Genomic DNA, 115343 nt, shown 5'->3' with positions numbered 1-115343 from the left:
TGCTCGTCCGCAACAGCTATATATTCGACCCGCTTACTCGGGTCATAAGTCAACAGGAAGACATACCATGAAACGCGACAAGCAAACAAAAATAATGACACGCGCAGCGCTTGCCACTTCGCTGACGGCGTTATTTTGCTTTGGCTTCGCCGCTCCGCTTATGGCGGCACCATCGCCTGAAACCGCTGCGGTATACAAGTCGTCTTCTGACACAAAATCCGCTACCAACAGGCAGTCGGCGGAGAAATGCTTGAGCGATCTGCGCGCCTTCGACAGTCAGATGCAAAAGGACGGTTACTGGATACACGGATCCGTCTACGGATATGGGTATCCAATGTACGGCTACGGCTACCGTGGGGTGGTGCCGGTTGGCGGCGTCACCACCACTCAGCCAGGAGCAACTTACTGGAGGGCACGACCGGGCTACGAGGTTCGTACGATGATTGCCTCCACCAACATTCTGGCTCAGCGCGGCGATCAGAAGGGTTGTGAGGTGTTACTTAGTGCGACGCGCGATATTTACAAGAGCTACTCTGCCGATTTGCGCAAAGGTGGAGCGGCGAGGGCCGACGTTCCAAGTTGGCGGCTTCAGCAGATTGCAGACGCGCAGCCAGTAACCGGAGGGGACACTGCCTTCCGCTCCGATCAATTGGTCGGCACCGGCGTGGTCAACCCGCAAGGCGAAGACCTTGGCAGTGTCGACGATATCGTTATGAGTCCGCAGACAGGCAAGATCGCTTACCTGGTGATTGGCAGAGGGGGCGTATTTGGCTTCGGTGAGAAATACGTTCCGGTGCCTTGGGATCACTTCAAGACGACTACCGGCGCCAACCTGCTCGTGTTGAGCACTACCAAAAGCAATTTGGACGCCGCTCCACTCGTGAAAGAACACCGGTTCTCCCCACTTGATGACTTTGGCCAGCAGAGTGAAAAGGTGGATGACTACTGGAAGGCGCACCTGTCGAAGTGAACTCGATAGACATCACTTAATGTGTCACGCGTCATCGAGTCCACTGCGGCCGGGGAGCAGTTGCAATTCCATATTCGACTTCCTGCGGCGGGCCTCGATGATCTATCTCTGCGTAACCGGTGTGTACGTTGCCATACCGACAACCCACGCACGTCCAGCTTAGGATTCAGTTTGAGCATAAGCTGCGTTCCGCGGCCGCCGTAAAAAGGAAAAGCTCTATGAGAACATTCATCACGCTCGCGCTTGTGCTACTGTGGCCCGTCAACGCCTGGTCGCAATCCTCCAACAGCCCTATCCCCGATTTCACTGCGACTGCGCTGACAGGGGAAAAAGTCAGCGCTGCCCAATTAATCGGCCAGTCGACAATCTTGATCGTCACGCCGAGTACTGACGCGGCAAAGAGCACCCGCTTGTGGGCCGAAGCCCTGCGCAAGAACATCGACCAGACTCGGGTGCGTATCAGAGACGTGCTCGCTATCGACCTGCCGTTCTTCATGAGCGAGAAAGACGCAATTGGCAGGGCCAAGGAAAAGATCCCGACGCGCTACCACGACCAGACTTGGATCTTGAGCGAGTCGAGCCTTGAGAGCGCTTTGAACATCCCGCACGACAGTGCCAAGGCATTCGTGTTCGTGCTCGACGCAAAGGGCGCGGTCATCGCGCGCGTCGAAGGCGAACCGGACGACGCCAAAATCATCGAGGTGGAAAAAGCGGTCCGCTCGAACCAGTAGTGCGGCGTCCGCACGCCGTCTTGATTACATCGAGGATTTCCATGGATACGACTGAACTTCTGACCACACTGCACGACGGTCTCTTCGACTGGCTCATGCACGGACTTGGCGGGTTCATCGGCTGGCAGATCGTCACCTATACGCTTGTGACAACGCACATCACTATCGCCGCCGTCACGATCTTTCTGCACCGCAGCCAAGCGCATCGCTCAGTCGAGCTGCGACCTGTGGCTTCACATTTTTTCAGGTGCTGGCTCTGGCTCACTACCGGCATCGTGACACGTGAATGGGTTGCGGTGCATAGGAAGCACCACGCCGCCTGCGAAACTCACGAAGATCCGCACAGCCCTCAGACCCGCGGCATCTCGGTCGTGCTGCTGCGCGGCACTTGTCGAACTGTTGCGATTGCGTGCGCACGGATACTCAGTCGAGCTTGCAAACCTCCGCAGCGCGCGGCACTGGCTGCGCCGGGACGCGCGTCATATTCCGACCGGCCAGCAGCAGCAGGCGTCAAGCGCGATTCAACAAAGCCAGGTACTTAACAAACTGGTCAAGATGCGAGAACAACTGAGGCGGCTGTGGACGCCATCGGGTGAGTCCGGCGAACAGCTTGTGGCTCATCTGCAGGCTTGACTAAAGAACGCCGAGGCAAGCGGTAGCGAGACGCTCCACGAGTTCGCGGCGATGCTGCGGGCGGTCCGCATGTGAGACCCCATTCCTCTGTAAGCAAGACCTGGAATGATGTATCAGGACGAACAGCTAGCTTCGGTTCGAAAACTTAAACTGTAGAGAGGGCTCGTTCAGCGCTTGTTTGGGTGCTCAGTCCAAGGTTGACGAGTTGAAGTGAGGCGTCGTGCAAACATTGCTGCAAAAGTACTGGTATCGCCTGAGATCCAGTTTATGGTTCGTGCCAACGATCATGACCTGCCTGGCCGTGGCAATGGCCTTGAGCGCCGTAGCTCTCGACAGGACCGTGACCAACGACTGGCTACAGATATTGGGCCTGAGTTATTCGGGTGGTGCCGAAGGTGCAAGTCTGCTTCTGGGGACCGTGGCAGGGTCAATGATTGCCATCGCCGGGACGGTGTTCTCGATGACACTGGTGGCGCTTTCGCTTGCCTCGTCCCAGTTGGGCCCGCGCCTGCTGCGTAACTTCATGCGTGACACCGCCAACCAAGTGGTGCTGGGCACGTTCGTGGCCACGTTTTTGTACTGCCTGATCGTGCTACGCACCATCCGGCGCGCCGACGAAGTGGCATTCGTGCCTCATCTCTCCATCAGCATCGGTGTATTGCTGGCGATTGTCAGCGTTGGCGTGCTGATTTATTTCATCCACCACATCTCGGTCTCGATACAGGCGGATCAGGTCGTAGCTCGGGTTGGCCAGGAGCTCGATGACGGTATCGACAGGTTGTTTCCCGATAACCTTGGTGACTCTGGACCCGAAGCCTCAAGAGCGCCAGACGAAGCCTGCTTGCCAGCCCAGTTCGCACGCGAAGGCTACACTGTGGGCGCCCTTCAGGACGGCTATATCCAGATGATCGATGCTGACGCGCTGATGGCGTTGGCCAGCAAAGAAGATCTGCTGCTTCGGCTGGAGCGCCGACCTGGGCACTACCTCGCCAAGGGCAGGGCGATGGTTATGGTCTGGCCCAAGGATCGTGTCACTGAAACCCTTGCGGGTAAATTGAACGCCTCCTTCGTGTTGGGCAACCAGCGCAGTGCCGTCCAAGATATGGAGTTTTCTCTTCAGCAGTTGGTCGAGATTGCCTTGCGGGCGTTGTCACCGGGTATCAACGACCCGTTTACGGCGGTAGCCTGCGTAGATCGGCTGGAATCTGCCCTGTGCAGCCTCGCGCGACGTGAGATGCCATCCCCTTATCGATTCGATGGTCACGGGCAACTGCGCCTTGTAGCAACGGGAGCCACTTTTGCCGGCATCGTGGATACCGCCTTCAACCAGATCAGGCAAAGCGCTCGATCTAACCCGGCCGTGGCAATCCGCATGCTCGATGCCATCGCCCAGATCGCTGGCCATGTGAACTCTGCGCAGCAGGCGACATGTCTCCAGCGCCACGCCGACATGATCGTGAAAGGGGCGCGAGAAGCTGTGCCGGAAGCGGACGATGTACTCGCTGTCGAGGTGCACTTCACCGAGGCGATGCTTGCTCTGCGTATTTTCGGCAGTTGATGTGTCGCTACCAATGCAACGATGCGTCTCGCCACCAATGGATCACCGTGGGCCAGGTAGCCGCTGTTGCTGCTGATTAGCCCGCACAGGAGACGTTAGCATAAACGGCGTTGGCAGCGATCAGTCGATGGCTTTTCGGGATCCGAATGTCCGAGTGTAGACGCAGGTGAACTCTGCGCCGACCAGCAGGATCTGCGCTGAAAAGTATACCCAGAGCAGTACCACTACTAACGAGCCAGCCGCTCCAAAGCCCGACGCTACATCGCTGCGGCCGATGTAAGCGCCGATCACCACCTTGCCGCCGGTGAAGAGCAAAGCCGCCAGCAATGCGCCGAGCCACACATCGGACGCTAGGACACGCTGGCGCGGCATAACCTTGTAGATCAGGCCGAAGACGAGCGCCACTAGCATGAAGCCGCCGAGCGCGTCGCCGGCCTCCACCACCGTCTGCCAGTCGCCAAGCACCGGCTCCAGTTGGCGGCCCACGGCAGCCAGCAGCGCACTGGTGACCAGCGACAAGATCAGCAGGAAGCCCAACGCAAGGACCATTCCGAACGCCATCACGCGTGCGCGTACGACCGAGAACCAGCCTTTCTTGCGCAGCTCCTCAGGCACTCGCCAAATCCGGTCGAGCGCGTTCTGCAGTTCGGCAAAAACGCTGGTGGCGCCAACGAACAACAGCACCAACCCCACAGCGGTGGCTGTCAGGCCCTCGGAGGGCTCGCGTACGCTAACCAGCAGGCTCTGCACTGCGCCCGCGCTGCGTTCACCCATCAGGTTCTGCAACTGCACCTGGATCTCACCGCGAGCAGCGTCTTCACCGAATAGCAGCCCAGCCATCGAGATCACAACCAGCAGCATCGGTGCAAGCGAGAATATGGTGTAGTAGGCCAGCGCGGCGCCCATGCTTGGCACGTAGTCGTCGAGCCAAGCGGTCGCTACCTGCTTGGTCAGCTGCCACCATGCGGCGGGCCGGCCGGAAAGCGTCACAGGCGGTCGGTATTGAGTAAAATTTCAGTGGTATTCATATCTATTCCTTCGCGGTTGTCTGCGAGCTGGTGGTAGTCGTGGTGGTGGTGGCAACCGATTTCGAAGGATTCACACCAGCGATGTAGGTCGCGACCGGCAAGCGCTCCTCTGGCCGGAACGGTGGCGGATGCAAATCAAATACATCCTGCCCCAGTTGCGTGAGCGGGTCTGTACGACAGCACACACTCGACAGTACACCCGCGCGTTTTTATACACTCTTGGCCGATTACTGCCTTGCCCAATGGGCCGGTATCGACCCAGGCTGTGTGAAAACACTGAAAGCATTCCGAGAACTGATCGTTGCTATGTCAACAACACTGACTAATGACCGGTTTGGGGGTGCGGACAATTTCTTGGACTGGTTTATATTGTGATTCCTAGTTTTTGCCGATATTTCACCGGACTCATTGCACCCAACGACAGTTTGATACGTCGTTCGTTATACCACCGGATGTAGGTGTCCACTCCCTGCATAAAGTCTTCCAGCGTGGTCCCGGACCAGTCTCGACCATAGTACATTTCATTCTTGAGACGTCCGAAGAAGCCTTCGCAAGTGGCATTATCGGGCGAACATCCCTTACGTGACATTGAGCGGACCAGGCCCGCCGCCCGGATACGGCCAAGCCAGCCCGGCCAGCGGTAATGCCCACCTCTATCGCTGTGTATGACTGGCCTGTGATCACCGGTAAGCGTACTGATGGCTCCATCGAGCATGCTATTGACCAACTGCGCGTCAGACCGCGTTCCGATGGACCAACTCACCACTTTGCCGTCAAAGCAGTCGAGCACGGGTGATAGATAGACCTTCCCTGCCGGATGCTGGAACTCCGTGATATTCGTCAGCCATTTTTCGTTTGGAGAACGTGCATTAAAATTTCTGGCGAGCAAATTTTCAGGTGCGGGGTCGATTTCACCGCAGTAGGAACTGTAACGGCGACAACGACGTGGACTGACAACGAGCTGCTCCTCTGCCATCAGCCTGCGAACGACCTTTTCTGAGATGAATGTCTCGTTCTGACGTAGTGTGGCATGGATACGGCGGTAGCCATAGCAGTGGTAATTTTTATGGAATATCTCTGTTATGATGGCGCGAGTGTTCGCGTATTTATCGCTTAGGTTCAGGCCTGCTTTGTGATAGAAGTAGCAGTTGCGTGCAAGTTGTATGACATTGAGCAGTTCTGCCAGTGGGTAAGTCTCTTTCAGGGCATCAACGACCCTCGTCTTCTCCCTGTTTTTCAGGGTCATAACGTTGATGCCCAGGTCTTTTTTTATCAGTTCACCGGCTTTCGTAAGGATGTCGCGCTCCAGTTGTAAGCGTCGTATCTGCTGTTTAAGCTGAGCGACCTCATCGAGCAGAGAATCACGTTCATCTTCTGTAGGGGGCTCATTACGTTTGCGCATGTGTTGATATGCCTCATTACCGAGGAGTTCATCCTTCCATTTATACAACACCTGTCGGCTGTAGAGCTTAACGGCCCGAATACGATCTTCATACGAGTACATGAACTATCTCCAAAGTAGTCCAAATTTTTGTCCGCACCCCCTCTACTGTAATGGCATTCCGTGAACAAGGGAGATGCGCGGATATTTACTTTTCTTTTGGTAAAAGATAAGGGAGAAGTCGTTTAGTTTCTTTTTTCACTACGGCGTAACATTCACAGCTCAATGATTCCAGTTTCTGCCGGTCTAATACTGTAATATGACCGCGGCTATAATCAATCACACCAAGCTTTTGTAATTTTCCAGCTGCTTCTGTCACCCCTTCCCGCCGCACACCCAGCATATTGGCGATAAGCTCCTGTGTCATGGTGAGGTGATTATTGGGTAACCGGTCAAGAGATAATAATAGCCAACGGCATAATTGCTGATCGATCGTATGGTGCCGATTGCACACCGCTGTCTGTGCCATTTGGGTAATTAACGCTTGAGTATAGCGGAGCATTAACTCCAGTAGTTTACCATGACGATTAAATTCATCATTTAACATCGTACCTTTAAGACGGAAAGCATAACCTGCACTTTGTACGATGGCTCGACTGGAGGTGCTTTCGCCACCCATAAATAACGCTATGCCAATAAGTCCCTCATTACCCACGACCGATATTTCTGCTGAAGCTCCATTCTCCATCACATACAACAGCGAGACGATCGCATCAACTGGAAAATACACATATCCCAGTTTATCGCCTGCCTCGTACATCACTTGTCCCAACTGTAATGCAATCAGCTCCATAAAAGGAAATAGGCGAGTTTTTACCTCATCAGGTAAAGCTGCTAAAAGATGATTTCTTAATGGTGAAACAGGTGTATCTCTTGTGTTAGTCATATCTTACGGGCTCATTGGAATTAACAATTAATAGTCTTAATAGGGGGGCTGTCGCTCTATGGAACAAAAGCTCACAATAAGAAATATATTCCTATCTCCAACGTAAGAAAATCTGCAAAGATTCTCTCCATATATAGTAGTATATAGATATTTCTTGCGGCCCCTTAATCGTACATTTTTTTCGGTTATGTATTCAATTCGATGATTATCAAGTAAAATCCTCACATTTATCTGAGAGGCTTTGATGGCCACGGTTGATGTGAAATGCCCATTTTGTGAGCAGATAGCGCTGGTTAAAAAGCACGGTCTAGGAAGTACTGGGCATCAGCGCTAGCGCTGCCAGCCCTTCTGCCGAAGCTTCCAACTGGAGTACGAATACCGCGCTTGTCTCCCTAGAATGAAGGAGAAAATTGTCGACCTTGCTATGAACAATGCCGGTATCCGCGATACTGCTCGAGCAAGGCATATCCGCATTAATGCGGTGGTGCGCACACTAAAAAACTTTCGCCACGCTGTGTAACCCCGCGTCCTCTGGCTAATCTGCAAATCCAGCTCATCTATGCAGTCGATGAAATGTGGTCATTTGTGGTTAACAAAAAGCAGCAGCACCCCCGGTGGGCCATAATTACATTAGTAGCGACACTTATTTTTAACAGCTGTGGATTTCGTCATGGATCACCTCCGTAAATGAGTTTACCTCACTTAACAGCGTGTCCGTCAATTTGTCCGCGAGGGAAAGTACTGCCGCGTAGAGGTGACCAAGCCTGAGCGTTACCAGTACGGCGCATGGCGGGCCGTTATTACCTTGAGTGCGGACATTCTTTCTCAGGCGAGGCCGGAAGTGATGACAGGACTGCGCTTTCCGAAGCTGCCGCACCGGCTCATTATCGCCGATCGAAAAGAGAAATACGGCTGTGCAGCTGCAGCCAATGAGGGCGAGTTTGAGCCCGGTTTTGCCTTCATCAATGGCATAAGCGAGCTTGACGTCTACTCCTACGGTGAGGCTGAGGATTTTAATCCGACCAGCCTGCGTGAGGTGGCCGCCGCGCTTTCTGAGATCGCTGATGAGCGTCTGCGACCGTACGTGGTCTAGTACCGGCTATTCCTTCCTGAAGGCCACCTCTGTGGCCTTTTTCTTGGTGCGCCGGGCATGGCGCGTTGCGCTTTAGCGCAACCGAGTTGGCTGTGGTGGTCAAACTGGTGACTTGGAGGTGAAAGTCCTCTACACACCCGGCAAGGGGAAGTGTTAGCCGAACGGCAAGGGTGCCCACTGCGAGGTGGGATCTGAAGGAAGCCGAAGGCAAAATGCTGGCCTGACGAACAGGAAGCGGATTAGGCGGCGCAGCGGGCTGAGAGGACGGCGGGAGTAATCCCGCCTCCTACTCGATTTTATGGTCCAACGTGATTCGGGTGATTGAGTGCGGCCAACGCACCTGCAGCTTGAAAGATGACGGGGTGCCCCCTATAGATTTCGAGTTGCAGGAAGGCGGCAAACGAGAGAACCCCGATGAGCTTACTCAAAAAAGTGATTCGGGTGATTGAGTGCGGCCAACGCACCTGCAGCTTGAAAGATGACGCGGTGCCCCCTATAGATTTCGAGTTGCAGGAAGGCGGCAAACGAGAGAACCCCGATGAGCTTACTCAAAAAAGTGATTCGGGTGATTGAGTGCGGCCAACGCACCTGCAGCTTGAAAGATGACGGGGGCTACTTGCTCCAGTGAGGAATACGAATACTAATCACCAACCCCCCGTGGATACCATTATGCGCCGCTACCTGTCCGCCATGTGCCAATGCGACTTTTCGTGTGATCGCCAGCCCCAGGCCATATCCTTTGCCGTTTAGCGGTCCGTTTACCCGCACAAAAGGATCAAAGATACTGGAGAGTTTTTTTTCCTCAACGCCGGGCCCTTGATCGGCTACGGTGATATCCAACAGGTTATCCACTCGGGAAAGGGTGACATGAACCCTTTGCCCCTGGGTAGAAAAACGCAGCGCATTGCGTACGATATTTTCCACCCCCCGTCGCATCATTTCTGCATTCCCCTTAACGGTATAGTCGTCCTGAGGATGAGAGTTAAGCTGAATTTCTACACCGGGTACCTGGGCTTCATAGCGAGCGTCATTGACCACCGCCTCCACCAACCCGTGTAAATCGAAATAGTCTTCACCTGGCGAGCCTTGATGCTCTGCACGCGACAGCGCCAGTAATTCACCGATCATCCGGTCTAAGCGTCCCGTTTCATGCTCGATGCGGTCGAGAGACGCAGAAACGTTTTTCGGATTTTGATTCGCTAAGCCGATAGCCAGTTGCAACCGCGCGAGCGGTGAGCGTAGCTCATGGGATACGTCGTGCAGCAACGCTTCCCGGTCGCTGACCAGCACTTGCAAGCGTTCGGCCATGGCATCGAAATCCTTGGCTACATCAGCGATCTCATCATGGCGACGGCGCATCATAGGGAACAGTCGCACACTCAAATCACCACGGGATACCCGTTCAAACGCACGACGCATTTGCAACATTGGTCGCGTCAGGTTCCAGGCCAGCAACATGCTAAATAACAGCCCACCAACCAGTCCCATCCAAAATAATGGCGCAGGCATATGCAAAATGTTACTACGCCGACCTTGATGATAGCTATTTCGCAAACCGTCAATATCGTAGCGCAACATATAACGCTGTCCGTCGAGGGCGCTGATTTGTCGAATGACCTCATCGGTTCCAAGAGGGTTGATAACGGGTGTTGACTTATCTTGAGCAGCTAACGGGGTTATCGAGAGATACCTACGCTCATTGGCTGGCCAGGCTGCCTGTAACGACGCGAGGGCCGGTAAGCCAAAAGTCGTCACAACCGAACTGGCGGAATCCACCTGTAAGTTGGCGATACGCCGGGCAATACTGTCTTCCGGTGGCTCGTGCTCGGGGCCATACTGGGAAAAGACCACCCACAGCAGTTGGGTCATCAACAGGAAAATCAGCCAAAATCCAAACAGGATTTTCCAGAATAAGCGACCGCGAAGGTTGGTCATTAGCGGATCCGGTAACCAATGCTGCGGACGGTTTCAATACTCAAATTGCTGCCGGCCAGAACAGCGATCTTCTGTCGGATATTGCTGATATGCACATCCACACTACGATCATAGGGTTCACGGTGCCGCCCCAACCCCTTCTCCGACAAATCATCTTTGGAAACGACACGATCCGGGGTGCGCATCAACAGCTCAAGCAAATTAAATTCAGAAGCGGTCAGATCAAAGGATATGCCCTGCCACTGGCTGCTACGGGTAGCCGGATTTAAGGCTAAATCACCGTAGCACACGGTGTCCTGCTCGCCCTGCTCATCTCGCTGTTCATCAAAACGGCGCATGACGGCGCGTAAACGTGCCACGAGTTCTCGGGGATAACAGGGTTTGGGCATATAATCATCTGCACCCATTTCCAACCCGATCACCCGATCAATATTATCGCCTTTGGCGGTTAGCATGATGATAGGGATACGACTGCTTTTACGTACCTGACGCAGCACTTCCGTACCGCTCATATCCGGCAGCATGATATCAAGCACCATGGCGGTATACTCACCGGATAACGCGCCGGTAACGCCTTCGTTTCCCGTCAAGACCAGCGAGGTGGCAAAACCCTCACCGGTGAGGTATTCACTCAGCATTTTGCCCAATTCACGATCGTCATCAACCAATAAAATCTTCATTATGTTTTCCATGTGCGACGGTAATACAATAACTGGCATCAGCATGGCATAAAATCGCAACGACTTCCCACTATAACTCCCGATACCAAGTTGGTTTAGCATCTTGGGCGTTGATCAACCATCAAACACGCCAGTAGAAAGATAACGATCGCCGCGATCGCAAATAATCGCGACAATTAAGCTGCCAGGATCCCGGAGCGCTAACCGCAGCGCGCCGGCCACTGCGCCACCTGAACTGACCCCGCAAAATAGGCCCTCCTCGCGCGCGAGTTGCCGCATGGTTTGTTCCGCATCATGCTGATTGATGTCCATAATCTCATCGACGACTTCGGGTCGAAAAATACCCGGTAAATATGCCGCTGGCCAGCGGCGGATTCCGGGGATCGCGCTGCCCTCTTCTGGCTGTAGCCCGATGACGCGCACATCGCCACGTTGGCTTTTTAAATATTGGCCGACGCCGGTAATGGTACCGGTGGTACCCATACTTGAGACAAAATGGGTGATGGCTCCCGCTGTTTGTTGCCAAATTTCCGGACCGGTGGTGGAAAAATGGGCATACACATTATCGGGATTGTTAAACTGATCCAATACCCTCCCCTCGCCGGCGGCCGCCATTTCCCGCGCGCGATCGCGCGCGCCTTCCATACCCTGTTCCCGGCTCACCAGCACCAGTTCAGCGCCATAAGCACGCATGGACGCCTGACGCTCCATGCTCATGTTATCAGGCATTAGCAGTCGCAGCCGATAGCCTTTGATGGCGGCAATCATCGCTAGCGCGATACCGGTGTTGCCGCTGGTGGCTTCGATTAACCGGTCGCCGGGGGTAATTTCACCACGCAACTCCGCCTGTTGGAACATCGCGAGCGCCGCACGGTCTTTGACCGAACCCGCCGGATTATTGCCTTCAAGCTTAACCCAGATTTGACTACCGCTATCCGCGCCCAGACGATTGAGTTTTACCAGGGGGGTATTGCCTATACAATGCTCGAGCGTTGTCACTTAACAGTTCCAAATTAATCGGGCGCGGCCTCTGCCCGGTTGAGGTGTTATGGTGGTAAAGCCATAATGTGGAATAATTCGCAACCACATCCAATAGACGATAATAACAAAAAATCCATTTAAACAAACGCGCTTAGTGCCAGACCGCAGCGAGGTGTTGGGTGTGATAGCGGACAGCCAGTGGATAGAAACATGATTTATGCAGGATTTAAGCATGGAAAATAAGACCTGTGTCACTGGCATCCCTTCATGTCACCCCCAACGCTACTGGGTATGGCATTGAATGACGTTACAGATGTAGCGTAATTAACATTGCTGGAGTATGGATAACACTGAAGCCGAAGTACTCATTGAGCGAAACAGTTGGTTTATCATCAAAAAAATTGAAGGGAATACCCTCGTTTTAACCGAATGACCTGCCGCTGCAGTGGATAATTATCGTAAAGAACATTTGTCTTCCATGACCTATCCTTTATAAGGCGATCAGCCCGATTATGCGCTTTCAGCGAAGGCAACGGGCTGCAAGGCTTTATCGCCGACATACAGTCGGGCGTTCTGGCCACCGATGTAATAACGTTCGCCACGCTGTGGAGGGTTTACCCCATCACCTGGTAACACCACGCTTAGCGGCGCCTCATGCCAGCCCACTGGCTGCACCACCAATTGCCAATAGTGACCACGCGGACTGATGTCGGTTACCTGTACCGGCAACGGGCAACGTTGACTGGCTTGGCTGCTGATTTTTATTTCCCAGGGCCGCAGAAACAGATCCACGTTACCCTGATGTAACGGAGCATAATGCAGCGGCCAATGGTAAGCACCGATATAAAGCTGCGAACCGCGGATTTCGCCATCCAACCGGTTCACTTCACCCATAAATTCCAAAACAAAGCGGCTAGCCGGCTCACGCCAGACCTCTTGGGGCGTGCCCACTTGTTCTATATTGCCTTGGCTCATCACCACCACCCGATCAGCGACTTCCATTGCCTCCTCTTGATCGTGGGTGACAAACACACTGGTAAACTTCAGTTCTTCATGCAACTGACGCAGCCAGCGGCGCAACTCTTTGCGTACCTGGGCATCCAACGCACCAAAAGGCTCGTCTAATAACAAGATTTCCGGCTCTACTGCCAAGGCCCGGGCCAACGCGACACGCTGTTTTTGTCCACCAGAAAGCTGCGAAGGATAGCGATTTGCCAGGTGGCTAAGCTGTACCATCTCCAGCAGTTGGGACACTTTTTGTTTAATCGCGCTGCTGGAGGGGCGTTCGCGCCGCGGCAGCACCGTCAGGCCAAAAGCAATATTCTCCGCCACGGTCATATGCCGGAACAGCGCGTAATGCTGAAAAACAAACCCCACATGACGATCGCGGGCGTGTCGATGACTCACATCCTGGCCGCCAAAACGCAAATGTCCGCTGTTGTGATGTTCCAGACCGGCAATGATGCGCAACAGTGTGGTTTTACCCGACCCGGACGGCCCAAGCAGAGCAACCATCTCACCGGTGGCGATATCAAGGGAGATATCATTCAACACCTTGGTGCTGTCGAAATACTTGCTGATATTGTCGATTTCGATACTCATTAAAGCGCCCCTTGTTTAAGACTGGCCTGTTGACGCGCTAAACGCCATTGCAAACCGCTCTTTAGGAATAATGTCACAATCGCCATCAGGGTCAGTAGCGCGGCAGCGGTAAAGGCGCCGACGGTATTATAATCCTGATGCAATAATTCAACTTGCAATGGCAAGGTATAGGTTTCACCACGAATCGAACCGGAGACCACGGATACCGCCCCAAACTCACCGAGGGTACGGGCATTGGTCAAAATCACACCGTATAACAACGCCCAACGTATGTTGGGCAGCGTAACCCGTCGGAACATTTGCCAGCCGGATGCACCCAGCAAAATAGCGGCCTCATCCTCCTGGCTACCCTGGCTTAGCATCACCGGTACCAATTCTCGCACCACAAACGGACAGGTCACAAATACCGAGACCAGAACCATACCCGGCCATGAAAACATCAGTTGGATATTGTGACTATCAAGCCAACCGCCAATCGGGCCATTGGTACCATAAAACAGAAGATAAAGCAGACCTGCCACCACCGGCGAGACCGCGAACGGCACATCCATCAGCGTGAGCAGCAGTTGGCGGCCACGAAATGTAAAGCGGGTCACCAGCCAAGCCATTAAAGTGCCGAACACCACGTTGACCGGTACGGCAATGAGCGCCACCATCACCGTCAGCCAAATAGCGTGCAGCATGTCGGAATCGCGCAAATTATGCCAAACCGGTACCAATCCGTCGGCCAACGCGGTGACAAAGATATAGCCTAACGGAATCACTAAAAACAACAGAGAAATCACCATGCCCGTGCCAATCAGCAGCCACTTGACCCAGTCCGTACGCTGGCGCTCGGCCCCGTTAAAAACGCAAATATCAGCCATTAGTGACCTCCCACTCGCCGGCCGTAGCGCGACTGTAAGACATTAATACCAAACAACAACAACAAGGACGCTGCCAGAATGACTGAAGCGATGGCGCTAGCAGCCGGATAATCAAATTGCTGCAACTGGATAAAAATCATTAGCGACGTGACTTCGGTTTTCCAGGCTATATTGCCAGCAATAAAAATCACCGCGCCAAATTCTCCCAGACTACGGGTAAACGACAGCGCGATACCGGCCAGCAGCGCAGGCGCCACCTCGGGCATCACCACTCGACGAAACGACTGCCAGCGGCTAGCACCAAGCGTTTGTGCCGCCTCTTCATATTCCGGACCTAATTCCTCTAATACCGGCTGCACGGTGCGCACCACAAAAGGAAGGCTGGTAAACGCCATGGCCACCGTGATACCCAGCCAGGTGTAGGAAACCTTGATACCCATGTGCGCCAGCCAGACACCGTAAAAACCGGTGGTGGAAAACAGGGTTGCTAACGTCAACCCCGCCACCGCGGTGGGCAGAGCAAAAGGAAGATCCATCAGGCCGTCGAGCAAACGCCAGCCGGGAAACGTATAACGCGTCAGGATCCAGGCCATCAGTAAACCGAACGCCCCGTTAAATAGCGCGGCGGTACCCGCCGATAGCAACGTGACTTTATACGCCGCCATGAGCTGGGGCGCGGTAATGACCTGCCAGTACTGCAGCCAGGTCATTTGCGACAATTGCATGACCAGTGCGCTTAGCGGCAGTAATAAAATAAGACAAACAAACAGCAAGCTACTGCCCAGGCTCAAGCCAAAACCAGGTAATACACGCTTGCTTTGCAACGCCATCATCATTGATGCCCTGCCGCAATCAACTGATCCAATTCACCACCATCGGCAAAATGGGTTTTCATTGCCTGCGGCCAACTGCCGAAGCGATCCTCAACCTTAAACAGCTTTACCTCGGGAAATTGAGCTTTATCGGCTGTCATGATGGCCGCGTTATTAACCCGGTAATAAAACCCGGCAATGGTTTTCTGCGCAGCCGGGCTGTAGAGATAGTGGAGATACTCTTTCGCGGCATTAAGGGTGCCGTTTTTCTCGACATTTTTATCCACCCAGGCCACCGGAAATTCTGCCAGGATATTCACTTTAGGTACAATGACGTCATACTTATCGGCACCGTATTGATTACGTATGTTATTGACTTCCGACTCAAACGAAATCAGCACATCCCCCTGCCCGCGTTCGGCAAAGGTGGTAGTCGCGCCGCGACCACCAGTATCAAACACTTCCACGTTAGCGATAAACTTGCGCATCCAGTCACGGGTGCGCTGCTGGTCGCCGCCGTCGGCCATACTGGCGGCCCCCCACGCGGCCAGATAGGTATAACGTCCATTACCGGAGGTTTTCGGATTGGGGAAGACCAGCTTGACGTCATCACGGACCAAATCATTCCAGTCGTGGATCTGCTTGGGGTTACCTTTGCGCACCAGAAAAGCCATGGTGGAATAAAACGGTGAGCTGTTGTTGGGCAACCGACTTTGCCAGTTCGCCGGGATCATGTTGCCCCGTTCGTGCAGAATTTGCACATCCGTTACCTGGTTATAGGTCACCACATCAGCCCTTAACCCTTGTAAAATTGCCAGCGCCTGCTTGGAGGATCCGGCATGGGACTGTTTTATGGTCAGCGGATCGCCGGGATGTTCCTGTTGCCACTGCGCAATAAAACCCGGGTTCAGGGCGGCAAATAGCTCTCGCGACACATCATAGGAGCTGTTCAGTAGCTCGGTCGATTGTGCCGGACCACAAGCCAGCAATACCGCGACTATGCAACCTTTGATCGCACGGTTTGTCATCAGCGTTCGAGTCATTTTATTCCTTGCCTGATCTGAATGAAGCAGGTTCTATGGTGCTACAGTTTATTTATAACTGCACCCTAACCTGTAACGATTTTATATACCCTTTTGTGCTTTGAGAGCATCAAAAGCTATAAGCCTCGAGAGGGTGCAAGGATTGCTACGAGAATATGGCGGATCGCCCCCCATCTGGCGGGCCAGTGGGAGAATTCCAGAGGTATTATGCGCGGGGCTGGGTAAGGGGTGACCAGACAGCCGGACCGAACTGGACCGGCATATTGCTGATGTTGATAAATGTCAGGAAGTGTCCGGTATTAACCCGACGCTGCCGTTTTCGCTACATCCGCGTTATCGTGTCGCCGTGGCGTGCCAGACGATCTTGCTGACCTGCCAGCTTTTCAGCACGTCGTCGGCCGGCAGCAAGTCTTCTGGCCCATGCCAAATGCCGGAAAAAACGTAGCTGACGTGCGCGCTTTGCGGCGCAGCGCAAATCACGGCGTCCCGATCGTTGCCGTGACCACGCTGACAAACGCCGAACGCTTTGCTATATAAATCGCCAAATTCCGTGCCGATTTTCACGCCCCATTGGCTAGGGATAGATTTATCGGTGACGTCAACGCGTTGCACCGTTCCCCCCGTCGGGCCGTAAAACACCATCATGACCTGCTGGTCCTTTAACGCCTGGTAAAAAGCCACCAGTCCTCCATTGTGGGTTTCCATGCCACCACGTAGGTGGTAACCGCCGCCGAGGGCGTCAGCCAACGCGTCCTGGTTAAGCGGCGTAGCAGCATTGATTTTACCTACACCCACATCGCCAACCGTGATATCACTGCCAAACCAGTTAAACGGCGACAGGCTCGACCATGAAAAATGCGACAGGGTCGAACAGCCTGCCAAGAGGATAAACAGCCCGAGAATTAACGGGCGCAACTGCTTCATGTGTGCTCCTTGATACATTAATGCCAACGTGGATGATTCCACAATGCCACAGGGAAAGGTCCCATAACACCGGGCCGGTACGCCGACAAGGTAAACGGCGAACACAAACTGGAACAATAGCCCTTTCCATTCCAGTATGCGGCACAGTGGTTCCAATGCGGCAAATCAATACTCCTGATCCTCGATGAGCCGTTTACCGAGAATCACGCTGTCGACCAGCTCATAGCCAAGCTTTTCATACATGCCGATAACCGCCTCGTTGTCTTCCCTCACCATCAAATGGGTTTTCGGGCAACCACGGGCTATCAATTTTTTTTCCAAACGACTGATGAGCGCATTAGCAATACCGCGTCCACGATATTCGGGATGCACCCCCAGATAATAGGCCGACCCTCGGTGACCATCATAGCCGCCCATAATGGAACCCACCACGGCACCAGCGACCTCTGCCACCATAAATAAATCGGCGCCACAGTTCAGCTTTCTCTCGATATCCATTTCCGGGTCGTTCCATGGGCGCAGTAAATCACAACGCTCCCAGAGCGTGATCACTTCCTCGAAATCGTCTTGACGAAATACACGGATTTCCATAATTGGCCACCGTAATCTTATGCATAAAAACTAATACATTGATTATCGCGTTATTTACCACGAAGGCAAATAACATCGGGGTTCGTACAGGATTTTTGCATCGGTATCCACTGAAATAAGCCTTGGGACGAGGCCAGCATTCGAAAGTGGCAGGTAATAGATAGTAATAGTTACGCCGTCGCCGGCCAGCGCAAACTATGTTATACCCGTCATCTTTCATATTGGGTAAATACCCTAACGTTTTCTGCCACCTGTTCAGCGATCGGTTAAATTTTGTTATGAAAGCTAAAAAATTCACCCTGGCCTCACCCCTGACCTTATTGCAGACCCGACGCCAAATGTTGCTGTCCTGTCTGGCCTTGACAGCCTTTGCCAGCCGCTCAGGTAGCGCGGGCGAGGTCACGCGACCGGTTGCGCACGAGACACGCAAACCTACTGGCGGCCCACATCGTGTCATGATTGATCCTGGACATGGCGGTATTGATCCTGGTGCTATTGGTCATCAAGGTGCCAAAGAGAAACACGTGGTACTAGCAATTGCCAATAAAGTGCGTGACAACCTTAACCAGCACGATCATATCCACACGACGCTAACACGCGAACAGGATGAATTTATTCCACTCTTTCGCCGGGTCGAGTTGGCGCAACAACATCATGCCGATTTGTTTGTGTCAATCCATGCCGATGGTTTTACCAGTCCAAGTGCGGCCGGTGCATCGGTATTTGCCCTGTCCAATCGTGGTGCCAGCAGCGCCATGGCCCGTTATTTGTCACAAAAAGAGAATGCGGCAGATGATGTGGCGGGAGGAAAATACCGTGAGCAGGATAATTATCTGCAGCAAGTGCTGTTTGACCTGGTGCAGACCGATACCATCAAGAACAGTCTCACGCTGGGCCGCCACTTACTTAACCATATCAGACCCATTCACCAACTCCATAGCCAGCATACCGAGCAGGCGGCATTTGCGGTGCTGAAATCCGCGTCTATTCCCTCAGTGTTGGTGGAAACCTCTTTTATTACTAACCATCATGAAGAGCGGCTACTGGAAACCTCGGCGTTCCAGGAACGTATCGCCTTGGCCATCAGTAACGGTATTGTGGACTTTTTTGCGTCATTCGACGCACTCCAGAGCCGGCTTGCTTTTGCCAATCATCGTTAGCCATTCCGGTTGGTCATGTCACTGAGGCGGGTTATACTGCACCGTTACATCACCTAGCATGGGCGTATGGAATGAATCATCTTGATATCGAGCAGGTCAAACTTTTCTTGCTAAACTTACAGGATATCCTGTGCGACGCCTTATCTGCTTGCGACGGCGGCGACGGATTCCAGGAAGATCGCTGGCAGCGTGGTGAAGGCGGTGGTGGACGGACCCGGGTATTAAACCACGGTAAGGTGTTTGAACAAGCCGGCGTAAACTTTTCTCATGTGTCGGGCACGCGGTTGCCGCCGTCGGCCACCGCCCTTCGTCCCGAACTCGCCGGAAGGTCATTCCAGGCCATGGGCGTTTCACTGGTGGTGCATCCGGAAAATCCCTATGTTCCCAGCAGCCATGCCAACATCCGTTTTTTTGTCGCCGAACAGCCTAATGCGGCCCCCGTATGGTGGTTCGGCGGCGGTTTTGATCTGACGCCATTTTATGGGTTTACCGAGGATGCCATGCATTGGCACCGCGTGGCCAGCGATCTGTGCGCACCCTTTGGTGCCCAGGTTTATCGCGACTATAAAAAAGCCTGTGACGATTATTTTTACCTAAAGCACCGCAACGAGGCGCGCGGCATCGGTGGGTTGTTTTTTGACGACCTGAATACGCCAGACTTTGCACAATCCTTTGCTTTTACCCGCGCAGTCGGCAATGGTTTCCTGGATGCCTATCTGCCGATTGTGCAACGACGCAAAACCCTACCCTGGGGTGAACGGGAACGCCAATTCCAACTTTATCGCCGCGGACGTTATGTGGAGTTTAATTTGGTCTGGGATCGCGGTACGCTGTTTGGATTGCAATCCGGCGGACGCACTGAATCCATACTGATGTCCATGCCGCCGCTGGTACGTTGGCAATATGATTATCAACCGGAACCGGAAAGTCCGGAAGCGGCATTGTACCGGGATTTTCTACCGGCACGTGATTGGCTATCTCAAGGAGGACCCCATGGCCATTTGGGTTGATGCAGATGCTTGTCCCAAAGTGATTAAGGACATTTTATTTCGCGCAGCACAGCGCTTGTCGGTTCAGGTCACGCTGGTGGCCAACCAGACGCTGGCGGTGCCGCCTTCGCCGTTTATCCGCACCCTGCGCGTTGCCGCCGGTTTTGACGTGGCGGACAATGAAATTGTGCGACGCGTCGGTCCCGGCGATTTGGTGATCACCGCCGATATTCCGCTGGCAGCAGAAGTATTGGAAAAGGGCGCGTTGGCACTCAATCCCCGCGGTGAGCTTTATCGCCACGAGACCATCCGCGAGCGGCTGGTGATGCGCGACTTTATGGATACCCTGCGCGCCAGCGGCGTGCAAACCGGTGGACCACCGCCACTGAGCCAACGCGAGCGGCAGGAGTTTGCCCGTGAACTGGACCGCTGGTTACAGCAGAACCATCAGGATCCTAGATAAGGCCGGATAGGCATTCTAGGATCGCGTTAACACAAAGGTCTCATAAATGGACGTATCCTTTACCAAGGCAACTTGGAAGTTCGTTCCATTTATATCTTCGCGCAATATTTCCACCGTCAAGGTGCCATTTTCATCCGTAGCGCCAGAATAGTGATAGTTATTATCTAATCCAGTGATGACCAGTGGCTCGCCTGACACCCTTTGATTATAGGCCTTGTCATATAAAGTGATGGCCACGCTGTAACCCACAACAAGTGGCATTCTGCGCTCAAAATCAAATATATTTGTCTTCTTAATGTCAAATCGGTAATTCACTAAAAAATTAATTTCCGTTTCAATTTTCGGGTGATTGGACGTATTGTCCAACGAAGCATTAATCTTTTTAATTCCCCATGACTGACTGGTTATGCCAAGCTCATACTGCCCATTAGGGTCAGTCTGATAAGGTAATGGGCTGAGATTAACCCCCGTTGTTCCCGTAATACTTATCGGTTTATCCGCATTTAACGCACTAAAATCCTCGGTAGCTCCCGTTGCCCTGGTAAGGGTGCTGACCGTATAACGTATTCGGTTTTGTCTCTCGCCATTAGCTAACGCGTTGTCTACCAAAATCTCGGCGTTAATAACCATCTTAGGCGTAGTGTGTCCGAAAATTGTGACCAGGATACTGGGAGAAAAACTGATGTTCCCGACGGCATCCTCAACACTATAGCGCAACGTAAAAGTGCCATTGGCCAACAAATTCGCGGGAATAAAATAAGACAGGGGAAATTGCGGCTGGTTGGGAACATTGATGTAACCGATAAATCCACTTCCCCAGTAAAAGCGTATGACATCACCCTCGGCGACAAAGTTGTAATAGCGCACATTGATTTGCACGGCGTTAGTCTGGCTAATCAACGTCCCTGTGATAATATTATTTTCTGCTTGTGGTAAATAAGGTTGTTCAAGAGCCATAACTCCTCCATTATTTATCATAGAGTTACTGGAAAAAATGGTTATGGGAAATAACATTTAAGAAATAATTTATTCAAATCTAATACAATATCCACCTATAGCAATCATCTAATTTGGCATTCACATAGCTAAAAAAGGCAAGTTAGCGCTTACCCGCACCGGTGCTTTTGCAAAATAGCTGCGCACGGGTCCAACTGACCAGAGCAAGGCATCGCAATAACCGGGGTTATCCTGAGTTATTTACACTGGCGTCCGGTTAAAAGCACCCATACGACCACATCGCACGCAGTCTTTTCGCACGACAGTATGCTCATTTTTCAGGCACAACCGCACTACCCATTGTTTTTTCCCATAGCAATAATCAGAAAAAGCGCATTTCATTCCGCATCCTTTTGAGGCAGTGTTATCCTTAAGTTAATTTTTTCTTATAATACCTTATACTTGTCGTACTATTTCCTTCATGGAGTTGAGAGATGAATCAGTTAGAAGCCTTAAAAGAGTATACGACCGTCGTGGCCGATAGCGGCGACATAGAATCGATCCGTCATTACACACCTCAGGACGCCACCACCAACCCGTCGTTGATCCTTAAGGCCGCCAGCCTGACCGCCTACCAACCGTTGTTTGAAGACGCACTGGCCTATGCTCGCCAACAAGGCGGTAACCGTGAGACCCAAATCATCAATGCCAGCGACAAGCTGGCGGTCAATATTGGGGTGGAAATCCTCAAAAGCGTACCGGGCCGAGTTTCCACCGAAGTGGATGCCCGTTTGTCTTTCGATCGCGGTATGTGCGTGGCCAAAGCCCGCAAGCTGGTAGGACTTTATCAGGAGCAGGGCATCGATAAATCACGCATCCTGATTAAACTGGCGTCAACCTGGGCAGGGATCAAGGCAGCCGAAGAGCTGGAGCGCGAAGGCATTAATTGTAACCTGACACTCCTATTCTCCTTCGCCCAGGCACGCGCCTGCGCTGAGGCAGGTGTTTATTTGATTTCACCGTTCGTGGGTCGCATCTATGATTGGTATAACCAGCGTGAGCCAATGAACCCTTACGATGTGGAGCAGGATCCGGGTGTGAAATCCGTGCGCGACATCTACGAATACTATAAACAACACCGTTACCAGACGGTGATTATGGGTGCCAGCTTCCGTAAAACCGAGCAAATCCTGGCCCTGGCTGGCTGCGATCGCCTGACCATATCACCCAGTCTGCTGGAACAACTGCATCAGAGTGAAGAGCCTGTTGAGCGTAAACTCTCCCCCTCCACTGAAGGATTTCACCAGCCCGCGCCATACTCGGAACCCGAATTCCGCTGGGCACATAATCAGGATCCGATGGCCGTGGATAAATTGGCCGAAGGCATCCGTCAGTTCGCGGTGGACCAGCAGAGCCTTGAAGATCTTCTTTCGGCAAAACTGTAATCTTTGGAGCCCCCAATGACCTCTCGTAAAGTGCTTGCTAATGCTATCCGTGCGTTGAGCATGGATGCTGTTCAAAAAGCGAACTCCGGCCACCCCGGCGCGCCGATGGGCATGGCGGATATCGCCGAGGTACTCTGGCGCGACTACCTTGTGCACAATCCCGCCAACCCTAAGTGGATGGATCGCGACCGTTTTATCTTGTCTAACGGTCATGGTTCAATGCTGCTGTATAGCCTGTTGCATCTTACCGGCTATGATTTACCCATGTCCGAATTGAAAAATTTCCGCCAACTGCATTCCAAAACCCCGGGACATCCTGAGTACGGATTTACCGATGGTGTAGAAACCACCACCGGTCCGTTGGGCCAAGGCATTGCCAACGCGGTGGGTATGGCGATCGCCGAACGTACCCTGGCGGCGCAATTCAACCGCCCGGGGCATGATATCGTTGACCATCACACCTACGTGTTCCTGGGTGACGGTTGCATGATGGAAGGAATTTCCCACGAAGTTTGCTCCCTGGCCGGCACCATGAAGCTAGGCAAACTAGTGGCATTTTACGACGACAATGGCATTTCCATTGATGGTCATGTGGAAGGATGGTTTAGCGATGACACCGCCAAACGCTTCGAGGCCTATGGTTGGCACGTGGTGCGTGGCGTGGATGGTCATGATAGCGAGGCCATCAAAGCGGCGATAGAAACAGCGCGTTCAGTCACCGATCGCCCTTCACTGCTGTTGTGCAAAACGGTTATTGCTTTTGGCTCGCCCAATAAAGCCGGTACCCACGGTGCGCACGGTGCGCCTCTGGGCAACGACGAAATAACCGCTACCCGCAAAGCGCTGGGCTGGACCGCACCGCCCTTTGAGATCCCAGAAGAAATCTACGCTGACTGGGACGCCAAACAGGACGGCGCGGCTCGTGAGGCTGTCTGGAATAAGAAATTTGCTGCCTACGAAACTGCTTTCCCTGAGCTGGCGCAAGAATTTGCTCGCCGTGCGGTGGGAAAACTACCAGATCATTGGCAAGAGCAAAGCCAACAATATATTGCAAAACTCCAGGCCAACCCGGCAAACATCGCCAGTCGTAAAGCATCGCAAAATGCCCTTGAAGCTTATGGTCCGTCGTTGCCGGAACTGCTGGGCGGTTCAGCCGATCTGGCACCCAGTAATCTGACCATTTGGTCGAAGTCGGTATCCATTGCCGATGAAGCGTCAGGCAATTATATTCATTACGGCGTGCGGGAATTCGGCATGACCGCGATTGCCAACGGCATCGCCCACCACGGTGGTTTTGTTCCTTATACCGCCACCTTCCTGATGTTTGTGGAATATGCCCGCAACGCGGTACGCATGGCGGCATTAATGAAGGCCCGACAGATCATGGTATATACCCATGATTCCATCGGTCTTGGTGAAGATGGCCCGACTCACCAGCCGGTGGAACAACTGGCCAGCCTGCGGCTGACGCCCAATATGAGCACCTGGCGTCCATGCGACCAAGTGGAAACTGCCGTTGCCTGGCAGCAGGCCATAGAGCGTCATGACGGCCCCACCGCGTTGATTCTTTCCCGGCAAAACCTGGCACAACAGGATCGTACATCCCGGCAATTGGCGGATATCGCTCGCGGCGGCTACATTCTCAAAGACACCAATGGCGTGCCTGAGCTGATCATTATCGCCACCGGCTCGGAAGTGGCGCTGGCGGTGGCAGCCTGGGAAACCTTGGCCACTGAGGGACGTATGGTTAGGGTGGTTTCGCTGCCGTCTACCAATGTATTTGACCAACAGGATCAGGCATACCGCGATGCAGTGCTCCCCCCGGCGGTTTCGGCGCGCCTGGCTATCGAAGCCGGCATTGCTGATTACTGGTATAAATACGTTGGGCTAAACGGCGCCATTGTTGGGATGACCACCTTCGGTGAATCGGCACCAGCCGAGGAGTTATTTAAGGTGTTCGGTTTTACCAACGAAAACGTGTTGGAAAAAGCACGCAGGTTGCTGAAATAATCCCCCCAGTAGCCCGAATAACGCCGTCGGCGAAAAAGCGTACTACGAGGCAGTTAATCACGGTCGGTTATATCCGGCCGTGGTTTTATTCAGGCCGCCGCCCCTCTCGGCTCACGAATCATCTGCGCCGCCCATAGTTCAGCCACCCAAGTGACCCCTTTTGTGGTAAATCTGGCTTGGGAAAAGTTATAGCGGTTTGCTCCGGTGCCCTTATGCAGTTCAAAACGCCCCGCTTCGATGTGCTGCCGATGGGGCATTAACACCCCCGCCAGGCGGTACATGATCTGGCGTTCCAGTAAAAACTGTCGAAACTCTCCTTCTTTGACTTTAAGTAATTTACACATCTGGCGAAATCCCATCGTCTCATTCACCAACACATAATGGTCGAAAAACTCGGCTTTGGGCGCTAACCGCTCGACGCGCCGCTCCAACACTTGGCGGCGTTCGTATTCCAACGCCCAGGCGCGCGCGGCAGTGGCCGGGTTGGTAAAATCCGGTAAGTCGAGCTGCAACTCGCGTTCATGCCAACGATCAAGCAGCACCGACGTGAACGCCGGAGAGATGCGGGCAATCACCAGCAGAGAATCACGCTTGTTGAGTTGATATTCCTGATAGGTCTCCCCCTGATGCTGGTAGTCCACCGTACGCAGGGTCTGGGTTAAACCTTGAGCCGTTTCCTGGCTCTTGATTAAACGTTTGACCTCCCCATGGGAGGTCCCGATCAGTTCCGCCAATTCTCGGCTACTCATTGAGGCCATTTGGTCAACGGTTTCAAATCCCACTGCAGATATCATCATAGCTTTCACCATTCTAATGTCAGGACACACCGGCTGCGTAGAGCAGTATGATAAACATACAATGGTACTGTTTATTTATCCAGTCATTTTATTAAAAAAAACCGTAACGGCTTAACGATGAAATACCTACCCTTACGCCTTCAGCCATCCTCTTAGCTGTGCATGCTGCAATAACATTATCGTTTTTCCGTCCATGATACGACCGTCCGCCACCATGGCCAGCGCCTCGTCAAAGGGGATTTCCAACACTTCAATATCTTCATCATCCACACCGCCACCAGCATTACGGCGCAACGACTCACTGTATTCGGCAGCAAAAAAATGAACAATTTCGGTCACTCCGCCGGGTGACATATAGGCGGCAAATAATTTTTCTACCTGACCCAATGCATATCCGGTCTCCTCAATCGCTTCGCGTTTGATGCACTCTTCCGGCGAGTTGTCGTCCAATAGGCCAGCGCAGGTTTCTAGCAACATACCGGTAGGGTTACCATTGATGTAGGTCGGCATGCGGAATTGTCTTATTAGCAACACACTGTTTTTTTGCCGGTTATACAACAAAATTGTCGCGCCGTTACCCCGGTCATAGACTTCTCGCATCTGTTGTACCGTGCCACCGCCGTTTTTTTTAAGTTCAAAAACAAATTTCCGTAAAACGAACCAATGATCGGATAACAACTTATTTTCGATAATTTTGATGTTTAGCGGCATAAAATCCTCGGTAAACCTACGGGAAAAAAACGTGTGATCGAGATCATATCGCAAACCAAAGGGGTAAAGGAGTCATTTGCAGCAAATACCTGCAATCCCATGATGTCGAGGTATTTCCCAACGTTACGGCGGTGTTTTCAACGTGCGGGCGACATAGTGAATACTCGCCTAACTTATTTACATGATCTCCTTTATTTCTCCACGCTTTCTCACGTTCTTCCGGGTAGAGTGCTATGCGAAAAGGCCCGTCAGATTTTTAGACCATGACCTAACTTTAGAGCACCATTGCCCCGGGGTTTTTTTGAATGGCTAATTTTTTCATCGATCGCCCGATTTTCGCTTGGGTGCTGGCGATTATCATTGCACTGACCGGCACTATGGCCGTATTTACACTGCCTATTGCGCAATATCCCCACTTAACGCCGCCAACAATACGTATCACCTCAAAATATCCCGGCGCCTCGGCAAAGACGTTGGAGAATTCCGTTACGCAGATTATCGAACAAAATATGACTGGGTTAGATAATCTGCTTTATATGGCGTCACAAAGCAGTAATACCGGTCAGGCAACCACCACGTTAACCTTCAAGGCCGGCACCAATCCTAATGAAGCCATGCAGGAAGTACAAAACCAATTACAGGTAGCCCAACGCCGATTACCCCAGGCGGTCCAGAGCCAAGGAGTCACCGTATCTAAAACCGGTGACAGTACGCTTATGATGATCGCCTTTGTGTCAACCGATGGTTCCATGGACCGATCGGATATTGCCGACTACATGGTAAGTCATTTGCAGGAGCCACTTAGCCGGGTCGATGGTGTGGGTTCCATCGACGCCTACGGTGCGCAATACTCTATGCGGATCTGGCTTAATCCCGATAAGCTAGACAACTTCAAGCTTACCGCCAGCGACGTGGTAACAGCCATCAGCGCACAAAATACCCAAGTGGCTGTAGGCCAGATTGGCGGTACCCCAGCAGTGCCCGGGCAGGCGTTGAATGCCACAATTAATGCTCAAGCCCAATTGCAAACACCTGATCAATTCCGCGCGATTGTGCTACGTGAAAACACCGACGGTTCCACGGTCACCCTCGGTGACGTAGCCAACGTTGAATTAGGCTCGGAAAACTATGATTACCTGACGCGTTACAACGGTCTTCCTGCTGCGGGTATCGGCATCCAACTGGCATCGGGTGCCAATGAACTTGACACCGACCGGCTGGTTAAAAAGAAACTTGCGGAACTGACTCCCTTTTTCCCCCATGGACTAAAAGCAGAGATTGCCTATGAAACCGCCCCTTTTGTCATCGCCTCAATTGGGGATGTAGTGAAAACACTCTTGGAAGCCATTGTATTGGTATTCCTGGTTATGTACCTGTTTTTGCAAAACTTCCGCGCAACGTTAATTCCGACCATTGCCGTACCGGTCGTGCTGCTCGGCACCTTCGCCGTCCTTTCCGCCAGCGGTTTTAGTATTAATACCTTGACCATGTTCGCTATGGTTTTGGCGATCGGCTTATTGGTAGATGATGCCATTGTCGTGGTGGAGAACGTCGAACGGGTGATGAGTACGGAAGGACTATCACCGCGAGATGCGACTCGCAAATCCATGAGCCAGATCCAGGGGGCATTGGTCGGCATTGCGTTGGTGCTGTCAGCCGTATTTGTGCCAATGGCTTTTTTTGGTGGGACTACCGGTGCTATTTACCGGCAATTCTCAGTGACCATTGTGGCGGCAATGGTGCTTTCGGTACTCGTTGCATTAATATTAACCCCGGCGCTGTGCGCCACATTACTTAAACCCCTGCCGGCAAATCATCAGCAGGTACGCAGAAAGTTTTTTAGCTGGTTCAACCGGCGTTTTGACCAAGGTGCCGAACGCTACCAGCGGGGTGTCATACGTATCCTTGAGCGCAGCGCCCGCTGGCTGGTGCTTTATGGCCTATTGCTGGCCGGTATGGCATTTTTATTCCTGCGCTTGTCCACGTCCTTTTTACCCAAAGAAGATCTCGGCGTGTTTATGGGGCAGGTTCAATTGCCCACGGGTTCGACCCAACAACAAACTCTGCAGGTCACCAGCCGGGTGGAAAAGTATTTCCTGACCAAAGAAAAAGATAACGTTCTATCGGTATATTCTACGATCGGCGCCGGCCCCGGCGGTAATGGGCAAAATGTGGCGCGCTTATTTATCCGACTCAAAAATTGGGATGAACGCGCCACAGCAGATCGTTCGGCTGGGGCGATTATCGAGCGGGCCACCAAGGCATTTAAAAAAATACCCGATGCGCTGGTACTGGCCAATAATCCGCCGGCCATCTCCGGCCTGGGAAACGCCGCCGGTTTCGATATGATGCTTGAAGACCAGGCCGGTCTGGGTCACGAAAAATTGATGCAGGCCAGGGACACGTTGCTGGCTGCGGCGACCAGCATGCCTGAATTATCCCGTGTGCGGCACAACGGCCTCGACGATAGCCCGCAGCTTCAGGTTGATATCGATCAACGCAAGGCCCAGGCGTTGGGGCTTTCCATCGCCGACATCAACAATACCCTGCAAACCGCTTGGGGCTCCGACTATGTCAATGACTTTATCGATCGTGGCCGGGTAAAACGGGTTTATGTCCAGGCCGGGGCAAAATACCGTATGCTGCCAGGGGATATTAATCGTTGGTATGTGCGCAACAGCAGCGGCTCTATGGTGCCCTTTTCCACCTTTACCACCTCGCGTTGGGTGTATGGTTCCCCAAGGCTGGAGCGGTATAACGGTGTGCCCTCACTTGAAATCGTCGGCGAAGCCAGCGCCGGTATCAGCAACGGTACGGCGATGGATTTGATGGAAAAACTGGTAGCAAAATTGCCCAGTGGCATCGGGCTGGAATGGACCGCGATGTCTTACCAGGAACGTCTATCCGGCGCTCAGGCCCCGGCGCTATACGCCATTTCATTGTTGGTGGTTTTTCTCAGTCTGGCGGCATTATACGAGAGCTGGTCGATACCGTTTTCCGTGATGCTAGTGGTACCGCTGGGGGTGATAGGCGCCCTACTGGCCACCTGGGCGCGCGGGTTGGAGAACGATGTATATTTTCAGGTTGGCCTACTGACTATCATCGGTCTATCGGCGAAAAACGCTATCCTGATCGTTGAATTTGCCAATGAATTAAATCAACGGGGACAGGGGCTGGTTGACGCTACAGTGCACGCCTGCCGCCTGCGTTTAAGGCCAATTTTGATGACATCACTGGCATTTGTCTTCGGCGTGCTGCCCATGGCCATCAGTAGCGGAGCAGGCTCTGCCAGTCAGCACGCCGTAGGTACCGGTGTGATTGGCGGTATGATCTCGGCCACGCTATTGGCGATCTTTTTCATCCCACTGTTCTTTGTGCTGATTCGGCGCCGCTTCCCGGCTAAAAGTCATCCCAATACGGGTATCGCCCTTCTCCCGGACAGTATTGATAAAAACGGGCTGTAGGCATAAACCTAGAGAAGCTGGTGTATGGTAAAAAAGCAAAGGCCGCTATTCATCGTAACATAGCGGCCTTTGTTCAATTAATGAGGAAATTCATCGTGCGAGACGCCGAAACATAAAAAATATAAAAATCTATTGCTATGTAATCTATCAGTTATTTTCTTAACATCGCTTCAATGAAAGCTTTCCAATTGACTAACTCTGCATCTATCATGCACTGCCTCTCTTTTTTTAGAGCGCATAACATACAATAATTTCGTAGATATTAATAGTTAGTAAAATGTAAATTTTTATCTTATTTCATTTTAAATTATTATCAGGTAAATTCGTAATGTGATAAATCTAGCAATCATTATTCATTATTAATCAAGTTGTTATCCCCCATCCTTCACGCAACAGGGGCATGGGTTACGCGCGTGTACCGGGTAAACCATCGCGAGGTGAGCTTTCAAAAGTACATCAATGCCAGTGAAGAGGTTAAATAGCTTTTATCGGACTATTCCCTTATGACCATTGGGTATCGCGGGCATATACGCCGATAGTGGATGCCATCTCACTGAAAAACAGCTATCATTCTACTAGAAAGACTATCGAGTCATAGCCCAACCGTTTGTTCATCAATGAGTCAAATTTTCGCTCACTGCAATAATGCTAAATATATATTTTATCCATGACAAAAGAGATAAAATTACTCTTTCCAAGTTCCGTGAAAATAATCTAAATTAACTCCGTCCACAATGTGTATTCTTTACGTTTTTCTTTGCTACATGGAGTGTAGTGGTTTTAGCCATAGACTTCATTTACAACATTTTGTCAGTTTATCATTATCACATTAAAAATTAAATTATTGTTTTATAAGAATTGTTAAAAAATTATGGATTTTATTCAGGGAATCATTACCACTGCGTGTATGACTTAAGGAGGATCGTTTAATGACCTGTTCAGACATTATCTTTTTTTATTAAATTGAAATATTTTTTTAACTTTAAATATGTAGATCCAGATTACAAAAGTGTCTGCATATTATTGATGAGGTGTCATAATGTGTAAACCAACCCCTTGTTTTTACGGAATTCTTGAAGATAAAAATATCCTTTTTTCAACCTCGCCTGGTGGGCACATTGTCATTCATGGTGGCTTAGATATGCGCAATACCGGTATAAATCGATTACCCCATAACCTGGTAGTCACCGGCGCGCTTATATTGAGTGGATGTCCGATCACAGAATTACCTAATGGTTTACATGTGCATGAATACCTTGATTTGAAAGATACCCCTATACGCACCTTGCCAGACGATATGATCGTGGGTAATGGTGTTTTTCTTGAAAACTCTAGTCTAATAGAATTAACGGATGGGCTATCGTTCAACGACTCACTGGACCTCGAAAACAGCCGAATTAAGTCACTACCAAACGATCTCAACATTGGTGGTTATTTGAATATTAAAGGCACCGACATTACCACGATTCCTGATTCGTTGCGGGTTGGTAGTCATCTGTTACTCGACATCGACAAAATCACCAACAATATCGCTAGCTTAACCGTGGACAGGGATGATATATTTATTGGGAATGAGGTAAAGCACAATCGGCAGAGAACGGGCATTGACTTTCTTGATGCCAAAATTACCATGTTCGCAGTATTATTATCAGGCGAAATAAAAATATCCTTAGATGGTTTTTTCGGCACCGAAAAAGAGTTCAAACAGCTCAATATACCAACCAAATTAAATCATATGGTTCGTGAATGCATTAATAAACTGACTATCTATAGTTAATGTCAATTGACATATCCACCCTACTATAAAATACAAAGTATCATCAATATCAAATTATTTAAAAGGAGTTTATTATGACAAAATCCACCGGGGAAAAATTAGCCTCATGTGTGATCACTCCATCCATCGAGTCATTTGACTCTCTGATACAGTTCATGGAGAAAAGCGACCAGTTCTGGGTCATTAAGGATACTGAATCCCGTTTTGTTTATATGACCGATATCGCCCGGCATTATTGTGATTTGCCGAAGGATTTCAAGGTCGAGGGGATGCTGGATTCTGAATGTCCGGCATCCTGGTCGGAGCATGCCCCCGCCATACAAAATAATGACAATGTGGTGAGAACCACTGGAAAAACCAAAAATATATTAAATACATTCACCTACGGTGGTAGGGAAAAACGGATACAACCGTTTCTCGGCGATGTGTTCCCCATTTATAAAGATAAAAAATGCATCGGCACCGTAGCTTATCTCAAAAAACTTGAATTTTACTCCATGCATCATTTCATCCGTGGTGAATATCCTTCAGAACTTGTACTCAGCAAGCCTGATGATTTTTTCACCGATCGCGAATTTGATGTATTATTCTTTATATTGCAATCATTGAAACCAAAAGAAATAGCCATCCAACTAAACATATCTCATCGGACAGTGTCCAATAAAGTTCACTCGATGTATCAAAAAGCAGGGGTAAATAATTTATCGGAATTTAAGCAATTCTGCATCAGTAAAGGTTATGACCGATACGCCCCTACTAAATTTATCAACCCCAACCCCTTTATCGTTTTATAATCCGCAGGCAGGATCATCCCTGCCGAATCGATAACTCAATGACAGGCTGAGACGCAAACCTACTGATGTCGCTTATCGTTTCAGTGAATGATCAGCACTAACAAACTAAGCCCGAGTCCTACAAAATAAAAGACGATCGGCTAGTCCTGCATCATAATGTTTACCATACTGCTGGTTCAGACTACCTTATATGACATTCCACCGATTTTTCAGCGCTATACCTGCCATGCAGCATGCTATAGCTGCCTTGGTTTTCCTCTCTCACCCTATAGTCTGTTAGCGTTGTACGCGCTTATCATTGATAAGCCTCATCCCTGAGGTTTATCCTTTTGGCCAGCGTAAGCGCAGCTCAACGTTGTTGCACACAGATTTGTCAGTACGTCGCCGTCTTCTTGCAATTTGTAGAGTATATTCAGGCTTGGTTGCACGTTATAGGTTCTAGACTGCCCATTAAGTGCGATAATCTGGATCCAGAGCACATTTTCCCGCATTATTGTATGCGGCGGCGTCTTGCTATCGCCAGCGAGTGCCGTGCATCCATTCTCTGTGGTTCAAATTTGATAATCCAATATAGGTAATAGTTACCCATGGCTGACAGTAATGCAGAAACTTCGCTCCGGGTCTACGGCATAAAAAACTGCGATACTATAAAAAAAGCCCGCCGCTGGCTGGAAGAACGCGACATCGATTACCAATTTCATGATTACCGGCGAGACGGCGTTTCCCGGGATCTGTTGCTGGATTTTATCAATCGGGTTGGTTGGGAGGTGTTGCTCAATACGCGCGGCACGACCTGGCGTAAATTAAGTGAAGAACAGCGTCTTGCGGCGGATAAGGTCGAAGGTGCGTTAGAATTGATGCTCACCCAGCCGTCTATCATTAAACGCCCAGTACTACAGTCTAAGGACGGCCATTTACTGGTGGGGTTCTCCCTGGAGACCTATCAACAGTTTTTTTTTAGGGAAGCTTAATATGTCTTGTCCGGTACTTGAACTGGCGCACCAATTAATTAAATGTCCATCGCTTAGCCCTGATGACGCGGGCTGCCAGCAAATTATGATCGACCGGTTACGGCCACTGGGGTTTACCATCGAACCCATGCCGTTTGGCGATACGCTCAATTTTTGGGCCTGGCATGGTGAAGGCCCGACTTTGGTCTTCGCAGGGCATACCGACGTGGTCCCCGTCGGAAACCTTGCCGATTGGCAGCATCCCCCGTTTGAGCCCACGTTGAGTGATGGCATGCTGTATGGCCGTGGCGCTGCAGATATGAAAGGTTCACTGGCCGCCATGATTGTCGCCGCTGAACGTTTTGTGACTCAGTATCCACACCACCATGGCCGGCTAGCATTTCTGATTACATCCGATGAGGAGGCTGTTGCCGCTAACGGTACGGTGAAAGTGGTTGACGCTTTGATGGCACGCCGTGAACGCCTGGATTATTGCTTAGTGGGTGAACCCTCCAGTCATCTGCGGCTTGGGGATATCGTGAAAAATGGCCGCAGAGGGTCGTTAACCGCCACCGTGACCATACAAGGCATTCAAGGTCATGTAGCCTATCCACATTTGGCCGACAACCCGGTGCATAAAGCCATGCCGGCGCTGAACGAACTGGTGGGCATCGAGTGGGATCAGGGCAATGCGTTTTTCCCCCCCACCACCATGCAAATCGCTAATATCCACGCAGGCACCGGCAGCAATAATGTCATTCCCGGCGATCTGCAAGTGCAATTCAATTTTCGTTTTAGCACCGAGCTTACCGAAAGCCAGATTCGGGCACAGGTGGAAGCACTACTGGAACGTCACCACCTGGATTACCACATTGAATGGTGGCTGTCTGGACAACCTTTTCTCACGCCGAGCGGTGCGCTTGTCGAGGCAGTGATCAACGCGGTGGAACATTATCAAGACATTACGCCAAGGCTTGAAACCACCGGCGGCACCTCTGATGGCCGTTTTATTGCCCGCACCGGTGCTCAGGTCGTCGAATTAGGGCCACTCAACGCGACCATTCATAAAAAGAACGAATGCGTCAGCGCCGCAGACCTGCAATTGCTAAGCCGGATATATCAGCGCATCATGGAACGGTTGGTTCTATGATGACCCCGGCTATGCTCACCGGACAAACTGACCGCCATTTGGTGGTACTCAGTGGCTCCCATCGCCTGCAGCCCAATGCGGTCAGCGCATTCAAGGGATTGCAACAGGCCGCAAAGCTGCAGGGTTTTAACTTGCAACCGGCCAGCAGTTTCCGTGATTTTGATCGGCAACTGATGATTTGGAATGGCAAGTTCAACGGTGAACGACCCTTATTGGATCGAGAAGGCCAGCCGTTGCAAGACAGCGGAGCACTGACGGTAGCCGAGCGTTGTGAAACGATTCTGCGCTGGTCAGCGCTGCCGGGTGCCAGCCGCCACCATTGGGGAAGCGACCTGGATATTTACGATCCGGACTTATTGCCCGCAGGGGCCAAACTGCGGTTGGAACCCCAAGAATATCTTTCCGGCGGCTATTTCGCCGCGTTAACCGCTTGGCTTGATAACCACATGGATGAGTACGGCTTTTACCGCCCATATGCCCATGACCGCGGCGGTGTTGCCATGGAACCCTGGCATCTGAGTTTCCGTCCGTTGGCCCAGGAAGCACAACAATTGCTTACTCCAGACATCGTGCTGTCTTCATGGAAAGAGCGCGTTGTAGCAGGTTCGTCGTGGTTAGCACTACAAATGCCGGCCATTTTTCGCCGTTATATTGGAAATGTCGATAAGGAGTAATTTATGGACTGGCTGGCAGATTACTGGTGGGTGATTTTAATCATATTGGCGGGAATGCTGATAAACGGCATTAAAGAGCTCAGTCGGGTAAACGTGAAACGTTATCTGAAAAATAAACCCGAAATTCCACCCCACCGCGACAATAATGCCGAATGGGATGACGACGACGATTGGCCAAAAAAGAAAAAATAAAGGCGGCCAACAAGAGAACCCGATGAGCTTACTTGAGTAAGTGATTCGGGTGAACGACTGCAGCCAACGCCCCTGCGGTGCGAAAGATGACGGGTAATACCCTATAGATTTCGTGCTGCAGGAAGGCGGCCAACAAGAGAACCCGATGAGCTTACTTGAGTAAGTGATTCGGGTGAACGACTGCAGCCAACGCCCCTGCGGTGCGAAAGATGACGGGTAATACCCTATAGATTTCGTGCTGCAGGAAGGCGGCCAACAAGAGAACCCGATGAGCTTACTTGAGTAAGTGATTCGGGTGAACGACTGCAGCCAACGCCCCTGCGGTGCGAAAGATGACGGGTATCGGTGCGCACCAGTTCTGCCAACGCTGATACTCTTGCGCGCTAATCGCCTCCAGTCCATTCGACGTTTCATCGCGCCAGCGTTGCAACAGGGCTTTTTTGCCGTGGATCCCTATGCGGGCCCCAGTGTCCGCCAGGTTTAATCCTTGCTCTAACCACAAGCGCAATGCTGGCAGCGGTAGGTCGGATTGGTTTAATAACCGGCGCAGCGCGACTTGGCAGGACTCTGCTGGCCGATGAGCAAAAGCGAATCCCGCCAAAGTGCGCCAGTCATCCTCGTTGAGTGGTTGCTGTATGCCATCGCTGTACCCGTAGCTGCTATCGCGAGCATATTGTGCCGCACCTTGCCGTACCAGGTTATGTCCGGCGGGGGTGAGTGGAATTAGCGCCATGGCGCTGTAGCAACCGCTGCTGGCTTCTTGATGGGTACCCATATGCACCAACTGAAATCCGGCAGCCCGCCAAAATTGCCATAATTCGTCGGTAAAGCCAAAACTCACCGAGATAAAATCCAGCCCTTTTACGGTGGCCAGTGCTTGAGTGATTAGGGCTCTACCGATACCTTGGCGACGGGAGGGTACCGTTACAGCAATCCGGCTGATTCGCCGCGAACGCAGTTGTGGCGCGGCCCAGAGACTACCGTGCGCCGCCAATGATTGTGCCACCAAATTACCTGGAGGGCGCCGGCGCCCGGCCCATACATCGTGGGCTAACCCTGGCGATAATCCCCCTTCGTTCACCCACCATAACGCGCCGGTCAAAACGGCCCCTGAGTAGGCGCTAATAAAATGCTGGCCGGGGGCATCTGTCAACCGCCGTAGATCCAATGGTGTGGTGCGATAGTGGGCTCGGCTCAAGAGCCGATAGAACTCAGCCAACGCTGCAGGATAACGGCGCCAACGCTTGGCAGAAAAACGGGCCAGTCGCAGTGGCCGAGGTGGCGTCCGGCTTTCGAGTTCTTGGGGCGGGTCATTAAATAACAGCGTTTCTCCTAACCAGCGCTCCAGCGGATCGTTGTTAGCCCAGCGCAGCGGTTGTTCTAGGGTTAGGTTATGCCAGGTATCGAGGGAAGGGCAAAATTTGAGTAAAAACCCGTGACCGCTGCCCTCGTACCCTTGGACGGTGGTCGTGAGTAATACCCGGGGGAAAAAGTCGATCAGTCGGCGCAATAGCGGCAGCGCAATAGCAGCGGCCTCATCCACCAGCAGCCAGTCCGCCGGTGGGTGGTGTTGGCAGTGTTCCAATAATGCGTCCGGGGCAAAAAAACGCGCCTGATTATCTGCATAACGTTCAACCACAGCGGCGGTGGCTTTGGCCGGGGCGGTTATCCAGCAATTGCCCGGATATTCGGCCGCCAGCATACCTGCCAAGGTTGATTTTCCTCGCCCGCGCGGTGCGGTAAGCACATAAACACCGGCGTCGGCGCGAATCAATCGTTCAAGTAAAGCGCGTTGTTCCGTGGTCGGGCCGTGGGACGCAGCTTGCCAAGCACCACGCGCTTGCAATGGCGCGATCGCCATCGGCTGGTGCTGTCTGATGACCGTCACCTCTGGATCTGCCATCAGGCGGTGACGGAAATAGTCGATAAACACCGGCGTTATGATCGGCGTTGAACTTCCGCTCCAGCGCAAGGAGTCATTATCAACAGTGGCAGACCAGGATACCCATTCCGGCACCAGCAATACCAACCAGCTGCCGGCGGTTAAGGTGCCGGCGAGTGCCGCCAGGGCGTCCACCGCCAGACCGGCGGTAGCATCAAATATCCCATGGCTAAACTCACGGCCCAACAGCATTTTTAGCGCGGCGGGCGAACAGTCTGGTGTAGCATGTCTATCGGCTTCGCCCACCCATAACCAATCGCCAGGCAAGCTTGCCCGAATGGCATCGGCCATATCCCGGCTCCAATGAGTCTCACCGCTGAGCACCATTAAGCGTCGCACTCCCGCGCGTCGCATCTGTGCGGTGGCATTGATCAGAACATCACGTTGCCCGGGTAATAGGCTGTCCATATCAAACCTTGCCGATGAGTAACGACAATAGGCCGGCCGCGATCAACGGCCCGACGGGCACCCCGCGAAATAACGCAGCACCCATCACCGTTCCCACCAATAACCCCGCCACTACCGACGGCTGATGGGACATTAGCGATACTCCCCGGCCACCTAACCAGGAAACGACGATGCCAATTAAAATGGCCAGCAGTGACTTCCAGCTTAAAAAAGAGTGCATGACGCCGCTGGCGGAAATCGTGCCGCTGGCAATGGGCGCCATGACGCCGATAGTCAGGATGATAATGCCGAGTGTCAGGCCTTGCTTTTCAACCCAGGGGAAAAAATGGTTCAGCGGGGTAAGACGAATAATCAGTAATACCAGGATAGCGACGGTAATGGTGTTATTGTGGCTGACGATGCCTAACGCCGCCAGCGCCAGCAATATCAACAGAGTCGGATCGAAGAATGTCATTACAGGTCCCTGCATAATCCTTTAGCAACCGGTAATGATACCATATGGCAGCTAATCACTATAGCCAACATATTGCATATTGCAGAGGTGTTGGTAAAACAGGGATGCAACCCATCCCTTAATGCCGCCGGGAATACGCCTCGACGGCAGGGATACGGGCAGCGTTGCGCTCGATTGTTTCGTAGGTAATCGATTGCGCAGTTAATCCATTAATCTAATTCTACCCCGATACGGTGTGCCACTTCTTCATAGGCTTCCATCACCCCACCCAGACTTTGGCGAAAACGGTCTTTATCCATTTTGTTAAGCGTAGTCTTGTCCCACAGGCGACTGCCGTCCGGGGAGAATTCATCACCAAGCACTACTTCGCCGTGGAATAAGCCAAACTCCAGTTTGAAGTCAACCAGAATCAGGCCGGCGTCATCGAAGATCTTGCTTAATACAGTGTTAGCCATGTAGGTAAGTTCTTTCATGCGTGCTAAATGCGGTTCACTTACCCAGCCGAAAGTCTTGCAATAGGATTCATTGATCATTGGATCGTGCATAGCGTCATTTTTTAAAAACATATCAAACAACGGCGGATTGAGCACCAGACCTTCTTGAACACCCAGGCGTTTTACCAGCGATCCTGCGGCGCGGTTACGTACCACACACTCAACCGGCACCATGTCCAGTTTTTTCACCAGCACATCATTATCCGAGAGCAGCCGAACCATTTGTGTCGGGATACCTGCATCGGCGAGTTTGGTCATGATAAAATAATTAAATTTATTATTTATCATTCCTTTACGATCAAACTGTTCAATACGCTGGCCATCCAATGCTGACGTATCGTTGCGGAATTCAAGAATCAGCAAATCAGGGTCTTCAGTGGTAAAGACCGTCTTCGCCTTCCCGCGATACAACTCAGCTAGCTTTTGCATCTTTTTTACTCCAATGGCAGTTAACGCTTATCAATAAAATAAAAGGGGCCGCAGCCCCTTTTTGGATTAATGGACAGACGACTGACTAAACGCCGCCTGGAATACCGCCACCAGTGCATCATTTTTCGACTGGGTAAGGGTATGTCCTTTAGGATCGGTAAACTGCAAGGTGCTGCGGTTGCCTAGATCGCCAACCTGCAGTTTGTAGTCACCCCCAACCAGATCCGGGTCCTTGGCGCCCAATTGATCCCAGGTACTGCTACTTGGTGCATCATAAGTAACGGAAATGGTACCCAGCGGACGACTGGTGTCTTTAACCTTCATGCCGACTTTGCTTAAGGCCGCGGGTAAATGTTGCCATACTACGTTATAGGAGGCCCGCACCACCAGCAGCGGCAGACCAGAATCATCCGCTCCGCTGATAACACTAAGATCCGCCGTTTGGCCTGAAGCGAGTTTATTGGCCTGCTCGTCGTTCAACTTTTCAAGTCCCGAGGCCACGCTATTAAGCATCATTACCGTATAGCGCTGCACCAAGGCAGGAGCCACTACCGGCTGACCCTGCTGCTCCAGTCCGAGAGATTTCACCGTCAGGGAGGTTTGATACCCTTTGGTGCTCAGACTCACCTGGTAACGCCCACGGTACTGCACGTCCTCATCGGCACGTGACCATTGCACCCAATCGGTGTTCAGCGTCTGGCTGGCATCTTGTCGGGTAGCGATGGTATAACCCTTGCCCTGTATAACCGAAACGATCCTTGGCCAAAGATCACGGGCCTGGGTGTTATTTTCAAGCTGGATAACCGCAGTGTCGCCAGTATACTGAGAACGAGAACCGTCTAACAAAGCCAAAGGCTGCGCCGGAGGACGGATATCCAATCCTTTCCCCACCGCGCCCTTAGATGAAACGGGGGGAACCTCGTAATCCCCGGTCTGCACAGGCAGTATCATGCCGGAGGGACTATTCAGCGCATGCAGCGCCGGTGCTTTCAGGTATTCATCATTACCGTTTACCTGACGTTTGTAACGTTGATCGCTGGAACAGGCCGCAAGCAGCATGAACAACGACGCACCCACCACTTTCGCCACCATCGACTTTTGTAATAAATAAGCCATCAATTCTCCCTAACAGAGTTACAGCAATCCGGCGTCAGTCAAAGCTTGCTCAACAACACGGCTATCGTTCTCGGTCAGCGGCGTCATCGGCAAACGCAACGTATCGGTTGCCATTAATCCCAATGCTTTACAGGCCCATTTAACGGGAATTGGGTTGGATTCAATAAATAATTTCTGATGCAACGGCATCAGGCGTTGGTTTAGGCGGCGAGCTTCAGCAAAATTACCCTTAAGCGCCAGGGCGCAAAGTTCCGCCATTTCGCGCGCAGCAACATTGGCCGTTACGGAAATCACGCCACGCCCCCCAAGTTGCATAAAGTCTAACCCCGTTGAATCGTCACCGCTCAAAAGGATAAAGTCCTCATCAACCAGCTCTTGGATCTGGCTAACGCGGTTTAAGTTCCCGGTAGCTTCCTTAATTGCGACAATATTTTTTATTTTGGATAGACGCCCTATAGTGTGCGGTAGCATATCGCAACCGGTACGCGCGGGAACATTATACAGGATCTGTGGCAGATCGGTGTGCTCGGCTATGGCTTTAAAATGTTGAAATAAACCTTCCTGGGTTGGTTTATTGTAATAAGGCGTCACCGTTAAACATGCCACCACCCCGCTGTCATTGAAGCGCTGCGTCAGGCTGACCGCCTCAGCGGTGGAGTTGGCACCGGTTCCGGCAATCACCGGGATGCGTCCATCACTTAGCTCCAGTGTTCGCAGTACCACTTCGCCATGCTCGTCGTGGCTCAGGGTGGCAGATTCCCCCGTGGTGCCGACGGAGACGATGGCCGAAGTCCCACTGGCCACATGATAATCGATTAATTTTCTCAGACTGACCCAATCAACGGCACCCTTGTCATCCATTGGTGTAACCAGTGCAACTATGCTTCCCGTAAACATTGACAATCCCCTCCACAATCAGATTATTCATGGTACTTTTGTCACCTATCCAAAAGCAAGCGAACATCGGCTATGTAAGCCCTTGGCAGCAGGTTTTTTTTAGGGTTACCATGTAAATCACATCAGCAATGACAGGAAGCATCATTTTGCCACAGTCACAACAACACTATTTGGTCGTTACCGCGCTGGGCAGCAACCGCCCCGGTATCGTCAATACTATCACCCGACACGTCAGCAGCTGTGGGTGTAATATCGAAGATAGCCGTCTTGCCATGCTGGGTGAAGAGTTTACGCTAATCATGTTACTGTCAGGCAGTTGGAATGCGATTACCCTCATTGAATCCACACTGCCGTTAAAAGGCGCGGAGCTGGATTTATTGATCGTCATGAAACGGACCAACGCCAACGAACAACAGGCGACACCGACAACGGTTTGGGTGAAAGTGGATGTTGAGGATTCACCACATCTTATTGAACGCTTTACCGACCTGTTTGATAATCAGCAGATGAATATTGCTGAACTGGCTTCCAAGACCCAGCAGGCCCAGATTGGCGCCCCGCCCCGGCTTAATATCCAGATTACCGCCCATGGTCTGGCAGAGGTTCCTGTAGCGAAAATTGAAGATAGATTCCATCAACTCTGTACAGAACTGAAAGCGCAAGGCAGTATTAGCGTAGTGAATCATCCACAAAATCAAGCGAAAGACGGAGTATTTTAATGATGCCACTGAAAGCCGGTAATACAGCACCGAAATTTAGTTTACCCGATCAGGACGGTGAACAGGTCAGCCTGACCGACTTCCAGGGACAAAAAGTATTAGTCTACTTTTATCCCAAAGCCATGACGCCAGGTTGTACCGTACAAGCGTGCGGACTGCGAGACAATATGGACGAGCTAAAGCAAGCCGGCGTTGAAGTGCTGGGCATCAGCACCGATAAACCCGAGAAATTGTCACGTTTTGCGGAAAAAGAGTTGCTGAACTTCACGTTATTATCCGATGCCGATCATCAAGTGGCGGAGCAGTTCGGCGTCTGGGGTGAAAAATCCTTCATGGGTAAAACCTACGATGGCATTCACCGTATCAGCTTCCTGGTGGGATTGGATGGCAACATCGAAAAAGTGTTTGATGATTTCAAAACCAGTAACCATCACGAGATCGTATTGGCCTATCTGCAAGGCGCTTGAGTTGTTACGCCGAACGGTGTGGCGCAGTGAACTACAGGGATCAAAAAGCATCCGAACGCTTCCTGATAGGAGAGGTCAAACGGTTATTGCTGTCAACGCGATTATCCAAGGTTAAGGCTGGGTAAAATATGCGTACATGGATGAAACACACCCTGATTACCGGCATGACGCTTGCCGTCATGATCGGTAGTTGTTCGATCGCCGTTGCCGACGTGCTACAGGATCAATTGCCGGACATGGGTACCACCGCCGGCAGCACGCTAAGCATCGATCAGGAAATACAAATGGGGGATTTTTACCTCCGCCAAATGCGCGCCGGTGCGCCGTTGATTAACGACCCCCTGCTCAACGCCTATATCAATCAACTCGGTGGCCGTTTAGTGGCGCATGCACATTCGGTACATACCCCGTTTCACTTTTTCTTGATCCACAGCGATGAACTAAACGCCTTTGCGTTTTTCGGCGGTAATGTGGTCATCCACTCCGCGTTGTTTCGTTATACGGATAATGAAAGTCAGTTAGCATCGGTTTTGGCACATGAAATTTCTCATGTTACCCAGCGCCATTTGGCGCGTGCTATGGAAGATCAAAAACGCAATGCACCGCTGACCTGGGCCGGAGCCCTGGGTTCCATCCTGCTGGCCATGGCTAATCCGCAAATGGGCATGGCCGCGTTAAGCGGTACCATTGCTGGCACTCAACAAGGCATTATCAGCTTCACCCAAGCCAACGAGCAAGAGGCGGATCGCATCGGACTACAGGTACTGCAACGATCCGGTTTTGATCCGCAGGCCATGCCCGATTTTTTGCAAAAAATGGCGGATCAATCGCGTTACTCCACGACGCCGCCGGAAATGCTGTTAACCCATCCCCTGCCCCTTAGCCGACTGTCGGATGTTAGAAACCGTGCCAACCAGATGCAGCATCTGGTGCTAGACTCGTCCCAGGACTTCTACCTGGCTAAAGCGCGGATACTCGGGATGTATGGTGCGGACAAAACAGCACAGAACAATGACCTGTTCGCTACCTGGCAAAAAGGCAATGCACGACAAAAAATCGCCGCCCAATATGGCCAGGCAGTGCTGCATTTCGAAGCCAAGGAGTATGACAAGGCCCGCGCGACGCTCCAACCGTTACTGAGTAAGCAGCCGGGCAATCCGTGGTATCTTGATTTAATAACCGACATAGATTTGGCGCAGCAAAAGCCTGACCAGGCAATCGCCCGTTTGGCACCGTTGACCAAGGTGCGTGATAATAACGCCGATCCGGTACTGCTGCTAAATCTGGCAAATGCGGAAGTGCAAGGTCGGCGATTTGCCGATGCCATTGTGATCCTCAATCGCTATACGTTTAACCATGCCAGCGATACCAACGGCTGGGATCTGTTGGCGCAGGCTAATGCCGGCGTGGGGCAGCGGGATCAGGAGTTGGCGGCACGCGCGGAAAGCCTGGCGCTTAATGGCCAGTTTGATCAGGCTATACGGGCGCTGAGTAACGCCAGTTCACTGGTAAAACTCGGTAGTCTGCAACAGGCGCGCTACGATGCCCGAATCGATCAACTGCGCCAACTGCAAAAACAGTTTAAACAGTATGAAAAATCCTGACCGAATGGCATTTACAGGCTGAGAATTTCTTTTACAAAAGGGATGGTTAATTTGCGTTGCGCCCGGATAGAGGCGTGATCAAGTTGATCCAGCGTCTGTGACAGGCTACGCATATCTCGTTCCAGGCGCTTTAGCAAAAATCGACAAACGTCCTCGGGAAGTTCAAATCCACGTAGCCTGGCACGCAACTGCAGCGCAGCGCCTTTGTCCTCGTCACATAGCGCCTGCAACCGGTAAATTTGCCCCCAATCCAAACGTGAAGCCAGATCGGGTAAATTGAGATTCAACTGGCGAGGTGGGCAATTGCCGCTGATGATAAGGCGAGTCCGTCCGGTTTCCTGTATGCGGTTATACAGATTAAAGATGGCCATTTCCCATGGTTCGTCGCCCACGATGCATTCGATATTATCAATAGTCACCAGCGCAAGCTGCTCCATGCCATCCATGACCTCCGGCACAAACCAGGTGCGTTTATCCAGCGGCACATACCCAACCGCCTCGCCACGCTGAGAAAGTGCGGCGCAGGCCGCATGCATCAAATGGCTCCGGCCCCCCCCCTTACGCGACCAAAAATAGAGATAACTGCCATGTTCCTGGGCTAGCATGCTGTGCAGCGCTGCCAGCAAGGATTGGTTTTCGCCGGGATAAAAACTGGCGAAGGTCTCGTCGTCAGGCAAGTAGAGCGGTAAGGAAAGTTGTGCCGGGGTGTTCAGAGATACCTCTATATGTGCGCGCATAGACTCTATAAGGGTACCATAAATTACGGAACGGGACGAAACAGAAAAGTTCCGCAGGCTCGGGGCACAATCATGATGAATCAGCAACGGTGTGGACTCACCGAGGACGGTGAAAACACTTAAGCAAAATTTACTTTTGTTCCCATGCAATGATAAAAATTATCGACTTTTAGGACTATAGCCATAGTTTTTATGACACCCAACTGAGAGGATAGGTAATAGATAAACACAAGTTCCATAACTGCTTCATCGGCATCCATTCTTATAGTGTAAGCCCTAGATGTGGCCGAATTTCGTAAAAAACCGTTTATCGCTAATGTTATGAGACTTTTTGCCGATTAATGACTTGAGAAAAATAGCCAGGAGCGGCCAATATGCAATATAACTCAATGAAACCACGGGCTATTATTGAAACTATCGCCTGTCAAGCCTCGCAGGCTGGCGCACCACCTGTATTAACCGATTTAATTATTAGACTGGCTTATGTTTCCGGTCTGAACAATGAAGAGGCTTGTTGTTTGTTGTTAAAACCCTACTCGCAGGGATTCATCAGCATCCATGACGCTAATAATATTTTGCAACACTTCCCTTTTTTGAACAAAGTGGCACCCACAATGGATTTGGTTGGCTACACCACTGCACTGATCGTCGCGTATCTGGAAATTGAAGTCTCCTATGCCAAGGGAAGCGTAATGCCAAGGCAAGTTATGGCTAACGTTATGGCGAGTCATCATTAACCCACATTATCAATTATCACTCGCATCTTCCTTTTAACAAACCCAGTCTATTCTCATCATATATAGATAATATCTATAAAAGTAATTTCATTTATTTTCAAAACCGATTGAATAACTCATGGTTTTACCGTTAAGATTGCTCGGTAAATTTACGTTAGGTAATCAACTGCATTGTTCAATAAAACCATAAATAAATAACATGCCGATTCATTAATCGTTAATCGAGAAAGTATACATGACCACCCTTATTTTAGTATTTATGGCAGGCCTTTTTTTGGGTTCTACGGTTGGTGTATTCGCAATGAGTTTATGCAAAATGGCTAAATAAAAAACATAAACACAAATGTCAGCCTGACCACATTAAATACATTAGCATTACTACTTAATTACAGGGGGATAAAATGTACCATGACCTTAGCGCTTTAAAAAAACAATCACAATTACAAGAATTTTCGTTCCGCGAGTTCGACGATGGTGCGATTAATCTGGATAACGTGAAAAATATAGTTGAAACCAATCGTAACCTGCTTGAGCAGACGGCTCAAGCTATTGACTTACAACCCCTCGCCAAATCAACATCACTGCCGATTGATAACAACGAGAATAATAAATTGGTAGACAATATCGTCACTACTCCAGACGATGTTAATATCAATAATATCAGCTCATCCAAACGTTTTCCACATTTTGATGTATCCCTACATTCATTGTTTAAATCCATTGCGACAAAGGATCGATAATACGTTTTATCAGCAATGGTATTCACATAAACAAAAATGGCAATAACCGGGTAAAGACATATCCGTTCGCATTGTCATAACGCGTAGGCATCGCATCGGCAGAAATTCATTGATCAAACTTAATATAATTAAATAAATGTAAGATATCGAATATATTTTTGCATTTTTAATTTAGGCCATTACTGCGGCGACTAGGTCATTAGCGTCATCAAAATGGCCAAACTCGCATTAATCAAATGGGGCTTCGGCGTATTATGAAAGTCATATTTTATTTGGCATTATCCATTGTCATACTATGCGCTTTGCTCTTGATCATCACTGTTCCGATGGACAGCGTAAATCAATATATCTTTGGTTTGATATGCATTGCCTGGACATTTGTCATCGGTAGATTCAAAGGAAGAAAGGCACTGCTTGTCATGATCGCCTTGTCCTTGATTATGTCGACAAGATACATTTATTGGCGAGCCACCGCAACCTTGCGTTTTAATTCTACTCTTGAGTGTTTTTTAGGCATCGGCTTGTTTATGGCCGAAATTTATTCATGGACGATACTAATATTGGGTTATTTACAGACGTCATGGCCATTGAATCGCGAAATGGTCCCCTTGCCGGATGATATGACGACCTGGCCCTCCGTGGATGTTTATATTCCCTCATACAATGAGAGCTTAGACGTCGTGCAAGACACCGTCTTAGCAGCACAAAATATTGATTATCCAAAAGATAAAATCAAAGTTTATATTTTGGATGATGGACACAGAGAAGAATTCCGACAATTTGCCCAGGATGCCGGTGCTGGATATATCACCCGAGATGACAATCGCTTCGCCAAAGCCGGTAATCTTAATCAGGCAATGCCACAGACACAGGGTGAATATATTTGCATATTTGACTGCGATCATATTGCCACGCGTATCTTTTTACAGGCAACCATGGGCACATTCCTGCAAGACGATCGTCTGGCATTGGTCCAAACGCCGCACCATTTTTACTCTCCGGATCCGTTTGAAAGAAACTTGTCCGCCGCACAGAATATCCCGCATGAAGGGGCGCTATTTTATGGCCCGGTGCAGCAAGGTAATGACAACTGGAATGCCACATTTTTTTGCGGTTCCTGTGCGGTAATCAGAAGGTCAGCACTGGAGGAAGTGGGTGGTTTTGCAGTAGAAACCGTGACCGAGGATGCGCATACCGCACTGAGACTACAGCGACGCGGTTGGAATTCAGCCTTTATCGCAATCCCTTTGGCCGCTGGATTGGCCACTGAAAGATTGACGCTGCATATCAATCAGCGTATTCGCTGGGCACGCGGCATGACACAGATTTTCCGTATTGATAATCCTTTACTGGGCCGTGGACTGACCTGGCAGCAGCGTTTATGTTATCTCAATGCCATGCTACATTTTCAGTACGGCCTTCCTAGGGTTATTTTTCTTACCGCACCGTTGGTATTTATGTTATTCGACCTGAATATCATCGCCTCTTCGGCAACACTTATTCTAGCTTATGTGCTACCACATTTGGTGATGTCGACCTTTGTGAACTCACGCCTTTCAGGGCGCTATCGCCATTCATTCTGGGGCGAAATTTATGAAACTGTTATGGCGTTTCATCTGATATTACCCACGTTGCTCAGTTTGATCTCACCCAAGTTGGGAAAGTTCAATGTAACGGATAAAGGTGATCTGCTGGATAAAGATTATTTCGATTACCGCCCGGTTAAACCATTAATTATCACAGCAGTATTATTACTCTCAAGCATGGCATGGGTCGGTACGCGATATTATTTTAATGATTATGTTGGCGTAGATCCGAAGGTTATTATATTTAATTTGGTTTGGTCAACATTTAGTATCATCGTCCTACTGGCGTCCATTGCGGTGGCGAAAGAAACCAAACAAATTCGTAAAACCATCCGCATCACGGCAAAGATAGAAGCAACACTGTTTTTTGACGATGGTTCGCAATTGACTAGCCATACCTACGACTTATCCATGGGCGGGGCACGGGTGGCACTGGTTAAAAATAGTCATCTCGCCGGTAAAAATATCCAAAAGATACAACTGGTGGTAGGTAAGGATCGATTGGATTTACCGGTACGGGCTGCGGGTATCGGGCTCGGCGAAGCACGTATTGAATTCGGTGATTACACCTTGAATCAGCGGCGAATGCTGGTGCGCATCGCGTTAACCCGCGCGGATACTTGGGTCAGTGAGCCACCTCCAGCTGATAAGCCGTTACGTTCTTTTCTAGCAATCCTGCGCTGTGTTTATGAATTATTTTTTGGCCGGCGCAAGCGTCAAATCGGCGTAAAACAGCAATTAGTCATCATCAAACAACCGGAAGAAACACGGTAATGAGCAATTTCTCGCTTTGGCCCATATTGGTTATTACCTTCTCATCTCTGGGGCTGACTAGCCAATCCGCCCTGGGTGATACGAGCACCGACCAGGGTGTTATCGTTAGGGATATGTCGTCAGACTTACCGACGCTACCCCCGCCCGGGCCACAACCCGACGCAGTTAATGTCACCCGCCCGGCCAGTAGCGGACTCGTTGCCCAGGATGAGGGGCAAACTCAAAACCGCATTACGCTCAACGATATGGGCGCGACCGATGGCTTTACGCTGAGTGGAACACAGCTACAGACAGGCGTGGTTTTCACGGTGCCCCATGATTTAGCCGTTACCAGCTCGAAATTGACTATCGTGCTGCACGCTAATAATGAGTCCACAGTTGAAAATTATAATCTGCAATTGATGCTTAACGGTCAACCCTTGGGGTCGCTGCCGTTAAACAAGACCGGCTCAGCCGGTGATGCCTACTCCATGGATATACCGGCATCAATGATAACGGACAGCAACAATTTAAGTTTTAGCGTCATGAATAGCAATGACATGAACAGCGAAAGCCTGTCGTGTGTCAGCAATCTGCCAACATCTTTCAAGGTCAGCATATTGCCGTCATCTTCGTTTGAATATACTGGTCTTTGGCTAGATATGGGCAGAAATTTAGCCCATTTTCCCAAGCCGTTCTTCGAAAGTCAGCAGATGAATGAACCCATCATGCCAATGGCTTTTAGTGCCACACCATCACCGGCTGCCGTTGGTGCATCGGCGATAGTATCATCTTGGCTCGGCGCACTTTCCGGCTATCGTGGTGCCCGGTTTAAGGTGTTGTTAAACCAGTTGCCACAGGAGAATGGGTTTCTGTTTGGCCTGCCGGGCGAACGCATCGGCGATGTGCTGATCCCCGATATGAATGGGCCCGGTTTGCAGATTATTGATAACCCGCTCAATCCAGCCTATAAGCTCATCATTGTTACCGGCAAGAATGAAGCAGAATTACGGCAGGCAGCGTTGCGACTCGTCACGGGCCCCTTACCGAAAGAAGATAATCTGCACGTTGTACCCAGAAAAATCATCCCCCGCCAACCCTATGACGCTCCGCGCTGGATATCAATTATCAAACCGACCTTATTGCGCACACTGTCCGGTAATTCCGATGCATTGGTGGCCAATGGTGTCTATCACGGTAAAAATAACATCGCCTTTCGCGCCTCGCCCGATCTGTTTATGTGGGGCGGGCAAACCATCCCGCTGACGTTATCTTATCAATTCCCCGTCACGGACTGGATGGATGAAAAAAGCTCTCACCTAAACATCTCGATGAATGGGCATTTTATTCAAGATTTGCCCGTTAACAAAAAAGGTGTTATTGACAATATTGGGAGTTTATTTGGTATCGATGATCGACAAGAACAGGCTACAGTCAATATTGATCCTTCGCTCATCTACGGCGATAATCAACTAGGCTTTTACTTTTCCATTAAAGCTATAAAAGGTGAAACCTGTAAGTTTTTGCACGCCAATAATATTAAAAGCCAGATCGGTCCAGATTCCACTATCGATCTTAGTCACAGTTATCATTTTGCTCAATTACCAAATTTGTCCTATTTTATTGGTGCCTCTTTTCCTTTTTCCAGAAATGCCGACTTTTCACAAACCTATTTTGTGCTACCGGCGGTACCGAGCGTGACAGAACTGGAAACGGTATTGTTCTTTGCCGCCCGTGCAGGCAATGCCACCGGCATTCCCATCGCTTTGGTGCGGGTTGTTTTTGGCCATAGCATCGAGCTGCGCGATAAATCGCAGCTTCCCGATGCCGATATCATTGCGGTCGGGACTCTGCAACAAACAGATTTTATGCATGATATCCTGCAGGGTAGTCCGTTTTCCCCCAGTGTTTCCGGGCTGGATATCCGTAATCCGGATCTGCGTGAGCGACTGATCTCTTATGCCAAGGGCGACTGGCTCCTGGGCTATGACGCCGCCAGACGTTATTTGGCATCGTTAACCGCCTGGCGAGGTTTCATCAGCTTTCAATCGGGATCAAAAAAGGATCGTGTGGTGGTCATCGCCACCGCCAGCGATAATGATCAATTAGCCAAACTGTATGATGATTTACAATCACCCACCACCAATGCCAATATCCGGGGTGATATTTCAATCATCAGCGATGACCACCCGGTCAGGAGTTTCAGCGTCGGACCTCAGTTCGCTTCCGGCGACCTCCCTGGCTATATGAAAATATTTTGGTATGCCCGGCAACATGTATTGGCCTTATCATTTTTGTGCCTGGCTATTGCCATTATTATCGGTCGATGGTTCTACTCAAAACTTATCATTAACTTGGCAAAACGTTTGTTAAAAAATAGCAAAAACTAAAGATAACATTATATTTTATTTTTGATGATAATTGGGATGTTGAACGCCATGGCTAACAAAAAAATAAGCAATACTTTTATGGTTTTTTGCATATTTGGCATCAGTTTTTCTGTTGCCGCTGAAAGCGATCCGGCCATAAAGACATTGTTGGATCAAGCCGGATATTGGCATGCCAAAGCCCATGATGACTTAGCGGCAACGGCGTTGAAAAAAATATTAAAAGTTGACCCCACTAATATAGATGCACTCTATCTGATGGCGCTGTATGCGCTACAAAGCGGAGATAAATCCGCAGCGGAGTCATGGCGTCAAAAAATTATTGCCATTGCACCCGACGACCCGCGGCTGGCCTCATTGCATAGCGAGGAAACGATGCTGGCGATATCTCCAAGCGAACTGGCGATGGCGAGGGATTTGGCTAAACAGGGCAAGGTTAAACAAGCCGTGGCAGCCTATCGGCGGATATTTAATAATGGTCAGCCCGCCGTCAGTCTGGCCAATGAATATTACCTCACGCTAGCAGGCGATCGCGATAGCCTGCCAGAGGCCATCGCGGGTTTGCGTCAGCAAGCACGCATCAAACCAAATGATAGGCCAACACGTCTGGCCTTGGCCAAAACCCTAACCTATCAAATAGCTACCCGGCGTGAAGGCATCAAAATGTTAACCGATATGGGGGCAGCGGATAAACAGGCGGATGCCGCACTGCTGCAAGCCCTACTCTGGTATCAACCGCAACCGGAAGATTTGCCACTCTATTCCGCCTATGCCAAAAGCCATCCAACCGATACCCAAGTGATGGCCCATTATCGCGACGGTATGGCCGGCGCTGAAAAAACCCATGCCTTCGATGCGCTTAACCACGGCCAACTGGCCGATGCTAAATCCGCATTTCTAAAAGTCCTCGACGCCACCCCAAAGGATGGCGACGCACTGGCGGGTCTCGGACTGGTGGCTATGCGTAGCGGACAGTTTGACGATGCGGTGAAAAATTTACGTCTCGCGGTCGAAGCCGGCGGGAAAAACAGCGCTCAGTGGCAGCAACTTGCGGATGATGCTCATTTTTATGGTCTATTGAATCAAGGGAAAAATCTGGCGCGCAACGGTAACCCGGCGGCGGCCCTAGCCCTGGTTTCATCGCTGCCCGACGAACACAACGCCAAGGGGTTGGCGCTGAATATGTTTAAAGCCGATATGATGCGTCGTACCGGGAATCTCAGCAGTGCGGAGGAACTTTACCGACAAATGGATCGGCAAAGGCCCCATGACACAGCGATCAGGTCGGGACTGTTTTTCGTGTTACAGCAGCAGCACAAAACCCAAGAGGCGGCACAAGTACTTAACACTTTGCCCGCATCTTTGCGTACAAAATATAATCAACAGGATGGTTCTACACCATTACGCCAAGCTGCCGCACAAGCCATACAACAAGGACATGACGCGCAGGCCATGGAAATCCTGCAACGCGGCATAAATCAGTCCCCCAATAATATTTGGATCAAATTGGATTTGGCGCGGTTACTCACAGCACAAGGCCAAAATGCCAGAGCGGCATCACTCATGGCTCAGGCTGTTCAAAAACCAAGTGTTCCCGCAGATTCATTATTCGCCTGCGCATTGTTTGCAGCAGAGAACAACAACTGGTCAACTGCCCAGGCACTATTGACCCGGATCTCCCCTGGGGAGCAGACGCCAGAGATGCGCTCGCTCAATCAACGGGTACGGTTCAATCGGCAACTCGCCATTGCCGACGGTTTTATTCGCCAAGGAAATTCTATCGCAGCGCTTAACACCTTGCATATCATGGCCGCTAATCCGCCAGATAATCCAGCCGATTTGGGCAATTTAGCGCAAAAGATCATGCAGGCCGGCGATAGCACAACCGCCCTGCGCTTAGTGAAGCTTAATATCGCCAAAGGGTTGCATGGTTCGGTGAGTGATTATGCCGCTCAAACCAGTGTATTGAACCAGGCGGGGTTGTTTGCTCAAGCGCAGGCGATACTTAACGATCCCTCGTTGCAAAGCCAAAGCACCGCCGAGGAAATCGCCAAGGTCAGGTCGGGAAGCATCATCCCCCAGGCAGATAAACTGCGGGAACAAGGTCATGTCGCTGCCGCCTATGGCCTCTTAATGACGGCCCTGCACGATGACCCAAAAAATGAAGATCTCCTGCTGGCAATGGCCAGAGTGTATTTATCAGATCATATGTATAGCAAAGCGGATGAAATTTATGCCTTCTTGTTACGGCACAATGCGCACAACCAACAGGCAATCGAAGGGGCAATCAATGCCGCGCTGGCGGAAAATAACGCCACAACCGCTCAACGTCTGCTGACTGGCCTGACGCCCAGCCGTAAACCTGATTATTTATTACTTTGCGCACGGGTGGCGCAAGCCGCTGGCAAAACGCAGCAAGCCATAGCGCTATTGCGAACCGCCAAATGGCGTCTACAGGGAACTGACAGCACCGGCGTGCAAATGGCCCAATCCTCTGCCGTCGGCGCTACCGGTATTTCAGCCATTGATGATGCGTCCCTGCCCTCAACAACGGCCAGCAACGGTTTTGCCAACACGAATGACCCTACTGGCCAAGCAATAGATCGCATGCTCACCGATCTGCAGGATAAAACTGCCGGTTGGGTCCAGACCGGTATTGCGGTACGCCATCGTAACGGTGACGCGGGCACCAGCCAGTTGAGCGAAGTCACCGCGCCGCTAACATTATCGATTGTCCCAGGTGATAGCGGGCGCCTACAGGTTACCCTGACGCCTACTACCGAAGCGGCCGGAGCCCTATCAAGTCTTAGTGCCAACAGTTTTGGCACCGGTGCACTGGTCCATGCGCAACGTCGTGCCGCCGCGGGGATTACCACCACCGCAGCGGCCAACGCCAACGCGGATGCCGCTGACTCGCATATGACCACTGGATTGGAAACTGACATCCGCTGGTCTGATGACAACTATGCAATTGATGCCGGCTCAACGCTGCTCGGCCAAGCAAATGCGTCGTGGGTTGGTGGTTTGGAATGGCGACCTCAGATCACGGAATTTAGCAATCTTAATATTAAGGCTGAACGACGCGCGGTGAAGGACAGTGTACTTTCATACGCTGGCGCAACCGATAAAACCACCGGGATTCGCTGGGGTGCCGTGACCAAAAATGGGGGTTCGCTACAGTACGCTTATGATGACGGCGGCGTCGGTATGTATGGCGGCGTGGGTTATTATGACTACACTGGTGAGAACATCCCTACCAATAATGAATTTACCGCCTCGGCAGGTATGTACGTCCGACCCTATCGCACTGCAGACACTGAACTCAAGACCGGTGTAGATATTAGTTATATGACTTTTTCCAAAAATCTGAGCCAGTTTACCCTTGGACAAGGGGGCTACTTCAGTCCACAGGACTATATCAGCATCTCGCTGCCGGTGACCTGGACTAAAACATACGAAAAATTAACATTGGCCTTAAATGCTGCTCTCGGTTTTCAGTCCTATAACCAAGATCAAAGTGATTATTTCCCTGGCCATAGCACGCTACAAACTCGCCTTGAAAATTATGCCAGTACAGATGACCAAATTACTGCAGTGTATAAATCGTCGACCAAAAGTGGCATCAATTATACTGCTGGCTTAGATGCAAAGTATCAGATCAATGACAATACGACCATCGACGCGAACCTTGGCTATAACACATTTGGTGATTATTCCGAAGGCGCCGCTGGAATTACCATGAAATGGTATATCAATCAAAAATAATCAGAACAGAGACTATCCTTATGTCCTATGAAATTTCAGATTGTCTGCAAAAAGATTTTCAAGCCGGCTGGCATGATTTGGTACATTTATTTTTTAATCAATGTCTGGCGGGTAATGGCACTGACCAGGGTATCGCTAACCTGCGCAACATCGGCAAAAGCCTGGCACAACTTCACCCTATCGGCAGCAGCAAAACCGTCCAGGAACTTGAAGGAAATCTCAATGCAAAACTGAGCTACTTCAACTGGGGTTTTGTAAGGATTGCGCCAGCCCAAACGGAGCTGATCCTGGCGCATTGCGCCTGGCCCCATGCGCCAAAACGCAACGACGAACCTAAATGGCGCTTGGCCAGCGCCTGTATACTTGAGGGAGCATATTCCCAATGGTTAGTGTCACAAGGAGGCGATGGAAAGCTGCCGGTAATTTGGGAAGAGCGGAATACGCAAGATGTCTTATTGTTTCGTTATGCAAACCAAGGCTAAGGAGACTCCCGTAATGATGTTTTAACTGGGAATCCGCATTTCATCATGGTCGAGAGATAAGATGTTTAGAGAAATCGCTGATACTAAAAATAAGCCTAAGCTGTCATCAATAAAAGTATTATTAGATCAGGCAGTCATGGTCTCGATAACCGATGCCAATGGCGTTATTTTATATGTTAATAAGCTTTTTTGCAAAACATCTGGCTACGCCGAAAGTGAGCTGGTTGGCCAAACCCATAAGCTTCTGTCTTCCCGCACCCACGACGCCAAATTTTTTGACGAGATGAACCAAACAATAAATGCGGGGAAAATTTGGCGGAACGAAGTATGCAATAAAAGCAAAAATGGATTGTTATATTGGGAAGATATCACCATCATTCCTCAGTTTGCGGCGTCTGGTGTGATAAAATCCTTTGTCACAGTACGAATAAATGTTACCAGACAGGTACAGAATAGGGAAAAACTGTATCAACAAAGCTATTACGATGCGATGACCAACGTACTAAATCGACAGGGTTTTTACAATAAATTCAGCCATGTCATTAAAGAAATTCGTCATCATCAAAAAAAAATTTACTTAGCAATTTTTGATATAGATAACTTTAAATTAATTAATGATTCGTACGGCCATGCCGCCGGTGATGCAGTACTGAAATTATTGACGACCAGAATCACCGCAGTCACCAAAGGCAGCGCCATTTTGGGCAGATTAGGTGGCGATGAATTTATTTTATTGTTTACGCATATCTCTGATGAACACACATTAACTCTTTCACTGAACAGGTTAATGCAAATCGTCACCAGGCCCTTTAAACTTAAACATATCGTAGGAAAACAGTCGATCTCGATAAGCATGGGCGTTGCAACCTATCCTATCCACGGACTAAAACTACCAGGACTGATGAAAAAGGCTGATTTATGTTTATACAATGTAAAAAATGCTGGAGGAAATAATTATCAACTACACAGCAACACCATAACGTCCATGTTTCAACATGAATAAAATTCATTAACACGGTAGATTCTATTTATAACAATATTGTAGTGTTTCACTTGTTAGCAGGAAAATTAAGGGGTATATCACATGTTGAAAGCTGTTATCCCGGTTGCGGGATTGGGAACGAGGATGTTGCCCGCGACCAAAGCAATACCGAAAGAGATGTTGCCGATAGTGGATAAACCATTGATTCAATACATTGTGGAAGAGTGCTATGCATCGGGAATTAGGGAAATCATTTTTGTCACCCATTCGTCCAAAAATGCAATAGAAAATCATTTCGATACGTCTTTTGAACTTGAATCAATTTTGGAAAGTCGGGTTAAAAGACAATTATTGGAAGAAATAAGATCCATTTGCCCAGCCGATATGAAAATTATGCACATCAGGCAAGGACATTCCAAGGGACTAGGCCATGCCGTCCTTTCCGCCTATCCGTTGGTGGGGCATAACGATTTCATTGTCATTCTGCCGGATGTTCTTATTGATAATCTATCCTGTGATTTTCAGCAAGATAACCTAAGTGCGATGATCGCCCGTTTTGGCGCAACCGGTATCAGTCAGGTGATGGTAGAGCAAGTCCCTCAGGATGAGGTGTCCTCGTATGGGATCGTCGATTGTGGCAACGCAAGGCAGGAACCCGGCACCAGTATCCCTATCACCGGAATTATTGAAAAACCCTCTCGGGAAAACGCCCCATCGAACCTGGCTGTGGTGGGCCGCTATGTTCTTTGCGCCGATATTTGGCCATTACTGAAAAGTACCCCCTTCGGCGCGGGGAATGAGATTCAATTAACTGATGCTATCAGCGTTCTCATGAACCAAAGCCCCGTGGAAAGTTACTGTATGCTTGGCCGGTCTCATGATTGTGGCAATAAGATTGGCTATTTGAAAGCATTTGTCGAATATGGCATGCGCCATACTATTTTGGGAACAGAATTTAGCCATTGGTTAGAAGAATGTATGATAGCTCAAAATGCCTAACAACCCGGAATAACTGTTTTATACAGTAATATTGCTTGGCGATACTGACAAAACTCGCATTTATACTGGAGGTATTAACGTGTGTTTAATACCCTCCATTTAGTTGTAATCTATATCAGGTGGATATATCATGCGCGGAAGAATATTTTTTTTTATGATGCTAGCCACTATGGTGTTTTCATTAACCTCACCACCGGCAAGCGCAGTCGATCGTGGATGGTTGGAATATAAGACCGGTTTTATTCTGCCAAATGGAAGGATCGTCGACACAGGGAATCACGATATAAGCCATTCAGAGGGACAGGGATATGGTATGTTACTCGCCGTATTTAATGATGATGGCGCAACATTTGATTCTATTTGGAACTGGACCAATAAAAATCTCTACCGGCCCGATGTGGGCTTGTTTTCATGGCGTTACGACCCTAATGCCGTAGTCAAAGTTGCCGACAAAAACACCGCATCGGATGGCGATACACTTATCGCATGGGCTTTATTACTCGCCGGAGAAAAATGGCATCGGCAGGACTATATCGATGCATCCACTGGAATTCAGGATGCGTTAATTAACCAAGTGATCATCACCTTTTCTAGGCGTACGCTAATGTTACCGGGCCGGGACGGTTTCGATAAAAACAGCTATATCATACTTAATCCATCCTATTTTATTTTTCCCGCTTGGAAAGCTTTTTTTCAGCATAGTCATAGACAAATTTGGAATAAACTGGCAATGGATAGCCTAGGTTTGCTTAAAAAAATGCAGTTTGGTACATATGGACTGCCAACGGATTGGGTGAGTTTAACTGAATCGGGCGTAGTGGAACCGGCGACCGGATGGCCAGAACGTTTTAGTTTTGATGCAGTGCGCATCCCGCTTTATTTAGCGTGGAATGGTGCAGATGCCGCCGACCTCGCCCCCTTCGTCAAATATTGGAAAACTCAGCCATATGATGCAACGCCTGCCTGGATCAATGTTATCAGTAATAGCACCTCCTCTTATTATTTAAGTCCCGGAATGAGCGCAATACGCGACCTGGTAATCAACAAAAAAAACGATTTAAACAATAATATTTCACCTAAGGAAGATTATTATTCTGCCAGTTTACATTTATTATCGTTTTATGCAAAAAAGTCCTAATATCATTTGCTTTTACACATAATTAGCTAATGACCCTGTTGTGACGTTGGAAACATTACATACCATTGGTTACAAAATAAACTAAAAATATGTGATGTTTAAATTATTGCAAAACTTACAATAAATTTACACTATGATAGTGTAATCCAATGTCATAGTGTATTTTTCGATAAAGTTCTGGCTGGCACGTCTTATTTTTAGCATGATTGATTGGGATTAATTTTCCTGAGATTCATGACCATTTTTATCAAGAAATGAACATTTTAGTGTAATGATTGTAAAAATTTATATATTTATTTGTTGTTAATATAAAAAACGACCCTAATTATAATAAAAAAGTTGACTACCGGGTGCATTAGCATAAAGACATCGGTTCCAACCTTTTTGAAGCACTGCGGCAAACCGGAGAATAAAATGAACATTAGAGATCTGGAGTATTTAGTCGCACTGGCGGAACATCGCCATTTTCAGCGTGCGGCAGAGGCCTGTAATGTCAGCCAGCCGACATTAAGTGCTCAGATCAGCAAACTTGAAAGTGAACTCGGTCTAAAGTTGCTTGAACGGACCACCAGGAAAGTCAGGTTTACTTATAACGGCTTGCAACTGGTAGAGCAGACCAGAGCTGTGTTACGAGAACTTAATAGGTTAAAGAGCATGGCCATTTCTCAAAAAAATATTCTCAGCGGGCCATTACATATTGGTATCATCCCAACGCTCGCCCCGTATTTGATACCGCATATATCACCCATTATCTGCCAGAAATTTCCAGAAACCGATCTGTCCCTACACGAAGCACAAACCCACCAACTGCTGCAGATGCTGGAAAGCGGAAAAATTGAATGTGCGATAATGCCCATTGTTAGAGAAACTGGCGCGTATGTTGAAATTCCACTGTTTGATGAACCGTTACGCCTAGCCGTACCGAAGGGACACCCCTTTGCCCAGACCCAGCCTTTCCTGATGGAGCAGCTAAAAGGCCAGAAAGTACTGATGCTTGACCAAGGAGATTCCCTGCGCTGGCAGGTAATGCGTTACTGTTACCAATTTGACGCGCAAGAAGATACCCGATTCATTGCAACAAATCTTGAAACCTTAAAAAGCATGGTGGCCTTTGAGAAGGGCATCACTTTTATGCCATTGCTGGCGGCATTGGATAGCAATAAAAGTGACAATATATGTTATTTAAAATGCCATAACCCCGAGCCGAAGCGCACGGTTGCCTTTATCTTGCGTAACGGTGATACGATGAAAAATCTCTATGAAATACTGATAAATGAAATTGTAAAATGCATGAAGGGATATATCGGGGAATTCGAGATGATCGTTTAACCTTTGGTTGCGCCAATCATGATTTCAGCATCAGTGAACAAAAGGTCAATGTGAAGTATCGCTGCCCAGCGGCTGCCAACTTTATCATAAGATGAATTGGGCACCCTCCGGGTAGCGACGCTAGACCCGAGTGCTGGGTTAGTAGCTGTTCACATCACCGACGGCTGGCGGTTCAGCATCGATAATCACCTCTTCACCGCGCACCAACGTAATCAGCTTGAACAGTAGGCTCAACCCAATACCCACCACCGTAGCTAATGCCATGCCCTTTAGCTCAACGGCACCGAGACTCACTTTCGCGCCACTGACGCCAATAATCAGTATCACTGAGGTAAGAATCAGATTTTGCGGCTTGTTGTAATCCACTTTCGATTCAATGAGTACCCGAATGCCCGATGCGGCGATAACACCATACAATAGCAATGACACCCCACCCATTACCGGCACCGGAACCGCCTGGATTGCGGCAGCCAGTTTCCCGACGCACGACAGCAAGATAGCCAGGATCGCCGCACCGCCGATGACCCAAGTGCTATACACCTTGGTGATGGCCATTACGCCAATATTTTCCCCATAGGTGGTGTTTGGTGTGGATCCAAAACAGCCAGAGATAATGGTGGAAACACCGTTGGCGAACAATGAACGATGTAGACCAGGGTTGCGCAACAGATCGCGTTTAACGATATTTGCCGTCACTACTAAATGACCAACATGCTCGGCAATGACCACCAGGGCGGCGGGCAGTATGGTCAGGATCGCCACCCATTCAAAGCGTGGGGTATAAAATGTCGGCAGTGCAAACCAATGGGCCGCCGCTATCGGAGATAAATCCACTACCCCCATCAGGCATGCCAGGGCATAACCTACCAGCACGCCAATCAGAATAGGAATAATGGCCAGGAAACCACGAAATAACACCGAACCGAGCACCGTGACACCCAGGGTTACCAGCGAAATGATGATCGTCGAGCTGGCCACCGGTGTGCCTTCTGTTGGCAGTAATCCCGCCATATTGGCGGCAACGCCCGCCAGTTCGAGGCCGATGACCGCCACAATAGCGCCCATAGCCGCCGGCGGGAACACCACATTGATCCAGCCATTACCAGCAACCTTGATAATTAGCGCGACGAAACAAAACAACACGCCGCAGGCGATAAAACCGCCAAGTGCGACTTCGTATCCCAGCGGCAACAGCAACAGTACCGGCGAAATAAAAGCAAAACTGGAACCCAAATAAGCCGGGATCTTGCCTTTGCAAATAAACAGATACAGTAGCGTACCTATGCCGTTGAATAACAATACCGTGGATGGGTTAATTTTAAATAGAATCGGCACCAGCACCGTCGCACCGAACATGGCGAACAGGTGCTGAAAACTCAGCGGAATGGTTTGTAACAGCGGGGGGCGCTCATCAACGCCAATAGCACGACGGGTCATGTCTACATCCTCAAAAACATCATCAAAAAAAAACCGACCCGTTGGTCGGCTTGTTTTTATTTGGTACCAAATAACTTATCGCCCGCATCACCTAGGCCGGGCATGATGTAACCATGCTCATTAAGGCCCTGGTCAATCGCCGCAGTATAGAGTTCGACATCGGGATGGGCGTTGCCCAGCGCGGCGATACCTTCGGGCGCGGCGACCAATACCAGCACCTTAATACTTTTACAACCCGCTTTTTTCAGTAAATCGATAGTGGCGATCATTGAACCGCCGGTGGCCAGCATGGGATCAACCACCAAAGCCATGCGCTCGTCGATGTTGGACACCAGTTTCTGAAAATAGGGTACCGGTTCTAAGGTGGTTTCATTGCGATACATGCCCACCACACTAATGCGCGCGCTGGGCAGATTTTCCAGCACCCCGTCCATCATGCCAAGTCCGGCGCGCAATATCGGTACTACGGTTATTTTTTTGCCTTTGATTTGTTCAACTTCTACCGGACCACACCATCCTTCGATGGTGACTTTTTCAGTTTCGAGGTCAGCGGTAGCTACATAGGTCAGTAAACTTCCCACTTCGGAGGCCAATTCACGAAAACGTTTGGTACTGATATCATTTTCACGCATTAAACCTAATTTATGCCTGACGAGCGGGTGTTTTACTTCAACGATCTTCATTAGTCTTCTCCCAAGTAGCGTTGAATGGTCAAAAAAATCGCGAGATTATAACCCCTTTTTTTGACCAAGCCCTATCAAAATAGATGATCTTGATCAACGCTATAGATAAATACCTTTGGCGCAATAAAAGCAGCGGGGTTTGACGACACTACTCGCAAACGTTTGCTCACGCTGTTAGAATTGCCGGCGCCCGATTTCAACCGCAACATATCATCTCCGTGGGGATCTTGCAGTGACCGATAAAACCTCTCTCAGCTATAAAGACGCAGGTGTGGATATCGATGCCGGCAACGCATTGGTCGACCGTATCAAAGGTGTAGTTAAACAGACTAGACGTCCGGAAGTGATGGGTGGACTGGGTGGCTTCGGTGCGCTGTGCGCGCTGCCGCAAAAATATCGCGAGCCGATATTAGTCTCTGGCACCGACGGCGTCGGCACCAAACTGCGTTTGGCGATGGATTTAAAACGTCACGACACGATCGGTATCGATCTCGTGGCCATGTGTGTTAACGATCTGGTTGTGCAGGGTGCCGAGCCACTGTTTTTCCTGGACTATTTTGCTACTGGCAAACTTGATGTGGATACCGCAGCCCAGGTCATTACCGGTATCGCTGAAGGGTGCAAGCTGTCCGGCTGTGCGCTGGTGGGCGGGGAAACAGCGGAAATGCCTGGCATGTACCACGGCGAGGATTATGACGTGGCTGGCTTTTGCGTTGGTGTGGTGGAGAAATCAGAAATTATCGACGGCAGCAAAGTTTGCGCCGGCGATACTCTGCTGGCGTTGGCGTCGAGCGGTCCGCATTCCAACGGCTATTCCCTGGTACGTAAAATTTTAGAATTCAGCCAGACCGACCCGTTGCAAACCCAACTGGCAGGCAAATCTCTGGCCGATCATCTGCTCGCGCCCACCCGTATTTATGTCAAGACGCTGCTGGAACTCATTGCCCAAACCGACATCCACGCCATCGCCCATCTTACCGGCGGCGGTTTTTGGGAAAATATTCCCCGCGTGCTACCTGACAATACCCAAGCGGTAATAGATGAGAGTAGCTGGCGCTGGCCTGCGGTGTTTGACTGGTTGCAACAGGCCGGTAATGTCAGTCGCCATGAAATGTACCGTACCTTTAACTGTGGCGTGGGTATGGTTGTTGTCGTACCGTCGCACAGCGCTGACCAGGCGTTACGTTTGTTGAACACGCTGGGCGAAACCGCCTGGAAACTCGGCGAAATTCAGGCGCTAAATGGTGCGGATCGGGTCGTCATTCGGTAATGAAAACGATTGTCGTGCTGGTATCAGGGGAAGGCAGCAACCTCCAGGCAATCATTGATGCCTGTCAGCAGGGAAAACTTAATGCGCGGATTGCCGCCGTGCTAAGCAACCGGCCAGACGCTTACGCCTTGCAGCGCGCCATGCTGGCAAAACTGCCGGCGCAGGCGTTTAATCCGCGTAGTTTTCCCGATCGCAAGTCGTTCGATGACGTGCTGATGCAACACATAGACACTTATGTACCGGACGCGGTGATCCTGGCCGGTTATATGCGTATTCTTTCTCCACATTTTGTCGCGCATTATGCAGGCCGGATGTTGAATATCCACCCATCCTTACTGCCCCGCTATCCTGGTTTACACACCCATCAACAGGTGTTATCCAATGGCGATAGTGAGCATGGAACCTCGGTGCATTTTGTCACTGAGCAGTTGGATGGCGGTCCGGTGGTGTTACAGGCCAAAGTCCCGGTATTCTGTAACGATAATGAAGACGATCTGATCGGCCGTATTAAAACCCAGGAACATGATATTTATCCCCTGGCCATCGACTGGTTGCTGGCCGGGCGGCTGACCTTGCGCGACGGCGCCGCCTGGCTGGACGGGCAACCGCTACCGCCCCCAGGTTATGCCGCTGACTAAAGCTGTCTACCATTGGCCGCAGGCAGCATAGCCTGCGGCTACGGCACACCACTTAGCACAACCGCGCCGGTAATTTACTCTTTCCTTTCATGCAGTGTGAAAAAAATAAACAACCGCTCGGTGGCGCGATACGTCACTCAGCTAGCCTGATAAAAAAACACCGTGTCATCCAACACCCGCGCAGCCAGCCGCATATGATGGGCCATCGCCTTCACAACCAGCGCCGCTGACGATATGACTCATTGAGTCGACGGTAGCGAGCAGTTTTACCGCTGGAAAACCGTTTTATTGTCATATTTTCCTGATATATAGGAGCAAGCCTTGGGGCTGGGGGATTATGCAAGACAATGTTGTCAGTAAGATAATGAGATGACAATCTCAAGAAGGTAGTTATGTTGGACTTTGGCTCCCCGAGGGCGATAATACTCACAACACAGGATCCTTCCTTCCTGAACAAATTTACGGAGTGGCAATGGGTCAGGAAAAGCTTTATAGCGAAAAAGAGTTAAGTTGGTTGTCGTTTAATGAGCGCGTTTTGCAAGAAGCCGCGGATAAGACCAATCCGCTGATAGAACGGATGCGTTTTCTGGGCATTTACTCCAACAACCTGGATGAATTTTATAAAGTCAGGTTTGCCGAATTAAAACGGCGCATCCTGATTAGCGAAGAGCAGGGATCGAAGGTGACCTCCCGCGATCTGCTCAATAAAATCCAGGCCAAGGTGCTCAATACCGAACAGGAATTCGATAACCTGTATAACGATTTGTTGCTGGAAATGGCCAGGAACCAGATTTTCCTGATAAATGAACGCCAGCTGTCACCCAATCAGCAGGAATGGCTGCGTTACTACTTTAAGCAGCAATTACGCCAGCATATTACACCGATTTTAATTCAGCACGACACCAATTTGGTTGAATTCCTTAAGGATGATTATACTTATCTGGCCGTGGAAATTATTCGGGGTCAGGAATCCAATTACGCACTATTGGAAATACCGGCGGATAAAGTACCGCGCTTTATTAACTTGCCTGCAGAGCCGCCAAGGCGACGTAGGCCAATGATTTTATTAGATAATATATTAAGATATTGTCTTGACGATATTTTCACCGGGTTTTTCGATTATGATGCACTGAACGCGTACTCAATGAAAATGACCCGCGATGCCGAGTATGATCTGGTCACGGAAATGGAATCAAGCCTGTTGGAATTAATGTCGTCCAGCTTGAAACAGCGCCTGACTGCCGAACCGGTCCGGTTCGTCTATCAGCGGGATATGCCAAACGCCATGGTAGAAATGTTAAAGGATAAGCTTGGCATTTCGTCATATGACTCGGTTATTCCCGGTGGGCGATATCACAATTTCAAGGACTTTATTACTTTTCCCAACGTGGGCAAGGCTAATTTAGTCAATAAGCCGCTACCGCGACTACGCCACACGCGGTTTGAACATTTTCGTAACGGTTTTGATGCGATTCGTGAACGGGATATTTTGCTGTACTACCCTTACCATACCTTTGAGCATGTGTTGGAACTGCTGCGTCAGTCCTCTTTCGATCCCAGTGTTATTTCGATAAAAATTAATATATACCGGGTAGCAAAAGATTCCCGGATTATCGATGCCATGATACACGCCGCCCATAATGGTAAAAAGGTCACCGTGGTGGTTGAACTGCAGGCTCGCTTTGATGAAGAAGCCAATATCCACTGGGCGAAACGACTGACCGAAGCTGGCGTGCACGTTATTTTCTCTGCGCCGGGTCTAAAAATCCATGCCAAGCTGTTTTTGATATCCCGCCATGAAGGGGGCGATATCATGCGTTATGCCCATATTGGCACCGGCAACTTTAACGAAAAAACCGCCCGGCTCTACACTGATTATTCATTGATTACCGCCGACCCGCGCATCACCAACGAAGTCCGACGGGTATTTAACTTTATTGAAAACCCGTACCGTCCGGTGAGTTTTGACTATTTAATGGTCTCGCCGCAGAACTCACGTCACATGCTGTATCAAATGATCGATCAGGAAATTGCCAATGCGCAGGCCGGTTTGATCTCTGGCATCACGCTGAAAATCAATAATTTAGTGGATCAAGGCCTAATCGATCGACTCTATACCGCGTCCGGCGTAGGCGTAAAAATAAAGATTCTGGTGCGTGGCATGTGCTCATTAATCCCGGATTTACCTGGTATCAGTGAGAATATTCAGGTTACCAGCATCGTCGATCGCTATCTTGAGCATGATAGGGTTTATGTGTTTGAAAACAAAGGTGATGCTAAGGTTTTTCTTTCATCCGCCGACTGGATGACGCGTAATATCGATTACCGGATAGAAGTGGCGGTCTCGTTGCTCGACCCGCGCCTAAAACAACAGGTGTTGGACATTTTGGCGTTATTGTTCAGCGATACAGTAAAAGCGCGCTATATTGATGCCCAATTGAGTAATCACTATGTGCGGCGCGGTAATCGTCGTAAAGTTCGCGCGCAGACCGCCATCTATGATTATATTAAGCGTCTTGAACAACCTGGAGAACAAGCCTGACGTATGCCACTAACTAATTCAAGCACACCCAAGCCCGAAGAGTTCGCCGCCATCGATCTGGGTTCAAACAGCTTTCATATGGTGGTTGCCCGGGTGGTGAACGGCGCGCTGCAGGTGTTAAGCCGCTTAAAACAGCGGGTGCATCTGGCCGATGGCCTCGATGCCAACAACAGGTTGAGCGACGAGGCCATGACGCGCGGCATTAACTGCCTGACGCTGTTTGCCGAACGTCTGCAGGGTTTTTCCCCGCTGCGGGTATGTATCGTCGGCACCCATGCCCTGCGAGAAGCGGTTAATTCTGAAGAGTTCCTGACCCGGGCGGCGCAGGTTATCCCCTACCCCATTGAAATTATATCCGGCCATGAAGAAGCACGGCTCATCTTCATGGGCGTCGAGCATACTCAATCGGCAAAAGGCCGCAAGCTGGTGATTGACATCGGCGGCGGATCTACCGAATTGGTAATCGGTGAAAATTTTGAACCCATTCTGGTGGAAAGCCGGCGCATGGGCTGCGTGAGTTTTAGTAATCAATTTTTCCCCGCGGGCGTTATCAGCCCGATCCATTTTCGCCGCGCCCGCCTTGCCGCTGCGCAAAAAGTGGAAACTCTGGCCTGGCAGTATCGGCTGCTAGGCTGGCAAGTGGCTCTTGGCGCATCGGGAACCATCAAAGCAGCTTGCGAAGTGTTGTTGGAATTGGGTGAAAAAGATGGAACCATCACCCCGGAACGATTACAGCTGCTGCATGACAAAGTGATGAAGTTTAAAAATTTCAGTGATCTTAACCTACCGGGCTTGTCCGATGAACGCAAAAATGTGTTTGTCCCCGGTCTGGCTATCCTTTGTGGGGTGGTTGATGCCCTGGCCATTACCGAACTCAAGTTATCCGATTGTGCCCTGCGCGAAGGTGTACTGTATGAGATGGAAGGCCGTTTCCGCCATCAGGATATTCGTTCACGCACCGCACGCAGTCTGGCTGAACATTATAATATCGATAGTGATCAGGCCAAACGGGTATGCGACACCACGGAAAATCTTTATCAACAGTGGGTGGTGCAAAACGAAGATTTACAAAATCCGCAGCTTGAAGCCTTGCTGAAATGGGCAGCGTTACTGCATGAAGTCGGCCTGGGTATTAACCACAGCGGTCTGCAACGTCATTCAGCCTATATCCTACAACAAACCAATATGCCGGGATTTAACCAAGAGCAACAGCTGCTGTTGGCCACACTGGTGAAATTTCACCGCAAGGCGGTCAAGCTTGACGACATGCCGCGACTAAACTTGTTTAAGAAAAAACATTTTTTGCCTTGTCTGCAATTGTTGCGCCTGGCGGTATTGCTAAACAATCAACGCCAAGCCACCTCAATAACGCCACTACGGCTTACTACCAATGAAAGTCATTGGACGTTGAGCTTTCCCGCCGATTTTTTTTCACAAAACAACCTGATGCAACTTGATCTGGAGCGAGAGCAAGAATATTGGCAGGACGTCACGGGCTGGTCGCTAGACATTGACGAAAATCTATAGGCGGCTGGCCGCAAGCGAATGGACCCCGATGAGCTGACATAAGTCAGTGATTCGGGTGAATGAGTGCCGCTAACGCATCTGCAGCTTGAAAGATGAAGGCTTATAGCCAATAGCTTTCGAGTTGCAGGAAGGCCACAAGCGAATGAACCCCGATGAGCTGACATAAGTCAGTGATTCGGGTGAATGAGTGCCGCTAACGCATCTGCAGCTTGAAAGATGAAGGCTTATAGCCAATAGCTTTCGAGTTGCAGGAAGGCCACAAGCGAATGAACCCCGATGAGCTGACATAAGTCAGTGATTCGGGTGAATGAGTGCCGCTAACGCATCTGCAGCTTGAAAGATGAAGGCTATATCGCTTAATGCTTGGTAAACACCCAATTTAGTGGTTTAATCATGATCCATTCTAGAGGAGGAACCCTTGCAGTGAAGTTGGCTTATTCTATGCGCAGACGACGAACATCGGGACGAATGACCCGTTGGATTTTGCTCATCAGCTTTTTTATCTTGTTTGCTCGTTTGGTATTTGCAACCTTGGGTGCTTGGCACTATCAGCTGAATGATATCGAAAAAATTGCCCACCCCGTTGAACAAATACGCAATATCGGTGATCGCGATAATAATTAACTTAGCCATTACCTCACTCAGAATTTTACCTGCCCCTTCTTTTTTCCAGTGTCGCGGTGATTTTTAGCGTTTGACTCTGCTTTAGCGTTATATTTTGCCCCAGTTTTTCTCGTCCGGATTATGCTACTTATAGGCTTCACCTAACGCCGCCGCCGGGTGGTCCGTCGATATCCTGTTTAGTGGCATTACGTTGCGGCTCGGCCACGTTACCGATTAACCATGCCCCGGGGTAAAGTTATGCCTGTTGAACAACATCAAACGCTGCCGCTGACGCAGTTACGCCGTCAGGTACTTGGGTTATTACTGGCCAACCGAGGTCTGGTTGATAGCATACTGGCACGTCCGGCGCGCGATGGCAGTAGCTCACCGCAGGATTTGATTGATCAGACTGCTCAGTTGGTGGAAATACAACATCAACTGCATGCGGCGGATTTAGCCGATATACTTGAAAGTCTGCCTCATGATGAACGTTTGGCATTCTGGCGAATCATTGATAATGATAAACGCGGTAAAACCTTGGTGGAAGCCTCGGAGAATGTTTGGGATAGCCTGATTAGTGAAATGAGCAATCGCGATATCCTTACGGCTATTCGGCCGTTGGACATCGACGAACAGGCTTATTTGGCCAGATACCTGCCACGGGATTTGGTGGGCAGGATGCTTACCGCCCTCGAGCCGCAGCGTAGGGCGCAGGTGCGCTCGATGTTGAACTTCGAGCACAACACCGTGGGTTATCATATGGATTTTGAGCTGGCGACGGTGCGTCCCGACGTGAGTCTTGCCACGGTCCAACGTTATTTGCGCTGGCGAAAAACCTTACCGACAAACAGCGACAAGCTGTTTGTGGTCAATCGACATAACCTGTTGGTGGGCGAGTTGGCGCTGTCTACCCTGTTACTTAACCCCCTCAATAAACAGGTGACGGACGTTATGGATGACCACCCCACCACCTTTCATCCGGAAGATCTGGCGGAAGACGCCGCTGGCGCCTTTGAACGTTATGATATGATCACCGCGCCGGTGGTTGACGTCAAAGGCAAGCTGATGGGCAGGCTCAGCATTGAGCATGTGGTGGATCTGTTTTTTGAAGAAAATGACAGTAACCTGCGCAATCTGGGCGGTTTAAGTCCTGCTGAGGATATTTTTGCTCCCGTGCGCCAAACGGTACGCACGCGTTGGGCCTGGCTGGCCATCAATCTTTGCACCGCGTTTATCGCTTCTAGGGTCATTGGTCTGTTCGAAGGCGCTATTTCACAGTTAGTGGCCCTGGCAGCCCTAATGCCCATTGTCGCCGGCATTGGTGGCAATACCGGTAATCAAACCATCACCATGATCGTTCGCGCAGCAGCGCTCCATCAATTGGAACCGGGAAACACCCGGTTTTTATTGCTGCGCGAATTAGGCGTGGCGGTGATTAACGGCCTGGTGTGGGGCGGGATTATGGGTCTCATCACCTGGTTGCTTTATCATGATGCGGGACTCGGCGGCGTCATGATGTTGGCTATGTTGCTGAATCTACTCCTGGCGTCACTCATGGGCGTACTGATCCCCCTTATTATGATGAAGGTCGGTCACGACCCAGCCGTAGGCTCGAGCGTCATGATCACTGCAGTCACCGACACCGGTGGTTTTTTTATCTTTTTGGGACTGGCCTCATTTTTTTTAATACATTAAACGTCTTTTCCGTTAGTCTTTGCATTGCCACTCAGTGGTTACAACTCAAGAAAAACGGTATTGGGACAAAGAAGAACGTGTTAGGCGATTTATAGGCTATTCTAATTATAAGAAATATCAGGATATTAAAATGAATGCCAATAAAAATACCGCTAATAATAATTATGGCATATGGATTTTCATTGCGGCAGTGTCGCTGCTGATATTGAGTATTTCTATTGCTTGCCTGGATCTGAACCATTCTGTCGCCCCCCTTTCTCCGTTATGGTTGACTACTGCGATACTGCTGGCTGCGCTATTTGCATGTCCATGGTTTTATTGGCCTTAGCTCATATTGTGTAGCGCTTTCGCACTGGTGATCGCCCATATAGTGACCGGAACACCGGTAATAAACAGTTTGCCGCTGATGTGCATTAGCCTCGCCGAGGCTGCTTTAGGGGGGTGGTTGCTGCGTTGGGTGTTAAACGAAAACGATCCCCTCGACGGCATTGTATCCTGGCTATCATTTTTCCTGGTGGGGGTGATATTGGTGCCACTGCTAGGTGGGCTGGCCGCCGGCTACTTTTCTCCCTACCATCACGGCGATTATGCCCTCTTCGTGCTGCAATGGTTTACCTCAGAAGCGTTGGGTATTCTGGCGTTGACACCGGTGGGGCTGCTGTGGCATCACGACGCACCAAACATGCTGCCCACACTGCGTTCCTGGTTAGAGCTGCTGCTGTTCATCGTGCTGACCTTGGCAATTTGCTATTTTTCGCTGCACTATTTCCCGTTTCCGCTGATCTTAATTATCCTGCCCTTAATCATTGGCGCAATGCGGCTACCCCGCTTTGAAGCCTTTTGGTTATTTCTGGTGACAACAATTGCCTTATATAGCGCACAGGTGAGCGGGTGGGTTAAGCTTGATCTTCCACCAAATACCCAACTAGGGATGCAACTGCATATCCCTTTGTTGATAATATTGATTCCCGCCAACACCATGGCCATGGTCATGAACGCTTTTCGCACCGAACGCAGCCTTATAGAGCAAAACGAAACCCGTTTTCGCAATGCGATGGAATATTCCGTCATCGGCATGGCTTTGGTTTCATTGGATGGCCTCTGGTTGCAGGTGAATAAATCGCTGTGCCGGTTTCTGGGCTACAGTGCGCAACAGTTACATGAACTCAGTTTTCAGCAAATTACTCATCCAGACGATCTTAACAACGATCTGACCCAACGTGACGACCTGCTAAAAGGCCATATTGAAAGTTATACCCTGGAAAAACGTTATATCCGTAGCGACAGTAAGATTGTTTGGGCATTGCTGGCAGTCTCGTTGGTGCGTGATAAACGTAATGCGCCACTGTATTTTATCTCGCAGATTGAGGATATTACCGACGTCAAGGAGAGCGAGATGACCCACCGGCGTCTGATGGAGCGCATTACGCTGGCTAACAAAGCCGGCGGCGTAGGCATTTGGGAATGGGATATAAAAACTGATATTTTAAGCTGGGATCAACGCATGCGGGAAATCTACGCCATGCCTCCCGACGAGCGGGTCAATTATAACTATTGGTTGTCGCGTGTGCTTGCAGAAGATCGCATTGTGTTATTGAAGAACATTCGCCTGGCTCAATCACACAATACGCCTTTTTTACTGGAGTTTCGTATTCGCCACGACAACGGTGACATTCGCCATATCCGTGCCTACGCCAATATGCTCAAAGATGATAATAACCACGTGGTACGCATGATTGGAGTCAATTTGGATATGACCAGCGAGGTCCGGCTCACTAACGATCTGCACGAGGAAAAGGAACGCCTGCATATTATTCTGGATTCCATTGGCGACGCGGTAATATCGGTGGATAGTCACCTGCGGGTTAACTTTATGAACCCGGTGGCGGAAAGCATGACCGGCTGGGATCTGGAAAATACCCGCGGCCAGCATATCGATAAGATCTTACATATTAGCGTTGGTGCCGATGGCCCACAGTTACCGGCTTCCATTGAAAAGGAACGTCAGCGGCCGCAGGATATCATCGCCATCGACAGCGTGCTGGTATTAAATAATCGCCGCGGCCAATTGTTTGATATCCATTATAGTTCGACCCCATTAAGAAACCTGAAAGGAGAGAACGTGGGTGCAGTGCTGGTCATTGAGGATGTCAGCGAATCGCGACAGTTATTGCAACAGCTGAGCTATAACGCGTCCCATGATGTACTCACCGGTCTGCCAAACCGCGCCAGCTTCGAGAAACAGTTGGATAATGCGTTAATGACCGCCCGCACGGAGAAACATGAACATGCGCTGGTATTTATCGATTTAGATCGGTTCAAGGAAATCAACGACACGGCAGGACATGTGGCCGGCGATGCGTTGTTATTGGAACTGGGTCAACTAATGCAAGAAAAGATTCGACACTACGACTGTCTGGCGCGCCTGGGTGGCGATGAATTTGGCCTGCTATTGCCGAATTGCTCCCAAGCGAATGCCCACCTATTGGTACAACTGATTATCCAAGCGATAAATAACTATCCGTTCTGTTGGCAAGATAAGTTATATCACATTGGCGGCAGTGCCGGCATCACGATGATAAACCAGCAAAACTGTCATGATAAGGACGTCATGTTACAAGCCGACATTGCCTGTTACAACGCCAAACATAACGGACGCGGGCGGGTTTTGTTATTCGAAAAACATCAACAAATTGTTGAGCAATCCACTCATCCGAGCGAAGTAGTTAACCTACTCTGACCCGCTGGCAACGTATTGACATTACCGTGCTGGTAAAACACACCGGTAAAAATGCCTTCTCACTATCGAACGGGCTAGACAACCGTTCTTTTATTCTTCAGTAAGATTTGTCGCCCTATTTTCAGGCCCCTATTTTCAGACCCATATGCCCGGGTTATTCGTTGCCTGAGCCAATACATTCAGGTAAAGTTCCGGGCCTCATTGGCATGGGAGACAACGATGTTTATTGGATTTGATTACGGTACCGCGAATTGCTCGGTGGCGATTATGGAGGGAGACCACCCGCGATTGCTACCGCTCGAGGGTACCTCACCCTATATGGCTTCGATGCTATGCGCGCCTACGCGCGAAGCGGTAAGTGAATATCTGCATACCTTCTGGCAAATACCCGCCGGCAGTGAGGAAAATCAGAACCTGCTGCGGCGGTCAATCAACGCCAATCACCTGGAAGGTATCGTGCTGACGGAGCATAGTCTGCAGTTCGGTCAGCCGGCGCTGGCTAATTATATCGCCGACCCTGAAGACGTCTATTTTGTGAAATCGCCCAAATCCTTCTTGGGCGCCAACGGTCTCAAACCACAGCAGATCGCGTTATTCGAGGACCTGGTCTGCGCCATGATGTGTCATATCAAACGGCAGGCGGAATCACTATTAACCCAGCCGATTACCCAAGCCATGATTGGCCGGCCAGTGAATTTCCAGGGTACCGGGGGCGAAGACGCCAACCGCCAGGCTCAAGGTATTTTACAGCGGGCCGCCGAACGTGCCGGTTTTGCCGAGATTGCGTTTCAGTTCGAACCGGTGGCTGCCGGCCTGGATTTCGAGGCGACGCTCACTGAAGAAAAAATTGTGCTGGTGGTAGATATCGGCGGTGGCACCACCGACTGTTCGTTACTCTTGATGGGTCCTGAATGGCTAAAATTACCCGATCGCCAGCAAAGCCTGCTCGGCCATAGCGGTTGTCGTATCGGCGGCAACGATCTGGATATCATGCTGGCGTTTAAGACGCTAATGCCCTTGCTCGGCATGGGAGGACACACGGAAAAAGGTTTGGCGCTGCCCGCATTGCCGTTCTGGCAAGCGGTCGCCATCAATGATATCCCGGCGCAAAGCGAATTTTACAGCAGCGCCAACGGCCGACTACTGCGTGAACTGATCCGTGACGCCGCCGAACCGCAGTGTCTCGGCGCTTTGTTGCAGGTGTACCGTCAACGATTAGGCTATCGGCTGGTACGCTGCGCCGAAGAATGCAAAATTGCCCTGTCCACCGAACCACAGACGACCGCTAACCTGGACTTCATTCGCCAGGAGATGCAGGTGCCTATCGATCGGGTGGAATTGACCGAGGCGCTCAGCCAACCCATGGCACGGATCCAACAGCAGGTGGACGATGTGATGTCGCAAAGCGGTGCGCCGCGTCCCGATGTGGTTTATCTCACCGGCGGCAGCGCCCGATCCCCGCTGCTGCGTCTGGCGCTCCAGCAAAGCCTGCCCGGTATCCCACTGGCCAGCGGCGATGATTTTGGTTCGGTGACCGCCGGCCTGGCGCGCTGGGCCCAACGCCAGTTCAACGACTCTCCAGCAACCCTTGCTTAATAATAAACGCGATCACCGCATCAAGCCCCACGCCGGTTTTCAGGTTAGTGAAAGCCCAGGGGCGTTGGGGGCGCATACGTTGGGTATCACGCTCCATCACCTCCAGCGATGCACCGACGTAAGGCGCCAGATCAATTTTGTTAATCACCAGAAAATCTGATTTGGTAATGCCCGGCCCCCCTTTGCGGGGTATTTTTTCCCCTTCGGCGACATCAATCACATACAGGGTTAAATCGGCTAATTCCGGGCTAAAGGTAGCACTGAGATTATCGCCACCACTCTCAATAAAAATAATATCCAGGTTACCAAATTTACGCGCCAGATCCTCCACCGCCGCCAGATTCATGGAGGCATCCTCACGAATAGCGGTATGCGGACAGCCGCCGGTTTCAACCCCGACAATACGATCGGCCGCCAACGCACCCGCCTCGGTGAGAATTCGCTGATCCTCCTTGGTGTAGATGTCATTGGTGACCACCGCCAACTGATAGCGATCGCGCAGTGACTTGCACAGCATTTCCAAAAGCGCAGTTTTGCCTGAACCTACCGGGCCGCCTACGCCAATGCGCAGCGGTTGTTTATAATGCAGCATATCATCCCCTCGCCGGGCCTGGTGGTCGTATTGTCCAGGCGGCTGGTCGCAAAAGTAGCGCGGCGTTATGAACGAAACAGCCGCGAGTATTGAGTTTCATGGCAGGATGACGCAATCGCCTGCAATGGATAACCATCACCCAACTCGTCATCCTGTAGTGTGGCAGCCCGGGCGTAAGCGGCTGGCAGCAACGCCGAGAGTTCACGCAGCAGGCTTTGTGCCCGCTGTTGACCAAAGGGGACCAGTTTTAGCCCCGCCATCACGCTGCTCTCTAGCCAACTGTACGCATAACCTAAGGCCAATGGCTCAAGCGGAATTAACCACTGCCGCCCCAGCCAGGCGATGCCCGCCAGTTGACACTGCCGTATCGCCGGCAGCCACGCGGGCCCGGGCGTCAAATCAGGCCAATCGGTTATCAATCTGGCCAGCGCTTGACCACGCTGCCGCTCCTCCTGACGTAACTCGCCGGTTTCACGGTTCGCCAGCAAAAAATGGCTCCAGTGCAGAAATGCCGTATCATCCCCAGCGTCACACGCCTGGAATAACCGGATCAACACCGGTAAATCCAGGTATCGGAGGGTGCCGTCGATGATCTGCTGCTGCCAGCGGACAAAGGCCTCGCCAGAATTTACCCAACCGGTTTCCACCGCCCACTCCAACCCTTGCGAATAGGTAAATCCCCCCACCGGCAGGCTGGGACTGATTAATTGCATCAGACGCAGTAGTGCGAGTTGATTAAGCATCATTAATGATGATGGTGATGATGGCCTGGAGATGCGCTTTGGTAAGCCCCGGCTTCAGGTTCAAACGGCGCCTGACCCGTTTCGACCGTCGCGCCCAGGCCACGCACCATATCATCCAGCACGTGATCGTGTTGGTAGCGCACCCATTCCCGTTCTACCTGCAGAGGAACATGGCGATTGCCGAGGTGATAACATACCCGGGCCAATAGCAGACTATTGTTGGCATAAACGGTGGATACCGTTTCGGGGGCAGCGATAACCTGTATCACATGCTGCTCATTCTCGTCAGCGAGCAGATCGTCACCGCGAATCACCTGCCCACGCGGCAGCATTAAACCCGCCTCGCGTCCATCGTCGAGTACCACGTGCGCCCGGCTTTTTAGCCGGGTATCCAGATCAAGGGTGACCGTAGCCGTTGCCAACTGCGGGTGTTCCAGGCGTTTGGTTAACACAATCATCCAGGCTTCCCCTTGTGGTTAAAAAAGAAAATAGCGCTGCGCCATGGGCAATACGGCCGCAGGCTCACAGGTTAATAATTCACCCTCTGCACGCACCTGGTAGGTTTGCGCATCCACCTCAATCGTCGGCTGCCAATGATTATGAATCATATCGGCTTTTCTGACCTGGCGACAGTGTCGCACCTCGCCAATCAGGCTTTGCAGCCCAAGCCGCGCAGCCAGGCCATTGGCGTAAGCCGCTTGGGAGAGAAACGTCATGCGGGTAGCATGGCGCGCACCACCCAAAGCACCAAACATGGGACGATAATGCACCGGCTGCGGTGTGGGAATCGATGCATTGGCATCGCCCATCGGCGCCATGGCAATCATACCGCCCTTGATAATCAGGCTAGGTTTCACACCAAAAAACGCTGGTGACCACAACACCAGATCCGCCAGTTTGCCGAGCGCGATGGAACCCACCTCATGAGAGATGCCATGGGTGATAGCCGGGTTAATGGTGTATTTGGCAATATAGCGTTTCACCCGAAAATTATCATTGCGCACGGTATCGGGCGACAGCGGGCCACGCTGCACCTTCATTTTATGTGCGGCTTGCCAGGTACGCAGTATGACCTCACCCACGCGCCCCATAGCCTGAGAATCGGATGAAAGCATGGAAAACGCGCCCAGATCGTGCAGGATGTCTTCGGCAGCGATGGTTTCGCGGCGAATACGCGATTCGGCAAACGCCACATCCTCCGCGATACCGGCGTCAAGATGATGGCAAACCATCAGCATATCCAAATGCTCGTCGATGGTATTGATGGTGTAGGGCATGGTGGGATTGGTGGAGGACGGCAGGATATTGCTGTAACCGCATACCTTGATAATGTCCGGCGCATGTCCCCCGCCGGCACCTTCGGTATGATAGGTATGGATAGTGCGATCGCCGATGGCCGCCAGGGTATCCTCGACAAATCCCGCCTCGTTAAGCGTGTCGGTGTGGATGGCAACCTGAATGTCAAAGCGATCTGCAACGCCCAGGCAGCAGTTTATGGCCGCCGGGGTGGTCCCCCAATCCTCATGCAGTTTTAAGCCCATGGCGCCCGCCTCGACCTGTTCCGCCAATGCTTCGGGTCTGGACGCATTGCCTTTACCGGTAAAACCGATATTCACCGGCAGCGTCTCGGCGGCCTGCAGCATACGCGCCAGGTACCAAGGGCCTGGCGTACAGGTAGTGGCGTTAGTGCCTGCCGCCGGCCCGGTGCCACCGCCGATCATGGTGGTCACACCGGCGCAGATGGCTTCTTCCACCTGCTGCGGACAGATAAAGTGGATATGGGCGTCGACGCCGCCCGCGGTGACGATTTTGCCTTCTGCCGCCACCACCTCGGTACCGGGACCGATGGCAATGGTCACGCCGGGCTGGACATCCGGATTACCGGCTTTGCCAATGCCCACGATACGGCCATCCTTGACACCGATATCTGCCTTTACAATTCCCCAATGGTCGATAATCAGCGCATTGGTCAACACCAGATCCACGCAGAAAGCGGAGGTCATTTGCCCCTGCCCCATACCGTCACGGATCACCTTGCCACCGCCGAACTTCACCTCTTCACCATAAACGGTAAAATCTTTTTCTACCTCGACCCATAGCTCGGTATCGGCCAGCCGAAGGCGATCGCCCACCGTCGGACCAAACATCTCGGCGTAGGCGCGCCGTAAAATCTTGCTCATGACCCTTGCTCCAGTTTACCCATGATTTCACCGCGAAAACCGTAGACTTCACGTTTACCATCGTAAGCTACCAGAGTGATATCCCTGGATTGACCTGGTTCGAAACGTACCGCCGTTCCGGCCGCAATATCCAATCGAAAGCCGCGCGTCAGTGAGCGATCGAACGTCAATGCCGGGTTAACCTCATAAAAGTGATAATGGGAACCTACCTGTACCGGCCGATCGCCGTGGTTGGCGACGGTCACGGTTACCCGCTCGCGCCCGACATTCAGTTCAATCTCGTCGGCACTCAATCGCATTTCACCTGGGATCATACTACCTCGCTATCGGTCAGATTATGGGGTCATGAACGGTAACCAATTTGGTGCCGTCCGGAAAAGTGGCTTCGACCTGCACATCCGGGATCATTTCCGGCACCCCTTCCATCACATCGTCACGGGTCAGTACTTCACGACCGAGACTCATCAATTCAGCCACGGTTAGCCCGTCCCGAGCACCTTCAAGGATGGCGGCGCTGATCAAGGCCACCGCTTCGGGATAATTGAGTTTCAAGCCACGCGCTTGCCGACGTTCCGCCAGCAACGCAGCGGTAAACAGCAGCAGTTTATCTTTTTCTCTGGGTGACAGTTCCATGCCAAACTCCTTAGGTGGACCAAATACGCGGGATAACCGCTTCCCGTCCTAGCATCATGGGCCGTAGTCTTAGCCAAATTCGGTGCAGGAGGGCCTGCAACCGCTGGTTATCATTATCGAGCAAACGCACCACCAGCAAAGCGTCGAGCAAGCTGGCCCCCGCCGCCGGCGAAGAGACCTCGTTCAGGAGTTCACGCACGGCCTCCAGCATTGCTTCACTGGCCGGGGCAGCGAAAAATGTCGCGCTCAGCGGGTGGCCCCCTAATTTTCCCAGGTCACCGTCGTTGATGTGCAGCCGTTCATACAGTCCTGGGGAATCAGGCAGATTAATGCGCAACAGCGAGTTAAGCTGTCCGCGGTCAAAACCCTCAGCGATTACTGGGCGGCCAAAACACAGCGTTTCAAATCCTAGCAAACGCGCGCCCGAGCCTAAGATAAACTCGTTTTTCATCACAACCTTGGCACCCGGGAAAAAAATATTGCCCTGCGGCAGCCATTCAAGGATGCTGTTTTCCGCCAAGGTAAAAACCTGCGTCAAATGGGCCTGCGCGCCGGCGCTACGATAAAACTTGGTTGCCCCCGGCATGGTTAACAACGCATGACTCCCGCGTCCCATGCCGACCGACAGTTCCAGCCGATCTCCCCCGACCACTCCGCCAGGGGGGTGTAATAGGTAAACCTGAGGATAATCTTCCTCAGGATAAAATGCCCGCTGCACGTTAAATGGTCCATGATGGCGACGGGTAACCAGTACCGTGCGGTCGTCCCGACGTTCAAATCCCAGCGTCAGTTGCCCCAGCCAGCCAGCGGGTGCCGGGTCGACGTTTCCCGAGGTTACTTTTTGGTCGTCCATAAACACCTAGGGTTTAATAATAATAAGGTCATTGAGTTTGCTGACAAAATCGTGCACTAGCATGACAGCGCTCTTGCCCTTGCGCAGCCAACGATCGCGAGCCATTGATGCAAAATTTGCGCCAGCCAAGCGCCGGCTAACACCAAGGGCACAGCGATTGGACAGCCTTATTATGGTGCGTTAAATGCCCCATTGCGGATCGATACGGTTTTTTTGCACCACTACATCGCAGCCACTCTGACCCCAGCAGGCCACCGAACGTGCCGCTTCCCTGCGGCCAAGATAACACCCGCGCGGTTGTCACGTAGTTGTCACGTAGTTGTCTCGCCGTTGTGTAAGGTGCGGTTCGATGAATTTTTTTGGTCCGGCAAAAGCATAACCATGGCCCAATCCGGCCTTTACCCAGCGGCATATATTGTTAGCATAACGCATCGGCCCGTCAGGTGATGAGCCGGGGGGATATATTGAGATTATCGCCGTTGAGGAGAATTTTTATGTTGGCTCTGCGACCAAACTGCGAGCACTGTGACTGCGACCTGTCCCCAGACGATCCTGGGGCGCATATTTGCTCTTATGAATGCACTTTTTGCGCATCCTGCGCAAAGACGGTGTTTATGCATATTTGCCCGAACTGCGGCGGAGAGTTGGTGCGTCGGCCGATTCGCCCATCAGACTGCCTGACACGCGATCCCGCATCGGCCGAACGCATCCTGGCAAAACACTAAGCCGCATCAAACATCAGTCCAGCGCGCTCTGGCAAAATGCCAAGCGGTGACAGGTATTGGTGTACGTTTTGCCGGTAAGCATTTCACCATGGCCTCTCGCGCCACTAGCGGGCATGGGCCGAAATCAAGCTAGCTTTCAGCTATCGAATCAATCCATAAAATCCGCTATCAAAGGCCAATGGATCCCGTAGTATGTTACCTACACAAGCAACAGGGAAATCACTTTCCAACCTGATCTTTTCATCATACCGAGGGGCGAATAATGTATAACTTTTCACGTTTTCAAGCAAAAGAACTGGCCTTGGCTTATATGAGCAGCAAAGCCGGACATTTATCACCGGAAGAGTTTTTTCAGCAGGTCAGGCGTGTTGAGAAATCGTTCGATTCACTGATTAAACATGGCCAAGATTTCCGCACAGGGGAATTGGTAAAGTCGTTTTAATGCGCACCATAGCGTATTGTGCTCAACCCAATATCCGAAATATGATACAACCATTCCAGGCAGCCAATAGGTTACTTGGAATGCATTCTCCTAGCCGTTTTTTTTCAAGCTGCAGAGGTGCTGGCCTCATCCAATAAGCGATAATCTTCATCACTGAGGATGAGTGTTACCGCCTTTTCCAGCTCATTAAGCTGCTCAAGTGAGGTAGCGCTGACAATCGGTGCCGTGATGCTGGGCCGCCGCATTTGCCAAGCCAGAGCAACCTGTGTTGGCGTCACCTGCAGTCGCTCGCTAACAGCGTCTAATGCGCTAAGAATGCGCAGTCCCCGATCATTGAGGTAGTGTTCGACCACGCTTTGCCCACGTTGACTTTTTGCAGCGTCCTCAATACCCCGATATTTACCGGAGAGAAAACCGCTAGCCAGCGCATAGTAGTTAATCACACCAATGCCATGTTGTGTGACGACCGGTTCCAGATGCTGCTCGTAGTCCTGACGATCATAAAGATTATAGTGCGGCTGCAGCGTCTCGTAGCGGGCCAGACCATTTTGTTCACTGATCCGTAATGCCTGTGCCAGACGCGGCCCCTGATAATTGGATGCGCCAATAGCACGCACTTTGCCCTCTTTAACCAACGCATCGAGGGTGCTGAGCGTCTCTTCCAACGACACGGATTGATCGTCTTCATGGGATTGGTACAAATCGATATAATCCGTTTGTAGACGACGTAACGACGCCTCCACCGCGCGTCGAATATACCCCGCCGACAGGCCTTGTTTACCCTCGCCCATCGGTTTGCCCACCTTGGTGGCAATAATCACTGCATCACGCTTGCCGCTTTTTTTCAGCCAGTTGCCAATAATGGTTTCTGATTCGCCGCCATGATTCCCTTTGACCCAGGCCGAATAAACATCAGCCGTATCGATAAAATTAAGCTGTTTTTCCACCAGAGCATCAAGCAAGTTAAAAGAGCTCGCCTGATCGACTGTCCAACCAAACACATTGCCGCCAAACACCAATGGAGGCACAGCAATACCGCTGCGGCCAAGAATGCGTTTTTCCATCATCATCTCCTTGCAAATAAGGTAACAAATCGTTAACGGGTAGTGGCCGCGGCCTCTGGTAGCGCGCCCGCGTTGGCGAGGTGAGTCGTCAGTCGTTGACGACTTAATAGCGCTTCTTGTTCCAACCAGAGAGAGAACAATTTCAACGCCGGCGGCAGAACTTTTTGTTCAGGGTACACCAGATAATATGCTGCACCGCTTTGTATGCTCAGAGGAAAGGGTGCTATCAGCCGGTGTGACTGTAACTCGTGCTCTACCAGGCAAAGATCGCCCATAGCAATGCCGTACCCTTGCAATGCGGCGGTCATGGCTAAATCCAGGGTGTCAAAATGCTGCGACTTCGCGTTGGGTAGGTCCTCGATGCCAGCTTCGGTTAGCCATAATTGCCAGTCACGGCGGTCTCGAGTGGGATGAAGCAACGTTTTATCCGCCAGGGTAGTCACGATATCCCTTTCCTCCCCGTCGGTCCACAGAGGGGGTACACACACCGGGGAAAGCACTTCGTCGAATAAATGAATCACGCGGTTTTTTTTGCTCTCCGGTCGGCCAAATACCACCGCTGCATCAAAGTGTTCGCCAGCGAAATCAACCCCATGGGAGATGGAGGTCGTCAGGGTGATATCAATTTCTGGATGCTGCGTTTGCAATTGCATAATTCGTGGCAATAACCAGCGCATGGCGCAGGTCGGACATTTTACCCGTAATCTGCCGGGACGGTTATTGATGCCGACCAGCGCGCTATCAATTTGGCCAAGGGCCTGCTGCACAGGGGCCAACAGCATGGCGCCGGCGTCAGTAAGACCCAAACCACGCGCCTGGCGGACAAACAAGGCATATCCCAGCCGCTGCTCGAGCCCAGAGATTTGCCGGCTCACAGCCCCTTGGGTCAGATGCAAAAGTCGCGCGGCATGAGTAAAATTCAACCGTTCAGCCACCACCACAAAGGTTTTCAACACGTCAAGCGACGGCAATGTGTTCATTGCGCCGCCGTCGGCACGATGATAATAAATAACCTGATCATCTATCGACTCCGTAGGTACACGCGCGGGGAATCAGCCAAGTAGTCATGATCCGGACGCATGGCAAGTATGACAAACAATCAGTTGTCGTCACAAGGGTTATGTTGCTTAATCAGTAGGGCTTAGCCCGTCGGCCTTATCGCCTTTTCCACCTACCAGGAGGTATCAACTTATGCAGAGCGCCATTACGTCCCGCTCTAAGTTGCCCGATGTCGGCACCACTATTTTTACCACTATTGGCCAACTCAGTACCGAGCATCAGGCATTAAATCTTTCGTCGGGTGCGCCCAATTTTGATTGCGATCCGCAGTTAGTGGAGAATGTCGCCAAAGCCATGCGCGCCGGTCATAACCAGTATGCGGCCATGCCTGGCCTGCCGGCCTTGCGCGAGGCATTGGCCGATAAGGTGGCCAACCTGTATGGCTGTCAGTATGACCCGGTCACTGAAATCACCATTCTTGCCAGTGCCAGCCAGGGGCTTTACAGCGCCATCAGTGCGCTGGTGCATCCTGGAGATGAGGTGATCTATTTTGAACCGGCGTTTGACAGTTATGCCCCCATAACCCGGTTACAGGGCGCGATTCCGGTGCCGGTCAAACTCTCGCTGGAAGATTATAGTGTGAATTGGGACGAGGTGGCCGCGGCCATCACGCCACGCACCCGCATGATCATCGTCAATAGCCCGCACAACCCGACCGGCATGATTTTCAGCGAGGAAGATATCCGCCGGCTGACCGCCTTGACCGCCGACACTGCTATTGTGATCCTCTCCGACGAAGTTTACGAGCATGTGGTCTTTGATGGCCAACCGCATCGCAGTATGGCCCGCTACCCGGCGCTGGCCGAGCGCAGCGTGGTGGTATCCTCATTCGGTAAAACCTATAGTGTCACCGGCTGGCGAGTGGGATATTGTCTGGCACCAGCGGAACTGATGTATGAAATCCGCAAAGTGCATCAATTTATGGTGTTCGCCGCCGATACGCCGATGCAGCACGCCTTTGCCGAGGCGTTGGCGACGCCCGACAGTTATCTTGGTTTGTCGGCTTTTTATCAGCAAAAACGGGATATATTGGCGTTAGCTCTGCGCGATTCGCCGTTCCAATTACTGCCGAGCGCCGGGAGCTTTTTCCTTTTGGCGCGGTTCAGCCATTTCTCACCGGACAGCGACGGCGATATGGTCATCACGTTAATTCGCGAGGCCAAAGTAGCAACCATTCCGCTGTCGGCGTTTTATAGTGATAGTACCAATACCGGCATGATCAGACTGTGTTTTGCCAAGGACGATCCAACGCTGCTCGAAGGCGCGCGCCGGCTTTGTGCCTGGAGCGCGGCGCACGCCTAACTCCCCACCGTGTTGAATAAGCCGTAATAAGTGCCACTAAATTGATTGATAATTAACCTTTGACGGGACCTATAATGAAAATCATTGCCAAACCTTTATTGACTATACTGATGCTGGCTAGCGGCCTGGCGTCGATGACCGCCATGGCGGACACGGGCACAATACGCTTTGGCCTGGAAGCGCTTTATCCGCCGTTTGAATCAAAATCCCCGACCGGCCAGTTGCAGGGCTTCGATATCGATCTGGGCAACGCGGTCTGCCAGGCTGCCAGCGTGAAATGTGAATGGGTCGACACGTCGTTCGATAGCCTGATCCCCGCGTTACAGAGCCGTAAATTCGACGCGATTAACTCCGCAATGAATGTCACGGAAAAACGCCGCCAGGCCATTGATTTCACCCACGTCATTTATCGGGTGCCGACTAAACTGATTGCGCGTACGGACAGCGGACTGCTGCCCACCCCCGAGACGTTGAAAGGCAAAAGCATCGGCGTATTACAAGGGTCAATCCAGGAATCCTACGCCAATGCCCATTGGACCAAACAAGGCGTTAAGGTCGTGTCCTATCAGGATCAAAACCAGATTTACATGGATTTGACCTCGGGGCGACTGGATGGCACGCTGGTACTGGCACCGGCCGGGCAATCAGGATTTCTGTCTCAGCCACAGGGTAAGGGATTCGCCTTTGTGGGTCCGGCAGTTACTGACGATACTATTCTCGGTAGTGGCATTGCGTTTGGCATCCGCCAGGGTGACGATACGCTTAAACAACGGCTAAACGACGCTATCGCCAAGGTGAAAGCGCAAGGAACGATTACCACGTTGGCCCATAAATATTTTGGCAACATTGACGTTGCTGCCCCGCAATAAGACGAACAGGTGACCCGCAATGGCCCGCGCCACCGTTAATCGCGGGCGGGATACGGCCCTGCTGGCGTCACGCGGTAAAGCGTGGTGCCAGCACAACAATACTCGACAGTACCTTCATAATTCCTCCATCTTTCATGTCCCTTTGTTGTCTACACTTTTAAAACCCAAAATAAGTCGCGTTGTAAGTAAGTCTTGGCACCCGTAATCTGAAATATGACGCGTTTATATCGTTTTCCTAAACGCAGGGACATGCGATGCTGTGGCCTCATTTGCGTGACAATATACGCAACTCAATGCTTAATGGCATGCTTAATGACAGGTATAGCAATACATGAAGGGTAAATCGGTTGGACGCAAATGGCTGTTGATACTGGCATCTTTGGCGATCGTCATTGGCGCGGTTTTGCTATGGCGGCAATTTCACGCACCATCAACTGACGACATAACGGCACAAGGTTCCCGCAAGGGAAACAACACCGTGCGCTCTGGCGATGGACGCGCCAATCGTCGTTCGTCCACGCTGTCGCCGGTGCAGGCCGCCACTGCCCAGGAAAAATCGGTTCCCCGCTATCTAACCGGATTGGGTACGGTGACTGCGGCCGCTACGGTGACGGTACGTAGCCGGGTAGATGGCCAGCTTATGGCGCTGCATTTCACCGAAGGACAATGGGTCAAGACGGGCGCGCTGCTGGCGGAGATCGACCCGCGTCCTTTTGAAGTTTCTTTGCAACAGGCCAAAGGCCAGTTGGCAAAAGACCGGGCTACGCTTGCCAATGCCCGACAAGATTTAACCCGTTATCAACAGTTGATAAAAACCAATCTGATTGCCCGCCAGCAGTTGGATACCCAACAAGCGACGGTGCGTGAATCCGAGGGCCAGATTGAGGTTGATCAGGGCGCGCTCGCCAGCGCTGAACTGCAGTTGACTTATAGTAAAATCATCGCGCCAATCGACGGTCGGGTGGGTTTACGCCAAGTTGATGTCGGCAACTATATCAGTAGTAGCGATACTAACGGCCTGGTGGTCATCACCCAAACCCGGCCCATCGATGTGCTGTTTACGTTACCGGAAAACGACATTGCCAGCGTGATCACGTCGCAAAAAAATGGCGTTGCACCGTTAATCGAAGTGTGGGATCGCACCAATAAACAGAAAATAACCGAGGGCAAACTGCTCAGCATGGATAATCAAATCGATGCTACCACCGGGACGGTTAAACTTAAGGGGCGGTTCGACAATAGCGATGACAGTCTGTTTCCCAATCAATTTGTCAATATCCGGATGAAGGTGGATACCCTGCAAAATGCGGTAGTGATCCCGGCAGCAGCACTGCAAATGAACAATGACGGCCATTTTGTGTGGGTGTTAAATGATGAAAACCGGGTGAGTCAGCATCGTGTTACTGCCGGGTTAGACGACAACCAGCAAGTGGTGATCACCGCCGGTTTGGCGGCTGGGCAACGCGTCGTTACCGATGGCATTGATCGTCTGACGGAAGGTGTAAAGGTCGAGGTGGTTACCCCGGCAGTGAATCAACCCACACTCGGCGCCAAGCCAAGGCGGGATGGGAATAAATCTTGATGGATGTGATGCCCTCTCATCAAAACGGCGGACCGTCTCGCCTGTTTATCCTGCGTCCGGTGGCGACCACCTTGCTGATGATTGCCATCTTGCTGGCCGGCATTATCGGCTACGGCGCACTACCGGTTTCCGCACTGCCGGAGGTAGATTATCCGACCATCCAGGTCGTGACCCTCTATCCTGGCGCCAGTCCCGACGTGGTGACGTCGTCCATCACCGCGCCGCTGGAACGCCAGTTCGGACAAATGTCGGGGTTAAAACTGATGTCGTCGCAAAGTTCCGGCGGCGCCTCGGTCATTACCTTGCAATTCCAGTTGACGTTGGCGCTGGATGTGGCCGAGCAGGAAGTGCAGGCGGCAGTCAATAACGCGAGCAACCTGCTGCCAACCGATTTGCCTAATCCTCCGGTCTATAGCAAGGTCAACCCAGCCGATCCGCCGATCATGACGCTCGCGATCACCTCCACCTCCATGCCGATGACCCAGGTAGAGGACTTGGTGGAAACCCGAGTGGCTCAAAAAATTTCCCAGGTCAGCGGCGTGGGGCTGGTAGCGATTTCAGGTGGTCAGCGCCCGGCAGTACGGATACGCATGAATGCCAATGCACTGGCGTCATATGGGCTGGATAGCGAAACCGTGCGCACAGCCATTGCGGCGGGCAATGTGAATAGCCCCAAGGGAAGCCTGGATGGACCGGAGCGTTCCACGACCCTTTCAGCCAACGATCAAATGAAATCCGCCGAAGAGTATCGCCAGTTGATCATTAGCTGGCAAAACGGTGCGCCGGTGCGGCTGGGCGATGTCGCCGATATCGAACAAGGCGCGGAAAATAATCGTCTGGACGCCTGGGCCAACCGGCAACCGGCGATCGTCATGAATATCCAGCGCCAGCCCGGCGCTAACGTGATTGCCACCGCCGACAGCATCCGCGCCCTACTGCCCTCGTTAAGCGCCGGACTGCCCAAGTCGGTTTCCATCTCACTGCTGGCCGATCGGACGGATAATATCCGCGCGTCGGTTAACGATGTCCGCTTCGAACTGCTGTTGTCCATCGCACTGGTGGTGATGGTCATGTACCTGTTTTTGCGTAATGCAGCGGCCACGCTTATCCCTGCGGTTGCCGTGCCGCTATCGTTGGTGGGCACCTTTGCGGTGATGTACCTGCTCGGGTTTTCCATCAATAATCTCACCTTGATGGCGCTCACCGTGGCCACCGGTTTTGTGGTGGATGACGCGATAGTGGTGATCGAAAATATCTCCCGCTATATCGAGCAAGGGGAGAAACCGCTGACGGCGGCGTTAAAAGGTGCCGGTGAAATCGGCTTTACCATTATTTCCCTCACCGTGTCGCTAATAGCGGTGCTGATCCCGCTGCTGTTCATGGGGGATATCGTCGGTCGACTGTTTCGTGAGTTCGCGGTGACGCTGGCGGTGGCGATCCTTATTTCGGCGGTGGTCTCGCTGACGCTGACGCCGATGATGTGTGCGCGCATGTTAAGCCATGAATCGTTGCGTCGCCAAAACCGTTTTACCCGGGCCAGCGAACGCCTGTTTGAACGAGTCGTGGCAGGATATGGCCGTTGGTTGCAAAAGGTGCTGAAACATCCCTGGCTGACGCTGACGGTGGCTTTTTCCATGCTGGTGTTGACCATCATATTGTACCTGACGATCCCCAAAGGTTTTTTCCCTACCCAGGATAATAGTGTTATCCAAGGCACGGTGCAGGCGTCGCAAAATGTGTCCTTTAGCAAGATGGCCCAGCTTCAACAAGAAGCCTTATCCATTATCATGCAAGACCCGGCGGTTCGCAGCGTTTCTTCACTGATCGGTGTCGACGGCACCAATGCCACCCTTAACAATGGCCGGCTACAAATCAATCTTAAGCCGTTGGATCAGCGACAAGACCGGATTGGCGTGGTCATCGATCGCCTGCAGCGAGCCACCGATGGATTGACCGGCGTGCGATTGTATCTCCAGCCGGTGCAGGATCTGACTATTGATACCCAGATCAGCCATACCCAGTATCAATTTACGCTGCAGACCATGTCCCTGGCACAGTTAAGCCAGTGGGTTCCCACCCTGCTCTCTCGGTTGCAGACCCTGCCACAGCTGCGCGACGTCAGCAGCGATTTACAAGATCGTGGGTTTGAGGCGTTTATCAAGGTGGACCGGGATAGTGCCAGTCGTCTGGGCATCACCATGTCCGCGGTAGATAACGCGCTCTATGATGCGTTTGGACAACGGCTTATTTCCACCATTTATACCCAGGCCAATCAATACCGCGTGGTTCTGGAACAAAATACCGATACCACGCCCGGATTGATGGCGCTCAATAATATATGGATCAAAAGCGCCAACGGCGATAGGGTCCCGCTATCGGCGATCAGCAGCGTGCAACAGCGTCTGGGACTGCTGTCGATAAATCATCAGGAACAGTTCCCGGCCGCTAGCGTCTCGTTTAATCTGGCGCCAGGTTATTCCCTTGGCGAAGCGGTCACCGCCATCAACCAGGCAGAGCAGGAAGTCAACCTGCCCGACAGCGTAATTACGCGTTATCAAGGCAGTACGTTGGCATTCCAGGCGGCGCTGAACAGCACGGTTTGGTTGATCGTGGCGGCCATTGTGGCGGTGTATATCGTACTCGGTGTGCTGTATGAGAGTTTTATCCATCCGGTCACTATTCTCTCCACGTTGCCCACCGCCGGAGTGGGTGCGTTATTGGCGCTGATGATCTCCGGTCAAGAGTTGGATGTCATCGCCATCATCGGCATTATTCTGCTGATTGGCATCGTTAAAAAGAATGCCATCATGATGATAGATTTTGCGCTGGCCGCCGAACGGGAAAAAGGCATGACCCCCTATGATGCTATTTTCCAGGCCTGCCTACTGCGTTTTCGACCGATCCTGATGACCACGCTGGCGGCGCTGTTCGGTGCGCTACCGCTGATGCTCAGTACCGGCGTGGGCGCCGAACTGCGTCGTCCGTTGGGGATCTGTATGGTGGGGGGATTAGTGGTAAGCCAAGTACTTACTCTGTTCACCACCCCGGTGATCTATCTATTATTCGACCGGTTGTCCCGCCATCGCAACCTGCTGGTCGATAAGCCAGAAACCACATGAAATTTTTTGCCTGGTTTATCTACCGGCCGGTGGCCACACTGCTACTGACCCTGGCGATTGCGCTGTGCGGCGTGCTCGGTTTTCGCCTGCTGCCGGTGGCACCGCTGCCACAGGTGGATTTTCCGGTGTTGCTGGTCACCGCCAGCCTGCCGGGTGCATCACCGGAAACCATGGCCTCCTCGGTCGCAACGCCGTTGGAGCGGGCGCTGGGCCATGTGGCCGGGGTCAACGAAATGACCTCGTCCAGCAGTCTGGGCAGCACCCGCATCATCCTGCAATTTGATTTTGACCGTGATATCAATGGCGCGGCGCGCGATGTTCAGGCCGCGCTCAATGCCGCGCAAAGCTTGCTGCCGAGCGGTATGCCCAATCGGCCACAGTATCGCAAAATCAATCCGTCCGACGCACCTATCATGATCTTGACCATGACCTCGGATACCTATAGCCAGGGCCAACTCTATGATATTGCCTCTACCCAGTTGGCACAGAATATTTCCCAACTGGACGGTGTGGGTACCGTGACGGTGGGCGGCGGCTCCTTACCTGCAGTACGAGTGGAGCTAAACCCACAGGCGTTATTTAACCAAGGCGTCTCCCTGGACGCCGTTCGCCAGGCTATCAGCCAGGCCAACGTGCGTCGACCCCAGGGCGCGGTAGAAAATGATAGCTCCCGCTGGCAGATTCGCAGCAACGATGCGTTGTTTAGCGCCAAAGAATACCAACCGCTGATTGTTCATTACACTAACGGTGGTGCAGTACGACTGCGTGATGTGGCCAACGTTATCGACTCCGTGCAGGACGTGCGTAATGCCGGCATGGCCAATGGCAAACCGGCGATACTGCTGGTGATCTTCCGATCCCCGGATGCCAATATCATCTCAACGGTCCAGCACGTACGCGACGCGCTGCCGGCCCTGCGCGCCAGCATACCCGCCGCAATCAAAGTGAATATTGCCCAGGATCGTTCGCCAACCATCCGCGCCTCCCTGGCGGAAGTGGAACAATCGTTGATCATCGCGGTGGCACTGGTGATTCTGGTGGTATTGCTGTTTTTACGTTCCTGGCGTGCAACGCTCATTCCGGCGCTGGCGGTGCCGGTATCGTTAATTGGTACCTTTGCCGCCATGTATTTGTGCGGATTCAGCCTGAACAATATCTCACTGATGGCGCTGACTATTGCCACCGGTTTTGTGGTGGATGACGCTATTGTGGTGGTGGAAAATACGTCCCGCCATGTGGAAAACGGTATGAAGCCGTTGGCTGCAGCGTTACTGGGGGTCAAGGAAGTCGGATTTACCGTTTTGTCCATGAGCCTGTCTTTGATCGCGGTATTTATTCCACTGTTGTTGATGAGCGGCCTGCCCGGCCGGTTATTCCGGGAATTCGCCGTCACGCTGTCCGTGGCGATACTCATTTCAATGATTATCTCTTTGACGCTGACGCCCATGCTCTGCGCCAGATTGTTACATGCCCCCGCGCCGCGCGCCCGGCCCGATCGTTTTAACGCGGTGATGCTATGGCTGCAGCGAGGATACGCCCGCACCCTGCATTGGGTACTGCATCATGCCGGTTGGGTACTGGCGCTATTTCTGGCGACCCTGGTGTTAAACCTATGGCTCTATATTTCCATACCCAAAACGTTTATGCCGCAACAGGATACCGGTCGGCTTGTGGGTTCAATCAAAGCTGACCAGAGTATCTCTTTCCAGGCCATGCGCGGCAAATTGCGCGACTTTATGCACATCGTCGGCGAAGATCCGGCGGTGGACAACGTCACCGGGTACACCGGCGGTTCACGGACCAATTCGGGATCGATGTATATTTCGCTTAAGCCCTTATCCCAACGCCATGACAATGCCCAGGCGGTGATTGATCGCCTGCGCCTGAAATTGGCCAAGGAGCCAGGAGCCAACCTGTTCTTAATGGCGGTACAGGACGTCCGGGTGGGGGGGAGACAGTCCAGCGCCAATTATCAGTACAGCCTGCTAGCGGACGATTTAACCGATTTGCGCACGTGGGAGCCAAAGGTTCGTCAAGCGCTAATGGCGCTGCCCGAACTGGTCGATGTGAATTCCGATCAAGAAGACCAGGGGGCGGAACTGGGCCTGATATATAACCGTGACGTACTGGCCCGATTGGGACTGTCGGTGGCCGATGTCAACAATCTGCTGAACAACGCCTTTGGCCAACGACAAATTTCCACTATTTACCAACCGCTTAACCAGTACAAGGTGGTCATGGAAGTGGCTCCGGCCTATACCCAGGATCCTAGCGCACTGAAACAAATGTTTCTCATCAACCAAGACGGCCAGTCCATCCCCCTGTCCTCGTTTGCCCACTGGCAGCCGACCAATGCCCCCTTATCAGTTAATCATCAAGGGCTATCGGCATCATCCACCCTTTCGTTTAACCTGCCAGACGGCGTGGCCCTGTCCACCGCCTCGGACGCCATCGAACGGGCGATGACCCGTTTGGGTGTGCCCGCCGACGTGCGCGGCAGTTTCGCCGGAACCGCCAAGGCGTTCCAGCAGACTCAGCATGCGCAGTTAATCTTGATCCTGGCGGCCATCGCCACGGTCTATATCGTATTGGGCATTCTGTATGAGAGTTATATCCATCCACTGACCATTTTATCCACCTTGCCCTCGGCGGGTATTGGCGCGCTGCTGGCACTGGAATTATTTCACGCGCCGTTTAGCCTGATCGCATTGATCGGGATTTTATTATTAATAGGCATCGTAAAAAAGAACGCCATCATGATGGTGGATTTTGCCCTTAGCGCCCAGCGACAAAGCGGCATTAGTGCGTTTGACGCTATTTTCCAGGCCTGTCAACTGCGCTTTCGGCCCATTATCATGACCACCCTGGCGGCGCTGTTTGGCGCACTGCCGCTGGCATTAAGCAGCGGCGACGGTGCAGAAATGCGCCAGCCACTGGGTATTACCATCGTTGGTGGTTTAGTGGTGAGTCAGTTGATGACCCTTTACACCACACCGGTGATTTATCTGTTCTTCGATAAGTTAAGACGACAATTTCGCCCGGACGCCCATCCGGCTAGCGTTCATTCACTTGAGTAAGCCCTATGCGCTGGCACCCTTTTCATCATGACTTAGCCACCACCTCGTCTGCGCCCTCCGCTTCGGTGCATTGGCAGTTGTGGACCGTGGCCTTTGGCTTTTTTATGCAAACGCTGGACACGACCATTGTTAATACTGCGCTACCCTCAATGGCCCACAGTCTGGGCACCAGCCCGCTGCATATGCATTTGGTTATCGTTGCCTATGTGCTGACCGTGGCGATTATGCTGCCGGCCAGCGGTTGGTTGGCCGATCGCTTCGGGGTAAAACATGTTTTTTTCAGTGCCATCGTGCTATTTAGCCTGGGATCGCTACTGTGTGCACAAGCCGAAACCTTGCAAGCGCTGGTAGGGTCGCGGGTGGTCCAGGGAATTGGCGGTGCCATGATGGTGCCAGTGGGTCGTCTGACGGTGATGAAAATCGTCCCGCGTTCGCAGTATATGGCGGCAATGGCATTTGTCACCCTGCCCGGGCAAATCGGTCCCCTGGTCGGCCCAGCCCTGGGCGGTTTTTTGGTCGAGTATGTCAGTTGGCACTGGATCTTTCTGATTAACCTGCCGGTAGGCGTGGTCGGCGCACTCATTACCTGGCTGCTCATGCCTAACTACAGCATGCCGACCCGGCGCTTTGACGCATGGGGCTTTTTGCTGCTGGCAACGGGTATGGCTACACTGACCCTGGCGCTGGATGGGAGCAAAGGTCTTAATCTCGCAGCACCGTACATTGCCTTGCTGGTGCTCACCGGACTGCTGGCACTGTTTACCTACTGGCGGCATGCCCGTGGTAATGACAGGGCCTTGTTTAACCTGCAACTATTCAATACCCCGACCTTTTCCATAGGTTTGCTGGGTAGCCTGCTTGGGCGCATTGGCAGCGGGATGCTGCCGTTTATGACACCGCTTTTTTTACAATTGGGGCTAGGGTTCACCCCTTTCCATTCCGGCCTGATGATGATTCCGATGGTTATCGGCAGCATGGGTACCAAACGTATCATTGTGCAATTGGTTAACCGCGTAGGCTACAGGCGGGTGCTTACCGGCGCCACGCTCGGATTGGCCGTCATCAGTCTGACCCTTCCCCTGGTCGCATTGGCGGGATGGGATTACGCCATCCCGGTGGTGCTCTTTTTCCAGGGAGTGGTCAACGCCATGCGCTTTACCTCGATGAATACGCTGACCCTTAAGGATTTGCCCGACGAACTGGCCAGCGGCGGCAACAGCCTGCTGTCGATGACCATGCAGTTGGCAATGAGTCTGGGTGTGACCACAGCAGGCATATTGCTGGGTTTGTTTGTCGGGGCCGCTGGCCCGCTGTCGGGTGAGTCCATGCGCGCTCTTTTCATCCCAACCTTTATTTGTATGGCCTTGGTGATTGCACTACCGGCCCTGGTGTTTGCCCGGGTGCCACCAGATACCAATCAAAACGGATTATTAACGCAACGCTCACCGGGTGGAAAATGAAGCATGATAAAATTCGGGATTACCGCCAAACTGTTTCTCGCCATTTTTGCCACCTGCATGCTGGTGGTGATCACCATGCACTGGGGCGTGCGGGTCAGTTTTGAGCGTGGTTTTATTGATTATATTAAACGCAGCAATTACCAACGCATCGAGTTATTGAGCACGGCGTTGGCCGAACAGTACCAACAGCATGGTGACTGGCGTTTTTTGCGCAATAACGATCGTTTTGTCTATCAACTGCTACGCTCATTTGAACAAAACGTAGACGAAGGTCAATCACTGCCGCCCCACGGCATGCGAACGCAAATTTGGGTAGTGGATGCCAAGCGGCAAAAGCTGGTCGGCCCCAATGCACCGTTACCCAATGAAGGACCGCAACGGGCCATCAAGGTCAACGGCAGCCTGGTAGGCTGGGTGCTGTCCACGCCGGTGGATCGTCTGACTCGAAATGTGGATATTAGCTTTGACGCACAACAACGCCGTACCAGTTGGCTCATCGTCGCATTGGCCGCACTGCTGGCGGCGGTAGTGACCTGGCTTACCGCGCGTGGGCTGTTGGCTCCGGTGAAAAAGCTGGTGAATGGCACCCATCAGTTGGCCGGTGGGAATTTCTCCGCCCGGGTGGTCACCGGCACCCGGGACGAATTGGGGCGGCTCGCAGGTGACTTTAATTTGTTGGCTATTTCGCTGGAAAAAAACGATGCGATGCGCCGCGAATTCATGGCCGATATTTCCCACGAACTGCGAACCCCGCTCACTATACTGCGTGGCGAGCTTGAGGCACTGCAGGACGGCGTCAGACAACTCAGCGCCGGTTCACTCTCATCCCTGCTGGCGGAAGTGACCATTCTAACCAAGCTGGTGGATGACCTACATCAACTCTCGCTTTCAGATTCCGGGGCGTTAGCTTATCGAAAAGATCATGTGGACGCGATCCATTTGTTGGAGATCGCGCTGGCCACATTTGGCGAACGTTACCAACAAAAGGGCGTGACCATCGGCCGGGCGCTGCCGGAGCAGGCATGGGTGTTCGGCGACCCCGACCGTCTGACCCAGCTATTCCTAAACCTATTAGAAAACAGTTTGCGTTATACCGACGGGCCGGGGCAGATGTTTATTGACGGTGACATTCAGGCTGGCACACTGACATTGCGCTGGCGCGACAGTGCGCCCGGGGTAGATGACCGGCAACTTAAGCAAATCTTCGAGCGATTCTACCGCACCGAGAGTTCGCGCAATCGTGCCAGCGGCGGGTCGGGACTCGGTCTACCGATTTGCCAAAATATCGTGGATGCCCACGGTGGTCACATTTTCGCCACCCATTCACCTTTTGGCGGTCTGCAAATCACGGTACAATTACCGTTGGATCCCCAACCGCCCAGGATGATATGAGCGAACACATTATAGAACAGCTAACCATTCTGATCGTCGAAGATGAGCCTAAGCTTGGGCAGCTGTTAGTGGATTATCTGCAGGCGGCGGATTACCGCACTCATTGGCTGACGCGCGGAGACGAGGTGGCTGAGTACCAGCTTAAAACCCCTGCCGCGCTAATATTGCTCGATTTAATGCTGCCGGGATGGGACGGTTTGACCGTCTGCCGGGAGATTCGCCAGTTTTCTGATGTACCCATCATCATGATGACCGCTAAAACCGAGGAAATTGACCGCTTGCTGGGACTTGAGATCGGCGCCGACGATTATATCTGCAAACCCTACAGCCCGCGCGAAGTTGTCGCGCGGGTCAAGGCCATCATTCGCCGTTGCTACCGTCCTTTGGTCACTGTGCGAACACCGAGCCCGCTTAAGATCGATGAAAACCGCTTTAAAGCCTCGTTTCGCGATATGCCGCTCGATCTCACTCCCGCCGAATTTCGCCTGTTAAAAATTTTGTCTGGTGCCCCCGGCCAGGTATTCTCACGAGAAAATCTGCTTGACCTAATTTATGATGACTACCGTGTCGTGACCGATCGCACCATCGATAGCCATATAAAAAACTTGCGCCGTAAGCTGGAAAGCCTGGCCGATGATGTGGTGTTTATCCGTGCAGTGTATGGCATGGGTTATCGCTGGGAAGCGGACGCAGGAGATTTTGCTTAACCGTTTTAGCCACGGTGACAACCCGCCGGAGTCTCCTATACTTGAACTAGCGTGAAAGCGCGGTCTGAATGGAGGAGCCGACATGGCAACCGTACATTATGAACTTGAAAAAGTAAGAAATGGGCATTTCATCTTTAAACTCAAAGGCTTGAATGATGAAGTCATTCTTGCGAGCGACACTTTTTGCAGTAAAGCGTCAGCTGAGAATGCAATCAATTTCGCCCGTTACAATGCGCCAGATGAAAGTAACTACGAGCTGATGCGAACCAAAAGCCAAAGCCCGTATTTCATTTTGCGTGGCAAAAACTACCAAATACTGGGGCAAAGCGTCCCCTATAGCTCCGAAGCCGCCGCGCGACAGGCGATTAAAGCGGCAATGAAATGCGCCGCGACGGAAGAAATTATGGATATGACATCGTAGGTGTTGTCCCGCAGTCCATTGACTGTAGCGTCGTGCAGTCCCAACCACCGGTTATCAAGGAGCAGGGTGCTGGACATAATATACGTGGCCCAAACCTGAGAACATAGAGAACCGGCGGTTAGGGTACGATACGTCGGCAGGGGCCATGTGAGTGCGTCAGCTCAATGCATTCACCCTGTTGTCGGCCGGTTTTAGCTGATTTATTCCTCCATTGGGTCTAAAATCCGGTCCTTTACTGCCACTGCATGGCAGACTGACCTGACATCAGACGAGATTTAACATGCTTACTCCCGAACTTCTTTCCCCAGCCGGTTCGTTAAAAAACATGCGCTACGCTTTTGCTTACGGTGCCGATGCGGTATACGCCGGACAGCCACGCTACAGCCTGCGGGTACGTAACAACGAATTCAATCATGAAAACCTGGCCTTGGGCATTGATGAAGCCCATCGCTTAGGGAAAAAATTTTATGTCGTTGTGAATATCGCGCCACACAATGCCAAGCTGAAAACATTTTTACGCGACTTGCAGCCGGTCATTGAGATGGGCCCCGATGCCTTAATTATGTCGGACCCGGGTTTGATCATGCTGGTCCGCCAGGCGTTCCCGGATATGCCTATCCACCTGTCGGTACAGGCCAACGCGGTTAATTGGGCAACAGTGAAATTCTGGAGCCAAGCCGGTTTGACACGAGTCATCCTGTCGCGCGAACTGTCGTTGGAAGAAATTGAAGACATCCACCGCGAAGTGCCGGAAATCGAACTGGAAGTGTTTGTCCATGGCGCACTGTGCATGGCCTACTCCGGCCGCTGTCTGTTGTCGGGGTATCTCAATAAGCGCGACCCCAATCAGGGGGCCTGTACCAATGCCTGTCGCTGGGAATATAAAGTTCAGGAAGGCAAAGAAGATGATATCGGCAATATTGTGCACCAACATGAACCAATAGCCGTGACGAACGTGGAACCCACGTTGGGCATCGGCGCGCCGACCGATCGGGTTTTTATGCTGGAGGAAGCCCAGCGTCCAGGCGAATATATGAGTGCGTTTGAAGATGAACACGGCACCTATATTATGAACTCCAAGGATTTGCGGGCCATTGCCCACGTAGAGCGCCTGACTGCCATGGGCGTCCACTCACTGAAAATCGAGGGGCGGACCAAATCTTTTTATTACTGTGCGCGTACCGCTCAGGTCTATCGTCAGGCCATTGACGACGCCGTGGCGGGTAAACCTTTCGATCCGACACTGTTGCGTACGCTGGAAGGTCTGGCTCATCGTGGCTACACCGAGGGTTTTTTGCGGCGCCATGTGCATGAAGATCAGCAAAATTATGCCGTGGGATACTCTGTTTCCGACACTCAGCAATTTGTGGGCGAATTTACCGGGGTACGTCGCGATGGATTGGCGGAAGTGGTGGTGAAAAATAAATTTTCACTGGGCGACAGCGTCGAGTTGATGACCCCCGAGGGCAATATTAATTTCATTTTGCAGCGGATTGTCACCAAAAGCGGTGCAGATGCTACTGTGGCACCTGGCGACGGTCATACGGTTTATTTACCGATCCCTGACGCCCTTGAGCTTAAATTTGCCCTGCTAATGCGTAACCTATCGGGCACCACCACCCGCAACCCTCACAGTAAAACCGCTACACCCGCCCTATAAAAGCTGGCAAGAGCCGAGGACAGCCAACGCACCTGCGGCGCGAAGTATGCCGGGTATACCCTAAATAATTCGTGTTGCAGGAAGGCGGCAACGCAGTGAACCCCAGGAGCTTACATCGGTAAGTGACTGGGGTGAACGAGAACAGCCAACGCACCTGCGGCGCGAAGTATGCCGGGTATAAGCTGGAAATTAGAATCGGGTCACACTCCTTCGCCAGCCCAAAGCGTATCATGTTGGTGCTGAATCAAAATGCAAAACAATGACCCAGCTTGACCATGTACCACCTCTTTCGCCAGCTCATCCTCCCTTGAGCTGGCTTTTTATTGTGCATTATTTGGCTGGCCGCGGCTTATACACGATACGATCTGGTATCTTGGCCATTTCTCGACTAGAGTTTATGGCTATTAATCGGTGGGCGGGGAGAGATCAAACCTGCTTATTACTGCAAGGGTTGCTATTAATGAAATCAACCAGGTCGGGACTGCCAGCGTCGTTGCTGATTATCAATGGCAAAAATGCGGGCAATGAGTCGGTTAGGCTTGCGGTACATCAACAGCGGGAAGCCGGTTATCCAATCGAGGTGCGGGTCACCTGGGAACATGGCGATGCACGACGCTACGTCCTGGAGGCGGTGGAACTACAGGTTGATACGGTGATTGCTGGCGGCGGCGATGGCACCATCAACGAGATTGCTGGCGTGTTGACGCAACTGCCGGCGGCGCAACGCCCATGCCTGGGGATACTGCCGCTGGGCACTGCCAACGATTTTGCGCTTAGCGCGGCCATTCCGTCAGAGTTGGACAAGGCGCTACTGCTGGCAATCATGGGCAAACCGGTCGACATTGATATTGCCCAAGTTAATCACGACCGCTTTTTTATTAATATGGCCACGGGGGGATTTGGCACCCGAATTACCACCGAAACCCCCGACAAACTCAAATCAGCCTTGGGTGGGGTCTCTTATTTTATTCATGGCTTACTGCGTATGGATACGCTTAAAGCGGATAGCTGCGACATTCGTGGGCCGGATTTTCACTGGGCGGATGAGGCTCTGGTCATTGGCATAGGTAATGGCCGACAGGCCGGTGGCGGACAGGAGTTATGTCCAGATGCCTTCATTAACGACGGTTTATTGCAACTGCGGATTTACGCCTCACAAGAGTTGCTACCGATTTTACTCAATAGCCTGACCCGGGATGAACAAAACGCCCATATTGTCACCGCCTCTCTACCTTGGCTTGACATAGTGTCACCCCATGAGGTGACCTTCAACCTTGACGGGGAACCTCTAACAGGCAAAAAGTTTCATATCCAGGTGTTACCGGCGGCGCTTACCTGTCGTTTACCGCCGATGTGTCCACTGCTAAAGTGAATGCCTCCGCTGGCATGGGCACGGCAAGCACTAGGTTAAGGCGTCCCCCGCTGAACGTCGTCGGACGTTCCGGCCTACACGCTGTGTGGCAGGGCAACAGCGGGGTATTGTGCTGATCAAGCGACGGTAATGGACTTATCCAAATAGACATCCTGTACCGCGTTAATCAGAGCCACGCCCTCTTTCATCGGGCGTTTAAACGCTTTACGCCCCATGATCACGCCCATACCGCCGGCACGCTTATTAATCACGGCGGTACGAACGGATTCTGCCAGATCTGTCGCCCCTAAAGATGCACCACCGGAATTGATAAGCCCAGCGCGGCCCATATAACAGTTGGCCAATTGATAACGGACAAGATCGATGGGGTTTTCCGACGTCAGGTCGGTATACACACGTTCATCGGTATAGCCAAAATTAATCGCTTTATAACCGCCGTTATTCTCGGCCAGTTTTTGTTTTACGATATCGGCACCAATGGTGACGGCCAGTTGATTCGCCTGTCCGGTTAAATCGGCGCTGGCATGATAATCCACCCCATCCTTTTTAAAGGCGGAATTACGCAAATAGGCCCATAGTACCGTGACCAATCCTAACTCATGGGCGCGATCGAACGCGGCAGAGACCTCTTCGATTTGCCGGCGCGATTGCTCTGAGCCAAAATAGATAGTCGCGCCTATCGCTACCGCACCAAGATCAAAAGCCTGATCGACGGTGGCATAAAGGGTTTGATCATGCTGGGTGGGGTAACTCAGTGTCTCGTTATGGTTAATTTTGACCAAAAAGGGAATGCGATGGGCATAACGCCGAGATACCGCTGCCAGGACGCCATAAGTGGATGCGACGCAATTACAGCCAGCCTCTATCGCCAGTTCAACAATATTTTTTGGATCAAAATACTGGGGATTGGCGGCAAAGGACGCCCCGGCTGAATGCTCGACGCCTTGATCTACGGGTAAAATGGAAAGATATCCGGTACCCGCAAGGCGTCCGGTATTAAACAATGTTTGCATGTTACGCAACACCACCGGTGAACGCGCGCTATCGATCATAACTCGATCGACATAATCGCTACCAGGCAAGCACAAATGTTCTGCGGGAATGGTGGTGCAGTGGTGTTCCAACAACGTTGCGGCGTCTTTACCCAACAGTGATGAAATAGTGGTCATAATTATAGCCTCCATGAATGGATACTAGGCAATACCTCGCACTTCTGGCCAGTGACGCTGTGGCGCTTACGAATAATGGCGAGATATAACCTTAGGTGCGGCATAAAACTGTCGACCGGTGAAAAAGGAAATGTCACGACGCGGGGCATTTTCCTGAGTGAGCAGTCCAATCGTAGTTCCTAATGCCACACTCCGCCACGGCTAGGCCAGTATTTTTTTACCGTTGAGGATTTGATCTCCCGCACAGAATTGGCAGTAAGCAAAGGGTCAAACAAGAACTTGTATAACAACTTAGGGTAAGCTATAGGTCATGTTGCCGGTTCAGGACGTCATAATGCACGCTTTTTTACCCCCCCAGCCCAGCCCGCAGACGCTTTACTACAGCGCCGGAGAAACACATCCGTTGTCGACACTGGATGAAAAGAAACTCTGCACCATGGTCGGGGATATGAAAGTCACCGACAGTGACAAAGAACATTACATTACCGGTTGGATGGGCTCCGACAGCGTGGTGGTCATTCATAACTATCACGAAAAACGCGGAACCTCTAATGGGTTTGTGCTCACCAAAGAGAACCAATATCGCCTTAGCGTACAGTCGATTGCTTTTCGCATCCCAAAGCTTATCCTGTGGCTCTCGTTTCACCGCAAGCCCCGCACCATGACGCTTATCACCTACAATACACTGGGTGAGCTGGTCAGCCCGCTGATTCAATATCGCAATATGACCGATAAACCGATGATGCGACAGTTGGAACTCGATTGGCAGGGGCTGAACGATTATATCGGCATGGCCTGCTGGCAACTGGAAAACGATACGCCGCTATGGAACCAAATTCAGCAAGCCATCACCCCCACTGCACTGGCTCGTTGGCTTGACGCCCCGCCGTTTAGCGATAAAAGGTTGCACAAGGACGGTGAATACGAAGGCTTCTGGGCCAGCAATGTTTTTATCAGTCGCTGCCTCAGCCCGTTTCCCGCCCTGCAGTTATCATGGCGCGACGAGGAAAACCAGATACAACCGGGTTATATTTATACCGCATTGCCGGAAAAACGCGGCGCCCCGCTGCAGCCTTCGCTACGTATTCGGCCACAGCGGGCCGAAACCAGCTATTTACTTAACGCCTTCGATGCGCAGCATTTGCAAAACGCGCTCGCGCTGCTGAGCTTCGCCAAAGGCGTATTATTGGGCATGTCACCACCACTGGTGGAAATGATGGACCGGCCCGATGCCCTGACCAACCTGTAGCTCATCAGCATGCAGTAACGCCTGTTGCAACCAGTTTTTAGCCGCCTGTAGCGTTTGCGCCCAGTCGTCGTGCTGCGGGCGCAGCGCCGCCAGCGCGGCGGATAACGTACATCCCGTGCCATGGGTGTGGTGAGTATTGACCCGGATAGCATCGACCCGGACCGCGTCTGTGGCGGTGATCAACCAATCTGGGCTATGTTCCCCATCCAAGTGGCCCCCTTTCATCACCACCGCCCGGCAACCCAACGCAAGTAACGCCCGCCCTTGCTCGCACATTTCCCGCTCGTCGGTGGCCAGACGGCAACCCAACAGTGCTGCCGCTTCATGCAGATTGGGGGTAATAATGGACGCGAGCGGCAATAGCAGTTCACGCACCGCGCCAATAGCGTCCGGTGCCAATAAAAAGTCCCCGCTTTTCGCCACCATGACGGTATCCAGTACCACGTATGGAATGGGGTACTGCCGCAGTTTTTCCGCAACGACCCGCACAATATCCGCCTGACCCAGCATGCCAATCTTAGCGCTGTCAATACGCACGTCGCTCAGTACAGAATCCATCTGCTCGCTCACAAACGCCGGGGGGATGGGGTAAATGGCCTGGACGCCGCAGGTATTTTGCGCCACCAGGGCGGTGATAACCGACGTAGCATAACCGCCTAGGGCCGAGAAGGTCTTTATATCCGCCTGAATGCCCGCCCCGCCACTGGGATCAGTACCGGCAATACTGAGTAGGTTGATCTGGCGTTTCATTGTAAATCCTCGCGGCTCATGGCGTATAAGTGGTCAAGAAAGCCCACCGCAAAGCTACCGGGCCCCGACGACGCCGAGGCGGTTAAGCGACCGGCGCGGGCCATAACCCGACAGGCTGCCGCCACATGCTGCAGCCGATCTCCCGGCAGGGCGCAAAAAGCCGCTACCACCGCCGATAATGCGCAGCCGGTGCCGGTAACCCGGGTCATCAACGGATCGCCATCGTCCACGGACCATACCCGCGCACCGTCGGTGATAAAATCCACCCGGCCGGTGATGGCCACCAGCGTGCCATACTCTCTGGCCAGCCGTTCAGCGGCCGGCAACGCGCGAAACGAATCATCGGCACTATCCACGCCACGGCCCAGGCTAGGCTCACCGGCCAGAGCCAGAATTTCGGACGCATTCGCGCGAATGGCGGCGGGTTTCAACGATAAAATAGACACAGCGAACGCTGTGCGATAATCCAACGCCCCCACCGCCACTGGGTCCAGTACCCAAGGAACGCCAGCCTGATTGGCGCCGAGTATGGCAGCCATCATCGCCTCGGCGCGCCTGTGGCTCAGCGTACCTATATTGATTAGCACAGCATCCGCCATAGTGCTGAACTGCGCAGCCTCGCGTGGTTCAATCACCATCGCCGGTGCGGCGCCGAGGGCCAGAAGGGTATTGGCGGTAAATTCCTGGACCACATCATTGGTCAAGCAATGAACCAATGGCGCGCGCTGACGCAGCGCTTCGAGAGAGGTGAGCGCAGTTAAGCCAGGTAATTCAATCGGTAGAATGGTCATATTGCTCCCAGCCAACGGTGGGAACACGGACCCGGTAGAGAGAGACCGCGACTTCCCTACGCTGGCATTATCCAGATCAGGTAATACGGGTAAAATCTCAGTCCTACGCGCTGCGGCGGACACCCCGAGTCATGTAAAACGATTATCCGGTCAGCCGCGCAAAAGGTCAATAACCGGTGTGTCAGGGATGAATGAGCATTCGGCCAACGCAGTCGTCGAATGTTACCTGCGCGCCGGGCATGCCAGTAGGTGTGAGCAGCCAGCGTGAAGCCTCACCACCCGGTCGGGTAAAACCTGCCTGAGCCAAGGCGTCAAGTCGACCCGCCATCCAATGGTCATTATTAAACAACAACGTTATTTTCCATGCCGGTTCACCGCTGCATTTAACAACTTTGTTATTTATTATCTCTTCTATAATTTCATTATAATTAGGCTGAGCAGAAAATACGGGCCATGATAGAGGCAATAATAAACAGCACAAAATAAATTTATACATAACTGCCTTACTCAATATCGTTTAATCTATAGAGTAGAATAGCACTAAATTTTACACGCAGACCCACATCATACTAAACCCTGATTAAACCACAGAGAATATCCTGAATAATCGTCCAACAAAGATTGACTAAAACACGACCAGCAACAGAATAACCCTATATTTGATATTGGCTTGGCGGTAATTATAAACGGGGTATTAACTAAATAATTTCAGTTCCATTGCACGGGTAATGGCATGTTTTGCATTGGTGACACCGAGTTTTTCGATGATATTTCTGATATGAAATTTTACCGTACCTTCGCGTATTGCCAGAATAGTGGCCACCTCACCATAGGTTTTACCGACGCTAGCCCAAAATAACACCTCTTTTTCGCGCGGGGAAAGCTGCTGGACCACCGGCTTTTCGCCATTCAGCGGTAATAGCGGTAAGTGTGCGTTACGAAAAACCATGACTTTTTCATGGGTGTTAATCAGTAGCATTTGGAGTTTTTCACTATTTTGTTCTACCAAACGATAAAAATCTGCACTCCCATTCCGGCAACTGATGCTGAATGTTGCTAAATTGTTATCCCCGTCATGAAGTATAAATGTATAACCGCTGTCCAGACAATATTGTTTTGACAACCGAAAAAAACTATGATGCCGAATAATCGATGGGTTATCAGGCCACAAAAAAGGCGAAACTTTGCGGCTGGCAATAAGCACCACGGGATCAATTTTTTGATAACCGTAGCTGCGGTATTGGTTCAACCAACTGGTGGGATAGTCGGATATAATCGAAATAGGAAAACTATCCGATTTATTCATCATAAAGTAAGAAAAACAGAACGCGTTGCTGGTTTTTAATAGTCTTATTAGGTAAAACTTGATTTCTCTTTTTATCAATTGGATAAAAAATTCCTGGTTATCGTCTAAAGGTTTGTCCATAAAAGATGCCTACCATATTAACTATCACTCATCATTGATTACCCATAGCGGATAATTAAAAAGCTGACTTTAATTTCTAGGGAGATTTTGGATAATATAAGAGGCTTGCTATGGATGCAACCTCTAACAGGTCTATCAATTATCTTAACACTCATTAAGCGTTTATAACCTCTGGTGTTCAGGGTGTATCAAGGCGTCAAAAAACAGTGGAGCTTAGCTAAACCAGTGATGCTGTTGAACAAACACGGCCTACGTACCCGAGGCTTAAAACCTGATAGGCATGCGCTGGTTGCCGTTCAGGGGCCATATCGCGGGAAGGGTGTTGACCTCCTGGCTGGGTTTTATTATTGACTCTAACAATGCCATGATAAATTATTTTTCATATAATTATCGTGGAGTTAATGGTGATGTTGGCTAATAATATTAGCTACCAGGTTTTGCGTTACAGGTAGCTAATGATAAGGAATACTATGTCAGGGGCGAATATCGTGATTCGTGACTATCATGAAGCGGATCGACCATTTTTGCGCACGCTATTCCTATCCTCACGAAAACAAGGATGGCCTTGGCTGGATCCAAGGCACTGGCAACTTGAGGATTTTGATAGTGCCACATTTGACGAAAAAATCTTGGTGGCCAAAGTGCACGGCCATATTGCCGGTTTTGCGTCGCTATGGCTGCCGGACAGTTTTTTGCACAATCTGTTTGTCGATCCGGACTACCAGCGCCAGGGTGTCGCCAGCGCACTTCTGGCGGCGTGTTATCCCTTATGTCGCACCACCCTGGCATTAAAATGCCTGAGGGAAAACCTAGGGGCACAGCAATTCTACCTGCACCATGGGTGGAAAATCATCTCGTCGGGGCGCGGGGAGAATGGAAAGTATTATCTGATGCATAAAACCAATCCGCTGACATGTTGACCGTCGGGCCGGAATATTTTTGATCACATCCGGCATGGTAAACTGCGGCCGGATCGGTGTAATGGCTGCATCCAGCGCAAAAGGCTACACAGTCTGGTCATACTCCTCCGCCAGCAGCGCGCCCAGCAGCGACAGACCCAACAAGGTGCTAAAACCATAATAGAAGCCACTGATCCCCTGGTAGGCGCTGAGTATGGACACCAGCACTGCGAGGGCAATGGCGCCGGCGGTGTATTGTGCGGTCACCATCAGGCCGCTTGCCGCACCTTGCAACGCTTCAGGTACCTCGGTCATGCCGACCACGAATGTCGCGGTATATACCATCCCGTGGCCTACGCCGCTGAGTAATAATCCGGCAGTGAAACTTGCCCAACCGGTCTGCCCGGTTAACGATATGGTCATCAACCATAAGCCAGCAGCCCCAACGATAAAACCGCCACGCAGCACGTTAAGCGGCGCGATTAAACGGAACAATTTACCCGCAACACCATTACCGGCAATAATCATCAGGGTCAACGGAATAAACATGAATGCGGTCCGCATGGCGCTATAGCCATAATGCCCCTGCAGCAGCATAGTCAATAAAAACAGTTCGCTGCCCAGACTAGCCATATACAAAATGCTGGCAATACTGCCCCGATGCAGCGAGGTCAAACGCCGCAGTTCCCTTACCACCAGCGGTCGATTACCGTATTTTTCGCCAAGTAAAAAACACAGGCTGGCTATCGCGCTAACGCCAAGCCAGCGATGGGTTTCAATATGGTTAAGCCCATGGTCGGCCAACGACATCATCGCCATCACCATGCTCACCACGCTGAGCGTTGCGAGTAATGATGGCAGTAGTGGTATGTTCTGGCTCGGTGACAGGGGAATAACGCCATGAAAACTGCGACGCGCGGACCACAGACAAAACCACCCCAGAGGGAGATTGATTAAAAAGACCAACCGCCAGCTGAGCTGGATAAAAAGGCCGCCCAATACGACTCCGGCAACTAATCCCGCAGCACCCACTGCACTCCATACGGTTAACGCCGTTACCCTGTCCCGCTCCAGCCGATAATAATGGGAGATCAACGCGATAATCGCAGGTTGTAACAGGGCGGCGCCTAACCCCTGCAATCCGCGCGCGGCCACCAGGACCGACGCGCCGGTACTCATACCGCCCAATAGCGATGCCAAGCTGAACAACGTCATGGCGAGAATAAAAATTTTTCTGGCGCCAAACGCATCGCAGAGTCGGCCGCCCATCAGCAAAAAACCGGCGAACATCACCCCATAGGCTGATACCACCCATTGCACATGTGAACCGGTCAATTGCATGCTTCGCGCGATCTCCGGCAGAGCCACATAGATAACGGAATAATCCAACGCGATAACAAATTGTGCCAACGACAGTGCCACTAACGGTGAATTTTTTTTTCCCAGATCCAAAAAACACGTTGCCATACTGCTTTCCTAGATAAAAGGTATATAGATGAATTGTATTCATTACAAAGATGACGTTTAATGAGCTTATCGCTTTTATTATGGCTAATTCAAAGTCATTGATTTCATCAATAGATGAGATAAATTCATCATGAGACCAACCCGTTTACCCCCATTGGGCACACTGCGGGTGTTCAACGCCGTGGCCACGCATCGTAGCTTTAAGTTGGCAGCCGAGGACATTGGCGTCACGGCCACCGCCGTCAGCCATCAGATTCGCCTGTTGGAACACACTCTGGAAACCACGCTCTGCCATCGCAATGTCAAAGGCGTATTGTTGACCTCAGCCGGAGAAACCCTCTTTCACACGACACAGCGCCTATTTAGCGATCTACGAGATACGGTGGATAAAATCCACGCACTCAACACACCACCGGCATTCACTATCACCACCACCTCCAATTTTCTTACCCACTGGCTAGTACCGCGTTTGGCACACCTGAAAGCGACTTGGCCGAGCATGGATTTACGCCTGCATACCAGTGTTGATCGGGTGGATTTATCGCAAAAAACGGTGGATGCCGCGATTCGTTACCGTGAAACGCCGGAGGCGGCGTTAGCCTGCACCTTACTGTATGAGGATCGTTTTACGTTGGTTGCCAGCCCTTCGTTAGCCATCAAACGACTAGACGATCTCACGTCAGTCACACTGTTTCACGTGGATAACCGACATGTGCCCTCTTGCGCGCCCAGTTGGCAAAACTGGCGTGATCGCATCGGACCTGCCACGCTCAACATTGAGGCTGGTCTGCATTTCAACGATGAAACCCATGCCCTTCAGGCGACGATTGCCGGTCTGGGCGTGGCGGTTGTCAGCAAACTATTGGCGCAGGATTTTATTCGACAAGGGGTGTTAACCGCCCCCTTTGATCACACGCTCACCGGCGCAAATTACTATTTTGTCACATTGCCGGAACTCGCGGAGCGCGAGGATATTGCTAACCTAAGGAACTGGTTATTGGGTGAAATGGATATAGCACGCTAGAGTAAAACAGACTGACCTCATTTAGTGATGCAAACGCGCATGTTAATATCAGTAGTGGTTGGTGGCACAGGTTGCGCATGAAATACCGGAGCCAAAATAACCGACCACCCTGTGCAACCCATAATAACCGGTGGACCACATGAAGTTGATACAACGTATAACTGTTGGGTTGGCAGTATGGCTTAGTGTGTCTTACGGCTTTAGCCTGGCTGATGATGTATTGCCACGCAGCGGGGCTAAAAATCAAAGCTGGGCCACCGCACCGCGCTATTCGGCCGGCATCGCACCCAACCCGGTGCAGTTGGAGCACAGTGCCATCGTGCAGGTGTATGTAGCCAAAACCTACGGCTGGCGAGGTATGTTTGCGGTACACCCTTGGATCATCTACAAACGTGCCGGAGAAACCGCTTATACTCGTTATGACGTGGTTGGATGGCGTGGCAATGATGTGGTTCAGCGCAATTACGGCCTACCCGACGGGCTGTGGTTTGGAGCTCGGCCAATGCTGCTCGTTAATCTGCAAGGCCAGGGCGTCGATGCCATCATCACGCAAATTGAAGCGGCTATCCGCAGTTATCCCTACGCCCATACCTACCGAAGTTATCCAGGACCTAATAGTAATACCTTTATGGCTCACATTGGGCGGGAAGTTCCCGCTTTGCGGCTCGACCTGCCGGCCAATGCGATCGGCAAAGACTACCGATCAATCAGCCACCCCATAGGAATGTCCCCAACGGGTAGCGGCTGGCAGGTTTCATTGCTCGGTCTGCTGGGATTGAGCATTGGAATCGAAGAAGGCGTTGAACTGAACGTACTGGGACTGGGTTTTGGTGTGGATGTAAAACAACCCGCGCTGCGTCTACCGTTTATTGGACGCCTGGGGATGAGTAGCACCACCGTGTCGGATACACCGGGTCAAGAAGGCCGGTGATGCCTATATGCTTGACGATATTGTGGTTTCTCGGCCAGAAATCACCGACCATTGGAAAACGCCCCGAACAACTGGCGCTGATTTACCATAACATATGCCATAACATATGCCATCACGGCAGATAAGCGCCAGCGTGCAGGTTACCGATGCCTAAAGAGAATCAGTCAACTTGTCTTGGGTTTTGGTGGCAAAGTCAGCGGCATCATGCCGTTCGTGCAACTGGCTTGTCGGGTCGCCAAACACACGGTTGACCATCCGACCACGCTGAACCGCCGTACGCGCGCCAACAGTATCAGCCCAGCGCTGGAGATGCTTATACTCATGCACCTGCAGAAACTCAGCGGCCTCATACAGCTCTCCCTTCGCCAGGACGCCATACCAGGGCCAGATGGCCATGTCAGCGATAGTGTACTGGTCCCCGGTAACGTATTCGTTATTGGCCAGTTGCTTATCGAGCACGTCAAGTTGACGTTTGCTTTCCATGGCGAAACGGTCGATCGCGTATTCGATCTTGGTCGGGGCATAGGCATAAAAGTGTCCAAAACCGCCGCCCAGAAAAGGCGCGCTGCCCACCTGCCAAAATAGCCAGGATAAACATTCGGCGCGGGCGCCCGCTTCGGTTGGCAGAAAAACCCCAAACTTTTCGGCCAGATACAGCAAAATCGCACCGGACTCAAAGATCCGGATCGGCTGCGGGCCGCTGCGATCTAGCAGTGCCGGAATTTTGGAGTTCGGGTTTACCCCGACAAAACCGCTGCCGAACTGATCACCATCGCCGATTTTTATCAGCCAGGCGTCATATTCGGCGCCGCCATGGCCGAGGGCCAACAATTCCTCCAGCATCACAGTGACCTTCACGCCGTTTGGGGTTGCCAGCGAATAAAGTTGAAGAGGATGAAGCCCCACGGGGAGTGCCTGGTCATGTGTCGGCCCAGAGATTGGTCGGTTAATATTTGCAAAACGTCCACCATTCGCCTGGTTCCAGCGCCACACCTTCGGTGGAATATAATTAGATGAATCAGTCATTATTGTTACTCCTAGTCCCCAAGGGAATCATGGTTCAAACCTGCAGACAAAAACCGTAAACGCGCTTTCAGCAACAATATCCAGATGACCTGAACACCGAAAAAGAGTATCGCGCGTTATCGGTTTTACCCATATCGGTTGGTCAATGTAAACATCAACTCGCCAACGCTTCCAGGCCAAGGGTCTCTGGATGCGTTAAACGACGTGCCTCTTTAGCCACATTAACCTGCATGGCGACCTGTGCGAGTTCCACTACATCCTGCGTTAATCGATAGTTTCCCCGGGCTTGCAACCAGGCCAGAATATCCGCCAGATGCCAAAGAGAAGCACTGCCTTCATGCACCGGCACCGGGAAATCCCCCGGATAAGCCAGCATCAATTTGCGCATATTCTGCCTCGACACGCCGACAATCTCCGCCGCATCGGTAAGCCCCACCAGATCCGGCGCCGCTTCAATAAGCATAGCCGACGGTACGGCATGCTGTACATCCGCCAATGCGCTGCGTACCGCAGTCTCAGCACTATCGGCTTCCCGGGTAAACACCAGCGCCAACCGGCCCGGCAACCCAATGCCCACCAGCGCATCGTCACAGCCGGCGGCGCCCAGACGTTCGACGAGCACATCGAGCTCACTCTCGTGCGCGGCGAGCTGGTACTTTAAGGTAAAGGTATATTCCATCATTACTCCTTAAGCGTCGGAATCACGCAATAGCAATATACGATGCGTCGTGCAGTTATCCACCACCCGGCGCAAAGCATGCGCATAGTTGCCCGGATTTTTCGGCGTACGCCAAACGCTTGTGATACAAAATTCACCACAACGGCACTCACGGTCATTGTAAGGACAGTAGATTTTCCCCCAGACATGACTGCCGCCAACGTCTATACGCCATCCCTGCTTTTCAGCATAACTTAGCGCGTCTTCAACCTCTTTTTTCGAATGAGGGGAACGGGTCATCATCAGCCTCCAATATGGATTACATTCTTCTGGATGTCAATTGACAACCAGAAGAATTACATTGCGTATACCGACGCGTTCAATGCCAACGCCGGAACACTATCCCGCACCAATGTAGGAATATTCGTAGGGCCGTCAATACTGGACTGAACATCCTGGAATAGCGCTCGCAACCACCGTCGCTTGTACCGAGCATTTGAGACAGATAAGCACCCGAAAATGACGCACTCAAAGTATTAAAAATGAAAAACAGCCATGCTAGCAATATGGGCATTAAAAAATTTAGCAATAAAACATGATTAATTATGACAATTCCCTATTTTAGGGGATGGATCAAGGTTTTTATCATCATTTCCCATTAAAGAAGATAAGTGTGTTGTAAATAAATTTACTCATATAACATACTCCCCGCCCCCAACAAGAAGATAATGCCAATGACTGATGAAATAAATAATAGCAAACAGCGTAGAATGTTGAAATTAGCGTCTGAAGAAACTAATGATGACCGGCTTGAGCACAACAGAAACGTTATCCTCAAAAATATTTCATCAGCTGATGTTGGAGAATTCAAATTCTGGTTATATAAGGGAAAAAGAGAAAATACGCTGCCTGTTGATATTGGTATAGAGGATGCTGTCAGTTTTTTCTTGGCTGAAAAAAATCCTCAACCAACCTAAATAAAAACGGGGTAAATTAAGTAATTTACATTTATCAACATCCGTAGTCATCCAGCATGAACCGTATTGACGGCTATTCAGGCGGGATAGGAGGCTGCCACATAGTTGGTACCAATGCACGTCAATACCTATTCGGCCAGTCGTTTATGATACCGACCATAAGATAATTCAAAAACCTGACGTCAGTTTTGCACAGCACACTTTATTTATTTGCAGCATTTGCTATTGCCAGAAAAATCATCTAATCAGAACAACCAACCAACATTGAACTATTCATCACAATAATAACAATCATTGGTTACTAAATATTCAATCATTGATACTCGCAACATCACCGTAGCGTATAATCTATAATAGTGATGATATCATTTACGCTAAAATTTAGAATATTATAATTCTTATATTAGAAATACGTTCCCGCATGAAACACCCCAGAGAGTAGATTCCCACAACTAAATCGATATTGATTTTATCGATCAGGTTGCCTCAAGCATGCACATAATAACTAAATAGCAGTTCGTTTGCTGGCGCGGGAGATAATGAGCGCAACGCTGGGCGCTATAGCGTTCTCTGGTTAAAAAAAACGCTTCTTGTCTAGAAACCAACCGTGCCGTCAATGCTCGGTAGGATCGTCGTCACTATTCTCAAATGCGGACTGCACAGCTACGACGATACGCTGCGCCGTGAGTTCATCTTCCAGGCGTGGATACTCCGCCTTCAGCTTACCTGACACGCACCAACCATTTTCCTTAATGGAACGAATGATCCGGTTCGCGTCCTGGTTTGGCATCTCCATCACGTCTTTAAGACGCTCTTGCGCGAGCTGGAAAGTCATCACTATCCTTGCCTCGTCGGCCATTTCATGACTGATCGTATGCTCAATCACGCGTGCGGTGTATAGCACGTGTTCGGTCAGGTCCGGATAGCGCCAGGCGAAACACGCATCGTCGTAATCCTCAAAGATAAAGTTGCTACGGGTGCCGTCCTCACAGACCACGATTTCACCAAAATGATAAGACGTTGCATAGCGCCGCATAAAGGGACGCGAAAACACCTCAAGCGTGCGATTGTAGCCTGCCCTACGAAGACCGGCGAGCGACGCAAACCCAACCCCATGTATAGCTGCAGAAATTCGGTCGTCACAGACTCAATGCTTCCTTCACCTGCGGACTTTCAAAGGCGGGTGCAAGCGCCTTGATGTCTCTCGCAGTCATTCCCAACTCTGAGGCAAGAGGGCGCCATCTGTCTCTAATGATTTCCGCCATGACCCGGAGAGCCTCGCGAGCTTCATCTGTGTCGATATTAAAGAGCTGCGCTGCGTCCAACACCTCCAAAATTTTGAGTTCGTTTCCATGGATGTCGCTTATCGCGGTCTTGAGGGTGCCGCCAACTGACGGGTCGGGATTAATATCATAGGCGGGGGAAAGAGCCCAGCGATTGGCCGTTCTGATGAAGCCGTGATTACGCAGATGATCATCTGTATTCTGGATCAGTACAGAATAAGCCATACGTGTCCAAAGTTCGACCAAATCATCACCAGCACCATTTATCATCATCTGCTCTGCTATAGAGACATAGTTTGATGGCTCGGTCCCCGCTAAGCCCATAAAAGTCTGCGCCGTAATAAAATGGATACGACGAGGGTTTTTAACATTTTCATAAGACCGATCAAAACGCTTGATTAAAGCAACCGGAAACTGGCCGGCTACAACAAATAGCTTAGCTTCAGCAACCGTCATTCCTATTTCACCTGCAAGACGAAGCGTGAGTACTTCGGCACGCGCCATATCATATTCATCGCCCATCTTAGGCAACTTCGCTATCCAGATAGTCTGGTCCTCTTCACGCACATTTACTTTTGGTCGCGCGCCGCCTAGCGAGCCTGCAGCATCAAGCAATATTTGTCCGGCAAGCAACTTTGCCCGGTTTTCACGATAATGAGCCGGATCTGCCTCTAAGGCGCGAGCCTCATGAATCATAGTCTCGAGTTCAATGAGCCGCGGTATGGAATAGTCCTTTTCCCCAGTCCTGGGTTGGGCTACAGGAAGCGCATCCGGCGCATCGCTCTCATAAAAGCGAAGTGCACCCGAACGTAGGAAATCATCGACCCCAATAAGGTACTCGAAATCATTCATTGCGCGACCGCCATTTGCTGCACGCATAATAGCGCGCCCCCAGGAATCAGGCGTGCTATCGGCGATCGGCATCACAACGGGAGATGAATTTCCCTGCAGGCTGGCCGACGCGACTATCTGGCTGCGCGGCATGAAGGGAGAGAGATCATAGCCTTCCGGATTATCGATCCAACTCTGCGCATAGGTGAACACGGAGTTCTGTCGCATTCCGTCGATGTTGAAATCCAACTGTCCGACCAGATCTTGATCATCCATCCAAACGTAAAGTCTTTGCCTCATATAAATTCTCTAATCATCAGCCGGAAGAGTCTCGTGTAGCTTTTAAACGAGAGAGCAGCGATGATGTACGTCCTGACGGGCTGACCACCAACGTCCTCTGATTTTCCTCCCCCTTTGCTTCTACACCAGATTTTGTCGATTTCTTAGTGGCCGCTGTGCCTGATGCTGGTTTCACCACCTTCGCCCCCGACCGGATCACGACATTCGCTTTGACATCTTTACGGAGCGGCTTTGCATTTTGCATAACATTGTCACGCAGCATAGACAGACCGATGTCGTCATTACGCATGTCAATCAAATGACTCAAGAGATCAAGCTTCCCAAGAACAGTGAGCACCATCGCGAGCGTGTTAAGTGAGATACCGGCACCATTACCACTCTCAAGTCGATGTAAAGTTGAGCGCGAGATTCCCGCTGAGTTTGCAAACCTATCAGCGGGGATACCCCTTACTCTACGTGCGAATTCGATATCATTGCCTAACTTGACCAAGGCCGCTTCGGTTGAGGGCCGTACAACCGAGCCTTTTGTCTGACGAAGTTTACTCATATTTTTTTCTTCGAGCATCTTAACCTCACTCAGCTACGTCTCATCTGTGATACAAATAATCATAACATCGAAGGAGTAAATCTCCCAAAATAAGGTTAATCCGTTAGTCATCTGTCTCACCTGTGAGTTTGTGGCTATCATGTTGCCCGACCAAACTGCCCCTAAGATAAGTAGAGTTAAATCGTAAGCGCCGTTAAATCGACGTACTCCCCCTATCCATACTGTGGCACATTTTTTAAATAAGAGACCAGGTCCTCATTCCAGGGTAATAACGCGTCGAGTTTTTCTTGCGAGTCCGCCTCGCCGATGTGGTCCAGCACATACTGGATATACGCCGTCGGCTCTAACTGATTGGCCTTCGCCGTTTCGATCAAGGAATAACATCCGGCACTGGCGCTGGCACCCTGCGAACTGTCGGCAAATAACCACGCCTTGCGACCGATTGCAAACGGGCGGATGGCATTTTCCGCCAACGCATTGCTGATGTTCACCTGCCCATGATCGCAATAACCTATCAATTCTGCCCAGTGGTTGAGCGTGTAGTCCATGGCCTGTCGCGTCAGCAACCCTTCATCATCTTG

At 51.2% G+C, this 115343-nt stretch carries 106 protein-coding genes, 1 pseudogene and 1 riboswitch; of the genes and pseudogenes, 60 read left to right on the top strand and 47 right to left on the bottom strand.

Annotated elements, in window-relative coordinates; genetic code table 11:
• The first annotated feature begins 67 nt into the window (after positions 1–67).
• The 4 genes from SJI19_RS00525 (at position 68) to SJI19_RS00510 (ending at position 3892) form a co-directional block, all read left to right on the top strand.
• Entirely contained in the window at positions 68–970 is a 903-nt protein-coding gene (locus SJI19_RS00525; RefSeq protein ID WP_323476306.1) for a PRC-barrel domain-containing protein, read from the top strand.
• Positions 971–1188: 218 nt separating this feature from the next.
• Positions 1189–1701, top strand: a complete 513-nt coding sequence (locus tag SJI19_RS00520; protein ID WP_323476305.1) for a hypothetical protein — start codon at positions 1189–1191, stop codon at positions 1699–1701.
• 41 nt (positions 1702–1742) lie between these two features.
• Positions 1743–2243 carry a fatty acid desaturase gene (locus tag SJI19_RS00515; RefSeq protein WP_323476304.1) on the top strand — a complete coding sequence of 167 codons (501 nt, stop codon included), beginning with the start codon at positions 1743–1745 and terminating at the stop codon, positions 2241–2243.
• Positions 2244–2554: 311 nt separating this feature from the next.
• Entirely contained in the window at positions 2555–3892 is a 1338-nt protein-coding gene (locus SJI19_RS00510; protein WP_323476303.1) for a DUF2254 domain-containing protein, read from the top strand.
• A 120-nt stretch (positions 3893–4012) separates the two neighbouring features.
• On the opposite strand, the gene SJI19_RS00505 is transcribed toward SJI19_RS00510, so the two are convergent.
• The 4 genes from SJI19_RS00505 to SJI19_RS00490 all read right to left on the bottom strand — a co-directional run bounded on the left by SJI19_RS00505 (position 4013) and on the right by SJI19_RS00490 (position 7247).
• The gene (locus tag SJI19_RS00505) at positions 4013–4882 is read right to left on the bottom strand and encodes a YihY/virulence factor BrkB family protein (RefSeq protein ID WP_323476302.1); all 870 of its coding nucleotides are present in this window, start codon (positions 4880–4882) and stop codon (positions 4013–4015) included.
• A gap of 40 nt (positions 4883–4922) precedes the next feature.
• Positions 4923–5105, bottom strand: coding sequence for a hypothetical protein (locus tag SJI19_RS00500; RefSeq protein ID WP_323476301.1), 183 nt, complete (start codon positions 5103–5105; stop codon positions 4923–4925).
• Between the two features lie 179 nt (positions 5106–5284).
• Positions 5285–6424, bottom strand: coding sequence for an IS3 family transposase (locus tag SJI19_RS00495; RefSeq protein WP_323476300.1), 1140 nt, complete (start codon positions 6422–6424; stop codon positions 5285–5287).
• Positions 6425–6509: 85 nt separating this feature from the next.
• A complete protein-coding gene (locus SJI19_RS00490; protein ID WP_323476299.1) occupies positions 6510–7247 on the bottom strand; it encodes a Crp/Fnr family transcriptional regulator in 738 nt (245 codons plus the stop codon).
• A gap of 244 nt (positions 7248–7491) precedes the next feature.
• Between SJI19_RS00490 and SJI19_RS00485 the strand changes: the two are divergent.
• The 3 genes and pseudogenes from SJI19_RS00485 to SJI19_RS00475 form a co-directional block, all read left to right on the top strand.
• Positions 7492–7865, top strand: a pseudogene (locus tag SJI19_RS00485) (IS1 family transposase); the annotation flags it as partial.
• Between the two features lie 136 nt (positions 7866–8001).
• Positions 8002–8340, top strand: a complete 339-nt coding sequence (locus tag SJI19_RS00480) for a hypothetical protein (protein ID WP_323476298.1) — start codon at positions 8002–8004, stop codon at positions 8338–8340.
• A gap of 414 nt (positions 8341–8754) precedes the next feature.
• Positions 8755–8913 carry a hypothetical protein gene (locus tag SJI19_RS00475; protein ID WP_323476297.1) on the top strand — a complete coding sequence of 53 codons (159 nt, stop codon included), beginning with the start codon at positions 8755–8757 and terminating at the stop codon, positions 8911–8913.
• A gap of 39 nt (positions 8914–8952) precedes the next feature.
• On the opposite strand, the gene SJI19_RS00470 is transcribed toward SJI19_RS00475, so the two are convergent.
• The 9 genes from SJI19_RS00470 to SJI19_RS00430 form a co-directional block, all read right to left on the bottom strand.
• On the bottom strand, positions 8953–10275 hold the full coding sequence (locus SJI19_RS00470) for an ATP-binding protein (RefSeq protein ID WP_323476296.1): 1323 nt from the start codon (positions 10273–10275) through the stop codon (positions 8953–8955).
• Positions 10275–10955 (bottom strand): response regulator transcription factor, encoded by a 681-nt coding sequence (locus tag SJI19_RS00465; RefSeq protein WP_323476295.1) that lies wholly within the window; start codon positions 10953–10955, stop codon positions 10275–10277. Before SJI19_RS00465 ends, SJI19_RS00470 begins: the two co-directional genes overlap by 1 nt.
• Before the next feature lie 114 nt (positions 10956–11069).
• Complete coding sequence (gene cysM / locus SJI19_RS00460; RefSeq protein ID WP_323476294.1) at positions 11070–11954, bottom strand: cysteine synthase CysM; 885 nt, start codon at positions 11952–11954, stop codon at positions 11070–11072.
• A gap of 492 nt (positions 11955–12446) precedes the next feature.
• Positions 12447–13538 carry a sulfate/thiosulfate ABC transporter ATP-binding protein CysA gene (cysA, locus tag SJI19_RS00455; protein ID WP_323476293.1) on the bottom strand — a complete coding sequence of 364 codons (1092 nt, stop codon included), beginning with the start codon at positions 13536–13538 and terminating at the stop codon, positions 12447–12449.
• Positions 13538–14404 (bottom strand): sulfate/thiosulfate ABC transporter permease CysW, encoded by an 867-nt coding sequence (gene cysW / locus SJI19_RS00450; RefSeq protein ID WP_323476292.1) that lies wholly within the window; start codon positions 14402–14404, stop codon positions 13538–13540. The genes cysA and cysW overlap by 1 nt, the downstream gene beginning before the upstream one ends.
• The gene (gene cysT / locus SJI19_RS00445) at positions 14404–15237 is read right to left on the bottom strand and encodes a sulfate/thiosulfate ABC transporter permease CysT (RefSeq protein ID WP_323476554.1); all 834 of its coding nucleotides are present in this window, start codon (positions 15235–15237) and stop codon (positions 14404–14406) included. Before cysT ends, cysW begins: the two co-directional genes overlap by 1 nt.
• Positions 15237–16259 carry a sulfate ABC transporter substrate-binding protein gene (locus tag SJI19_RS00440; protein ID WP_323476291.1) on the bottom strand — a complete coding sequence of 341 codons (1023 nt, stop codon included), beginning with the start codon at positions 16257–16259 and terminating at the stop codon, positions 15237–15239. Before SJI19_RS00440 ends, cysT begins: the two co-directional genes overlap by 1 nt.
• Before the next feature lie 333 nt (positions 16260–16592).
• Complete coding sequence (locus SJI19_RS00435) at positions 16593–17183, bottom strand: RpoE-regulated lipoprotein (protein WP_323476290.1); 591 nt, start codon at positions 17181–17183, stop codon at positions 16593–16595.
• 165 nt (positions 17184–17348) lie between these two features.
• Positions 17349–17774: a GNAT family acetyltransferase gene (locus SJI19_RS00430; RefSeq protein ID WP_323476289.1), complete on the bottom strand. Its 426-nt coding sequence runs from the start codon at positions 17772–17774 to the stop codon at positions 17349–17351.
• A gap of 278 nt (positions 17775–18052) precedes the next feature.
• Here SJI19_RS00430 and amiA point away from each other — a divergent pair, with 278 nt between their 5' ends.
• The 3 genes from amiA to SJI19_RS00415 all read left to right on the top strand — a co-directional run bounded on the left by amiA (position 18053) and on the right by SJI19_RS00415 (position 20386).
• Positions 18053–18934: an N-acetylmuramoyl-L-alanine amidase AmiA gene (gene amiA / locus SJI19_RS00425; protein ID WP_323476288.1), complete on the top strand. Its 882-nt coding sequence runs from the start codon at positions 18053–18055 to the stop codon at positions 18932–18934.
• 71 nt (positions 18935–19005) lie between these two features.
• Positions 19006–19944 carry an oxygen-dependent coproporphyrinogen oxidase gene (hemF, locus tag SJI19_RS00420; RefSeq protein ID WP_323476287.1) on the top strand — a complete coding sequence of 313 codons (939 nt, stop codon included), beginning with the start codon at positions 19006–19008 and terminating at the stop codon, positions 19942–19944.
• Positions 19928–20386 (top strand): YaiI/YqxD family protein, encoded by a 459-nt coding sequence (locus SJI19_RS00415; protein ID WP_323476286.1) that lies wholly within the window; start codon positions 19928–19930, stop codon positions 20384–20386. The genes hemF and SJI19_RS00415 overlap by 17 nt, the downstream gene beginning before the upstream one ends.
• A 15-nt stretch (positions 20387–20401) precedes the next feature.
• Here SJI19_RS00415 and SJI19_RS00410 read toward each other — a convergent pair whose 3' ends face one another.
• Entirely contained in the window at positions 20402–21343 is a 942-nt protein-coding gene (locus SJI19_RS00410) for a hypothetical protein (RefSeq protein ID WP_323476285.1), read from the bottom strand.
• Between the two features lie 473 nt (positions 21344–21816).
• Between SJI19_RS00410 and tal the strand changes: the two genes are divergently transcribed.
• A complete protein-coding gene (gene tal / locus SJI19_RS00405) occupies positions 21817–22767 on the top strand; it encodes a transaldolase (RefSeq protein ID WP_323476284.1) in 951 nt (316 codons plus the stop codon).
• Between the two features lie 15 nt (positions 22768–22782).
• Positions 22783–24777, top strand: a complete 1995-nt coding sequence (tkt, locus tag SJI19_RS00400; protein ID WP_323476283.1) for a transketolase — start codon at positions 22783–22785, stop codon at positions 24775–24777.
• A gap of 89 nt (positions 24778–24866) precedes the next feature.
• Here the strand turns inward: tkt and SJI19_RS00395 are convergent, their stop codons facing one another.
• On the bottom strand, positions 24867–25574 hold the full coding sequence (locus SJI19_RS00395) for a phage antirepressor KilAC domain-containing protein (RefSeq protein ID WP_323476282.1): 708 nt from the start codon (positions 25572–25574) through the stop codon (positions 24867–24869).
• A 132-nt stretch (positions 25575–25706) separates the two neighbouring features.
• Entirely contained in the window at positions 25707–26285 is a 579-nt protein-coding gene (nudK, locus tag SJI19_RS00390; protein ID WP_323476281.1) for a GDP-mannose pyrophosphatase NudK, read from the bottom strand.
• A 305-nt stretch (positions 26286–26590) separates the two neighbouring features.
• Here nudK and acrD point away from each other — a divergent pair, with 305 nt between their 5' ends.
• Positions 26591–29749 (top strand): multidrug efflux RND transporter permease AcrD, encoded by a 3159-nt coding sequence (gene acrD / locus SJI19_RS00385; protein WP_323476280.1) that lies wholly within the window; start codon positions 26591–26593, stop codon positions 29747–29749.
• Positions 29750–29900: 151 nt separating this feature from the next.
• Here the strand turns inward: acrD and ypfM are convergent, their stop codons facing one another.
• Positions 29901–29960 carry a protein YpfM gene (gene ypfM / locus SJI19_RS24760; RefSeq protein ID WP_416347480.1) on the bottom strand — a complete coding sequence of 20 codons (60 nt, stop codon included), beginning with the start codon at positions 29958–29960 and terminating at the stop codon, positions 29901–29903.
• Between the two features lie 828 nt (positions 29961–30788).
• Here ypfM and SJI19_RS00380 point away from each other — a divergent pair.
• The 6 genes from SJI19_RS00380 (at position 30789) to SJI19_RS00355 (ending at position 35286) form a co-directional block, all read left to right on the top strand.
• Positions 30789–31526, top strand: a complete 738-nt coding sequence (locus SJI19_RS00380) for a hypothetical protein (RefSeq protein WP_323476279.1) — start codon at positions 30789–30791, stop codon at positions 31524–31526.
• A gap of 74 nt (positions 31527–31600) precedes the next feature.
• The gene (locus SJI19_RS00375; protein WP_323476278.1) at positions 31601–32320 is read left to right on the top strand and encodes a helix-turn-helix domain-containing protein; all 720 of its coding nucleotides are present in this window, start codon (positions 31601–31603) and stop codon (positions 32318–32320) included.
• 587 nt (positions 32321–32907) lie between these two features.
• Positions 32908–33291 carry an ArsC family reductase gene (locus tag SJI19_RS00370; protein ID WP_323476277.1) on the top strand — a complete coding sequence of 128 codons (384 nt, stop codon included), beginning with the start codon at positions 32908–32910 and terminating at the stop codon, positions 33289–33291.
• Between the two features lies 1 nt (position 33292).
• Positions 33293–34420 carry a succinyl-diaminopimelate desuccinylase gene (gene dapE, locus SJI19_RS00365; protein WP_323476276.1) on the top strand — a complete coding sequence of 376 codons (1128 nt, stop codon included), beginning with the start codon at positions 33293–33295 and terminating at the stop codon, positions 34418–34420.
• Positions 34417–35094, top strand: a complete 678-nt coding sequence (locus SJI19_RS00360; RefSeq protein ID WP_323476275.1) for a M15 family metallopeptidase — start codon at positions 34417–34419, stop codon at positions 35092–35094. The genes dapE and SJI19_RS00360 overlap by 4 nt, the downstream gene beginning before the upstream one ends.
• A 3-nt stretch (positions 35095–35097) precedes the next feature.
• Positions 35098–35286 carry a YpfN family protein gene (locus SJI19_RS00355; protein WP_323476274.1) on the top strand — a complete coding sequence of 63 codons (189 nt, stop codon included), beginning with the start codon at positions 35098–35100 and terminating at the stop codon, positions 35284–35286.
• Positions 35287–35560: 274 nt separating this feature from the next.
• On the opposite strand, the gene SJI19_RS00350 is transcribed toward SJI19_RS00355, so the two are convergent.
• The 5 genes from SJI19_RS00350 to dapA all read right to left on the bottom strand — a co-directional run bounded on the left by SJI19_RS00350 (position 35561) and on the right by dapA (position 41026).
• Positions 35561–37636 carry a tRNA(Met) cytidine acetyltransferase TmcA gene (locus SJI19_RS00350; RefSeq protein WP_323476273.1) on the bottom strand — a complete coding sequence of 692 codons (2076 nt, stop codon included), beginning with the start codon at positions 37634–37636 and terminating at the stop codon, positions 35561–35563.
• Between the two features lies 1 nt (position 37637).
• Positions 37638–38090, bottom strand: a complete 453-nt coding sequence (locus SJI19_RS00345) for a DUF441 domain-containing protein (RefSeq protein ID WP_323476272.1) — start codon at positions 38088–38090, stop codon at positions 37638–37640.
• Between the two features lie 209 nt (positions 38091–38299).
• Positions 38300–39013: a phosphoribosylaminoimidazolesuccinocarboxamide synthase gene (gene purC, locus SJI19_RS00340; protein WP_323476271.1), complete on the bottom strand. Its 714-nt coding sequence runs from the start codon at positions 39011–39013 to the stop codon at positions 38300–38302.
• A gap of 66 nt (positions 39014–39079) precedes the next feature.
• Positions 39080–40129 (bottom strand): outer membrane protein assembly factor BamC, encoded by a 1050-nt coding sequence (bamC, locus tag SJI19_RS00335; RefSeq protein WP_323476270.1) that lies wholly within the window; start codon positions 40127–40129, stop codon positions 39080–39082.
• 18 nt (positions 40130–40147) lie between these two features.
• On the bottom strand, positions 40148–41026 hold the full coding sequence (gene dapA, locus SJI19_RS00330) for a 4-hydroxy-tetrahydrodipicolinate synthase (RefSeq protein WP_323476269.1): 879 nt from the start codon (positions 41024–41026) through the stop codon (positions 40148–40150).
• Between the two features lie 128 nt (positions 41027–41154).
• Here dapA and SJI19_RS00325 point away from each other — a divergent pair, with 128 nt between their 5' ends.
• The 3 genes from SJI19_RS00325 (at position 41155) to SJI19_RS00315 (ending at position 43816) form a co-directional block, all read left to right on the top strand.
• A complete protein-coding gene (locus SJI19_RS00325; protein ID WP_416347474.1) occupies positions 41155–41745 on the top strand; it encodes a glycine cleavage system transcriptional repressor in 591 nt (196 codons plus the stop codon).
• On the top strand, positions 41745–42212 hold the full coding sequence (gene bcp, locus SJI19_RS00320; RefSeq protein WP_323476267.1) for a thioredoxin-dependent thiol peroxidase: 468 nt from the start codon (positions 41745–41747) through the stop codon (positions 42210–42212). Before SJI19_RS00325 ends, bcp begins: the two co-directional genes overlap by 1 nt.
• Positions 42213–42352: 140 nt before the next feature.
• A complete protein-coding gene (locus SJI19_RS00315) occupies positions 42353–43816 on the top strand; it encodes a M48 family metalloprotease (RefSeq protein ID WP_416347479.1) in 1464 nt (487 codons plus the stop codon).
• Positions 43817–43827: 11 nt separating this feature from the next.
• Here the strand turns inward: SJI19_RS00315 and hda are convergent, their stop codons facing one another.
• On the bottom strand, positions 43828–44553 hold the full coding sequence (gene hda, locus SJI19_RS00310; protein WP_323476265.1) for a DnaA inactivator Hda: 726 nt from the start codon (positions 44551–44553) through the stop codon (positions 43828–43830).
• Positions 44554–44927: 374 nt separating this feature from the next.
• Between hda and SJI19_RS00305 the strand changes: the two genes are divergently transcribed.
• The 11 genes from SJI19_RS00305 to oxyR all read left to right on the top strand — a co-directional run bounded on the left by SJI19_RS00305 (position 44928) and on the right by oxyR (position 59451).
• Entirely contained in the window at positions 44928–45290 is a 363-nt protein-coding gene (locus SJI19_RS00305; RefSeq protein WP_323476264.1) for a hypothetical protein, read from the top strand.
• 235 nt (positions 45291–45525) lie between these two features.
• Positions 45526–45618: a DUF3789 domain-containing protein gene (locus SJI19_RS24755; protein WP_416347473.1), complete on the top strand. Its 93-nt coding sequence runs from the start codon at positions 45526–45528 to the stop codon at positions 45616–45618.
• Positions 45619–45691: 73 nt separating this feature from the next.
• Positions 45692–46030 (top strand): hypothetical protein, encoded by a 339-nt coding sequence (locus tag SJI19_RS00300; protein ID WP_323476263.1) that lies wholly within the window; start codon positions 45692–45694, stop codon positions 46028–46030.
• A 254-nt stretch (positions 46031–46284) separates the two neighbouring features.
• Complete coding sequence (gene bcsA, locus SJI19_RS00295) at positions 46285–48390, top strand: UDP-forming cellulose synthase catalytic subunit (RefSeq protein ID WP_323476262.1); 2106 nt, start codon at positions 46285–46287, stop codon at positions 48388–48390.
• Positions 48390–50759, top strand: coding sequence for a cellulose biosynthesis cyclic di-GMP-binding regulatory protein BcsB (gene bcsB / locus SJI19_RS00290; RefSeq protein WP_323476261.1), 2370 nt, complete (start codon positions 48390–48392; stop codon positions 50757–50759). The genes bcsA and bcsB overlap by 1 nt, the downstream gene beginning before the upstream one ends.
• 48 nt (positions 50760–50807) lie before the next feature.
• Positions 50808–54521, top strand: coding sequence for a cellulose synthase subunit BcsC-related outer membrane protein (locus tag SJI19_RS00285; protein WP_323476260.1), 3714 nt, complete (start codon positions 50808–50810; stop codon positions 54519–54521).
• Between the two features lie 20 nt (positions 54522–54541).
• A complete protein-coding gene (bcsD, locus tag SJI19_RS00280; RefSeq protein ID WP_323476259.1) occupies positions 54542–55003 on the top strand; it encodes a cellulose biosynthesis protein BcsD in 462 nt (153 codons plus the stop codon).
• A 61-nt stretch (positions 55004–55064) separates the two neighbouring features.
• Positions 55065–56006: a diguanylate cyclase domain-containing protein gene (locus SJI19_RS00275; protein WP_323476258.1), complete on the top strand. Its 942-nt coding sequence runs from the start codon at positions 55065–55067 to the stop codon at positions 56004–56006.
• Positions 56007–56087: 81 nt separating this feature from the next.
• Positions 56088–56984: a UTP--glucose-1-phosphate uridylyltransferase GalU gene (galU, locus tag SJI19_RS00270; protein ID WP_323476257.1), complete on the top strand. Its 897-nt coding sequence runs from the start codon at positions 56088–56090 to the stop codon at positions 56982–56984.
• Between the two features lie 130 nt (positions 56985–57114).
• Positions 57115–58122, top strand: coding sequence for a glycosyl hydrolase family 8 (locus tag SJI19_RS00265; RefSeq protein WP_323476256.1), 1008 nt, complete (start codon positions 57115–57117; stop codon positions 58120–58122).
• A 414-nt stretch (positions 58123–58536) separates the two neighbouring features.
• The gene (gene oxyR, locus SJI19_RS00260; RefSeq protein WP_323476553.1) at positions 58537–59451 is read left to right on the top strand and encodes a DNA-binding transcriptional regulator OxyR; all 915 of its coding nucleotides are present in this window, start codon (positions 58537–58539) and stop codon (positions 59449–59451) included.
• A gap of 138 nt (positions 59452–59589) precedes the next feature.
• On the opposite strand, the gene uraA is transcribed toward oxyR, so the two are convergent.
• Positions 59590–60888 (bottom strand): uracil permease, encoded by a 1299-nt coding sequence (uraA, locus tag SJI19_RS00255; RefSeq protein WP_323476255.1) that lies wholly within the window; start codon positions 60886–60888, stop codon positions 59590–59592.
• Positions 60889–60944: 56 nt separating this feature from the next.
• Positions 60945–61571 (bottom strand): uracil phosphoribosyltransferase, encoded by a 627-nt coding sequence (gene upp, locus SJI19_RS00250; protein WP_323476254.1) that lies wholly within the window; start codon positions 61569–61571, stop codon positions 60945–60947.
• 232 nt (positions 61572–61803) lie between these two features.
• Between upp and purM the strand changes: the two genes are divergently transcribed.
• The 9 genes from purM (at position 61804) to yegD (ending at position 74182) form a co-directional block, all read left to right on the top strand.
• Positions 61804–62841: a phosphoribosylformylglycinamidine cyclo-ligase gene (gene purM, locus SJI19_RS00245; protein ID WP_323476253.1), complete on the top strand. Its 1038-nt coding sequence runs from the start codon at positions 61804–61806 to the stop codon at positions 62839–62841.
• Complete coding sequence (purN, locus tag SJI19_RS00240) at positions 62841–63479, top strand: phosphoribosylglycinamide formyltransferase (RefSeq protein WP_323476252.1); 639 nt, start codon at positions 62841–62843, stop codon at positions 63477–63479. The genes purM and purN overlap by 1 nt, the downstream gene beginning before the upstream one ends.
• Before the next feature lie 472 nt (positions 63480–63951).
• On the top strand, positions 63952–66021 hold the full coding sequence (gene ppk1, locus SJI19_RS00235; RefSeq protein ID WP_323476251.1) for a polyphosphate kinase 1: 2070 nt from the start codon (positions 63952–63954) through the stop codon (positions 66019–66021).
• A gap of 3 nt (positions 66022–66024) precedes the next feature.
• Positions 66025–67548, top strand: a complete 1524-nt coding sequence (gene ppx, locus SJI19_RS00230; protein WP_323476250.1) for an exopolyphosphatase — start codon at positions 66025–66027, stop codon at positions 67546–67548.
• A 393-nt stretch (positions 67549–67941) separates the two neighbouring features.
• A complete protein-coding gene (locus tag SJI19_RS00225) occupies positions 67942–68172 on the top strand; it encodes a YfgG family protein (RefSeq protein WP_323476249.1) in 231 nt (76 codons plus the stop codon).
• A gap of 237 nt (positions 68173–68409) precedes the next feature.
• Positions 68410–69846, top strand: coding sequence for a magnesium transporter (locus SJI19_RS00220; RefSeq protein WP_323476248.1), 1437 nt, complete (start codon positions 68410–68412; stop codon positions 69844–69846).
• Between the two features lie 130 nt (positions 69847–69976).
• Positions 69977–70174, top strand: coding sequence for a hypothetical protein (locus SJI19_RS00215; RefSeq protein WP_323476247.1), 198 nt, complete (start codon positions 69977–69979; stop codon positions 70172–70174).
• Between the two features lie 27 nt (positions 70175–70201).
• Positions 70202–72586 carry a diguanylate cyclase domain-containing protein gene (locus tag SJI19_RS00210; RefSeq protein ID WP_323476246.1) on the top strand — a complete coding sequence of 795 codons (2385 nt, stop codon included), beginning with the start codon at positions 70202–70204 and terminating at the stop codon, positions 72584–72586.
• Between the two features lie 219 nt (positions 72587–72805).
• Positions 72806–74182: a molecular chaperone gene (gene yegD, locus SJI19_RS00205; RefSeq protein ID WP_323476245.1), complete on the top strand. Its 1377-nt coding sequence runs from the start codon at positions 72806–72808 to the stop codon at positions 74180–74182.
• Here the strand turns inward: yegD and ureG are convergent.
• The 7 genes from ureG to SJI19_RS00170 all read right to left on the bottom strand — a co-directional run bounded on the left by ureG (position 74154) and on the right by SJI19_RS00170 (position 79183).
• Positions 74154–74774 (bottom strand): urease accessory protein UreG, encoded by a 621-nt coding sequence (gene ureG, locus SJI19_RS00200; protein WP_323476244.1) that lies wholly within the window; start codon positions 74772–74774, stop codon positions 74154–74156. The genes yegD and ureG overlap by 29 nt on opposite strands.
• 65 nt (positions 74775–74839) lie before the next feature.
• Positions 74840–75517, bottom strand: a complete 678-nt coding sequence (locus tag SJI19_RS00195) for an urease accessory protein UreF (RefSeq protein ID WP_323476552.1) — start codon at positions 75515–75517, stop codon at positions 74840–74842.
• Positions 75518–75519: 2 nt separating this feature from the next.
• Positions 75520–75975 (bottom strand): urease accessory protein UreE, encoded by a 456-nt coding sequence (ureE, locus tag SJI19_RS00190; protein WP_323476243.1) that lies wholly within the window; start codon positions 75973–75975, stop codon positions 75520–75522.
• Between the two features lie 18 nt (positions 75976–75993).
• A complete protein-coding gene (ureC, locus tag SJI19_RS00185) occupies positions 75994–77697 on the bottom strand; it encodes an urease subunit alpha (protein WP_323476242.1) in 1704 nt (567 codons plus the stop codon).
• Entirely contained in the window at positions 77694–78011 is a 318-nt protein-coding gene (locus SJI19_RS00180) for an urease subunit beta (protein WP_323476241.1), read from the bottom strand. Before SJI19_RS00180 ends, ureC begins: the two co-directional genes overlap by 4 nt.
• A 16-nt stretch (positions 78012–78027) precedes the next feature.
• Complete coding sequence (locus tag SJI19_RS00175) at positions 78028–78330, bottom strand: urease subunit gamma (RefSeq protein ID WP_323476240.1); 303 nt, start codon at positions 78328–78330, stop codon at positions 78028–78030.
• A gap of 10 nt (positions 78331–78340) precedes the next feature.
• Positions 78341–79183, bottom strand: coding sequence for an urease accessory protein UreD (locus SJI19_RS00170; RefSeq protein WP_323476239.1), 843 nt, complete (start codon positions 79181–79183; stop codon positions 78341–78343).
• Between the two features lie 494 nt (positions 79184–79677).
• Between SJI19_RS00170 and SJI19_RS00165 the strand changes: the two genes are divergently transcribed.
• The gene (locus SJI19_RS00165) at positions 79678–79908 is read left to right on the top strand and encodes a DUF1272 domain-containing protein (RefSeq protein WP_323476238.1); all 231 of its coding nucleotides are present in this window, start codon (positions 79678–79680) and stop codon (positions 79906–79908) included.
• 262 nt (positions 79909–80170) lie between these two features.
• Positions 80171–80350, top strand: a complete 180-nt coding sequence (locus SJI19_RS00160; RefSeq protein ID WP_323476237.1) for a hypothetical protein — start codon at positions 80171–80173, stop codon at positions 80348–80350.
• Between the two features lie 104 nt (positions 80351–80454).
• On the opposite strand, the gene SJI19_RS00155 is transcribed toward SJI19_RS00160, so the two are convergent.
• Positions 80455–81414 (bottom strand): aldo/keto reductase, encoded by a 960-nt coding sequence (locus SJI19_RS00155; protein WP_323476236.1) that lies wholly within the window; start codon positions 81412–81414, stop codon positions 80455–80457.
• Positions 81415–81446: 32 nt separating this feature from the next.
• Entirely contained in the window at positions 81447–82394 is a 948-nt protein-coding gene (locus SJI19_RS00150) for a LysR substrate-binding domain-containing protein (RefSeq protein ID WP_323476235.1), read from the bottom strand.
• 211 nt (positions 82395–82605) lie between these two features.
• Between SJI19_RS00150 and SJI19_RS00145 the strand changes: the two genes are divergently transcribed.
• From SJI19_RS00145 to yegS, 11 genes are all read left to right on the top strand, one after another.
• Complete coding sequence (locus SJI19_RS00145) at positions 82606–83775, top strand: methionine aminotransferase (RefSeq protein ID WP_323476234.1); 1170 nt, start codon at positions 82606–82608, stop codon at positions 83773–83775.
• A 110-nt stretch (positions 83776–83885) separates the two neighbouring features.
• Positions 83886–84644 carry an ABC transporter substrate-binding protein gene (locus tag SJI19_RS00140; protein ID WP_416347478.1) on the top strand — a complete coding sequence of 253 codons (759 nt, stop codon included), beginning with the start codon at positions 83886–83888 and terminating at the stop codon, positions 84642–84644.
• Between the two features lie 331 nt (positions 84645–84975).
• The gene (locus SJI19_RS00135) at positions 84976–86226 is read left to right on the top strand and encodes an MdtA/MuxA family multidrug efflux RND transporter periplasmic adaptor subunit (RefSeq protein WP_323476232.1); all 1251 of its coding nucleotides are present in this window, start codon (positions 84976–84978) and stop codon (positions 86224–86226) included.
• On the top strand, positions 86226–89345 hold the full coding sequence (locus SJI19_RS00130; protein WP_323476231.1) for an MdtB/MuxB family multidrug efflux RND transporter permease subunit: 3120 nt from the start codon (positions 86226–86228) through the stop codon (positions 89343–89345). The genes SJI19_RS00135 and SJI19_RS00130 overlap by 1 nt, the downstream gene beginning before the upstream one ends.
• Complete coding sequence (gene mdtC, locus SJI19_RS00125; RefSeq protein WP_323476230.1) at positions 89342–92422, top strand: multidrug efflux RND transporter permease subunit MdtC; 3081 nt, start codon at positions 89342–89344, stop codon at positions 92420–92422. Before SJI19_RS00130 ends, mdtC begins: the two co-directional genes overlap by 4 nt.
• A gap of 104 nt (positions 92423–92526) precedes the next feature.
• On the top strand, positions 92527–93882 hold the full coding sequence (gene mdtD / locus SJI19_RS00120; protein WP_416347477.1) for a multidrug transporter subunit MdtD: 1356 nt from the start codon (positions 92527–92529) through the stop codon (positions 93880–93882).
• A 6-nt stretch (positions 93883–93888) separates the two neighbouring features.
• Positions 93889–95274, top strand: coding sequence for a two-component system sensor histidine kinase BaeS (gene baeS, locus SJI19_RS00115; RefSeq protein WP_323476551.1), 1386 nt, complete (start codon positions 93889–93891; stop codon positions 95272–95274).
• Entirely contained in the window at positions 95271–95981 is a 711-nt protein-coding gene (gene baeR / locus SJI19_RS00110) for a two-component system response regulator BaeR (RefSeq protein ID WP_323476228.1), read from the top strand. The genes baeS and baeR overlap by 4 nt, the downstream gene beginning before the upstream one ends.
• A gap of 82 nt (positions 95982–96063) precedes the next feature.
• The gene (locus SJI19_RS00105) at positions 96064–96402 is read left to right on the top strand and encodes a YegP family protein (RefSeq protein ID WP_323476227.1); all 339 of its coding nucleotides are present in this window, start codon (positions 96064–96066) and stop codon (positions 96400–96402) included.
• Between the two features lie 280 nt (positions 96403–96682).
• On the top strand, positions 96683–98062 hold the full coding sequence (gene yegQ / locus SJI19_RS00100) for a tRNA 5-hydroxyuridine modification protein YegQ (RefSeq protein WP_323476226.1): 1380 nt from the start codon (positions 96683–96685) through the stop codon (positions 98060–98062).
• A 481-nt stretch (positions 98063–98543) separates the two neighbouring features.
• A complete protein-coding gene (gene yegS / locus SJI19_RS00095; RefSeq protein WP_323476550.1) occupies positions 98544–99434 on the top strand; it encodes a lipid kinase YegS in 891 nt (296 codons plus the stop codon).
• Positions 99435–99550: 116 nt separating this feature from the next.
• Here yegS and fbaB read toward each other — a convergent pair whose 3' ends face one another.
• The gene (fbaB, locus tag SJI19_RS00090; protein WP_323476225.1) at positions 99551–100603 is read right to left on the bottom strand and encodes a class I fructose-bisphosphate aldolase; all 1053 of its coding nucleotides are present in this window, start codon (positions 100601–100603) and stop codon (positions 99551–99553) included.
• Between the two features lie 331 nt (positions 100604–100934).
• Between fbaB and SJI19_RS00085 the strand changes: the two genes are divergently transcribed.
• Positions 100935–101852: a hypothetical protein gene (locus SJI19_RS00085; protein ID WP_323476549.1), complete on the top strand. Its 918-nt coding sequence runs from the start codon at positions 100935–100937 to the stop codon at positions 101850–101852.
• Here the strand turns inward: SJI19_RS00085 and thiD are convergent.
• The 4 genes from thiD to SJI19_RS00065 form a co-directional block, all read right to left on the bottom strand.
• The gene (gene thiD, locus SJI19_RS00080; protein WP_323476224.1) at positions 101799–102602 is read right to left on the bottom strand and encodes a bifunctional hydroxymethylpyrimidine kinase/phosphomethylpyrimidine kinase; all 804 of its coding nucleotides are present in this window, start codon (positions 102600–102602) and stop codon (positions 101799–101801) included. The two genes, SJI19_RS00085 and thiD, sit on opposite strands and share 54 nt — an antisense overlap.
• Positions 102599–103393 (bottom strand): hydroxyethylthiazole kinase, encoded by a 795-nt coding sequence (gene thiM / locus SJI19_RS00075; protein ID WP_323476223.1) that lies wholly within the window; start codon positions 103391–103393, stop codon positions 102599–102601. The genes thiD and thiM overlap by 4 nt, the downstream gene beginning before the upstream one ends.
• A 36-nt stretch (positions 103394–103429) precedes the next feature.
• A riboswitch (TPP riboswitch) is annotated at positions 103430–103530 on the bottom strand.
• A gap of 44 nt (positions 103531–103574) precedes the next feature.
• Positions 103575–103745: a hypothetical protein gene (locus SJI19_RS00070; RefSeq protein WP_323476222.1), complete on the bottom strand. Its 171-nt coding sequence runs from the start codon at positions 103743–103745 to the stop codon at positions 103575–103577.
• Between the two features lie 342 nt (positions 103746–104087).
• Positions 104088–104819, bottom strand: coding sequence for a LuxR family transcriptional regulator (locus tag SJI19_RS00065; protein ID WP_323476221.1), 732 nt, complete (start codon positions 104817–104819; stop codon positions 104088–104090).
• A 485-nt stretch (positions 104820–105304) separates the two neighbouring features.
• Between SJI19_RS00065 and SJI19_RS00060 the strand changes: the two genes are divergently transcribed.
• Positions 105305–105739: a GNAT family N-acetyltransferase gene (locus SJI19_RS00060; RefSeq protein ID WP_323476548.1), complete on the top strand. Its 435-nt coding sequence runs from the start codon at positions 105305–105307 to the stop codon at positions 105737–105739.
• A gap of 84 nt (positions 105740–105823) precedes the next feature.
• On the opposite strand, the gene SJI19_RS00055 is transcribed toward SJI19_RS00060, so the two are convergent.
• Complete coding sequence (locus SJI19_RS00055) at positions 105824–107185, bottom strand: MFS transporter (protein WP_323476220.1); 1362 nt, start codon at positions 107183–107185, stop codon at positions 105824–105826.
• 130 nt (positions 107186–107315) lie between these two features.
• Here SJI19_RS00055 and SJI19_RS00050 point away from each other — a divergent pair, with 130 nt between their 5' ends.
• Positions 107316–108209, top strand: a complete 894-nt coding sequence (locus SJI19_RS00050) for a LysR substrate-binding domain-containing protein (RefSeq protein ID WP_323476219.1) — start codon at positions 107316–107318, stop codon at positions 108207–108209.
• A 139-nt stretch (positions 108210–108348) separates the two neighbouring features.
• Positions 108349–109140 carry a DUF3750 domain-containing protein gene (locus SJI19_RS00045; protein ID WP_323476218.1) on the top strand — a complete coding sequence of 264 codons (792 nt, stop codon included), beginning with the start codon at positions 108349–108351 and terminating at the stop codon, positions 109138–109140.
• Between the two features lie 150 nt (positions 109141–109290).
• Here SJI19_RS00045 and yghU read toward each other — a convergent pair whose 3' ends face one another.
• The 3 genes from yghU to SJI19_RS00030 form a co-directional block, all read right to left on the bottom strand.
• Positions 109291–110166, bottom strand: a complete 876-nt coding sequence (yghU, locus tag SJI19_RS00040) for a glutathione-dependent disulfide-bond oxidoreductase (protein ID WP_323476217.1) — start codon at positions 110164–110166, stop codon at positions 109291–109293.
• Positions 110167–110320: 154 nt separating this feature from the next.
• Entirely contained in the window at positions 110321–110845 is a 525-nt protein-coding gene (locus SJI19_RS00035) for a DNA-binding protein (protein WP_323476547.1), read from the bottom strand.
• Between the two features lie 9 nt (positions 110846–110854).
• A complete protein-coding gene (locus SJI19_RS00030) occupies positions 110855–111124 on the bottom strand; it encodes a hypothetical protein (protein ID WP_323476546.1) in 270 nt (89 codons plus the stop codon).
• A 434-nt stretch (positions 111125–111558) separates the two neighbouring features.
• On the opposite strand from SJI19_RS00030, the gene SJI19_RS00025 reads away from it, so the two are divergent.
• Positions 111559–111801 (top strand): hypothetical protein, encoded by a 243-nt coding sequence (locus SJI19_RS00025; protein ID WP_323476216.1) that lies wholly within the window; start codon positions 111559–111561, stop codon positions 111799–111801.
• A 613-nt stretch (positions 111802–112414) separates the two neighbouring features.
• On the opposite strand, the gene SJI19_RS00020 is transcribed toward SJI19_RS00025, so the two are convergent.
• From SJI19_RS00020 to SJI19_RS00005, 4 genes are all read right to left on the bottom strand, one after another.
• Positions 112415–112837, bottom strand: coding sequence for a hypothetical protein (locus SJI19_RS00020; RefSeq protein WP_323476215.1), 423 nt, complete (start codon positions 112835–112837; stop codon positions 112415–112417).
• A 103-nt stretch (positions 112838–112940) separates the two neighbouring features.
• The gene (locus SJI19_RS00015; RefSeq protein WP_323476214.1) at positions 112941–114191 is read right to left on the bottom strand and encodes a type II toxin-antitoxin system HipA family toxin; all 1251 of its coding nucleotides are present in this window, start codon (positions 114189–114191) and stop codon (positions 112941–112943) included.
• 40 nt (positions 114192–114231) lie between these two features.
• Positions 114232–114780 (bottom strand): helix-turn-helix transcriptional regulator, encoded by a 549-nt coding sequence (locus tag SJI19_RS00010; protein WP_323476213.1) that lies wholly within the window; start codon positions 114778–114780, stop codon positions 114232–114234.
• Between the two features lie 194 nt (positions 114781–114974).
• A partial coding sequence (locus SJI19_RS00005) for an IS66 family transposase (protein WP_323476212.1) occupies positions 114975–115343 on the bottom strand: 369 nt, incomplete at its 5' end.

This window comes from Acerihabitans sp. TG2, from assembly GCF_035013185.1.
In the GTDB taxonomy this organism is placed as follows: domain Bacteria; phylum Pseudomonadota; class Gammaproteobacteria; order Enterobacterales; family Enterobacteriaceae; genus Acerihabitans.
This window is presented reverse-complemented; position numbering and strand designations above follow the sequence as displayed.

What these genes read in the sequence shown, in the direction of transcription:
- bcsD (WP_323476259.1), top strand. Translation starts at nt 54,542, where the DNA reads ATGTCCTATGAAATTTCAGATTGTCTGCAAAAAGATTTTCAAGCCGGC.
- SJI19_RS00375 (WP_323476278.1), top strand. Translation starts at nt 31,601, where the DNA reads ATGACAAAATCCACCGGGGAAAAATTAGCCTCATGTGTGATCACTCCA.
- SJI19_RS00155 (WP_323476236.1), bottom strand. Translation starts at nt 81,414, where the DNA reads ATGGAAAAACGCATTCTTGGCCGCAGCGGTATTGCTGTGCCTCCATTG.
- SJI19_RS00020 (WP_323476215.1), bottom strand. Translation starts at nt 112,837, where the DNA reads ATGCGGCGCTATGCAACGTCTTATCATTTTGGTGAAATCGTGGTCTGT.
- SJI19_RS00225 (WP_323476249.1), top strand. Translation starts at nt 67,942, where the DNA reads ATGATCCATTCTAGAGGAGGAACCCTTGCAGTGAAGTTGGCTTATTCT.
- dapE (WP_323476276.1), top strand. Translation starts at nt 33,293, where the DNA reads ATGTCTTGTCCGGTACTTGAACTGGCGCACCAATTAATTAAATGTCCA.
- SJI19_RS00435 (WP_323476290.1), bottom strand. Translation starts at nt 17,183, where the DNA reads ATGAAGCAGTTGCGCCCGTTAATTCTCGGGCTGTTTATCCTCTTGGCA.
- hemF (WP_323476287.1), top strand. Translation starts at nt 19,006, where the DNA reads ATGAATCATCTTGATATCGAGCAGGTCAAACTTTTCTTGCTAAACTTA.
- bamC (WP_323476270.1), bottom strand. Translation starts at nt 40,129, where the DNA reads ATGGCTTATTTATTACAAAAGTCGATGGTGGCGAAAGTGGTGGGTGCG.
- SJI19_RS00015 (WP_323476214.1), bottom strand. Translation starts at nt 114,191, where the DNA reads ATGGATGATCAAGATCTGGTCGGACAGTTGGATTTCAACATCGACGGA.
- SJI19_RS00490 (WP_323476299.1), bottom strand. Translation starts at nt 7,247, where the DNA reads ATGACTAACACAAGAGATACACCTGTTTCACCATTAAGAAATCATCTT.
- yegQ (WP_323476226.1), top strand. Translation starts at nt 96,683, where the DNA reads ATGCTTACTCCCGAACTTCTTTCCCCAGCCGGTTCGTTAAAAAACATG.
- SJI19_RS00440 (WP_323476291.1), bottom strand. Translation starts at nt 16,259, where the DNA reads ATGACTCGAACGCTGATGACAAACCGTGCGATCAAAGGTTGCATAGTC.
- purN (WP_323476252.1), top strand. Translation starts at nt 62,841, where the DNA reads ATGAAAACGATTGTCGTGCTGGTATCAGGGGAAGGCAGCAACCTCCAG.
- SJI19_RS00025 (WP_323476216.1), top strand. Translation starts at nt 111,559, where the DNA reads ATGACTGATGAAATAAATAATAGCAAACAGCGTAGAATGTTGAAATTA.
- mdtC (WP_323476230.1), top strand. Translation starts at nt 89,342, where the DNA reads ATGAAATTTTTTGCCTGGTTTATCTACCGGCCGGTGGCCACACTGCTA.
- bcsB (WP_323476261.1), top strand. Translation starts at nt 48,390, where the DNA reads ATGAGCAATTTCTCGCTTTGGCCCATATTGGTTATTACCTTCTCATCT.
- SJI19_RS00175 (WP_323476240.1), bottom strand. Translation starts at nt 78,330, where the DNA reads ATGGAACTGTCACCCAGAGAAAAAGATAAACTGCTGCTGTTTACCGCT.
- tal (WP_323476284.1), top strand. Translation starts at nt 21,817, where the DNA reads ATGAATCAGTTAGAAGCCTTAAAAGAGTATACGACCGTCGTGGCCGAT.
- SJI19_RS00285 (WP_323476260.1), top strand. Translation starts at nt 50,808, where the DNA reads ATGGCTAACAAAAAAATAAGCAATACTTTTATGGTTTTTTGCATATTT.
- ureC (WP_323476242.1), bottom strand. Translation starts at nt 77,697, where the DNA reads ATGAGCAAGATTTTACGGCGCGCCTACGCCGAGATGTTTGGTCCGACG.
- SJI19_RS00370 (WP_323476277.1), top strand. Translation starts at nt 32,908, where the DNA reads ATGGCTGACAGTAATGCAGAAACTTCGCTCCGGGTCTACGGCATAAAA.
- SJI19_RS00300 (WP_323476263.1), top strand. Translation starts at nt 45,692, where the DNA reads ATGTACCATGACCTTAGCGCTTTAAAAAAACAATCACAATTACAAGAA.
- fbaB (WP_323476225.1), bottom strand. Translation starts at nt 100,603, where the DNA reads ATGACCACTATTTCATCACTGTTGGGTAAAGACGCCGCAACGTTGTTG.
- acrD (WP_323476280.1), top strand. Translation starts at nt 26,591, where the DNA reads ATGGCTAATTTTTTCATCGATCGCCCGATTTTCGCTTGGGTGCTGGCG.
- ppk1 (WP_323476251.1), top strand. Translation starts at nt 63,952, where the DNA reads ATGGGTCAGGAAAAGCTTTATAGCGAAAAAGAGTTAAGTTGGTTGTCG.
- dapA (WP_323476269.1), bottom strand. Translation starts at nt 41,026, where the DNA reads ATGTTTACGGGAAGCATAGTTGCACTGGTTACACCAATGGATGACAAG.
- cysT (WP_323476554.1), bottom strand. Translation starts at nt 15,237, where the DNA reads ATGATGGCGTTGCAAAGCAAGCGTGTATTACCTGGTTTTGGCTTGAGC.
- purC (WP_323476271.1), bottom strand. Translation starts at nt 39,013, where the DNA reads ATGCAAAAGCTAGCTGAGTTGTATCGCGGGAAGGCGAAGACGGTCTTT.
- SJI19_RS00380 (WP_323476279.1), top strand. Translation starts at nt 30,789, where the DNA reads ATGTGTAAACCAACCCCTTGTTTTTACGGAATTCTTGAAGATAAAAAT.
- SJI19_RS00350 (WP_323476273.1), bottom strand. Translation starts at nt 37,636, where the DNA reads ATGGACAGCCTATTACCCGGGCAACGTGATGTTCTGATCAATGCCACC.
- SJI19_RS00220 (WP_323476248.1), top strand. Translation starts at nt 68,410, where the DNA reads ATGCCTGTTGAACAACATCAAACGCTGCCGCTGACGCAGTTACGCCGT.
- cysA (WP_323476293.1), bottom strand. Translation starts at nt 13,538, where the DNA reads ATGAGTATCGAAATCGACAATATCAGCAAGTATTTCGACAGCACCAAG.
- SJI19_RS00055 (WP_323476220.1), bottom strand. Translation starts at nt 107,185, where the DNA reads ATGGCAACGTGTTTTTTGGATCTGGGAAAAAAAAATTCACCGTTAGTG.
- cysW (WP_323476292.1), bottom strand. Translation starts at nt 14,404, where the DNA reads ATGGCTGATATTTGCGTTTTTAACGGGGCCGAGCGCCAGCGTACGGAC.
- SJI19_RS00050 (WP_323476219.1), top strand. Translation starts at nt 107,316, where the DNA reads ATGAGACCAACCCGTTTACCCCCATTGGGCACACTGCGGGTGTTCAAC.
- yegD (WP_323476245.1), top strand. Translation starts at nt 72,806, where the DNA reads ATGTTTATTGGATTTGATTACGGTACCGCGAATTGCTCGGTGGCGATT.
- bcsA (WP_323476262.1), top strand. Translation starts at nt 46,285, where the DNA reads ATGAAAGTCATATTTTATTTGGCATTATCCATTGTCATACTATGCGCT.
- yghU (WP_323476217.1), bottom strand. Translation starts at nt 110,166, where the DNA reads ATGACTGATTCATCTAATTATATTCCACCGAAGGTGTGGCGCTGGAAC.
- SJI19_RS00275 (WP_323476258.1), top strand. Translation starts at nt 55,065, where the DNA reads ATGTTTAGAGAAATCGCTGATACTAAAAATAAGCCTAAGCTGTCATCA.
- SJI19_RS00195 (WP_323476552.1), bottom strand. Translation starts at nt 75,517, where the DNA reads ATGCTTAATCAACTCGCACTACTGCGTCTGATGCAATTAATCAGTCCC.
- SJI19_RS00160 (WP_323476237.1), top strand. Translation starts at nt 80,171, where the DNA reads ATGTATAACTTTTCACGTTTTCAAGCAAAAGAACTGGCCTTGGCTTAT.
- SJI19_RS00145 (WP_323476234.1), top strand. Translation starts at nt 82,606, where the DNA reads ATGCAGAGCGCCATTACGTCCCGCTCTAAGTTGCCCGATGTCGGCACC.
- SJI19_RS00035 (WP_323476547.1), bottom strand. Translation starts at nt 110,845, where the DNA reads ATGGAATATACCTTTACCTTAAAGTACCAGCTCGCCGCGCACGAGAGT.
- SJI19_RS00430 (WP_323476289.1), bottom strand. Translation starts at nt 17,774, where the DNA reads ATGGAAATCCGTGTATTTCGTCAAGACGATTTCGAGGAAGTGATCACG.
- SJI19_RS00475 (WP_323476297.1), top strand. Translation starts at nt 8,755, where the DNA reads ATGAGCTTACTCAAAAAAGTGATTCGGGTGATTGAGTGCGGCCAACGC.
- SJI19_RS00180 (WP_323476241.1), bottom strand. Translation starts at nt 78,011, where the DNA reads ATGATCCCAGGTGAAATGCGATTGAGTGCCGACGAGATTGAACTGAAT.
- hda (WP_323476265.1), bottom strand. Translation starts at nt 44,553, where the DNA reads ATGCGCGCACATATAGAGGTATCTCTGAACACCCCGGCACAACTTTCC.
- galU (WP_323476257.1), top strand. Translation starts at nt 56,088, where the DNA reads ATGTTGAAAGCTGTTATCCCGGTTGCGGGATTGGGAACGAGGATGTTG.
- nudK (WP_323476281.1), bottom strand. Translation starts at nt 26,285, where the DNA reads ATGCCGCTAAACATCAAAATTATCGAAAATAAGTTGTTATCCGATCAT.
- SJI19_RS00105 (WP_323476227.1), top strand. Translation starts at nt 96,064, where the DNA reads ATGGCAACCGTACATTATGAACTTGAAAAAGTAAGAAATGGGCATTTC.
- baeR (WP_323476228.1), top strand. Translation starts at nt 95,271, where the DNA reads ATGAGCGAACACATTATAGAACAGCTAACCATTCTGATCGTCGAAGAT.
- SJI19_RS00140 (WP_416347478.1), top strand. Translation starts at nt 83,886, where the DNA reads ATGCTGGCTAGCGGCCTGGCGTCGATGACCGCCATGGCGGACACGGGC.
- SJI19_RS00355 (WP_323476274.1), top strand. Translation starts at nt 35,098, where the DNA reads ATGGACTGGCTGGCAGATTACTGGTGGGTGATTTTAATCATATTGGCG.
- SJI19_RS00325 (WP_416347474.1), top strand. Translation starts at nt 41,155, where the DNA reads ATGACAGGAAGCATCATTTTGCCACAGTCACAACAACACTATTTGGTC.
- amiA (WP_323476288.1), top strand. Translation starts at nt 18,053, where the DNA reads ATGAAAGCTAAAAAATTCACCCTGGCCTCACCCCTGACCTTATTGCAG.
- SJI19_RS00520 (WP_323476305.1), top strand. Translation starts at nt 1,189, where the DNA reads ATGAGAACATTCATCACGCTCGCGCTTGTGCTACTGTGGCCCGTCAAC.
- SJI19_RS00305 (WP_323476264.1), top strand. Translation starts at nt 44,928, where the DNA reads ATGCAATATAACTCAATGAAACCACGGGCTATTATTGAAACTATCGCC.
- tkt (WP_323476283.1), top strand. Translation starts at nt 22,783, where the DNA reads ATGACCTCTCGTAAAGTGCTTGCTAATGCTATCCGTGCGTTGAGCATG.
- SJI19_RS00130 (WP_323476231.1), top strand. Translation starts at nt 86,226, where the DNA reads ATGGATGTGATGCCCTCTCATCAAAACGGCGGACCGTCTCGCCTGTTT.
- SJI19_RS00045 (WP_323476218.1), top strand. Translation starts at nt 108,349, where the DNA reads ATGAAGTTGATACAACGTATAACTGTTGGGTTGGCAGTATGGCTTAGT.
- SJI19_RS00315 (WP_416347479.1), top strand. Translation starts at nt 42,353, where the DNA reads ATGAAACACACCCTGATTACCGGCATGACGCTTGCCGTCATGATCGGT.
- ppx (WP_323476250.1), top strand. Translation starts at nt 66,025, where the DNA reads ATGCCACTAACTAATTCAAGCACACCCAAGCCCGAAGAGTTCGCCGCC.
- SJI19_RS00265 (WP_323476256.1), top strand. Translation starts at nt 57,115, where the DNA reads ATGCGCGGAAGAATATTTTTTTTTATGATGCTAGCCACTATGGTGTTT.
- SJI19_RS00465 (WP_323476295.1), bottom strand. Translation starts at nt 10,955, where the DNA reads ATGAAGATTTTATTGGTTGATGACGATCGTGAATTGGGCAAAATGCTG.
- SJI19_RS00515 (WP_323476304.1), top strand. Translation starts at nt 1,743, where the DNA reads ATGGATACGACTGAACTTCTGACCACACTGCACGACGGTCTCTTCGAC.
- SJI19_RS00410 (WP_323476285.1), bottom strand. Translation starts at nt 21,343, where the DNA reads ATGGCTCTTGAACAACCTTATTTACCACAAGCAGAAAATAATATTATC.
- SJI19_RS00470 (WP_323476296.1), bottom strand. Translation starts at nt 10,275, where the DNA reads ATGACCAACCTTCGCGGTCGCTTATTCTGGAAAATCCTGTTTGGATTT.
- SJI19_RS00010 (WP_323476213.1), bottom strand. Translation starts at nt 114,780, where the DNA reads ATGCTCGAAGAAAAAAATATGAGTAAACTTCGTCAGACAAAAGGCTCG.
- oxyR (WP_323476553.1), top strand. Translation starts at nt 58,537, where the DNA reads ATGAACATTAGAGATCTGGAGTATTTAGTCGCACTGGCGGAACATCGC.
- SJI19_RS00495 (WP_323476300.1), bottom strand. Translation starts at nt 6,424, where the DNA reads ATGTACTCGTATGAAGATCGTATTCGGGCCGTTAAGCTCTACAGCCGA.
- ureE (WP_323476243.1), bottom strand. Translation starts at nt 75,975, where the DNA reads ATGATTGTGTTAACCAAACGCCTGGAACACCCGCAGTTGGCAACGGCT.
- SJI19_RS00165 (WP_323476238.1), top strand. Translation starts at nt 79,678, where the DNA reads ATGTTGGCTCTGCGACCAAACTGCGAGCACTGTGACTGCGACCTGTCC.
- SJI19_RS00170 (WP_323476239.1), bottom strand. Translation starts at nt 79,183, where the DNA reads ATGGACGACCAAAAAGTAACCTCGGGAAACGTCGACCCGGCACCCGCT.
- bcp (WP_323476267.1), top strand. Translation starts at nt 41,745, where the DNA reads ATGATGCCACTGAAAGCCGGTAATACAGCACCGAAATTTAGTTTACCC.
- SJI19_RS00360 (WP_323476275.1), top strand. Translation starts at nt 34,417, where the DNA reads ATGATGACCCCGGCTATGCTCACCGGACAAACTGACCGCCATTTGGTG.
- SJI19_RS24755 (WP_416347473.1), top strand. Translation starts at nt 45,526, where the DNA reads ATGACCACCCTTATTTTAGTATTTATGGCAGGCCTTTTTTTGGGTTCT.
- SJI19_RS00135 (WP_323476232.1), top strand. Translation starts at nt 84,976, where the DNA reads ATGAAGGGTAAATCGGTTGGACGCAAATGGCTGTTGATACTGGCATCT.
- ureG (WP_323476244.1), bottom strand. Translation starts at nt 74,774, where the DNA reads ATGCTGCATTATAAACAACCGCTGCGCATTGGCGTAGGCGGCCCGGTA.
- uraA (WP_323476255.1), bottom strand. Translation starts at nt 60,888, where the DNA reads ATGACCCGTCGTGCTATTGGCGTTGATGAGCGCCCCCCGCTGTTACAA.
- SJI19_RS00395 (WP_323476282.1), bottom strand. Translation starts at nt 25,574, where the DNA reads ATGATGATATCTGCAGTGGGATTTGAAACCGTTGACCAAATGGCCTCA.
- SJI19_RS00415 (WP_323476286.1), top strand. Translation starts at nt 19,928, where the DNA reads ATGGCCATTTGGGTTGATGCAGATGCTTGTCCCAAAGTGATTAAGGAC.
- SJI19_RS00525 (WP_323476306.1), top strand. Translation starts at nt 68, where the DNA reads ATGAAACGCGACAAGCAAACAAAAATAATGACACGCGCAGCGCTTGCC.
- thiD (WP_323476224.1), bottom strand. Translation starts at nt 102,602, where the DNA reads ATGAAACGCCAGATCAACCTACTCAGTATTGCCGGTACTGATCCCAGT.
- SJI19_RS00065 (WP_323476221.1), bottom strand. Translation starts at nt 104,819, where the DNA reads ATGGACAAACCTTTAGACGATAACCAGGAATTTTTTATCCAATTGATA.
- SJI19_RS00150 (WP_323476235.1), bottom strand. Translation starts at nt 82,394, where the DNA reads ATGAACACATTGCCGTCGCTTGACGTGTTGAAAACCTTTGTGGTGGTG.
- thiM (WP_323476223.1), bottom strand. Translation starts at nt 103,393, where the DNA reads ATGACCATTCTACCGATTGAATTACCTGGCTTAACTGCGCTCACCTCT.
- SJI19_RS00215 (WP_323476247.1), top strand. Translation starts at nt 69,977, where the DNA reads ATGAATGCCAATAAAAATACCGCTAATAATAATTATGGCATATGGATT.
- SJI19_RS00345 (WP_323476272.1), bottom strand. Translation starts at nt 38,090, where the DNA reads ATGACATTCTTCGATCCGACTCTGTTGATATTGCTGGCGCTGGCGGCG.
- upp (WP_323476254.1), bottom strand. Translation starts at nt 61,571, where the DNA reads ATGAAGATCGTTGAAGTAAAACACCCGCTCGTCAGGCATAAATTAGGT.
- mdtD (WP_416347477.1), top strand. Translation starts at nt 92,527, where the DNA reads ATGCAAACGCTGGACACGACCATTGTTAATACTGCGCTACCCTCAATG.
- SJI19_RS00030 (WP_323476546.1), bottom strand. Translation starts at nt 111,124, where the DNA reads ATGACCCGTTCCCCTCATTCGAAAAAAGAGGTTGAAGACGCGCTAAGT.